Annotated in this window: 112 protein-coding genes, 1 tRNA gene, 1 pseudogene and 2 riboswitches (1 of these 116 running past the window's edge); of the genes and pseudogenes, 65 read left to right on the top strand and 49 right to left on the bottom strand. The window is 63.5% G+C overall.

The features are described from left to right. The 7 genes from tmk to mazG all read left to right on the top strand — a co-directional run. A protein-coding gene (gene tmk, locus C2R25_RS13515; protein ID WP_103729713.1) for a dTMP kinase crosses the window boundary here: on the top strand, positions 1-219 show its final stretch. 423 nt of this gene lie to the left of the window's left edge; the window shows 219 of its 642 coding nt (coding positions 424-642); the start codon falls outside the window, past its left edge; its stop codon occupies positions 217-219. Beyond that, positions 216-1,187: an AAA family ATPase gene (locus C2R25_RS13510; protein ID WP_103729712.1), complete on the top strand. Its 972-nt coding sequence runs from the start codon at positions 216-218 to the stop codon at positions 1,185-1,187. Before tmk ends, C2R25_RS13510 begins: the two co-directional genes overlap by 4 nt. Before the next feature lie 81 nt (positions 1,188-1,268). Continuing rightward, positions 1,269-2,828: a methionine--tRNA ligase gene (gene metG, locus C2R25_RS13505; RefSeq protein WP_103729711.1), complete on the top strand. Its 1,560-nt coding sequence runs from the start codon at positions 1,269-1,271 to the stop codon at positions 2,826-2,828. Further along, positions 2,828-3,619 (top strand): TatD family hydrolase, encoded by a 792-nt coding sequence (locus tag C2R25_RS13500; RefSeq protein ID WP_103729710.1) that lies wholly within the window; start codon positions 2,828-2,830, stop codon positions 3,617-3,619. The genes metG and C2R25_RS13500 overlap by 1 nt, the downstream gene beginning before the upstream one ends. Continuing rightward, positions 3,616-4,398, top strand: a complete 783-nt coding sequence (locus tag C2R25_RS13495) for an MBL fold metallo-hydrolase (RefSeq protein WP_103729709.1) — start codon at positions 3,616-3,618, stop codon at positions 4,396-4,398. The genes C2R25_RS13500 and C2R25_RS13495 overlap by 4 nt, the downstream gene beginning before the upstream one ends. Continuing rightward, the gene (locus C2R25_RS13490) at positions 4,395-4,577 is read left to right on the top strand and encodes a hypothetical protein (protein WP_103729708.1); all 183 of its coding nucleotides are present in this window, start codon (positions 4,395-4,397) and stop codon (positions 4,575-4,577) included. Before C2R25_RS13495 ends, C2R25_RS13490 begins: the two co-directional genes overlap by 4 nt. A gap of 61 nt (positions 4,578-4,638) precedes the next feature. Next, positions 4,639-5,403 carry a nucleoside triphosphate pyrophosphohydrolase gene (mazG, locus tag C2R25_RS13485; RefSeq protein WP_103729707.1) on the top strand — a complete coding sequence of 255 codons (765 nt, stop codon included), beginning with the start codon at positions 4,639-4,641 and terminating at the stop codon, positions 5,401-5,403. A 3-nt stretch (positions 5,404-5,406) separates the two neighbouring features. On the opposite strand, the gene hflX is transcribed toward mazG, so the two are convergent. The 7 genes from hflX to dusB all read right to left on the bottom strand — a co-directional run bounded on the left by hflX (position 5,407) and on the right by dusB (position 14,846). Further along, a complete protein-coding gene (gene hflX / locus C2R25_RS13480; protein ID WP_103729706.1) occupies positions 5,407-6,768 on the bottom strand; it encodes a GTPase HflX in 1,362 nt (453 codons plus the stop codon). A 16-nt stretch (positions 6,769-6,784) separates the two neighbouring features. Beyond that, positions 6,785-7,360 (bottom strand): RNA chaperone Hfq, encoded by a 576-nt coding sequence (gene hfq, locus C2R25_RS13475; RefSeq protein ID WP_103729705.1) that lies wholly within the window; start codon positions 7,358-7,360, stop codon positions 6,785-6,787. A gap of 143 nt (positions 7,361-7,503) precedes the next feature. Next, on the bottom strand, positions 7,504-8,901 hold the full coding sequence (locus tag C2R25_RS13470; RefSeq protein ID WP_103729704.1) for a sigma-54 dependent transcriptional regulator: 1,398 nt from the start codon (positions 8,899-8,901) through the stop codon (positions 7,504-7,506). 31 nt (positions 8,902-8,932) lie between these two features. Beyond that, positions 8,933-11,128 (bottom strand): ATP-binding protein, encoded by a 2,196-nt coding sequence (locus C2R25_RS13465; protein WP_103729703.1) that lies wholly within the window; start codon positions 11,126-11,128, stop codon positions 8,933-8,935. Positions 11,129-11,251: 123 nt separating this feature from the next. Beyond that, positions 11,252-12,703: a sigma-54 dependent transcriptional regulator gene (locus C2R25_RS13460; protein ID WP_103729702.1), complete on the bottom strand. Its 1,452-nt coding sequence runs from the start codon at positions 12,701-12,703 to the stop codon at positions 11,252-11,254. After that, complete coding sequence (locus tag C2R25_RS13455; RefSeq protein WP_103729701.1) at positions 12,700-13,818, bottom strand: nitrogen regulation protein NR(II); 1,119 nt, start codon at positions 13,816-13,818, stop codon at positions 12,700-12,702. The genes C2R25_RS13460 and C2R25_RS13455 overlap by 4 nt, the downstream gene beginning before the upstream one ends. Beyond that, positions 13,815-14,846 (bottom strand): tRNA dihydrouridine synthase DusB, encoded by a 1,032-nt coding sequence (dusB, locus tag C2R25_RS13450; RefSeq protein WP_103729700.1) that lies wholly within the window; start codon positions 14,844-14,846, stop codon positions 13,815-13,817. The genes C2R25_RS13455 and dusB overlap by 4 nt, the downstream gene beginning before the upstream one ends. A gap of 80 nt (positions 14,847-14,926) precedes the next feature. On the opposite strand from dusB, the gene C2R25_RS13445 reads away from it, so the two are divergent. Genes C2R25_RS13445 through C2R25_RS13435 form a run of 3 tightly spaced genes read left to right on the top strand, consistent with a single transcriptional unit; the run spans position 14,927 to position 17,179 of the window. Then, a complete protein-coding gene (locus C2R25_RS13445; RefSeq protein WP_103729699.1) occupies positions 14,927-16,105 on the top strand; it encodes a bifunctional 2-C-methyl-D-erythritol 4-phosphate cytidylyltransferase/2-C-methyl-D-erythritol 2,4-cyclodiphosphate synthase in 1,179 nt (392 codons plus the stop codon). A gap of 37 nt (positions 16,106-16,142) precedes the next feature. After that, positions 16,143-16,670, top strand: a complete 528-nt coding sequence (locus C2R25_RS13440) for a hypothetical protein (RefSeq protein ID WP_103729698.1) — start codon at positions 16,143-16,145, stop codon at positions 16,668-16,670. 5 nt (positions 16,671-16,675) lie between these two features. Then, positions 16,676-17,179: a CinA family protein gene (locus C2R25_RS13435; RefSeq protein ID WP_103729869.1), complete on the top strand. Its 504-nt coding sequence runs from the start codon at positions 16,676-16,678 to the stop codon at positions 17,177-17,179. A 34-nt stretch (positions 17,180-17,213) separates the two neighbouring features. Here the strand turns inward: C2R25_RS13435 and C2R25_RS13430 are convergent, their stop codons facing one another. Together C2R25_RS13430 and lipA are read right to left on the bottom strand one after the other, a co-directional pair. Beyond that, positions 17,214-17,660, bottom strand: a complete 447-nt coding sequence (locus tag C2R25_RS13430; RefSeq protein WP_103729697.1) for a type II toxin-antitoxin system RatA family toxin — start codon at positions 17,658-17,660, stop codon at positions 17,214-17,216. 3 nt (positions 17,661-17,663) lie between these two features. Beyond that, on the bottom strand, positions 17,664-18,623 hold the full coding sequence (gene lipA, locus C2R25_RS13425; protein ID WP_103729696.1) for a lipoyl synthase: 960 nt from the start codon (positions 18,621-18,623) through the stop codon (positions 17,664-17,666). Positions 18,624-18,716: 93 nt separating this feature from the next. Here lipA and C2R25_RS13420 point away from each other — a divergent pair, with 93 nt between their 5' ends. Further along, a complete protein-coding gene (locus C2R25_RS13420) occupies positions 18,717-19,370 on the top strand; it encodes a carbonic anhydrase (RefSeq protein ID WP_103729868.1) in 654 nt (217 codons plus the stop codon). 74 nt (positions 19,371-19,444) lie between these two features. Here C2R25_RS13420 and C2R25_RS13415 read toward each other — a convergent pair whose 3' ends face one another. Continuing rightward, entirely contained in the window at positions 19,445-20,794 is a 1,350-nt protein-coding gene (locus C2R25_RS13415) for a hypothetical protein (RefSeq protein WP_103729695.1), read from the bottom strand. 404 nt (positions 20,795-21,198) lie between these two features. Here C2R25_RS13415 and gyrA point away from each other — a divergent pair, with 404 nt between their 5' ends. Together gyrA and C2R25_RS13405 are read left to right on the top strand one after the other, a co-directional pair. Further along, positions 21,199-23,889, top strand: a complete 2,691-nt coding sequence (gyrA, locus tag C2R25_RS13410; RefSeq protein WP_233204000.1) for a DNA gyrase subunit A — start codon at positions 21,199-21,201, stop codon at positions 23,887-23,889. Beyond that, the gene (locus tag C2R25_RS13405; protein WP_103729693.1) at positions 23,886-24,239 is read left to right on the top strand and encodes a DUF952 domain-containing protein; all 354 of its coding nucleotides are present in this window, start codon (positions 23,886-23,888) and stop codon (positions 24,237-24,239) included. The genes gyrA and C2R25_RS13405 overlap by 4 nt, the downstream gene beginning before the upstream one ends. A 475-nt stretch (positions 24,240-24,714) precedes the next feature. Here the strand turns inward: C2R25_RS13405 and C2R25_RS13400 are convergent, their stop codons facing one another. Then, positions 24,715-25,368: a hypothetical protein gene (locus tag C2R25_RS13400; protein WP_103729692.1), complete on the bottom strand. Its 654-nt coding sequence runs from the start codon at positions 25,366-25,368 to the stop codon at positions 24,715-24,717. Between the two features lie 85 nt (positions 25,369-25,453). Here C2R25_RS13400 and trmFO point away from each other — a divergent pair, with 85 nt between their 5' ends. After that, positions 25,454-26,797 (top strand): methylenetetrahydrofolate--tRNA-(uracil(54)-C(5))-methyltransferase (FADH(2)-oxidizing) TrmFO, encoded by a 1,344-nt coding sequence (trmFO, locus tag C2R25_RS13395; RefSeq protein WP_103729691.1) that lies wholly within the window; start codon positions 25,454-25,456, stop codon positions 26,795-26,797. Positions 26,798-26,812: 15 nt separating this feature from the next. On the opposite strand, the gene C2R25_RS13390 is transcribed toward trmFO, so the two are convergent. The 5 genes from C2R25_RS13390 to C2R25_RS13370 all read right to left on the bottom strand — a co-directional run bounded on the left by C2R25_RS13390 (position 26,813) and on the right by C2R25_RS13370 (position 31,062). Further along, the gene (locus C2R25_RS13390) at positions 26,813-27,265 is read right to left on the bottom strand and encodes a hypothetical protein (RefSeq protein WP_103729690.1); all 453 of its coding nucleotides are present in this window, start codon (positions 27,263-27,265) and stop codon (positions 26,813-26,815) included. 70 nt (positions 27,266-27,335) lie between these two features. Further along, complete coding sequence (locus tag C2R25_RS13385; RefSeq protein WP_103729689.1) at positions 27,336-28,031, bottom strand: hypothetical protein; 696 nt, start codon at positions 28,029-28,031, stop codon at positions 27,336-27,338. Between the two features lie 89 nt (positions 28,032-28,120). Beyond that, positions 28,121-29,512: a pyruvate dehydrogenase complex E1 component subunit beta gene (locus C2R25_RS13380; RefSeq protein WP_103729688.1), complete on the bottom strand. Its 1,392-nt coding sequence runs from the start codon at positions 29,510-29,512 to the stop codon at positions 28,121-28,123. Position 29,513: 1 nt separating this feature from the next. After that, positions 29,514-30,581 carry a pyruvate dehydrogenase (acetyl-transferring) E1 component subunit alpha gene (gene pdhA / locus C2R25_RS13375; RefSeq protein WP_103729687.1) on the bottom strand — a complete coding sequence of 356 codons (1,068 nt, stop codon included), beginning with the start codon at positions 30,579-30,581 and terminating at the stop codon, positions 29,514-29,516. A gap of 169 nt (positions 30,582-30,750) precedes the next feature. Next, on the bottom strand, positions 30,751-31,062 hold the full coding sequence (locus C2R25_RS13370) for a septum formation initiator family protein (RefSeq protein ID WP_103729686.1): 312 nt from the start codon (positions 31,060-31,062) through the stop codon (positions 30,751-30,753). Between the two features lie 209 nt (positions 31,063-31,271). On the opposite strand from C2R25_RS13370, the gene C2R25_RS13365 reads away from it, so the two are divergent. After that, positions 31,272-33,167 carry an ABC-F family ATP-binding cassette domain-containing protein gene (locus tag C2R25_RS13365; protein ID WP_103729685.1) on the top strand — a complete coding sequence of 632 codons (1,896 nt, stop codon included), beginning with the start codon at positions 31,272-31,274 and terminating at the stop codon, positions 33,165-33,167. After that, positions 33,164-33,624 (top strand): annotated as a pseudogene (locus tag C2R25_RS13360) (GreA/GreB family elongation factor). The gene C2R25_RS13365 and the pseudogene C2R25_RS13360 overlap by 4 nt, the downstream one beginning before the upstream one ends. Before the next feature lie 59 nt (positions 33,625-33,683). Here the strand turns inward: C2R25_RS13360 and serB are convergent. Next, positions 33,684-34,577, bottom strand: a complete 894-nt coding sequence (gene serB / locus C2R25_RS13355) for a phosphoserine phosphatase SerB (RefSeq protein WP_103729867.1) — start codon at positions 34,575-34,577, stop codon at positions 33,684-33,686. On the opposite strand from serB, the gene miaA reads away from it, so the two are divergent. The 4 genes from miaA to ilvC all read left to right on the top strand — a co-directional run bounded on the left by miaA (position 34,570) and on the right by ilvC (position 39,108). Beyond that, entirely contained in the window at positions 34,570-35,550 is a 981-nt protein-coding gene (gene miaA / locus C2R25_RS13350) for a tRNA (adenosine(37)-N6)-dimethylallyltransferase MiaA (protein ID WP_103729684.1), read from the top strand. The genes serB and miaA overlap by 8 nt on opposite strands. Positions 35,551-35,726: 176 nt before the next feature. Further along, positions 35,727-37,469 carry a biosynthetic-type acetolactate synthase large subunit gene (ilvB, locus tag C2R25_RS13345; RefSeq protein ID WP_103729683.1) on the top strand — a complete coding sequence of 581 codons (1,743 nt, stop codon included), beginning with the start codon at positions 35,727-35,729 and terminating at the stop codon, positions 37,467-37,469. 16 nt (positions 37,470-37,485) lie between these two features. Beyond that, complete coding sequence (ilvN, locus tag C2R25_RS13340; RefSeq protein ID WP_103729682.1) at positions 37,486-38,004, top strand: acetolactate synthase small subunit; 519 nt, start codon at positions 37,486-37,488, stop codon at positions 38,002-38,004. An 84-nt stretch (positions 38,005-38,088) separates the two neighbouring features. Next, a complete protein-coding gene (ilvC, locus tag C2R25_RS13335; protein ID WP_103729681.1) occupies positions 38,089-39,108 on the top strand; it encodes a ketol-acid reductoisomerase in 1,020 nt (339 codons plus the stop codon). 60 nt (positions 39,109-39,168) lie between these two features. Here the strand turns inward: ilvC and C2R25_RS21010 are convergent, their stop codons facing one another. Beyond that, a complete protein-coding gene (locus tag C2R25_RS21010; protein ID WP_103729680.1) occupies positions 39,169-39,447 on the bottom strand; it encodes an HNH endonuclease in 279 nt (92 codons plus the stop codon). 107 nt (positions 39,448-39,554) lie between these two features. Between C2R25_RS21010 and C2R25_RS13325 the strand changes: the two genes are divergently transcribed. Further along, positions 39,555-41,048, top strand: a complete 1,494-nt coding sequence (locus C2R25_RS13325; protein ID WP_199183831.1) for a CpaF family protein — start codon at positions 39,555-39,557, stop codon at positions 41,046-41,048. Between the two features lie 40 nt (positions 41,049-41,088). Here the strand turns inward: C2R25_RS13325 and C2R25_RS13320 are convergent, their stop codons facing one another. Further along, the gene (locus C2R25_RS13320; protein ID WP_103729678.1) at positions 41,089-41,703 is read right to left on the bottom strand and encodes a YceI family protein; all 615 of its coding nucleotides are present in this window, start codon (positions 41,701-41,703) and stop codon (positions 41,089-41,091) included. Between the two features lie 112 nt (positions 41,704-41,815). After that, positions 41,816-41,989 carry a hypothetical protein gene (locus C2R25_RS13315; RefSeq protein WP_233203982.1) on the bottom strand — a complete coding sequence of 58 codons (174 nt, stop codon included), beginning with the start codon at positions 41,987-41,989 and terminating at the stop codon, positions 41,816-41,818. A gap of 137 nt (positions 41,990-42,126) precedes the next feature. On the opposite strand from C2R25_RS13315, the gene C2R25_RS13310 reads away from it, so the two are divergent. Both C2R25_RS13310 and C2R25_RS13305 read left to right on the top strand, forming a co-directional pair. Beyond that, positions 42,127-43,035 carry a DMT family transporter gene (locus C2R25_RS13310; protein ID WP_103729676.1) on the top strand — a complete coding sequence of 303 codons (909 nt, stop codon included), beginning with the start codon at positions 42,127-42,129 and terminating at the stop codon, positions 43,033-43,035. 71 nt (positions 43,036-43,106) lie between these two features. Then, the gene (locus C2R25_RS13305) at positions 43,107-43,238 is read left to right on the top strand and encodes an entericidin A/B family lipoprotein (protein ID WP_103729675.1); all 132 of its coding nucleotides are present in this window, start codon (positions 43,107-43,109) and stop codon (positions 43,236-43,238) included. A 165-nt stretch (positions 43,239-43,403) separates the two neighbouring features. Here C2R25_RS13305 and gcvPB read toward each other — a convergent pair whose 3' ends face one another. The 7 genes from gcvPB to C2R25_RS13270 form a co-directional block, all read right to left on the bottom strand. Then, positions 43,404-45,002, bottom strand: coding sequence for an aminomethyl-transferring glycine dehydrogenase subunit GcvPB (gcvPB, locus tag C2R25_RS13300; RefSeq protein WP_103729674.1), 1,599 nt, complete (start codon positions 45,000-45,002; stop codon positions 43,404-43,406). Further along, positions 44,999-46,369: an aminomethyl-transferring glycine dehydrogenase subunit GcvPA gene (gcvPA, locus tag C2R25_RS13295; protein ID WP_103729673.1), complete on the bottom strand. Its 1,371-nt coding sequence runs from the start codon at positions 46,367-46,369 to the stop codon at positions 44,999-45,001. The genes gcvPB and gcvPA overlap by 4 nt, the downstream gene beginning before the upstream one ends. A gap of 140 nt (positions 46,370-46,509) precedes the next feature. Continuing rightward, complete coding sequence (gcvH, locus tag C2R25_RS13290) at positions 46,510-46,881, bottom strand: glycine cleavage system protein GcvH (protein ID WP_103729672.1); 372 nt, start codon at positions 46,879-46,881, stop codon at positions 46,510-46,512. Positions 46,882-46,891: 10 nt separating this feature from the next. Beyond that, the gene (gene gcvT / locus C2R25_RS13285) at positions 46,892-48,046 is read right to left on the bottom strand and encodes a glycine cleavage system aminomethyltransferase GcvT (RefSeq protein WP_103729671.1); all 1,155 of its coding nucleotides are present in this window, start codon (positions 48,044-48,046) and stop codon (positions 46,892-46,894) included. 37 nt (positions 48,047-48,083) lie between these two features. After that, positions 48,084-48,205: riboswitch (glycine riboswitch) on the bottom strand. Between the two features lies 1 nt (position 48,206). Next, positions 48,207-48,302: riboswitch (glycine riboswitch) on the bottom strand. A 130-nt stretch (positions 48,303-48,432) separates the two neighbouring features. After that, positions 48,433-49,107, bottom strand: coding sequence for an NAD(P)H-binding protein (locus tag C2R25_RS13280; RefSeq protein WP_103729670.1), 675 nt, complete (start codon positions 49,105-49,107; stop codon positions 48,433-48,435). A gap of 5 nt (positions 49,108-49,112) precedes the next feature. Beyond that, positions 49,113-50,276 carry a deoxyguanosinetriphosphate triphosphohydrolase gene (locus C2R25_RS13275; RefSeq protein ID WP_199183843.1) on the bottom strand — a complete coding sequence of 388 codons (1,164 nt, stop codon included), beginning with the start codon at positions 50,274-50,276 and terminating at the stop codon, positions 49,113-49,115. 118 nt (positions 50,277-50,394) lie between these two features. Next, a complete protein-coding gene (locus C2R25_RS13270; protein WP_103729669.1) occupies positions 50,395-50,520 on the bottom strand; it encodes an aa3-type cytochrome c oxidase subunit IV in 126 nt (41 codons plus the stop codon). 211 nt (positions 50,521-50,731) lie between these two features. On the opposite strand from C2R25_RS13270, the gene C2R25_RS13265 reads away from it, so the two are divergent. Then, positions 50,732-52,150: a sigma-54 dependent transcriptional regulator gene (locus tag C2R25_RS13265; protein WP_103729668.1), complete on the top strand. Its 1,419-nt coding sequence runs from the start codon at positions 50,732-50,734 to the stop codon at positions 52,148-52,150. A gap of 78 nt (positions 52,151-52,228) precedes the next feature. Here C2R25_RS13265 and C2R25_RS13260 read toward each other — a convergent pair whose 3' ends face one another. From C2R25_RS13260 to C2R25_RS13250, 3 genes are all read right to left on the bottom strand, one after another. Beyond that, entirely contained in the window at positions 52,229-52,585 is a 357-nt protein-coding gene (locus C2R25_RS13260; RefSeq protein ID WP_103729667.1) for a hypothetical protein, read from the bottom strand. 187 nt (positions 52,586-52,772) lie between these two features. Next, positions 52,773-53,888, bottom strand: coding sequence for a dihydropteroate synthase (folP, locus tag C2R25_RS13255; protein WP_103729666.1), 1,116 nt, complete (start codon positions 53,886-53,888; stop codon positions 52,773-52,775). Between the two features lie 96 nt (positions 53,889-53,984). Continuing rightward, the gene (locus tag C2R25_RS13250) at positions 53,985-55,118 is read right to left on the bottom strand and encodes a site-specific DNA-methyltransferase (RefSeq protein ID WP_103729665.1); all 1,134 of its coding nucleotides are present in this window, start codon (positions 55,116-55,118) and stop codon (positions 53,985-53,987) included. Between the two features lie 83 nt (positions 55,119-55,201). Here C2R25_RS13250 and C2R25_RS20250 point away from each other — a divergent pair, with 83 nt between their 5' ends. Beyond that, positions 55,202-55,630 (top strand): hypothetical protein, encoded by a 429-nt coding sequence (locus C2R25_RS20250; RefSeq protein WP_146049667.1) that lies wholly within the window; start codon positions 55,202-55,204, stop codon positions 55,628-55,630. Between the two features lie 17 nt (positions 55,631-55,647). Here C2R25_RS20250 and C2R25_RS13245 read toward each other — a convergent pair whose 3' ends face one another. Then, entirely contained in the window at positions 55,648-56,271 is a 624-nt protein-coding gene (locus C2R25_RS13245) for a ribonuclease HII (RefSeq protein ID WP_103729664.1), read from the bottom strand. Between the two features lie 10 nt (positions 56,272-56,281). Here C2R25_RS13245 and C2R25_RS13240 point away from each other — a divergent pair, with 10 nt between their 5' ends. The 6 genes from C2R25_RS13240 (at position 56,282) to C2R25_RS13215 (ending at position 61,225) form a co-directional block, all read left to right on the top strand. Beyond that, positions 56,282-57,463: a PQQ-dependent sugar dehydrogenase gene (locus C2R25_RS13240; RefSeq protein WP_103729663.1), complete on the top strand. Its 1,182-nt coding sequence runs from the start codon at positions 56,282-56,284 to the stop codon at positions 57,461-57,463. Positions 57,464-57,515: 52 nt separating this feature from the next. Next, positions 57,516-58,046 carry a GNAT family N-acetyltransferase gene (locus tag C2R25_RS13235; protein WP_103729662.1) on the top strand — a complete coding sequence of 177 codons (531 nt, stop codon included), beginning with the start codon at positions 57,516-57,518 and terminating at the stop codon, positions 58,044-58,046. Between the two features lie 66 nt (positions 58,047-58,112). Continuing rightward, positions 58,113-58,658, top strand: a complete 546-nt coding sequence (locus tag C2R25_RS13230; RefSeq protein ID WP_103729865.1) for a DUF1285 domain-containing protein — start codon at positions 58,113-58,115, stop codon at positions 58,656-58,658. Next, the gene (locus C2R25_RS13225; RefSeq protein ID WP_103729661.1) at positions 58,655-59,263 is read left to right on the top strand and encodes a CoA pyrophosphatase; all 609 of its coding nucleotides are present in this window, start codon (positions 58,655-58,657) and stop codon (positions 59,261-59,263) included. Before C2R25_RS13230 ends, C2R25_RS13225 begins: the two co-directional genes overlap by 4 nt. A gap of 50 nt (positions 59,264-59,313) precedes the next feature. Continuing rightward, the gene (locus tag C2R25_RS13220) at positions 59,314-60,483 is read left to right on the top strand and encodes a CCA tRNA nucleotidyltransferase (RefSeq protein ID WP_103729660.1); all 1,170 of its coding nucleotides are present in this window, start codon (positions 59,314-59,316) and stop codon (positions 60,481-60,483) included. Between the two features lie 94 nt (positions 60,484-60,577). Further along, positions 60,578-61,225, top strand: a complete 648-nt coding sequence (locus C2R25_RS13215) for a TIGR02281 family clan AA aspartic protease (protein WP_103729659.1) — start codon at positions 60,578-60,580, stop codon at positions 61,223-61,225. A 5-nt stretch (positions 61,226-61,230) separates the two neighbouring features. On the opposite strand, the gene parC is transcribed toward C2R25_RS13215, so the two are convergent. Then, positions 61,231-63,525: a DNA topoisomerase IV subunit A gene (parC, locus tag C2R25_RS13210; protein ID WP_103729658.1), complete on the bottom strand. Its 2,295-nt coding sequence runs from the start codon at positions 63,523-63,525 to the stop codon at positions 61,231-61,233. A gap of 176 nt (positions 63,526-63,701) precedes the next feature. Here parC and C2R25_RS13205 point away from each other — a divergent pair, with 176 nt between their 5' ends. Continuing rightward, positions 63,702-64,235, top strand: a complete 534-nt coding sequence (locus C2R25_RS13205; protein WP_283405265.1) for a type 1 glutamine amidotransferase domain-containing protein — start codon at positions 63,702-63,704, stop codon at positions 64,233-64,235. Positions 64,236-64,277: 42 nt separating this feature from the next. On the opposite strand, the gene C2R25_RS13200 is transcribed toward C2R25_RS13205, so the two are convergent. The 3 genes from C2R25_RS13200 to C2R25_RS13190 are packed head-to-tail and all read right to left on the bottom strand — an operon-like array spanning position 64,278 to position 66,743. Continuing rightward, the gene (locus C2R25_RS13200) at positions 64,278-64,610 is read right to left on the bottom strand and encodes a 2Fe-2S iron-sulfur cluster-binding protein (RefSeq protein WP_103729657.1); all 333 of its coding nucleotides are present in this window, start codon (positions 64,608-64,610) and stop codon (positions 64,278-64,280) included. 1 nt (position 64,611) lies between these two features. Next, positions 64,612-65,691 (bottom strand): cysteine desulfurase family protein, encoded by a 1,080-nt coding sequence (locus C2R25_RS13195; protein ID WP_103729656.1) that lies wholly within the window; start codon positions 65,689-65,691, stop codon positions 64,612-64,614. Next, positions 65,688-66,743, bottom strand: a complete 1,056-nt coding sequence (locus tag C2R25_RS13190) for a cysteine desulfurase family protein (protein WP_103729655.1) — start codon at positions 66,741-66,743, stop codon at positions 65,688-65,690. The genes C2R25_RS13195 and C2R25_RS13190 overlap by 4 nt, the downstream gene beginning before the upstream one ends. 133 nt (positions 66,744-66,876) lie before the next feature. Between C2R25_RS13190 and C2R25_RS13185 the strand changes: the two genes are divergently transcribed. Further along, positions 66,877-67,533, top strand: a complete 657-nt coding sequence (locus C2R25_RS13185; RefSeq protein WP_103729654.1) for an alpha/beta hydrolase — start codon at positions 66,877-66,879, stop codon at positions 67,531-67,533. A gap of 39 nt (positions 67,534-67,572) precedes the next feature. Here C2R25_RS13185 and C2R25_RS13180 read toward each other — a convergent pair whose 3' ends face one another. Beyond that, positions 67,573-67,785 carry a hypothetical protein gene (locus C2R25_RS13180; RefSeq protein ID WP_103729653.1) on the bottom strand — a complete coding sequence of 71 codons (213 nt, stop codon included), beginning with the start codon at positions 67,783-67,785 and terminating at the stop codon, positions 67,573-67,575. A gap of 65 nt (positions 67,786-67,850) precedes the next feature. Here C2R25_RS13180 and C2R25_RS13175 point away from each other — a divergent pair, with 65 nt between their 5' ends. Next, positions 67,851-69,683: a DUF885 family protein gene (locus C2R25_RS13175; RefSeq protein WP_103729652.1), complete on the top strand. Its 1,833-nt coding sequence runs from the start codon at positions 67,851-67,853 to the stop codon at positions 69,681-69,683. Positions 69,684-69,723: 40 nt separating this feature from the next. On the opposite strand, the gene C2R25_RS13170 is transcribed toward C2R25_RS13175, so the two are convergent. Together C2R25_RS13170 and C2R25_RS13165 are read right to left on the bottom strand one after the other, a co-directional pair. Beyond that, entirely contained in the window at positions 69,724-70,077 is a 354-nt protein-coding gene (locus C2R25_RS13170; RefSeq protein WP_103729651.1) for a hypothetical protein, read from the bottom strand. 149 nt (positions 70,078-70,226) lie between these two features. After that, the gene (locus tag C2R25_RS13165; protein ID WP_103729650.1) at positions 70,227-71,831 is read right to left on the bottom strand and encodes a phosphoenolpyruvate carboxykinase; all 1,605 of its coding nucleotides are present in this window, start codon (positions 71,829-71,831) and stop codon (positions 70,227-70,229) included. A 232-nt stretch (positions 71,832-72,063) separates the two neighbouring features. On the opposite strand from C2R25_RS13165, the gene C2R25_RS13160 reads away from it, so the two are divergent. The 8 genes from C2R25_RS13160 to C2R25_RS13125 are packed head-to-tail and all read left to right on the top strand — an operon-like array spanning position 72,064 to position 77,835. Beyond that, positions 72,064-72,813, top strand: coding sequence for a response regulator transcription factor (locus C2R25_RS13160; RefSeq protein ID WP_199183841.1), 750 nt, complete (start codon positions 72,064-72,066; stop codon positions 72,811-72,813). Continuing rightward, positions 72,806-74,392 (top strand): stimulus-sensing domain-containing protein, encoded by a 1,587-nt coding sequence (locus C2R25_RS13155; RefSeq protein ID WP_103729648.1) that lies wholly within the window; start codon positions 72,806-72,808, stop codon positions 74,390-74,392. Before C2R25_RS13160 ends, C2R25_RS13155 begins: the two co-directional genes overlap by 8 nt. Further along, entirely contained in the window at positions 74,389-74,832 is a 444-nt protein-coding gene (locus C2R25_RS13150) for an HPr kinase/phosphorylase (RefSeq protein ID WP_103729647.1), read from the top strand. The genes C2R25_RS13155 and C2R25_RS13150 overlap by 4 nt, the downstream gene beginning before the upstream one ends. Positions 74,833-74,880: 48 nt before the next feature. After that, positions 74,881-75,807 (top strand): RNase adapter RapZ, encoded by a 927-nt coding sequence (rapZ, locus tag C2R25_RS13145; RefSeq protein ID WP_103729646.1) that lies wholly within the window; start codon positions 74,881-74,883, stop codon positions 75,805-75,807. Between the two features lie 48 nt (positions 75,808-75,855). Then, on the top strand, positions 75,856-76,260 hold the full coding sequence (locus tag C2R25_RS13140; protein WP_103729645.1) for a PTS sugar transporter subunit IIA: 405 nt from the start codon (positions 75,856-75,858) through the stop codon (positions 76,258-76,260). Next, entirely contained in the window at positions 76,257-76,535 is a 279-nt protein-coding gene (locus C2R25_RS13135) for an HPr family phosphocarrier protein (protein WP_103729644.1), read from the top strand. Before C2R25_RS13140 ends, C2R25_RS13135 begins: the two co-directional genes overlap by 4 nt. Next, the gene (locus tag C2R25_RS13130) at positions 76,532-77,365 is read left to right on the top strand and encodes an RNA methyltransferase (protein WP_103729643.1); all 834 of its coding nucleotides are present in this window, start codon (positions 76,532-76,534) and stop codon (positions 77,363-77,365) included. Before C2R25_RS13135 ends, C2R25_RS13130 begins: the two co-directional genes overlap by 4 nt. A gap of 47 nt (positions 77,366-77,412) precedes the next feature. After that, positions 77,413-77,835 carry an META domain-containing protein gene (locus tag C2R25_RS13125; protein WP_103729642.1) on the top strand — a complete coding sequence of 141 codons (423 nt, stop codon included), beginning with the start codon at positions 77,413-77,415 and terminating at the stop codon, positions 77,833-77,835. Between the two features lie 8 nt (positions 77,836-77,843). On the opposite strand, the gene rmuC is transcribed toward C2R25_RS13125, so the two are convergent. From rmuC to recR, 3 genes are all read right to left on the bottom strand, one after another. Then, positions 77,844-79,385: a DNA recombination protein RmuC gene (rmuC, locus tag C2R25_RS13120; protein ID WP_103729641.1), complete on the bottom strand. Its 1,542-nt coding sequence runs from the start codon at positions 79,383-79,385 to the stop codon at positions 77,844-77,846. A 72-nt stretch (positions 79,386-79,457) separates the two neighbouring features. Further along, positions 79,458-80,027 (bottom strand): peptide deformylase, encoded by a 570-nt coding sequence (def, locus tag C2R25_RS13115; protein WP_103729640.1) that lies wholly within the window; start codon positions 80,025-80,027, stop codon positions 79,458-79,460. Positions 80,028-80,087: 60 nt separating this feature from the next. After that, positions 80,088-80,684 carry a recombination mediator RecR gene (gene recR, locus C2R25_RS13110; protein ID WP_103729639.1) on the bottom strand — a complete coding sequence of 199 codons (597 nt, stop codon included), beginning with the start codon at positions 80,682-80,684 and terminating at the stop codon, positions 80,088-80,090. On the opposite strand from recR, the gene fmt reads away from it, so the two are divergent. Continuing rightward, the gene (gene fmt, locus C2R25_RS13105) at positions 80,683-81,666 is read left to right on the top strand and encodes a methionyl-tRNA formyltransferase (RefSeq protein WP_369825710.1); all 984 of its coding nucleotides are present in this window, start codon (positions 80,683-80,685) and stop codon (positions 81,664-81,666) included. The genes recR and fmt overlap by 2 nt on opposite strands. 2 nt (positions 81,667-81,668) lie before the next feature. On the opposite strand, the gene C2R25_RS13100 is transcribed toward fmt, so the two are convergent. Continuing rightward, a complete protein-coding gene (locus C2R25_RS13100) occupies positions 81,669-82,193 on the bottom strand; it encodes a cupin domain-containing protein (protein WP_103729637.1) in 525 nt (174 codons plus the stop codon). Between the two features lie 104 nt (positions 82,194-82,297). Here C2R25_RS13100 and truA point away from each other — a divergent pair, with 104 nt between their 5' ends. Beyond that, positions 82,298-83,050: a tRNA pseudouridine(38-40) synthase TruA gene (gene truA, locus C2R25_RS13095; RefSeq protein ID WP_103729636.1), complete on the top strand. Its 753-nt coding sequence runs from the start codon at positions 82,298-82,300 to the stop codon at positions 83,048-83,050. A gap of 60 nt (positions 83,051-83,110) precedes the next feature. Here the strand turns inward: truA and cobS are convergent, their stop codons facing one another. Continuing rightward, positions 83,111-84,100 carry a cobaltochelatase subunit CobS gene (cobS, locus tag C2R25_RS13090; RefSeq protein ID WP_103729635.1) on the bottom strand — a complete coding sequence of 330 codons (990 nt, stop codon included), beginning with the start codon at positions 84,098-84,100 and terminating at the stop codon, positions 83,111-83,113. 61 nt (positions 84,101-84,161) lie between these two features. Then, positions 84,162-84,908, bottom strand: a complete 747-nt coding sequence (locus C2R25_RS13085; RefSeq protein WP_103729634.1) for a helix-turn-helix domain-containing protein — start codon at positions 84,906-84,908, stop codon at positions 84,162-84,164. 73 nt (positions 84,909-84,981) lie between these two features. Between C2R25_RS13085 and C2R25_RS13080 the strand changes: the two genes are divergently transcribed. The 4 genes from C2R25_RS13080 to C2R25_RS13065 are packed head-to-tail and all read left to right on the top strand — an operon-like array spanning position 84,982 to position 87,167. Beyond that, entirely contained in the window at positions 84,982-85,410 is a 429-nt protein-coding gene (locus C2R25_RS13080) for a VOC family protein (RefSeq protein WP_103729633.1), read from the top strand. A gap of 21 nt (positions 85,411-85,431) precedes the next feature. Next, positions 85,432-86,124, top strand: coding sequence for a glutathione S-transferase family protein (locus C2R25_RS13075; RefSeq protein ID WP_103729632.1), 693 nt, complete (start codon positions 85,432-85,434; stop codon positions 86,122-86,124). Between the two features lie 26 nt (positions 86,125-86,150). Beyond that, positions 86,151-86,522 (top strand): DUF1428 domain-containing protein, encoded by a 372-nt coding sequence (locus tag C2R25_RS13070; RefSeq protein WP_103729631.1) that lies wholly within the window; start codon positions 86,151-86,153, stop codon positions 86,520-86,522. Between the two features lie 18 nt (positions 86,523-86,540). Next, the gene (locus C2R25_RS13065; protein ID WP_103729630.1) at positions 86,541-87,167 is read left to right on the top strand and encodes a glutathione S-transferase family protein; all 627 of its coding nucleotides are present in this window, start codon (positions 86,541-86,543) and stop codon (positions 87,165-87,167) included. Positions 87,168-87,195: 28 nt separating this feature from the next. Here the strand turns inward: C2R25_RS13065 and C2R25_RS13060 are convergent, their stop codons facing one another. Continuing rightward, positions 87,196-88,341: a GGDEF domain-containing protein gene (locus C2R25_RS13060; RefSeq protein ID WP_103729629.1), complete on the bottom strand. Its 1,146-nt coding sequence runs from the start codon at positions 88,339-88,341 to the stop codon at positions 87,196-87,198. A 131-nt stretch (positions 88,342-88,472) separates the two neighbouring features. Further along, positions 88,473-88,910, bottom strand: coding sequence for a DnaJ domain-containing protein (locus tag C2R25_RS13055; RefSeq protein WP_369825709.1), 438 nt, complete (start codon positions 88,908-88,910; stop codon positions 88,473-88,475). Between the two features lie 193 nt (positions 88,911-89,103). Here C2R25_RS13055 and C2R25_RS13050 point away from each other — a divergent pair, with 193 nt between their 5' ends. The 9 genes from C2R25_RS13050 (at position 89,104) to C2R25_RS13010 (ending at position 97,541) form a co-directional block, all read left to right on the top strand. Next, positions 89,104-89,376, top strand: a complete 273-nt coding sequence (locus C2R25_RS13050; protein WP_103729627.1) for a BolA family transcriptional regulator — start codon at positions 89,104-89,106, stop codon at positions 89,374-89,376. A gap of 121 nt (positions 89,377-89,497) precedes the next feature. Then, complete coding sequence (hisG, locus tag C2R25_RS13045) at positions 89,498-90,163, top strand: ATP phosphoribosyltransferase (protein ID WP_103729626.1); 666 nt, start codon at positions 89,498-89,500, stop codon at positions 90,161-90,163. After that, positions 90,163-91,452: a histidinol dehydrogenase gene (gene hisD, locus C2R25_RS13040; RefSeq protein ID WP_103729625.1), complete on the top strand. Its 1,290-nt coding sequence runs from the start codon at positions 90,163-90,165 to the stop codon at positions 91,450-91,452. The genes hisG and hisD overlap by 1 nt, the downstream gene beginning before the upstream one ends. Continuing rightward, positions 91,449-91,898, top strand: a complete 450-nt coding sequence (gene nusB, locus C2R25_RS13035; protein ID WP_103729624.1) for a transcription antitermination factor NusB — start codon at positions 91,449-91,451, stop codon at positions 91,896-91,898. The genes hisD and nusB overlap by 4 nt, the downstream gene beginning before the upstream one ends. 15 nt (positions 91,899-91,913) lie before the next feature. Beyond that, a complete protein-coding gene (thiL, locus tag C2R25_RS13030) occupies positions 91,914-92,873 on the top strand; it encodes a thiamine-phosphate kinase (protein WP_103729623.1) in 960 nt (319 codons plus the stop codon). Positions 92,874-93,023: 150 nt separating this feature from the next. Beyond that, positions 93,024-95,117 (top strand): sodium-translocating pyrophosphatase, encoded by a 2,094-nt coding sequence (locus C2R25_RS13025; RefSeq protein WP_103729622.1) that lies wholly within the window; start codon positions 93,024-93,026, stop codon positions 95,115-95,117. A gap of 117 nt (positions 95,118-95,234) precedes the next feature. Further along, a complete protein-coding gene (locus tag C2R25_RS13020) occupies positions 95,235-96,377 on the top strand; it encodes a GNAT family N-acetyltransferase (RefSeq protein ID WP_233203977.1) in 1,143 nt (380 codons plus the stop codon). Positions 96,378-96,453: 76 nt separating this feature from the next. Then, the gene (locus tag C2R25_RS13015; protein WP_103729620.1) at positions 96,454-97,251 is read left to right on the top strand and encodes a cupin-like domain-containing protein; all 798 of its coding nucleotides are present in this window, start codon (positions 96,454-96,456) and stop codon (positions 97,249-97,251) included. A gap of 68 nt (positions 97,252-97,319) precedes the next feature. Next, complete coding sequence (locus C2R25_RS13010; RefSeq protein ID WP_103729619.1) at positions 97,320-97,541, top strand: DUF2061 domain-containing protein; 222 nt, start codon at positions 97,320-97,322, stop codon at positions 97,539-97,541. Positions 97,542-97,557: 16 nt separating this feature from the next. Here the strand turns inward: C2R25_RS13010 and C2R25_RS13005 are convergent, their stop codons facing one another. The 3 genes from C2R25_RS13005 to C2R25_RS12995 all read right to left on the bottom strand — a co-directional run bounded on the left by C2R25_RS13005 (position 97,558) and on the right by C2R25_RS12995 (position 103,338). Beyond that, complete coding sequence (locus tag C2R25_RS13005; RefSeq protein ID WP_146049666.1) at positions 97,558-98,160, bottom strand: hypothetical protein; 603 nt, start codon at positions 98,158-98,160, stop codon at positions 97,558-97,560. Positions 98,161-98,247: 87 nt separating this feature from the next. Further along, the gene (uvrC, locus tag C2R25_RS13000) at positions 98,248-100,191 is read right to left on the bottom strand and encodes an excinuclease ABC subunit UvrC (protein ID WP_103729617.1); all 1,944 of its coding nucleotides are present in this window, start codon (positions 100,189-100,191) and stop codon (positions 98,248-98,250) included. Between the two features lie 57 nt (positions 100,192-100,248). After that, positions 100,249-103,338: a TonB-dependent siderophore receptor gene (locus C2R25_RS12995; RefSeq protein ID WP_103729616.1), complete on the bottom strand. Its 3,090-nt coding sequence runs from the start codon at positions 103,336-103,338 to the stop codon at positions 100,249-100,251. A 343-nt stretch (positions 103,339-103,681) separates the two neighbouring features. Between C2R25_RS12995 and infA the strand changes: the two genes are divergently transcribed. The 8 genes from infA to C2R25_RS12955 all read left to right on the top strand — a co-directional run bounded on the left by infA (position 103,682) and on the right by C2R25_RS12955 (position 111,909). Beyond that, positions 103,682-103,933, top strand: a complete 252-nt coding sequence (infA, locus tag C2R25_RS12990; RefSeq protein ID WP_103729615.1) for a translation initiation factor IF-1 — start codon at positions 103,682-103,684, stop codon at positions 103,931-103,933. A gap of 22 nt (positions 103,934-103,955) precedes the next feature. Continuing rightward, a complete protein-coding gene (locus C2R25_RS12985) occupies positions 103,956-104,552 on the top strand; it encodes a nucleoside triphosphate pyrophosphatase (RefSeq protein ID WP_103729614.1) in 597 nt (198 codons plus the stop codon). Then, a complete protein-coding gene (locus C2R25_RS12980; RefSeq protein ID WP_103729613.1) occupies positions 104,545-105,519 on the top strand; it encodes a ribonuclease E/G in 975 nt (324 codons plus the stop codon). The genes C2R25_RS12985 and C2R25_RS12980 overlap by 8 nt, the downstream gene beginning before the upstream one ends. Next, positions 105,516-105,707, top strand: a complete 192-nt coding sequence (locus C2R25_RS12975) for a DNA gyrase inhibitor YacG (RefSeq protein ID WP_103729612.1) — start codon at positions 105,516-105,518, stop codon at positions 105,705-105,707. Before C2R25_RS12980 ends, C2R25_RS12975 begins: the two co-directional genes overlap by 4 nt. Before the next feature lie 99 nt (positions 105,708-105,806). Then, positions 105,807-105,882: transfer RNA gene (locus tag C2R25_RS12970), tRNA-Phe, on the top strand. A gap of 248 nt (positions 105,883-106,130) precedes the next feature. After that, positions 106,131-107,276, top strand: coding sequence for an efflux RND transporter periplasmic adaptor subunit (locus C2R25_RS12965; RefSeq protein ID WP_158250670.1), 1,146 nt, complete (start codon positions 106,131-106,133; stop codon positions 107,274-107,276). Between the two features lie 5 nt (positions 107,277-107,281). Beyond that, on the top strand, positions 107,282-110,482 hold the full coding sequence (locus C2R25_RS12960) for a multidrug efflux RND transporter permease subunit (RefSeq protein WP_103729610.1): 3,201 nt from the start codon (positions 107,282-107,284) through the stop codon (positions 110,480-110,482). Beyond that, positions 110,479-111,909: an efflux transporter outer membrane subunit gene (locus C2R25_RS12955; RefSeq protein ID WP_103729609.1), complete on the top strand. Its 1,431-nt coding sequence runs from the start codon at positions 110,479-110,481 to the stop codon at positions 111,907-111,909. Before C2R25_RS12960 ends, C2R25_RS12955 begins: the two co-directional genes overlap by 4 nt. Positions 111,910-112,091 lie beyond the last annotated feature (182 nt).

Raw genomic sequence — 112,091 nt, 5'->3', positions numbered from 1 at the left:
GTGTCGCCCAATGTCGCCATGCGCCGGCTCGCGGCGCGGGACGAGGGCAGGACCGATCGCATCGGCGGGAGGGACGCGGCCTATCACGCGCGGGTTGCGGGCGCGTTTCGGACGATCTCGCAATCCGAGCCGGAGCGGTTCGCCCGCATCGAGGGGGATGGCGATCCGCAGACGACGCATGCCCTCATACTCGCGGCGCTCACTCCGATATTGCCGTGAACGAAGGGACATCCTTCATAGGTCAGAAGGCCGCGTGGCAAGAGTGGCTGTCCGCCATCAGGTCTGAGCGGATGCACCATGCCTGGCTGCTTGCCGGAGCCAAGGGCCTAGGCAAGCGCGCCTTCGCACGTGCAGCGGCGGCCGAACTGGTCCGCAACGATGAGAAGCCCGTCGACCCTGAGCTCCATCCCGACATACACATCCTCCAGCATCTTCCTGCCAACGATGACGAAGCGAAGAAGAAGGCGGAAGGCAAGGCGTACCAGACGAAGCGGAACATCACCGTCGATCAGGTTCGCGAGATGATCCGCCGCCTCGCGACCAAACCCACGATGGGGGCCCGGCGCGCTATCGTCATCGACCCTGCCGATGACATGGAAAAAGGCGCCGTGAACGCGTTGCTGAAAGCGCTGGAGGAACCTCCGGCGGGCACGTACTTCCTCCTCGTCACGCACCAGCCCGGACGCTTGCTGCCCACGATCCGCTCGCGGTGCCGTGTTCTTCGGTTCTCCGCCCTCGCGCCGGACGAGATCGAAGCGATGATCCAGCGCGAAGCGCCCGAAGCGGACGCGGCGTCCCGTGCGGCGGCCATCGCCGCTGCACAGGGAGCACCCGGCGTGGCGCTCGACATCGTCGAGCACGACCTCGGGGCCATGCACAGCCTCATGATGCGCATCCTGCGCGACGGCGATGCGGACTTCGTCCTGCGTGGAGGGCTTGCCGACGAGATGGGTGCACGTCCAGCGCGGGACCGGCAGCTTGCCGCGCTGGAGCTGGCACGGGCTGTTCTGATACAGGAACTGCGCGAAGCCCCCCGGGCCCGGCAACTCCGCATCATCGAGGCGCATGGCGTGCTGACCAAGCTTGGGACGCAGGCGCCCACCTACAATTTCGATGCCGGCTTGCTTATAATGGAAATTGGCGGGTTGCTGGCATCGGTGGCAATGCCTAGAGAAGCCGCACGTTAGCGTGTTTTTTCGTGGTATCACCAGGTGAATGACGCGCCTGAAAACCGATCTGCAACACCAGTCAGGAAAGCGCGACGCCGCATGGGCGAGCCCTACTACATCACCACCGCCATCAGCTATCCCAACGGCCGGCCGCACATCGGCCACGCTTACGAAGCGATCGCCGCCGATGTGATCGCCCGTTTCAAGAAGGCGGAAGGGTTCGACGTCCGGTTTCAGACCGGGACGGACGAACATGGCCTGAAGATGGCGCAGAAGGCCCGTGATCTGGACGTGACTCCGGCCGCCCTGGCTGACGAGATGTCGTCCTATTTCAAAAGCATGTGCGATGCTCTGAACATCAGCTATGACGTCTTCATCCGGACGACCGAGCCGCGCCATCACGCCGCGACGCAGGAACTCTGGCGGCGCATGGAGGCGAACGGGGACCTGTACCTCGACCGGTACGAAGGATGGTACTCCGTCCGTGACGAGGCCTACTACGACGAAAGCGAACTTCAGGTCGGCGAAGACGGCGCGAAGCTATCGCCCCAAGGCACTCCGGTTGAATGGACGGTCGAGGAATCGTGGTTCTTCCGCCTTTCCCGTTACCAGGACAGGCTGCTCGATCTCTATGCCTCGGGTGAGTTCATCCGGCCCGAGAGCCGCCGCAACGAGATCCAGCGCTTCGTGGAAGGCGGACTGCGCGACTTGTCCGTTTCGCGCACAAGCTTCGACTGGGGCATCAAGGTTCCCGGCAGTGACAACCACGTGATGTATGTCTGGGTGGATGCGCTTACGAACTACATCACCGGTCTTGGTTTTCCCGATGAGGGCGGCGACTTTGCGCGGTACTGGCCAGCCAGCCTGCACCTGATCGGCAAGGACATCGTCCGGTTTCACACGGTCTACTGGCCAGCCTTCCTGATGAGCGCCGATCTTCCCGTGCCAAAGCAGGTGTTTGGTCACGGCTTTCTGCTGAACCGAGGCCAGAAGGAGTCAAAATCGCTCGGCAATGTCACCGATCCCATCGCGCTGGCGGAAACCTTCGGCGTGGACACGCTTCGCTACTTCTTCCTTCGCGAAGTGGCTTTCGGCCAGGACGGCTCCTGGTCGACGGAAGCGATCGTGACACGCGCGAATGCGGAACTGGCGAACAGCTTTGGCAACCTCGCCCAGCGCAGCCTTTCCATGATCTTCAAGAACATGGATGGCGAACTCAAGGTACCCTCGGAAGTGTCCGAGGCTGACCGCACACTGCGTGCAGCCGTTGCGGAAGCCATTGCCGGTCTTCGCAGGGCGTTTGATGCCCTTGATTTCAGCGCCGGCCTGGAGGCCTGGATGCGGGGTGTATTCGCCTGCAACCAGTACGTTGACGATCAGGCACCCTGGGCGCTGCGCAAGAGCGACCCGGCCCGGATGGAAGCCGTGCTCATGACACTCTTCCAGGTCGTCCGCGATCTTGCCATCGCCGTTCGTCCCGTCGTTCCTTCCGCGATCGATGCGCTGCTCGACCAGATGGGTCAGGATGCAGAGAACCGCAACTATGCGGCGCTCGTTGATGAGGAATGGTTCAGCGCTCTCGTTGAGGCCGGCTTCCGCGTCGATAAGCCCCAGGGTGTCTTCCCGCGCCTTGAGCTTCCCGTCGAGGCCGCAGCCTGATGTTCATCGATTCCCACTGCCACCTCGAATACGAAGGCCTTGTCGAGGATCAGCCGGCTGTTCTGGCGCGTGCGCGCGAGGCCGGTATCAAGGGCTTCCTCAATATCTCGACGCGGCAGGCGGAGTGGGATCGCGTGGTCGCCACCGCCAGCAGAGAGCCTGACGTCTGGGCATCGGTAGGCATTCATCCCCATGAAGCCGATCATCATGCCGACTTGGGCGAGGGGGCTCTCCTCGAAGCCGCTGCGCATCCGCGCGTCATCGGGATCGGCGAAACCGGCCTCGACTACTACTACGACAAATCGGATCGCGATGTGCAACAGGCCCTGTTCCGCACGCACATCGCCGTGGCCCGCAGGACCGGGCTGCCGATCATTATTCATACACGGGATGCGGAAGAAGACACTGCCCGCATTCTCAAGGAGGAACTGGGGAAGGGGGCTTTCCCGGCCCTCATTCACTGCTTCACCGCGAGCGCCGAGTTCGGCCGAAAAGTGCTGGAACTTGGGCTTACCATCAGCATATCGGGCATCGTGACTTTCAAGAATGCCAAGGACTTGCAAGAGGTTGTGAAGACCATCCCCGAAGATCGGCTGCTGGTCGAAACGGATTCGCCCTTCCTTGCCCCCGTCCCGCATCGGGGAAGGAAATGCGAGCCTGCGTTCACCGCCGACACGGCGCGTTTCGTTGCCGATCTGCGGCAGGTGAGCCTCGAAAGCCTGGGCGAGACCACCACGCGCAACTTCTTCAGTCTGTTCACCAAGGCGAAGTACCAGGCGGCGCTTGCATGAAGGTCACCATCCTGGGCAGTGGCACATCGACCGGAGTACCGCGGCTTGGGGGCGAGGGCGGTTGCGCGGACTGGGGACTGTGCGACCCCGCCGAGCCGCGCAACCGGCGGACGCGAGTGGCCATCGTGCTGGAGAGCGATGCAGGTGCGCGCATCCTGGTCGACACCCCTACCGATCTGCGTTCGCAGCTTCTTGCCAACGACATACACCGCCTCGACGCTGTCTTCTGGACGCATGATCATGCGGACCACTGCCACGGCATCGACGACCTGCGCCCGTTACGGTATGGCCGTGCAGGCCCGATACCCGGCTATGCCCACGCAGAAACCGTGCGGCGCCTGAGGCAGCGTTTCGGCTACGTCTTTGCCGGACAATACGGCTACCCCACGCTTGTCTCGCTCGAGAACCTCGACACTCTGCGTCTGTGCGAAGGGTTCCGCGTCGGGCACGTGCAGATGCCTCACGGCGGCATGGATTCCACCGGCTTCATCTTCGACGCCGACGGGAAATCAGTGGCTTATGCGACGGATTTCAATGAGATCACCAAAGGCATGGTGGACCTGTTCTACGGTTGCGACGTGTTGGTCGTGGACTGCTTGCGCCGCGAACCGCATCCCACGCACGCGCACCTTGCCATGTCACTCGAGCTGGCGGACGTCTGCCGTGCCGGTACAACCGTGCTGACGCATCTGGACAAGAGCATGGACTACGCGACGCTGTCCGCAGCCGTGCCGGACAACGTCATCGTCGGGTATGACGGACTGGTGGTTACGCCATGACACAGGCCGCCATGATCGTCTCGATCATCACGCTTCTGGGATGGCTGTTTCTGGTGCTGCGCAATTCCGAGATTCGCAGCCTTGATCGTAGCCGCGTACTGAAGCTGGCGGCGGTTTGGGCTGCGATCATCGTCACAATGGTTGTGGTTGTGCAGATGCTGGGCCTTAGCCGGCCGTAAGCCTCGTCGCCCCATCCTTGATTTTACATAATCATCATTATCGTTCTTCGACGGGTTCGCAATGAAGCATCAGGAAATCGACCGTCTTCTTTCCATCATGGCCCGGCTGCGCGATCCGCAGACCGGATGCGACTGGGACACGAAGCAGACCTTCGCTTCGATCGTTCCATACACGATCGAGGAAGCCTACGAGGTGGCGGAGGCTGTTGCCGTCAATGACATGTCGTCTCTGCGCGAGGAACTGGGAGATCTTCTTCTTCAGGTCGTGTTTCATTCGCGCATGGCCGAAGAACTCGGTCACTTTTCGTTTGCCGATGTCGCGGCGGCAATCGCAGCGAAACTCGAAGCTCGCCACCCCCACATCTTCGGCGATGATACCTCCAGTTCGACTCAGACCGAGCGCTGGGAAAACCTCAAGGCAAAGGAACGCGAGGCCAAGGGTGAGACCAGCGCGATGGACGGCGTGGCGCTGGCGCTGCCGGCGCTTCTGCGGGCTGAAAAGCTGCAAAAGCGCGCCGCGCGGGTCGGCTTCGACTGGCCCGATGCCCAAGGTGCAGCGGCCAAGGTTCACGAGGAAATGGCCGAACTGGCGGACGCTCCTGACGCCGAACGGCTGGAGGAAGCCGGTGACCTCCTGTTTGCAGCGGTCAACCTTGTCCGTCTGAACGGGCTTGCCCCCGAAGACGCCCTTCGCGCGGCAAACGCCAAGTTCGAACGGCGTTTCCGCGCGATGGAAGAACTCGCCAGGTCGTCAGACGAGGACTTCGCAACTCTCCCGCTCGACAAGCAGGAGAGCTATTGGCAGGCTGTCAAGCGCGACGAGTGATCTTCACAGGGCTTTGAAGCGCCCGAACTCCCGTTCGGACATCCGGACCTGGAGCCGGATCTGCGGCCCGCCGTCACCTTCTCCGGCCTCCTCCTCCGACACGACTTCGCCACGCGCGTGAAGGAAGGCGATGCGCTGTCCATCGGAAGCGGGAAGGACAAAGCTGTAGACGCGGGCGTCCTGCGTCAGCTTGCGCCCTGCGGTCTCGAGCAGGACATCGCACCCTTCCCCGGTCAGCGCGGAAAGCGGCACGATCGTCTCGCCTTCACGATGCTCCCGCGCCTCGCGAAGAGCTTCGGCCTGTGCCGGGCCGAGAAGGTCCCACTTGTTCCAGACTTCAATGATAGGGATCGACGGCTCCGTGGCCGCCTCTCCGGCATCCCCCTTCTCTCCAGCTGCATCCTTGTCCGAGAGACCGAGAACGCCAAGGTCCGACAGCACCTCCAGCACCTGCCGCTTCTGCGCCTCGGTGTCGGGGTTCGCTATGTCACGCACGTGGACGATCACGTCCGCCGCCGTAACCTCTTCAAGGGTAGCGCGAAAGGCCGCCACCAACTGTGTCGGAAGATCGGAGATGAAGCCCACCGTGTCCGACAAAATGGCCTTTTCCAAGCCCGGCAGCCGAATGGCGCGCATGGTCGGGTCGAGCGTTGCGAAAAGCAGGTTCTCGGCCATGACGCCGGCACCGGTGAGGCGGTTGAACAGCGTCGACTTGCCAGCATTGGTGTAGCCCACGAGCGCGATCACGGGCCAAGGCGCCTTTTCCCTGCGATCGCGGTGGAGCCCCCGGGTGCGGCGAACCTGCTCAAGCTCCCGACGGATTTTCGCCATACGATCGCGGATCATGCGTCGATCCGCCTCGATCTGTGTTTCACCCGGGCCACCGAGGAAGCCGAAGCCGCCGCGTTGGCGTTCCAGGTGAGTCCAGCTGCGGACCAGCCGTCCGGCCTGATAATCGAGGTGCGCCAGTTCCACCTGGAGGCGGCCTTCGGCGGTCGCTGCCCGCTCGCCGAAGATTTCGAGGATAAGACCGGTGCGGTCGATGACCTTGCGCTTCAGCTTTTCTTCGAGATTGCGCTGCTGGATGGCGCTGAGCGAACCGTCGACGATGACCAGTTCCGCCTCGTTGAGTTCGCAGGCGGCGGCGATGTTCTGGATCTGGCCTTCGCCGAAAAGCGTGCCCGCGCGGGGTTCACGTATGACGATCGCCATCGCCTCGGCCACGACCAGACCGATCGCAAGCGCGAGGCCTCTTGCCTCCTCCAGCCGGGCCTCGGGATCAAGATCGCCGCGGCCCCGCATCTGAGGATATACAACGAGGGCACGCGCGCCGCGCGTGACCTCACCTTTGAGTTCATCGTTCAAATCGGTTCAGCTTCTCTCAGTCTTCAGCCTCTTCATGCGCCTGGAGATCCACCGGGGTTACCGGCTGGATGGTCGAGACGGCATGCTTGTAGGCCAGTTGTACGTACCCCTCACGCTCCAGCAGCATGCAGAAGAGGTCGTAGGCGGCGACGCGGCCCTGCAGCATCACGCCGTTGATGAGGAACATCGTCACCTGCACGCCGGCATTGCGAATGCTGGAGAGGAAGACATCCTGCAGAACGCGCTGTTTCTTCGCGTTCTCCGGACCGCTGCCGAACTGGCCGGCATCGACCGGAGTGGAGGGCATGATGGTGGAGATTGCGTGCTTGTAGACGAGCTGCGACTGACCATCCCGGCGCAAAAGGATCGAAAAGTTGTCGAACCAGGTGACGATGCCCTGCAGCTTGACGCCCTTGACCAGAAACATCGTGACAGGCGTCTTGTTCTTGCGCAGCAAGTTCAGGAACTGGTCCTGCAGGTTCTGGCCACCCTTCCCAGCGGGAGCGGTGATTACCGGCGGTGCCGCTTCCTCGACTTCGGGAGCCGGCGGCGGGGTGGGTTTGGGGCGCGCCGAAAGCGTACGTCCAGCCATGTCTCATTCTCCGTCTTTTTGGCGGCCGCCCATGCGGTCCGCAATCTGGCCCCGTTCGTGACGGCAACCGTTCTCGAATCGGAAGGTACTCACTTGCTGCAGTGCAGTAAACCGCGTTTTTGTAGCATAAATGTTACACAGGTTCAGGCCTGCTCATCGAGGTCCGGTTCGTCCTCCCGCCTTTCGGACATGCCCAGGAGCTTCAGCTTGCGATGAAGCGCCGATCGCTCCATCCCGATGAACGCGGCAGTCTTGGAGATGTTGCCGGAGAAGCGCCGTATCTGCACGCGCAGATACTCACGTTCGAAGCTTTCGCGCGCCTCGCGTAACGGCGCGCTCATCATGACCGAGGCGCCGGCATCGCTGCCGCCGCGGCTGTTGAAGATCTCCGGCGGTAGCATGTCCGCCTCGATCGTCGCGAGCTTTTCCCGCGGGGCCATGATCACTGTGCGTTCGACGACATTGCGCAACTGGCGCACGTTGCCGGGCCATTCGTAAGCCTGCAATGCGGTCATCGCCTCCCCGCTGACCTGGGGCGGCGGCACGCCCTGCTCGTTGGCATACCGGGCGAAAAAATGGTCGACCAGTGCGGGTATGTCATCGCGCCGTTCGCGCAGGGCGGGGATCGAGATCGGCACGACGTTAAGGCGATAGAACAGGTCTTCGCGGAAGCGGCGCTCGGCGATCTCCTTCTCGAGGTCTCGCGACGTGGAGGAGACGACGCGGACATCCACCCGGATCTGCCGGGTACCGCCGACACGGACGAACGCCTGATCGGTGAGCACACGCAGGATACGCGCCTGTGTCGACAGCGGCATGTCCGCCACCTCGTCGAAGTAAAGTGTTCCGCCATCCGCACTTTCGAGAAGCCCGGACCGAACGAGTGTCCCATCCACTTCCTCACCGAACAGTTCCTGCTCGAACCGCTCGGGGGTGATGCGTGCCGAGTTCACGCTGACGAAGGCGCTGCCGGCTCTGGGGCTCCAGGCGTGAAGCAGCCGCGCGGCCACCTCCTTGCCCGAGCCGGCGGGCCCGGTGATCAAAAGACGGCTTCCGGTGTTGGCCACGCGCTTCAACGTGGCGCGCACCTGGTTGATGGCGCCGCTGGAGCCGTTGAACTCCTCGCCCGTGGAAACGCCCTGCCGAAGCTGGGCGTTCTCTCGGCGCAGCCGCTCGGTCTCGGTCGCTCGGGCGACCAGATGCAGCAACTTCTCGGCTTCGAAAGGCTTCTCGATGAAGTCCATGGCCCCGCGCGAGATGGCCGCGACGGCAGTGTCTATGTTCCCGTGGCCGGAGAAGATGATCACCGGCAGTTCCGGTTCACGCGCCTTGATGGCGTCCAGCACTTCCAGCCCATCCATGGGGCTGCCGTGAAGCCAGACATCCAGCAGGACCAGCGAAGGACGGCGCGCGTCAACAGCCGCCAAAGCGGATTCGCTGTCACCGGCCGTGCGGCATTCGTAGCCTTCGTCGCTCAGCACGCCGGCGACCAGTTCGCGGATGTCGCGCTCGTCGTCGACGATCAGGATATCTAGTGCCATGAGCCAATCTTCTTCGTCTGGATGAAACGGGTCACTGCGCTGCCTCCGGCTTGCGGAACGGCAACGAACCGGAAGTCTCGTGCGAGAGCGGGTTGTGGGCAAAGCGCATCGCCACGGTGGTTCCGCCACCGGCCGCCGCTGCGAAGGTCATTTCGCCGCCATGTTCCTCGATGATCTTGTTGACGATCGCCAGCCCGAGGCCCGTGCCCTTCTCACGCGTGGTAACATAGGGTTCGATCAGGCGCTCCTTGTCCTGCGACAGCCCGATGCCGTTGTCCGTGATCCGCACGAGGATGGATGTATCCTCCTCGAGCACCTCCACCGTGATTGTGCCGCGGTAGTCTTGTGGCGCCTCGTTCGCTTTGGCTTCCGTGGCTTCGACGGCGTTCTTGAGCACGTTTGTCATCGCCTGCCCATATTGATGGCGATCACACTCAATGAGGCCGATGTCACGCTCCGCGACGAAGCGGAAATCGATGTCGGGCCGTGCCACTTCCTGGAGGAAAAGCGCCTGCCGCGCGAGGGCTACCGGATCCTCCGGACGGAACACGGGCTTGGGAAGGCGGGCGAAGGAGGAGAATTCGTCCACCATCTTGCGCAGATCGCCCACCTGGCGAATGATGGTTCGGGTCAGATCCTCGAACAGTTCGGGATTGTCGGTAATCTGCTTGCGATAGCGGCGGCTGAGCCGTTCCGTCGCCAGCTGTATCGGGGTGAGCGGGTTCTTGATCTCGTGGGCGATGCGCCGCGCCACATCGGACCAGGCGGCCGTCCGCTGGTCGATCAGTTGGCGGGTGATATCCTCGAACGTGATGACGTGGCCGGTGGCATCGCGACTGGTCTTGACGGCCAGCGTCAGGAGGTCACCTCCGCGGTTGTACTGGACCAGGCCGCTGGGAGCGCCCTGCTCCACCAGTGCAGCCAGTGAGGGCGCGACTTCGGCGATCAGCATCCCCTCCGGTGCGGTGCCTGTGCCATCGGTCAGAAGTTTCTGCGCCGTCGAGTTCATCAGAAGGATACGGCCCTGCTCGTTCAGCGAGATGATGCCCGAGGTCACTGATTCCAGCACGGCTTCGATGAAGACGCTGCGCTCGTGAAGCTGGCGGTTTGCGCCAAGCAAAGCCTGCGTCTGCTTGTCGATCTGCGCCGTCATGCGGTTGAAGGCGCGGTTCAGCAGCCCAATCTCGTCCGCGCCGGTTCGCCTCTCGATGCGTAATGTGTAGTTGCCCGCGCCAACACCGCGGGCCGCGTCCACCAGTTCATAGAGCGGCTCCACCTGCCGGTCGGCGAACCGCAGCGCGAACCAGACGGACAGGCCCACCAGCGCCAGCGACGCCACGAAGAGCGCCACGTTGAACCGCAACTGGAGCACGCGGGCGCGGCTTGTAAGCACCTCGTAGGCCTGAACGATGTTCTCCGCCCGCTCCCCCTGGCTGAGCGAGAGCAGGTCGGAACTGCGCACGACAAGCAGATAGACCCCCGAAGACCGCTCGATGGGCGCAGCGGCGACGATGCGGTTGTCGCGGGCATTGACGACATAGGGCTCGCCCTTGTCCAGCCGGTCCAGCCCGTCCTTGCTGATGCGATTGTTCTCGGCAACGCCGACCGGATCGACGATGATCGGGGTCCGCTGGTCCCCGCCCCGGTCGATCTGGATGATGGCCGCGCCGCTCAGGTTACGGCGGACGACCTGATAGGAAAGGAAGGTCTGGAACTCGCGGCTCGCGACCGGTACCTGGCTGAGTTCGTCCCGTGCGTCTGTGGCCATGGCGACGGATTCGTAGCCAACGTCCCGCAGTGTCTGGTCATAATAGCCCCTGGCCAGCTTGTTGGCGTTTTCCAGCAGCCCGCGCGAACTGTCGGAGAACCAGAACTCGACGCCCGACTGGAACAGCCAAGAAGCGAAGATGACCACCAGCAGCGTGGGAATGGCCGAGATCAGCGAGAAAATGAAAACGAGCCGGACGTGCATCTGGCCGGTGCCGCCGCTGATGTTTTCAGCCGCGCGGCGCAGTGCCATTCGCCGCCCCAGCAGAACCAGGATCGCCATCGCCGGCACGAGCGTTCCGACGAGCAGGCTTGCCGTCAGGTTGGACGGCAGCAGCTCACGCCGGTCTCCACCGCCGTTGAGCGCGTACCAGGTCGTTGCGGTCATAACCAGGAAGGCAAGGACCGAAAGCACCTCCATGACGGCGAAGAAGTTGGCCCGGCGAGCAGCCAACTGCATGCGCCGCCACCAGCGTGGCCACGCCCGCTTACGCGCCTGTCTAGGAACCGGACCCTCGTTCATCGTTGCCCTGTTACAACAGGACTGTGGCCTGCCTGCAAGTGCAAATCCACAAGGGCCGCTTTAAGGACGACGAGCGAATTCCTCGGGGTCGAGCGCCAGTTCGCCCAGGCGTTTGCGCAAAGTGTTGCGGTTAATCCCCAGCGCCTGCGCGGCTCGCAGCTGATTGCCGGCGGTCTCGCGCAGAACCTGCGCGAAGAGCGGCCGCTCGAAGGCGGCCATGGCGCTGCCGTAGATCGTTCCGCTCGCCGGGCGGGTGGCCTGTAGCCATGCCTCGACAGCAGCGTCAATGCTGGCCGAGGCGCCATGCGCCCTGCCCTCACCGTACTGAGCGCTTCCTCCGGTGCTGTCGCCGTTCGCACCGGATTGCTCCTGCGCCAATAGCGGGACGATGCTTTCAACGTCGATCACATCCTCGCGCGCAAGCAAGGCGAGACGGTAGACGAAGTTCTTCAGTTCGCGGACATTGCCGCGCCATGGTTGACGGCTGAGCAGTTCGCCTGCCTGCGGCGTCAGCTGGTGGCGGGGCAGCCCCTCGTTCGCCGCATGAAGCAGGAAGTGACGGGCAAGAGCGTCGATGTCATCCGGGCGATCACGCAGTGGCGGCATGTTGATCGGCACTACGTTGAGCCGGTAATACAGGTCCTCACGAAAGCGGCCTGCGGCGATTTCGGGCTCAAGATCCTTGTTCGTGGCAGCGACGATCCGTGTGTCGAGGCGGATCTCCTCGCGCCCGCCCACGCGGCGCACGGTGCCGGACTGAAGAGCACGCAGGAGGCGGGTCTGCGCCTGCATCGGCATGTCACCGATTTCGTCAAGGAAGAGCGTACCGCCCGCAGCCTGCTCGAACTTGCCGACGTGACGGGCCACGGCCCCCGTGAAGGCGCCTTTTTCATGGCCGAACAACTCGCTTTCGATGAGTTCGGCCGGTATCGCGGCAGTGTTGACCGCGATGAAGGGTCCCGACCGGCGATGCCCTAGCTGGTGTATCGCCTCGGCAACGAGCTCCTTGCCGGTGCCCGACTCTCCGAGAATCAGCACCGTCAGGTCATTGCGCAGCACGCGCGTGATCATGCGGAAAACCGACTGCATGGCCGCACTGCGGCCGACCAGCGGTAGGCCTTCGATAACCGGCTCCTCTCCGATCGTCTGACCCTGCGCGGCGCCGGCGGCCTGCCGCACGGTGCGCGCGAGTTCATCGATATCGAAGGGTTTGGGAAAGTATTCGAAGGCGCCGGTGTCCGTGGCTCGGACAGCGGTATCGAGCGTATTCTGTGCCGACAGAATGACGATCGGCATCTGCGGATGATGCTCCCGGACCCGATCGATGGTCTCAATCCCGTCGCCGTCGGGAAGCATCACATCGGTCACCAGCGCGGCGAACCGTCCTTCACTCAGCATGCTGTCCCGTTCCGCCAACGTCTGGCAGTGCGAGACGGAAAAGCCCTCCGCCTCCAGCGCCGCGGTAATGACGATGGCGATGGAGGTATCATCCTCGACCAGCAGGACATTCACGGCCGGCTCTCCAGGGTTCGTGCGCGCGCCTGAGGAGCCAGCGGCAGGTGGATGCGGAAGTGAGTCAGGCCGTTTTCCTCGTCGCGGTCATGCGTGACGCGACCGTTCATGTCGCGCACCAGCTTTCGAACCAGCGGAAGCCCGAGCCCCTGCCCGGAGTTCTTGCTCGTCACGAAAGGCTCGAAGATGTGGTCCCGCATCGCAGGGTCAATGCCGGGACCGTTATCGCTGATGCGGACCTCGATTGGCAGCCGCAGCGGCGCTCCGTCCTCCGCGATCTGAAGCTGAAGACCGCTCGCAAAGCGGGTTCGGATGGTCACGCGCGGCTCTTCGGCGTTCTTGCATGCGTCCACCGCATTCGTCAGCAGGTTTATCAGGACCTGTACAAGCCCGTCCGGGCTGCCGAGAACCGGCGGCAGGGACGGGTCGAACTCCTCGACAAGGCGAAACGTCGGCCGCACACCCTCCGCAGCGTTCATGACGTCGATCGCCCGGCGCGCCGCTTCGTGCAAGTTGCAGGCCTCGACGGGAGGTGCAGTTCGGCCGCTAAGCTTCTGCATACGTTCGATAAGATTGGCAATACGATCCACTTCGCCCGTGATGAGGTCGGTAAGTGCCCGATCCCGCTCGCCGATCTTGCGCGCAAGAAGCTGCGCCGCTCCGCGAATGCCGGCCAGAGGGTTCTTGATCTCGTGCGCCATGATCTCCGGACCGCGCAGGACCGCATCATCCGGCGCGCCCGGATCATCGCCCAAGGCATCCGCGGCGGTGTTGTCATGCAAGGTCACGACCTGCCAGCCCGGACTGTCCGCCACCGGCGCCACGTTGATATCGATGCGCCGGGCGCCGCGCCCCTTGAGTTGCACGACCACTTCGCGGGCCGACACGGGCGCTTCGGAGTCGGAAAGGCGATCCAGCAAGCGCCGATCGGATATGGTCATGATGTCGCGCAGCCGTGTGCCGATGAGGCGCCGGGCGGACTGGCCGAAGAACTGCTCGGCCGCAGGATTAAGGGCGGCGATGGTCAGGCCATCCTCCAGCAGCACCATGGCGTGCGGCAGACTTGCAAGCAGCCGCTGGGCTTCCGGTATTGCCGAGTTGCCCTCCAGCCTCATGCCGCCTGCAACTGCCCGCCGCCACTGTCACGGTAGGGGGCGTAGAACTCCGCCAGCTCGCGGAGCACCTCATCGGGATCCGCAATGAAGTTCACCTTGTTTCTGAACTCTGCAGATCCGCGGACGCCCTTGATATACCAGCCAAGATGCTTGCGCGCCATTTTGACGCCGGTCTCACCGCCGTGATGGTCCAGCATGTCTTCGTAGTGGCGGCGTATGATCTCGTACTGCTCGGCAACGGTGGGATCGGCCGACACCGACTGCCCGCGCCACCACTGCATGACCTGCGCGAGGAACCATGGGCGCCCATACGAACCGCGGCCGATCATCAGGCCGTCCGCGCCGGACTGCTCCAGAGCCTTCGCCGCGTCCTCGATGGTGCAGATGTCGCCATTGACGATCACCGGGATCGATACGGCGTCCTTTACCTTGCGGACGAAGGCCCAGTCGGCTTCGCCCTTGTACATCTGGTTGCGGGTGCGGCCATGGACGGTGATCATCCGCGCGCCGAGATCCTCGGCGATGCGGGCCAGCTCGGGCGCGTTGAGGCTGTCATGGCACCAGCCCATCCGCATCTTCACGGTGACCGGCACCTTCACCGCCTTCACCGTCGCCTCGATCAGACGGGTGGCAAGCGGCACGTCGCGCATGAGCGCGGAGCCCGCATCCCCATTCACGACCTTTCGCACGGGGCATCCCATGTTGATGTCGATGATGGCGGCGCCACGATCCTCGACCAGCCGGGCCGCTTCTCCCATCTGCTCAGGGTCGCATCCCACGAGCTGCATGGAGACCGGGTCCTCGACCTTGTCCCACATGGCTTTCTGGATCGAGACGCGCGTCTCGCGGATCGCCGCAGGACTGGCTATCATTTCGGTCACGTTGAGGCCTGAGCCGAAGGCGCGGACCATTCGGCGGAACGGCAGGTCGGAAACACCCGTCATCGGCGCGAGCACGACCGGGCAATCGATCGTCACAGGACCGACGTTGATCGGCTTGAGCGCCGGGGAAGCGGGCATCTGAGTCATGGTCTGCGCAACACTGCCTAAAAAACAGGCAGCGCATAGTGGATTGCCCTCGGCTCGGCAAGGGATTACCCGCCTCGACGATGTCGCAGATTGTCTCCGCAGGTCGCAAACACAGCCCGAATCGGCCGGGCGTTCGCACCGCCGCCCTGGTGGTCGCCGCGGGCCAGGGGCTTCGCGCCGGGCAGCCCATGCCCAAGCAGTTCGTCAATTGGCGCGGGAAGCCGGTGGTACGCCACTCGGTAGAGGCACTGCTGGCTGCCGGATGCGCGCCGGTGCTGGTCATGATCCCGCAGAATGCCGAGGCGGTGGTTCGCGCGGCTCTGTCCGGTCTGACGGACGTGGATTTCGCCATCGGCGGGGCAACCCGCCAGGAGTCGGTGCGGCTCGGCCTGGAAGCGATTGCGCGGGAAAAGCCCGACCGCGTGCTGATCCACGATGCCGCCCGGCCCCTTCTTCCGGCAGAGGTCGTCGAAAGGCTCCAGACGGCTCTGGACACTCACACGGGCGCAATTCCCGTCCTGCCCGTGAGCGACAGCCTCACCCATGCGGCCGGGGACATGATGGGCGCACCGGCGCGGCGGGAGGAGCTGCGACGGGTGCAGACACCCCAGGCCTTTCATTTTTCCGACATTCTCGCCGCCCATCGCGCCTGGGACGATGCGCCCACGGCTGGGGACGACGCTCAGGTGGCACAGGCATGGGGCATGAAAGTGGCGCTGGTCGAAGGAGACGAGATCTTGCACAAGCTTACCTACGCCTCCGATTTTGCCCCGGCCCGCGCGGCGGTACGGGTGGGTAACGGCTATGACGTCCACCGGCTCGAGGAAGGCGAGGAGCTGTGGCTCTGCGGCGTTCGCGTAGAGCATACGCACGGTCTTGCGGGACACAGCGACGCCGACGTCGCCATCCATGCGCTTGTCGACGCCTTGCTGGGCGCGATCGGCGCGGGCGACATCGGCCAGCATTTCCCCCCCAGTGACGAACAGTGGAAAGGCGCCGCCTCAGACCGCTTCCTTGCGCACGCCGCCGGACTTGTGGCGGAGGCGGGGTACGCCCTCGGCAATGCGGACGTGACGATCATCTGCGAGGCTCCAAAGATCGGTCCTCACCGGGAGGCCATGCGCGCACGGCTCGCGCAAATTCTCGGCGTCGATGCGAGCGCGATCAGCGTGAAGGCGACCACGACGGAGAAGCTCGGCTTTACAGGGCGCCGCGAAGGAATTGCCGCTCAGGCCGTGGTCAGCCTCGCGCTGTTGTAGGTTGCCTCCGGCTTCAAAGTTTACGAGGATAGTTTCAATGCGCTTCATTCCGCGAACCCTGGCCCTGCTTGCCGCGATTGCGCCCTGCACCGCCCTGGCCGCGCAGTCCGTCTGCATCACCAAGGCGGAGGCGACCTCACTGATCACCTACGCCCTGCCTCAGGCGATCAGCGCAACGGCCAAGCGTTGCGCGCCGTCCCTGCCCGCGAACGCGTTCCTGCGCACACGCAGCGCAGAGCTGGTAAGCCGTTACGCCGGGCAGAAGGACCGCCACTGGCTCAAGGCCAAGCCCGCCTTCATGAAGGCCGTTAACGCGCAAGACGCCGGTTCGGCGAAAATGTTCGCAAGCCTGCCTGACGAGAGCCTGCGTCAGATGGCGGATGTGTTCGTCGAAGGCTTCGTGTCGCAGCGCATCGCCACGCGGTCCTGCAAGCAGCTGGATCTCGCCATTGATCTGCTTTCACCGCTTCCTCCGGAAAACACGGCCGGCCTGATCGCCCTAACGCTGGATATGGCGCGCGACGCCAATGCCCGGGCCGGCAGCGTTTCGCTTTGCAAGGATTGACGATCATGAGCGAGCCCAGCCCCGTTTTCCCGGCAGACCTCCTCGAACTCGCTCGCCGCGTGGTGGAAAAGAACGCTGCAATCGGCCGAATGGTCGCCATTGCCGAAAGTTGCACCGGAGGACTGGTCTGCGCCGCCCTGACGGAGATCCCCGGCTCCTCGGCCGTCCTCGATCGCGGGTTCGTGACCTATTCCAACGAGGCCAAACAGGAGATGCTTGGCGTTCATCCCGACATCATCGATTCCTTCGGCGCGGTCTCTCCGGCTACGGCGTGGGCCATGGCGCAGGGGGCGATCTCACGCAGCCGCGCGGACGTGGCCGTGGCCATCAGCGGGATAGCCGGGCCGGGTGGTGGAAGCGAGATGAAGCCGGTGGGGACGGTTGTGTTCGCCTGCGCACAGCGCGGAGTCGAAGAGGTGAACGCGGAACAGAAGCAGCTGGATGGCCGCAGCCGCGGTGAAATCCGCCACCAGGCGACGATCGTCGCGCTGGAGCTGCTGCTTCCCTGACATGCGTGCCCGGCCAAAGCCGGGACGCGCAGCATCACCCCGCCTGGGCGACGCCGTAAAGCTCGGCCGCGCGGGTCTCGAACGCAGCCACCATCTTGCGGAAAGCCTTGTCGAAGTACTGACCAGCCAGCTTCTCGAAAAGCGGGTTACGAAACGTGAACTTCACGTCGAACTCGATCTCGCAGGCCGTGTCACTGACAGGGTGGAACGTCCAGACATTGTCCAGATCACGCATGGGTCCATCTACGTAATGCACCCGTATCTGGCGGGGACGTTCCTTCTCCACGCGAGAGGTGAACTTCTCCCGCAGTGCCTTGAAGCCGACGAGCATGTCCGCGATCATCTCGTGCTCGCTATCAGACTTCACCCGCGTGGCGACGACCCAGGGCAGGAATTCCTGATAGCGGCCCACGTCAGCGACGAGGTCGTACATCTGTTCGGCGCTGTAGGGCAGGCGACGCGTTTCGTGGATTCCCGGCATGCGTCAGGCCCCTACGACCGCAACGCTTGCCTGCGTGCGGGCAAGCTGGGCTTCACGCGCCGCCTTCATTTCCGCGAAGTCCGAACCGGCGTGGTAGCTGGACCGGGTCAGCGGCGAGGACGCGACCTGCAGGAAACCTTTGGCCCGGGCGATGGCACCGTAAGCCTTGAACGCCTGCGGCGTCACGAATTCCTTGACCTCGGCGTGCTTGGGCGTGGGCCGAAGGTACTGCCCCATCGTCAGGAAGTCGATATCAGCGCAGCGCATGTCGTCCATCACCTGATGGACCTCCAGTCGTTCCTCGCCCAGCCCGAGCATGATGCCGGACTTGGTAAAGATCGAGGGATCGTGCCGCTTCACTTCCTCCAGCAGCCGCAGCGACGCGTAATAGCGCGCGCCGGGGCGGATGGTCGGGTAAAGCCGAGGGACCGTTTCAAGGTTGTGGTTGTAAACGTCGGGCCGCGCTTCGACGATGGCTTCGACCGCTCGCTGCATCTTGTTGCGGAAGTCCGGCGTAAGGATTTCGATCGTGGTCGCGGGGGTCGCATCGCGCAGGGCGCGGATGACCTTCACGAACTGGCTGGCGCCACCGTCGGGCAGGTCATCCCGATCGACCGAAGTGATGACGATATGCTCGAGCCCGGTCTTGAGAGCCAGTTCCGCGACGTTGGCAGGTTCCATCGGATCGACTCGACCCGGCATTCCCGTCTTGACGTTGCAGAAGGCGCAGGCCCGGGTGCAGGTGTCGCCCAGGATCATCACCGTCGCGTGTTTCTTCGTCCAGCATTCCCCGATGTTGGGGCAGGCCGCTTCCTCGCACACCGTATTCAGCTTGAGATCGCGCATGAGCTGGCGCGTCTCGCCATAGCCCTTGCTGGTCGGCGCCTTGACGCGGATCCAGTCAGGCTTGCGCTGCCGCTGCGGCGCGCTTTCAGGGGCGGGTGCGGTGGACAGATCGTTCATGCGCCCCAGATAGTCACATGCGCGCCGGCTTGCCAGCACGAATATCCGGCTTAAGGCAATAGCAACGTTTACAAAGCAGCAATGGAACTCACCATGACCGACACCGAAGATCGCGTTCTGAACCACCTGCTTCAAGGGTATCGCCGCTTCCGCGACAGTGGCTGGACCCCGCACCGTGAACGCTGGGCACAGCTCGGCCAAGGACAGGAGCCGGAGGTGATGGTGATCGCCTGCTCGGACAGCCGCGTTGATCCGGCCCAGATTTTCGACGTCGATCCGGGCACTATCTTCGTGGTGCGCAACGTGGCGGCGCTTGTTCCGCCATTCGAGACTTCACCGGGGCACCACGGCGTCTCCGCCGCCCTCGAGTTCGCGGTGCAGGTGCTCAAGGTCAAGGAAATCGTCGTCATGGGCCATGGCTTGTGCGGCGGCTGCAAGGCGGCCCTCACGCAGGACCTGAAGGGCACAGAGCCGGGCCAAGGCGGCTTCATCGCGGACTGGATCGCGATGCTTGACGAGGCGCGGGAGCCTGTAGCCCACGCGCACGGCACGACCGGGCGTGAAGCGGAGCGAGCGATGGAGCAGGCGGCAGTCAAGGTCAGCCTCGACAACCTGATGACCTTCCCTTGCGTCCGCTCGAAGGTTGGCAAGGGCGAACTGACGCTGCGCGGCGCCTTCTTCGCGATCTCGGACGGCGTGCTGCATCTGCTTGATCAACGCACGGGTGAGTTCGCACCCGCCGTCTGAGCAACTGGACGGGCTTGAACGAAAAAGGGCGCCGGTTTTGCCGGCGCCCTTTTTCGTTTAGAGATCTCGGAAGATCAGTTGGCGGCAGCCGGGGCCGTCGGCGCGGCGGCGGCCGGGGAAGCCTTGCCCTTGGCGTAGGCATCCCAAAGCTTGGCCACCGGCTGGCGAGTGCCGCTCACCTTGGCGAGGCTCGTCTGTGCTGCGGCGTACTTGCCCTGCAGCGCCTGCGACATGCCCAGACGAAGAGCGACCTTGTTCGCATCCACGCCGGCCATCGAGCTCGCCTTGCTGTAGAACGTCTCAGCCTTGGCGGGCTGGTCGTAACTCAGGAAGACGTCGCCTGCGGCCACCACGGTGGCACCCGTCGCGCCGGCCTTGTTGGCATCGCGCTCGGTGGCAGCGAGCGAAGCCTTGTCCGCAGCCACGCGGCTTTCGGTGTTTGCCTTGTCCGGCACGTCCGCCGCGGTCAGCTTGCCCTTCGCAAGACCGTCGTTCATGATCTTCGACGCTTCTCCGGGGAAAGCGCGCGGATCGACGTTCTCGAGGTACTCCAGATAATCGCGACGGTCGTTCATCGAACCGGTGACGTACATCAGGCGCATGAGATCGACGTTCTGGTCACGCGGCAGCGAGGCGAGCTGGCGCACGACCGAAATGGAAGTGTTCCAGGCGCCGGGATAGTACTGCGCCAGCATGGCCGCATATTCGGTCGACGGCCCGAGCTGCTTTGCGGTGTAGGTCTGCTGCAGGACGTTGCGCAGCGCGGATTCGGACGGGGCGGCGCCCTTCGCCTGTGCGGCGGCGATGTCGTCCTTGGCCATCTGCAGCGCGGCCTGGGGATTGTTCGACCGCTTGTATGCGTCGGCGAGGACCAGATCGAGCTGGCCCGAGCTGTCGACGTAGCCTGCGTCCTTCGCCGCCTTCAGGTACTTCGCCGAGTTCGGGTAGTCCTTCATCTGGTACGCGGTGACGCCCGCATCGTAGTTCGTGGAACCCACCGCTGCCGCATCCAGCTTGCCGCTTTCCAGAAGCAGCATGTTACCCTGCTGCTTGAGCGCCAGATCCTGCGAAATGATGCCGTAGTTGCGCATCATCGAGCCGAGCGCGCTCTTGTCGTCCGGCGTGGTGGCGGTGCCGACGGCGTTCTGGAAGACGGCCTTGCCATCTCCGCCGACACCGGCGTCAAAGGCCTGCTTTGCAGCAGCAAGGTTCTCCGGGGTAGCCTGGCCGCCTGCAATCTTCGCGGTGGCGTCGGCCATCGCCTTCTGGATCGGAGCGGCAACCTTCACGAACTCGGGCGAGAAATTGGTAGCGCCGGCCTTCTCCTTCTTCGCGGCGACCGCGGGAGTGGCAGCCACGACCGCCAGGCCGCTCGACAGGGCGACGGCAAGAGCGACACGGGAAACAAGGAACTTGCGAGCCATCAAGGCTACTCCTCTCAACGACAGAACCAAAATCCTGCGGGCATGGGACATCCTGCCTCCCAGGATCGAAAAACGGGGCGCTCGGGTTTGGCTGGGAAATAGACCCTTTGCAACCTCCCGCCGCGATTACGGCGACGCGGCTTAACGCGCATTGAATTCAGTTCGTCGCAGTCGTTCAGGTTCCACACGGGTTTCCCGCGCGCGCGAACAGCTTATGTGTGGAAAACGATGCCTGGCATTCCTGCGTGGGACAGCTTCCGGTGGCTTTCCCTGTACGCTTGGCCTAGTGCGGTTCATCCACCCCTTCCCGCAACAACGGCGAAACAATCTTCGTGAGCGACGAGACCCAGAACCTGCCGATCGGCCCCGATGGCGAATTCACCCGCGTCGACATCGTCGACGAGATGAAGACGAGCTACCTCGACTACGCGATGAGCGTGATCGTGAGCCGCGCGCTGCCCGACGTGCGCGACGGCCTGAAGCCGGTTCACCGCCGCATCCTCTACGCCAGCCAGGAAGGCGGCTTCGTCGCCGGGCGCCCGTACCGCAAGTCCGCGAAGATCGTCGGCGACGTCATGGGCAACTACCACCCGCACGGTGACAGCGCGATCTATGATGCGCTGGCCCGCATGACGCAGGACTGGTCGATGCGCGTCCCGCTCATCGATGGTCAGGGCAACTTCGGCTCGATGGACCCCGATCCCCCGGCGTCGATGCGTTACACCGAGGCGCGCCTTGCCCGTGTCGCCAACTCCCTTCTTGATGACCTCGACAAGGATACCGTCGATTTCGTCGACAACTACGACGGTTCGCGTCAGGAGCCTTCGGTCCTGCCGGCGCGCTTCCCGAACCTGCTGGTCAACGGCGCGGGTGGTATCGCGGTCGGCATGGCGACGAACATCCCGCCCCACAACCTGGGCGAGGTGATCGACGGCTGTTTCGCCATGATGGACAACCCCGGGATTACCTCGGAAGAGTTGTTCCAGATTATTCCCGGCCCCGACTTTCCCACCGCACCGCTGATCCTCGGTCAGTCCGGCGCGCGCAATGCGGCGCTGACCGGCCGTGGCTCCATCATCCAGCGCTGCCGCAGCCACGTCGAGGAAGGGCGCGGATCGCGCCGGGACGCGCGCTCGATCGTCCTCACCTCAATCCCCTTCCAGGTCGGCAAGTCGGCCTTGGTCGAGAAGATCGCAGAGGCCGCCAAGGACAAGCGGATAGAGGGCGTCTCGGACATCCGCGATGAATCCAACCGCGAAGGCGTGCGCGTTGTCATCGACCTGAAGCGCGACGCTTCGCCCGAGGTCGTGCTGAACCAGCTGTGGCGCAGCACCCCCGCCCAGTCCAACTTCGCCGCCAACATGCTGGCGATCCGGGGCGGCCGTCCCGAGATCATGTCGCTGCGCGACATCCTCCAGAACTTCATCCAGTTCCGCGAGCAGGTCATCACCCGCCGCACCAAGTTCGAGCTGAACAAGGCGCGTGACCGGGCTCACATCCTGCTCGGCCTCGTCGTGGCGGTATCGAACCTCGACGAGGTGGTGAAGATTATCCGTTCGTCGCCCAATCCGGCCGAAGCGCGTGCCAAGCTGCTCGCGAAGGAATGGCCGATCGGCGACATCGCGCAGTACATCCGCCTCGTCGAGGCGATCGAGCCCGAAGCGGAGGCCGAAGGCGGCATCTACCGCCTGTCCGAAGTGCAGGTGAAGGCGATCCTCGATCTGCGCCTGCACCGCCTGACCGCGCTCGGGCGCGACGAGATCGGCGACGAGCTGAAGCAGCTTGCCATCGCAATCGAGGAATACCTCGCAATCCTGGCCGACCGCGTGAAGCTCTACGGCGTCATGCGCGAGGAACTTCAGGCGGTACGTGACGCTTACGCCACCCCGCGCGTCTCCGAGATCACCGCCGCCTTCGACGGGATCGACGACGAGGACCTGATCGAGCGCGAGGACATGGTCGTCACCGTGACCATGGACGGCTACATCAAGCGCACCGCGCTCTCCACCTTCCGCGCCCAGAACCGCGGCGGCAAGGGCCGCGCCGGCATGGCGACGAAGGACGAGGACGCCGTGACGACGATGTTCGTCACGTCCACGCATAACCCGGTTCTGTTCTTCTCGACCGCAGGCAAGGTCTATCGCCTCAAGGTCTACAAGCTCCCGGAAGGCGGCCCCACCACGCGCGGCCGTCCGATCGTCAACCTCCTGCCCGCACTGGACAAGGACGAGACGATCCAGACCGTCCTGGCCCTCCCCGAGGACGAGGCCGAATGGGGCAAGCTTTCCGTCGTCTTCGCCACGGCCAAGGGCAACGTGCGCCGCAACGCGATGGACAGCTTCGCCAACATTCCGAGCAACGGCAAGTTCGCCATGCGCTTCGACGAGGGCAGCGAGGACCGTCTCATCGGCGTCGCCCTTCTCGAGCCGAGCGACGACGTGCTGCTGGCCACCCGCCAGGGCAAGGCCATCCGCTTCCCCGGTGACGACGTGCGTGAATTCACGAGCCGCACATCGACGGGCGTTCGCGGCATGACGCTCAAGGGTGACGACGAGGTCATCTCGCTCTCGATCCTGCACCGCGTCGGCACCGACGCCGAGGAGCGCGAGCAGTATCTGCGCTTCGCACCCTGGAAGGGCGAAAAGGAAGGCGAGCCCATTCTGTCCGCAGAGCGCATGGCCGAGTTGCAGGAACGCGAGCAGTTCATTCTCACCGTCTGCGCCAACGGCTACGGCAAGCTATCCTCCGCCTACGAGTATCGCCGCACCGGACGCGGAGGCCAGGGCATTACCAACATCGACAACATCGGCCGCAACGGCCCTGTCGTCGCCAGCTTCCCGGCGACGCGCGCCCAGCAGCTGATGCTGGTTACGGACCAGGCCAAGCTGATCCGCCTGCCGCTGGACTCACTGCGTGTCATCGGCCGCGGCTCCGCAGGCGTGCGCCTCTTCACCGTATCGGCCGACGAACATGTCGTCAGCGCTGTGCGCCTCGACGAGGAGCCCGAGAACGACGCTCCGGACATCGCCGTCGCGGCGGAAATCGAGATCCCGGCAGCGGACCTCGCGAAGGATGAAGGCGACAGCGAAGCGTGAGCACGGGCGCACATCCCGCGGTCGCGTACAAGATCCTGACCGGCGAGCAGTTCGAGCGACTGCTCGCCGACGGAGCCTTCAAGGGCGCGCCGGTCGATCTCGCGGATGGCTACATCCACATGTCGGCCGCCGATCAGGTGCAGGCGACTCTGGACAAGCACTTCGCCGGGCAGGAAAACCTGCGCATCGCTGCCGTCGATCTGACGGTCTTTGGTGATGGCGTTAAGTGGGAGGTTTCGCGCGGTGGCGCGCTCTTCCCGCATCTCTACGGCGACCTTCCTCTTTCCGCCGTGCTTTCACATGCTCTCGTGGAGCGGGACCGTAGCGGGAACGTGCAGCTTCCCGGCTGAAGGCGGCAGCCATCCTGCTGTCGGTGTGAAATCTTGACTTCTATAACCCATTAGGTTACAAACCTCGCCATCTGCGGCGGACGGGGCCTCGTCCGCCAAGGTGTCTCGGGTCGGCGTCGTGGGCGGTGCGCGGGTGTAAAGCCGTGGACCACGCCACGAGCGTCCTCCCGGAGCGGTTCACTGGACGGGCGGCACAGCGGCCCCTCCACCCCAACTTTCGTGCAATCGGTAGCCTTCTGCGTGAAGGCAGCTTCCCACGAAAGCGGACACAGCCCTGTCTTGCGAACCCGCACGGCCTGTCCGAACCGTCTCCGTTACAGGGTCGCGCCGGGCTGTCCTGACTGCTACCCGGCCGTTCGCACGACAGTCTCCCTCCCCGCGTTCCAGCAGGGACGCCCCGACGCCGGCCCGGTTTTGCCTCGCGTTTCCCCCCAAGGCGTAAAGCCCGCATTCGCCAGCGGGCGTTTTGCCGTGCCTATCGCTTGCCGCCGCGCAACTGCAGTTCACCGGTTACGCCCGTGGCCAGGACAAGGTTGCCAAGGTAAAACAGCGGCCAGGCCGCGAGCCTCAGTACTGACGCCGCAGAACCTCCCCCGGCGATTTCCAGGATGACGCCGGCGACGATCAGTGCCGCGCCGAAACCGACGCGCTGGCGCGGGAACGTGCTGATCCATGCAGACGCCGCCATGCCTCCAAGGCCCAAGCCGAGGAAGAGCGGAAAAGGGACGCCCGCCCGATCCGCCGCGACGTAGCACAGCAGCGGCGTCCCCAGCGTCAGCACCAGCGCTGAAACACGCCCGCCCGCGTCAACAACGGGTTGACGGTGAACCAGGAACAGCGTCAGACCAAGCAGGTAAGCCACCAGCAGCGCGTTGAGCCCGATCACCGGCGCATAGTACCACAGCGCCGAGCCGATCCCCTGCAGCGCGAGCATTCCCGCCAGCGATCGTGTGTCATTGCCCCGGTGGCGCAAGACAGCATAGACGGCGAGGAGGAGCAGCGGCGCCGCATTGAGCACCAGCAGGTAAAGTCCCGGCAAGGCGCTGTCCTGCAGCCAGGCCCATGCGGCGGCCAGAAGAATGCTTGCCAGCAACCAGGGTCGGCGTTCGATCAGCGCGCGCTTGGGCATCGGTCCTCCTGAAAGTGTATCCGAGCGCTATGACAGGTGCGCCGCCCCTTTTCCATCGTGGCGAGAAGGTCTAGGCGCCTGATCCATGACCCATCAGATCCACATCATCGGCGGCGGCCTGGCCGGAAGCGAAGCCGCGTGGCAGCTCGCCCGCCGCGGCTTCCGCGTCCGCCTTTCGGAAATGCGCGGCACCGGTGAACGCAGCCCCGCACACCAGGGCGACGGGCTGGCCGAACTGGTCTGCTCCAACTCCTTCCGCTCCGACGACAGCGAGAAGAACGCCGTTGGCCTGCTGCACCATGAAATGCGCCTCTGCGATTCGCTGATCATGGGCGCTGCGGCAAAGGCACAGGTGCCAGCGGGTTCCGCACTGGCCGTGGACCGCGACGTCTTCTCCGCCGAAGTCGAAGCGCGCCTCACCGGCCTTCCCAACCTGGAGATCGTGCGCGAACGCATCGACGCGATTCCGGAGGGCGGGCCCGTCATCGTCGCCACCGGCCCGCTGACCGCCGAGGCGCTCGCCGGATCGATCGGCCGCGCGACGGGCGCAGACAGCCTCGCCTTCTTCGATGCCATCGCACCTATCGTTTACCGCGACACGATCGATATGGACGTGTGCTGGATGGCTTCGCGCTGGGACAAGGGTGAGACGAGGGACTACATCAACTGCCCGATGACCAAGGAGCAGTACCTCGCGTTCCACGCCGGGCTGATCGCGGGCGAAAAGACGGCTTTCAAAGAGTGGGAAGCCGATACGCCTTACTTCGACGGCTGCATGCCCATCGAAGTCATGGCAGAGCGCGGCGTAGAGACGCTGCGCTTCGGGCCGATGAAGCCGGTGGGCCTGGACAACCCGCACTGGGCGACGCCGGAGCATCCGAACGGCCGCTGGCCCTACGCCGTCGTTCAGCTTCGGCAGGACAACAAGCTCGGCACGATCTGGAACATGGTCGGCTTCCAGACCAAGCTGAAGCACGCCGAACAGGTCCGCCTCTTCCGCACGATCCCGGGGCTCGAGAACGCGGAGTTCGCGCGGCTCGGCGGCCTTCACCGCAACACCTTCATCAACTCGCCCGTCCTGCTCGACCGCACGCTCCGCCTGAAGAGCGCGCCACATGTGCGCTTCGCCGGGCAGATCACGGGCTGCGAAGGCTATGTCGAAAGCGCGGCGGTGGGCCTCCTTTCCGGGTTGATGGCCGCTTCCGAACTGGCGGGTCACGACTGGCAGGCCCCGCCCCGCACCACCGCGCTGGGCGCCCTGCTCTCCCACATCACCGGCGATGCGGATGCGGAAACCTACCAGCCCATGAACGTCAACTTCGGCCTCTTTCCCCCGTTGCACGACGTGAAGAAGAAGCAGCGCAAGGAAGCCTACACGGCGCGCGCCAAGGAAGACATCGCACCCTGGCTGGGCGGCATCGCAGTCTGACGGCAGGCCGTCCCCTCAGCAGGAGCATTTCGGCTTGGGCTTGGGCGACGGCGCTGTCTTCCGGAACTCGGCGGGCGTGAGATAGCTGTCGCGATCCGCGTCCGCACTTTCGAACTTGTCGACGGTGGCGACCGCCCATTCCTCGAACGTCAGCAGGTTGTTGCCGTCCTTGTCGAGCTTGCGGAAGGCTTCCGAACGGGTCGAAAGCATTTCGTTGCGGGATACACGCCTGTCCCGGTCCCGGTCGTAGCGGCCAAACCTTCGCTGTTCCCGGCTGAGTTCGGTCGCCTCAGGCAGTTCGGGACCGACCGCCTCGCCCGCATCGGCGCTGGGCAGCGGGGCCGGGGCCGGAGGCACCGGCTGCGCCTTGGGAGCCGCTGATTCGACCTGGGCATGACCTTGCCACCAGAACAGGCCGATGCCGAGCAGCACGAAAACGGCGATGCCGCCAAGCAGAAAGCGGTTCATTACGGGACCCCTCAATGATCCCGCCGCTCTAACCCCGCCCCGCCCCCAGAAGGAAATTACATCCCTGCAATCAGAAGCCCAGCAGGCCGAGCCGCATCGCCTTCAGCAGGGCGGCCGGAGACGTCGCTCCCGTTTCATCGCCTTTGGCAAGCCTGCGGGCGGCAAGGCCCTGCAGCACCATCAGCGGGCGCAGGGCGCGCGAGACGCGCACGCCGGACGCGGGGTATGCTCTCACCAGTTCAAGCACCGTTTCCCGCTCGGCGCCGTGACCAAGGCGCATGGCCAGATCGTTCAGCGCCCAGGCGCGGCCCAGTACCAGCGCCGCATCCCGTTCACTGCTCCGCCCAAGCGCATCCGCGAGGGCGGCGAAGGCTTCGCCCCGGCCTTGCGCCATGGCCTCGAGCGCAGTGCGCGGCAGGGGCGCCGGCCCGGTCATATTCTCCCAGCCGTCCACCAGTGCCGAAAGCCCGCCGTGATGACCGTTCCAACTCTTGAGTAGCGCGAGAAGAGGCTCGCCCTGCGGCCACTGCTCGGCAGGTTGACCAAGAGATTCACGCCACCATGCGAGGCGCAACTGCGCCATCATAGGCTCACGCGAACGGCGTAGCAGGTGCGCCAGGCGCGCATCAAGGGCGAGGAGCGCCAGCGTCTGCTCGCGCGCGTTGTGAGGGGCGTAGACCAGCGCGAGGCGCGAAACCGTCGGCAGCGACTGGACGAGGATGTCGTGATTGGACGCGAGGATTTCAGGAGATGGGGAGTCAGTCACGCCGCCTCCCTAAAGCAGCATCGCCGTCATGCAAACGGCGAAGATCGAAAGCGAAGGGGCGGCGGCTTGCACCACCGCCCCCAAGGCTCTTATCGGTAAGTGACCTTCTTCACCGCCGCAACGATGCGGTCGGCGTCGATGATCGCCATCTTTTCGAGGTTTGCAGCATAGGGCAGCGGCACGTCTTCGTTGCAAACGCGCACGACCGGCGCATCGAGGCTGTCGAAGCCTTCTTCCATGCAAATCGCGGAGATCTCCGATGCGATTGAGCAGACCGGGAAGCCTTCTTCAGCCACGACGAGACGGTTCGTCTTGGCGAGGCTCGCCAGAACCGTCTCCTTGTCCAGCGGGCGCAGGGTACGAAGGTCGATGACTTCCGCCTCGATGCCTTCGGCAGCCAGGGCCTCGGCGGCTTCCAGGGCAAGGCCGACGCCGATCGAGTAGGACACGATGGTCACGTCCTTGCCTTCGCGCATGATGCGGGCCTTGCCGATCGGCAGGACATGATCGTCAAGCTCGGGCAGCTCGAACGAGCGGCCGTAGACCAGCTCATTCTCGAGGAAGACGACCGGGTCTTCCGAACGGATGGCCGCCTTCAGCAGGCCCTTCGCATCCGACGCGTCATAGGGAGCGATGACGACCAGGCCGGGGACGTTCGCGTACCACGGACCATAGTTCTGCGAGTGCTGCGCGCCGACGCGCGATGCCGCACCGTTCGGTCCGCGGAACACGACCGGACAACGCATCTGGCCGCCGGACATGTAGTTCGTCTTCGCCGCCGAGTTGATGATGTGGTCGATCGCCTGCATGGCGAAGTTGAATGTCATGAACTCGACGATAGGGCGTAGGCCCCCCATCGCCGCGCCCGTGCCGATGCCGGCGAAGCCGTACTCGGTGATCGGGGTGTCGATGACACGGGTCGGACCGAACTCCTCCAGCAGGCCCTGGGTCACCTTGTAGGCGCCCTGGTATTCGGCCACTTCCTCGCCCATCACGAAGACGCGGCTATCACGGCGCATCTCCTCGGCCATGGCGTCGCGCAGCGCTTCGCGGACAGTCGAGGTCTTCATGTTGGTGCCGTGCGGCAGTTCAGGATCCCGCGCGGTCTTGATGTCGGAGTGCAGGTTAGCGGTGCCGCTCTCGGCAGGCTTTTTGTCCTCGGCGGGCTTTTCGCCCGAAGCCGGCTGTTCGTCGAGCTTCGCTTCGGCCTTGGGTGCTTCGATGGCAGAGGCGTCTTCGCCCTCGCCCGCCAGCACCGCGATCACGGTCCCGACCTTCACGCCCTCGGTGCCTTCGGCAACAAGGAGCTTGCCAATCGTGCCTTCATCGACGGCCTCGAATTCCATCGTCGCCTTGTCGGTCTCGATCTCGGCCAGGATATCACCGGAGGTGACCTCGTCCCCCTCCTTAACCAGCCACTTGGCCAGCTTGCCCTCTTCCATGGTCGGGGAGAGAGCGGGCATCTTCAGTTCGATCGCCATCTCAGTAGCTCTCCACCAGGACGTCGGTATACAGTTCGGAAGGCGTGGGCTCAGGCGAGTTTTCAGCGAAGTCCGCAGATTCGGCTACTTGGGCGCGCACGCGCTTGTCGAGTTCCTTAAGGCTTTCTTCGGTCACGCCCATTGCGATCAGTTCGTTTTTGGCATGGTCGATCGGATCACGCTTTTCCCGTACGCCCTGCACTTCCTCGCGGCTGCGGTACTTGGCGGGATCCGACATCGAGTGCCCGCGATAGCGGTACGTGTTGAGCTCCATCAGGACCGGACCATTGCCTGCGCGCACGTATTCCAACGCGATCTCGGCCGACTTGCGCACTTCGAGCACGTCCATGCCATCCACCGACATGCCGGGGATGCGGAAGGCGGTGCCGCGCCGATGAAAGTGCGTCTCGGCCGAGCCGCGCTTTACGGCGGTGCCCATGGCGTAGCCATTGTTTTCGATCACAAAGATGATCGGCAGCTTCCAGAGAGCCGCCATGTTGAAGCTCTCGTAGACCTGGCCCTGGTTGGCCGCGCCGTCACCGAAGTAGGCCATCGCGACGCCGCCGTCCTCACGGTACTTGTGAGCAAATGCCAGACCCGCGCCGAGCGAAACCTGCGCGCCAACGATGCCGTGGCCGCCGTAGAAGCGGTGCTCCACGGAGAACATATGCATCGAGCCGCCCTTGCCCTTCGAGATACCGGCTTCACGACCGGTAAGCTCGGCCATGATGACCTTGGGATCGATGCCGTAGGCGAGCATGTGGCCATGATCGCGGTAGCCGGTGATGACCGAATCCTTGCTCCCGTCGAGAGCGGACTGCAGCCCCACGGCCACGGCTTCCTGGCCGATGTAGAGGTGGCAGAAGCCGCCGATCAAACCCAGACCATACAATTGGCCGGCCTTTTCCTCGAAGCGGCGAATGAGCAGCATCTGCTCATAGAAGCGAAGCAGCTCTTCCTTGGAAGGCTTGTAGCGCTTGTCCGCGTCCAAGGCTTCCTGAAGGCTGTGGAGCGCGAAATCCTCTTTTTCGGTAGCCGTTTCGGCCGCCGTGTTCTTTGCTTTCGGCAACGGGTGCTCCCCATCGTTGGTGCGATTGTTGAACGGCGGTATAGGAAGGACGCCCGAAAAGCGAAAGCGCAGAGGCTTGAAATTAGCCCGCGAACGTGGCCTTTTTTGCAACCTGACTTGCAGATTTCAGCATCACGCGCCTCTCCATCTGAAGAGAACGCAGAACCGCTCAGGGAAGTTGCATCACCATCTCGTCAGGATGCACGACATTGAGCTGGCTGCGGACCAGTTCGCCCGCCAGGTCCGGATCCATCCGTTCCGGGTTCAGGAGCGCAACTCTGTTTTTGAGATGGTCCCTCGACAGCTTGAGATCGACAAGCTGCTTCTCACGCTGCTCGAGCAGCCGCTGGTTTTCACCCCAGGCGAGGAGCCCACTGGGACCGGCCACGCACCACAAGACCATGAGCAGAAGCAGCGCGAGGGCAAGGCCCTGCACCAGTCGCTCCTTGGCAATGTTGGTGTCCTGTCGCACGTGCCGCATCAGCCTCTTGAATCACATGTGATTCGGGGTTGCAAGCCCGTTCAATAAAGGATTCGTCCGTTTTGCGACAGGCGAACTCCGATGGCCAGAGGCGTCGTCTCAAAGTTTTAATGTTGATAAGAATGACGGCTCATTCGGTTCATCGCTGCCGTCACCGGGAGATGCGCATCCCGGTTCCGCTTTTGCGCCGACCCTGCTAGGCGCGCGGCATGTTGACCATCCGCGATATCACTGTGCGCCTCGGCGGCCGCACGATCCTTGACGGCGCCTCCGCCACGCTGCCGCAGAACGGCAAGATTGGCCTGATCGGCCGGAACGGCGCCGGCAAGTCGACGCTGGTGAAGACGATTATCGGCGAGCTTGAACCGGATGGCGGATCGGTGGATATGCCTCGCCGCGCTCGCCTCGGCTACATCGCCCAGGAAGCGCCCAGCGGTACGCGGACCCCGTTCCAGGCGGTGCTGGAAGCAGACACCGAACGCACGGCGCTCCTGGCCGAGGCAGAGACCTGCACGGACCCGAACCGCCTGGGCGACGTTCACGACCGCCTCATCGCCATCGATGCCTATACCGCACCGGCCCGGGCCGCGCGCATCCTCGTAGGGCTCGGATTCGACGAGGAGATGCAAGGCCGCGCGCTGGACAGCTTCTCCGGAGGCTGGAAGATGCGCGTCGCTCTCGCGGCGCTGCTGTTCTCCGAGCCCGACGTCATGCTGTTGGACGAGCCTTCGAACCACCTGGACCTCGAAGCGACGCTCTGGCTGGAAAATTTCCTCAAAGGCTACCCCAAGACGCTCCTGGTCATCAGCCACGAGCGCGATCTGCTGAATACCGTCGTGGATCATATCCTTCACCTTCAGGTTGGGCGGCTTACACTGTACCCCGGCAACTACGACAGCTTCGAGCGGATCCGCGCGGAACGGGCGGCACAGGCTGCGGCAGCTCGCGCAAACCAGGAAGCGCAGAAGAAGAAGCTGGCCGAGTACGTTGCCCGCAACTCCGCGCGCGCATCCACGGCCAAACAGGCCCAGTCACGCGCGAAGATGTTGGCCAAGATGCAGCCCATCGCGGCCATGGCCGAAGACAGCTCGCTCAGCTTCAACTTCCCGAGCCCGGACGAACTGCGCCCGCCGCTCATCACCCTCGACCTCGCTGCGGTAGGATACGAAGCGGAAAAACCGATCCTGCGGCGCCTGAACCTGCGGATAGATCCGGAGGATCGGATCGCGCTGCTTGGACGCAACGGCAATGGCAAAACCACCCTTGCCCGCCTGCTCGCCCGTCAGTTGGAACCGATGGAAGGCGCGATCAACTTCTCCCCCAAGACCCGCATCGGGTACTTCACGCAATATCAGGTCGAGGAACTGCCTTCCAACTCCACGCCGCTGGAGCTGATGACCCGCGCCATGGAGGGCAAAACCCCGCTGGCGGTGCGCGGTCAGCTCGGCCGCTTCGGCTTTTCCGGAGACAGGGCGACGGCGGAGACCCGCACGCTGTCCGGCGGCGAACGCGCGAGGCTGGCCCTTGCGCTGGTGACACGTGATGCCCCGCACATGCTCATCCTGGACGAGCCGACCAATCACCTCGACGTGGATGCCCGCGAGGCGCTGGTCCAGGCGCTCAACGATTTCGAGGGCGCTGTCATTCTCGTGAGCCATGACCGCCACATGGTCGAACTGGTCGCCGACCGCCTGGTGCTGGTCGATAGCGGCACGGCGACAAACTACGACGGCTCAATGGAAGATTACATCGACTTCGTGCTCGGCCGCAACCAGCCGAAGCCCGACGCATCCGCCCGCTCGGGAAGCGCCCCGGCGAAAAAGTCCGGCGCCATCGCACGCGAGGAGCTCAAGGCGCTGCGCAAGCGGGTGACCGAAGCGGAGACGCGCATGAAGCGCCTGCAGATGCAGGTGGACGCTCTAGTCGAGGCCCTGTCCGATCCGGCTGCGGCGAAGGGTGAGTTCAAGGGACTGAACCTCGGCGAGCTTGGCAGGCGGCATGACACGGCGTCCACAGCGCTTGAGCAGGCCGAAACGGATTGGCTGGAGGTCCACGAAGAACTCGAGGCTCTCATGGGGCGCGGACAGAGCGTTTCCGCGAAATGAGCGTCGCCTTCCGCAGGGACGGGGATGAGGAGCATCTCGAGCCCAAGTTCGAGGTGCCGAGCCCACCCGGGCCAAACCTCGTCACGGCAGCCGGGATGACCCTCATAGAGGAGAGGATCGAAGCGTTGGACGCCCGGATTGCAACCATCTCGGATGAAACAACACTGGCTGCGGCACGGCGAGACCTTCGCTACTGGCGCAACCGCCTTGCCACGGCGGAGCTGCAATCGACGCCACCGGCAGCACCGTCCAGTTCGGCAGTCGCGTCCGCTTCACCTTGAACGGCAAGCCGCGAGAGATTGTGATTGTCGGCCATGACGAAGCCGATCCGGCCAGGAACCGACTTGCCTTCACCGCTCCGCTTGCCCGGGCCCTGCTCGGGGGCGAAGCTGGTGACATCACGGATTTCGGCGGGTGCGAGGACGCGATCGAAATAGTGGACGTGACGCCGGCCTGACGCCGCCCCGGGGACAGTGGGCGGGGCGGCACACCCTGAACCGCCCCGCCATCAGACGATCAGCGGACCCAGTCCTTTTCGTTGACGCCCAGCAGGCGCAACACATCCGTCAGGTCACCGCGATCGATCCACCCGTTCGCGGCATTGCGCGCTTTCGGCTTGGCGCGGTAGGCGATGCCATAGGTAGCCGCCTCCAGCATCGGGATGTCGTTTGCGCCATCGCCGGTTGCCAGGCTGGTGATGCCTTCTCCCCAGCGCTCCTCTGCGGCTGTTATCTCAGCAAGAAGCGTCGCCTTCTTCACTGCGGAATCGACGATGTCGCCGGCCAGTCCCCCCGTGAGCTTGCCCCCCGCGACCTCGAGGCGATTGCCGACCACATGATCGAAGCCCAGCATTTCCCCAACGGGATCGGCGAAATGGTGGAAGCCGCCCGTGACCAGGATGGTACGGCAGCCCAACTGCTTGAGCGTTTCCACAAGGACCTTCGCGCCCGGCATGGGCTTGATGCGACTGGTGAGACACTCGTCGATAGCGCCCGTGGACAGGCCATCAAGAAGACCGACGCGTTCCCGCAAGGCCTCCGCAAAATCGAGTTCGCCCTGCATCGCGCGCTCGGTGATGGCGGCTATGCGGTCCTTCAGGCCCGCGAAATCCCCGAGTTCATCGATGCATTCCTGACCGATCATGGTGGAATCCATGTCGGAGATGAACACGCGAGGCACCACCGGTTCGTCTATGGTGATAAGGCCGTCACTGGGACTGAAGTGCGCGTCGATCGCAGCACGCATGGCCGCAGCGTCATCGTCGGGCGAGTCGATCTGCATCGTCCTGCCACAGAAATCGAGCATGGCGGCGTCCGCGATACGGACGCCTGCCCGCGCCATCTGCGCCTTTGCGGCTTCGAGTTTTGTCGAAAGATGGTCCGGTTCTGCTATCAGCCGCGCTATGAGCACTGCGAATTCCCTTGATGCGCCCTACGATATCGCCGCCGGAGACCGACCGCCTCTGGCGCTCATCGCAGGGCCGACCGCCAGCGGCAAGAGCGATTGTGCAGTGGCGCTGGCGCAGGAGCTGGAGCGACGGGGGCGGCGTGCCGTCGTCATCAATGCCGACAGTTCCCAGGTCTACTCCGACCTGACCATCCTCAGCGCAAGACCGAGCGAGGCGGACATGGGCGGCATCGAACACCGCCTTTTCGGCGCCTGGGACGGTGCGCAAAGTTGTTCCGCAGCGGACTGGGCACGCGAGGCCAGCAAGACGATCGCGGAGATCCACCGCGAAGACGCCGTCCCGATCCTCGCGGGCGGAACGGGTCTCTACATCCGCACGTTGCTGGACGGCATAGCACCGGTTCCGGAGATCGCCCCGGATGTCCGCGAGGAGGTACGCGCGCTGCCGGTCCACGTTGCCTTTGCTGCCCTGCAAAAGGAAGATCCGGACCGTGCCGCCCGCCTCGCGCCCGCTGATACCGCGAGGATAAGCCGTGCGCTCGAGGTCGTGCGATCGACGGGCAAGCCCCTGAGCCACTGGCAAGGTCGGATGACCGGCGGCATCGCAGGCGCAGTGGCGCTTCACCCCGTGATCCTGCTTCCTGAACGACAGACCCTCTATGCCCGCTGCAACCTTCGGTTCGAGCGCATGGTGGAACGCGGCGCGCTCGACGAAGTAGCCGCGCTTCTTGCCCGTAACCTGGATCCGGGTCTCCCCGTCATGCGCGCCATCGGCGTGCCCGAACTCGCCGGTGTGCTGCGTAACGAATGGTCGCTGGAGAGTGCAATTCAGCGCGGCAGTCAAGCCACCCGGAATTATGCCAAACGGCAGTTCACGTGGCTTCGTCATCAGCCGCCGGAAAGCTGGCCTCGGCAGGAAATTAAAAATTACAAGGAGAACGGCCTGAGTGCAATTATATTGCGTTTTCTGTGTTGACCTGCAACTTGCGGATGCGTAGAGGCCCTTCACCTGCTGATTGGAAGTGATGCGGGAGGAGAGGAAGACCCGGTGCGGCCCAGCCGTTGTGCCGGGTCGGTTTCATTACGGCATCGAGCAAAGCCTGAAACTCGAGCCTGCGCCTTTTGCCGAGGCGGATTGAGAAGGAACGTGTTGTGAGTGAAGAGCGCAGCGGCGCCAGCATCCTGGTCGAAAGCCTGGTCAAGCAGGGGGTGGAATTCGTATTCGGCTACCCGGGCGGTGCCGTGCTTCCGATCTACGATGCCCTTTTCGGCGACGAGCGACTTCGGCACATCCTTGTACGCCATGAGGCGGGAGCGGCGCACGCTGCGGAAGGCTACGCGCGATCCACGGGCAAGCCGGGCATCGTTCTGGTCACTTCTGGCCCAGGCGCTACAAACGCGATCACCGGCATCGCGGATGCCTACATGGATTCCATCCCGATGGTGGTCATCACGGGCCAGGTGCCCACGGCCCTGATCGGTTCCGACGCCTTCCAGGAGGCGGATACGGTCGGCATCTCGCGTCACTGCACGAAGCACAACTATCTCGTCAAAGATCCCTCGGAGCTGGCGGCAGTCATCGACGAGGCGTTCCAGATCGCCACGACCGGCCGCCCCGGCCCCGTGCTCATCGACATTCCCAAGGACGTCCAGATCGCAACCGCGGTTTGGAGCGACGGGCCTGTCCAGCGCCACCAGCGCTATAGCCCCCGCACGGAAGGCACCTCGGAGGAAATCCGCCGTGCCGTGGAGATGATCGCAGCCGCAAAGGCGCCGATCTTCTACACCGGCGGCGGCATCATCAACGCGGGGCCCCGCGCCACCGCCCTGTTGCGTGAATTTCAGGCGAAGACCGGCGCGCCCGTCACGTCTACCTTGATGGGGCTGGGCGCCTTCCCTGCCGATCATCCGGACTGGTTAGGCATGCTGGGCATGCACGGCACCTACGAAGCCAACATGGCGATGAATCAGGCGGATCTCATCATCTGCCTTGGCGCTCGTTTTGATGACCGCGTCACCGGTCGTCTCGACGCCTTTTCGCCCAACTCCGAGAAGATCCACGTCGATATCGACCGCGCCTCCGTCAACAAGACGGTTCAGGTGGACCTGCCCATCATCGGCGACTGCGCAATCGTGCTCGAGCAGATGCTGGTCGAATGGAGCAGCCGCAAGCCTCAGGATCTCACCGCGTGGAAGTCCAGCGTCGAGGAGTGGCGTGGCCGCAAGAGCCTGGCTTATCCGGCGAACCCGCAGGCGATCATGCCCCAGCTGGCGATCGAGCGCCTCTATGAACTGACGAAGCACAAGGATCCGGTGATCTCCACCGAGGTCGGTCAGCACCAGATGTGGGCGGCGCAGTACTTCCCCTTCTTCTCGCCGAACAAGTGGCTCACGTCCGGTGGCCTTGGCACCATGGGCTATGGCTTGCCCGCCGCCATCGGCGCGCAGTGCGGCAATCCTGATGGCCTGGTGATTGACATCGCTGGCGACGCCTCGATCCAGATGAACATTCAGGAATTGGGAACCGCCACGCAGTACCGCCTACCGGTCAAGGTGTTCATCCTTAATAACGAGTGGATGGGCATGGTCCGCCAGTGGCAGGAACTGACCTACGAAAGCCGCTACTCCAACTCCTATTCGGACAGTCTGCCCGACTTCGTGAAGCTGGCGGAGGCCTACGGCTGGAAGGGCATCCGCATCGAGAACGAAGCTGAACTTGACGCAGGGATCCAGGCCATGATCGATCATCCCGGTCCGGTGATCGTCGACTGCCTGGTTCACAAGGAAACGAACTGTTTTCCGATGATCCCCTCGGGCGCGGCGCATACCGACATGATCCTCTACGGTGACAGCGTTGCCGGCACGATGGATGACGAAGCCAAGGCGCTGGTCTGAGGACGCGAGACGAACAATGATGCACATTCAGCATGAAGCCGAGGAGCGGCACGTCCTCACCGTGACCGTCGATAACGAGGCGGGCATTCTCGCCAAGATCGCCGGTCTGTTCACGGCGCGGGGCTACAACATCGACAGTCTCACCGTGGCTGACATCACCGATAACCATGCGGTGAGCCGCATCACGATCGTGACACACGGGCCGCGCAGCCAGATCGACCAGATCCACGCCCAGCTTGAGCGTCTGGTCCCCGTCCACAAGGTGGTCGACCTGACCGAAGTCGGGCCGCACGTCGCGCGCGAACTGGCGCTGGTGAAAGTGGCCGGTGTCGGTGACAAGCGCGTCGAGGCGTTGCGCATCGCCGAAGTCTTTCGGGCCCGGCCGGTCGATACCACCACCGAAAGCTTCATCTTCGAGATGACCGGCGCACCGGACAAGATCGACAGCTTCGTAGCGCTGATGCGCGATCTCGGCCTTGTCGAAGTGGGTCGGACCGGCATCGTCGCGATGGCTCGGGGCCCGCAAGAGGCCTGATATTCAAAGCTTGCGCCCGCCTCGATCGAGGCGCCGCCAAACATGACCGCGGTCCCGCCCTGCGGGATTACAGAAGGAAGAACGATGAAGGTCTACTACGACGCCGATTGCGACATCAACCTGATCACCGACAAGAAGGTCGCGATCCTGGGTTATGGCAGCCAGGGTCATGCCCATGCCCAGAACCTGCGCGATTCCGGCGTCAAGGAAGTCGCCATCGCACTTCGCGAAGGTTCGGCCACGGCAAAGAAGGCGGAAGCGGCCGGCTTCAAGGTCCTGTCGAACAAGGAAGCGGCCGCATGGGCCGACGTGCTCATGATCCTCGCACCTGACGAGCACCAGGCTGCGATCTACGCCGCCGACATCCATGACAACCTGAAGCCGGGCGCGGCGCTTGCCTTCGCCCATGGCCTCAACGTCCACTTCGGCCTGATCGAACCGCGCCCCGACATCGACGTGTTTCTGATCGCGCCGAAGGGCCCGGGCCACACCGTCCGCTCGGAATATCAGCGTGGCGGCGGCGTGCCCTGCCTCATCGCCATCCATCAGGACGTGACCGGCAACGCTCAGGACGTCGCCCTTGCCTACGCATCGGGCGTTGGTGGCGGCCGCTCAGGCATCATCGAGACCAACTTCCGCGAGGAGTGCGAGACGGACCTGTTCGGCGAACAGGCCGTACTCTGCGGCGGCGCCACCGCGCTGGTTCAGGCCGGCTTTGAGACGCTGGTGGAAGCCGGCTACGCACCGGAAATGGCTTACTTCGAGTGTCTCCACGAGCTCAAGCTGATCGTCGACCTGATGTATGAAGGCGGCATCGCCAACATGCGCTACTCGATCTCGAACACGGCCGAATACGGCGACATCAAGACCGGTCCGCGCATCATCACCGAAGAGACCAAGAAGGAAATGAAGCGCGTTCTGGAAGATATCCAGTCGGGTCGCTTCGTGAAGGACTTCGTGCTCGATAACCGGGCGGGCCAGCCCGAGCTGAAGGCGTCGCGCCTTGCTGCCAAACGTCACCCGATCGAGGAAACCGGTGCCAAGCTGCGTGCCATGATGCCGTGGATCGGTGCCAACGCTCTCGTCGACAAGAGCAAGAACTGAGCCGAAGCGGCAGGCGGCCTTGGTCGCCTGCCGCCTCCTCCCACCACGCCTACCGGTGGTTCACTTCCGCCTGCGGGTCGGCGCATGGAAGTCCGGTGGTTTGTCCCTGACCCACCGCACGAAGCGGTCTATCTCAGGCACCTGCCGAAGGGCGGAGGGCTCCGGCCGCATGCGCGCGAGCTGCCCATTGTCTAACACCGCGTGAATGCTTCTATGGCATATGGGATGCAGCGGTACCGTCAGACGTCCGCCCCTGCTTTTGGGGATGGGATGATGCCATTCCACCCGCCGCCCCAGAGGGCGCCCGCACAACCAGCATTCACCGTGATCCGTAGTCACGTCATTTCCTTTTTCCGGATCATTAGGAAGTTATCAAAGTTTCAACCTTAACAGGGTGGCATCCGGTTGGTCATGTCCCTTCGGGCACCTGCGAGGTTGACGGTTAAATGACGGCATTCGGTCGGCGAAATGGTTTAAGCGGTATGGGCCAGGGAGCCCGCCCGGCTTTTGGTGTAGCGAAGCCGCTGAAGAGCGGCGGCGACAGCGCCAGCATACCCGCCAGCGCGCCCCCAGTACCCGACCCTTTCGGCAGCGACGCCGCTCCCTTGCGGGAGGATGCGATGTCGCGCCTTGCCGATCGTGCCAACGCTGTTCATGAGCAATCGGAACAGAGCGGCTTCGAAGCCTCCATCCACAAGATCAAGGAGCAGGTCCTTCCCCGCCTGCTTGAGCGAGTCGATCCGGAAGCGGCGGCGACGCTCACCAAGGACGAGCTTTCTGAAGAATTCCGCCCCATCATCATGGAGGTGCTGGCTGAGCTCAAGATCACCTTCAACCGGCGCGAACAATTTGCGCTCGAGAAGGTGCTCATCGACGAGCTGCTCGGCTTCGGTCCGCTGGAGGAGTTGCTCAATGATCCCGATATCTCCGATATTATGGTCAATGGCCCGAACCAGACGTATGTCGAACGAAAAGGCAAACTGCAGCTCGCATCCACCAAGTTTCGGGATGAGCAGCATCTGTTCCAGATTGCCCAGCGCATCGTAAACCAGGTCGGGCGCCGCGTGGACCAGACCACGCCGCTGGCCGACGCTCGCCTGAAGGACGGCAGCCGCGTCAACGTCATCGTGCCGCCGCTTTCACTGCGCGGCACTGCGATCTCGATCCGCAAGTTTTCCGAAAAGCCCATCACCATCGACATGCTCAAGGATTTCGGCTCCATGAGCGAGCAGATGGCGACTGCGTTGAAAATCGCGGGTGCCTCGCGCATGAACATCGTCATCTCTGGCGGCACCGGCTCAGGCAAGACGACGATGCTCAACGCATTGTCGAAGATGATCGATCCGGGCGAACGCGTTCTGACGATCGAGGACGCAGCCGAACTGCGGCTCCAGCAGCCCCACTGGCTTCCGCTTGAAACCCGCCCGCCGAACCTTGAGGGTCAGGGCGCGATCAGCATCGGCGATCTTGTGAAGAACGCCCTGCGCATGCGGCCCGATCGCATCATCCTGGGCGAAATCCGTGGCGCGGAGTGCTTCGACCTTCTCGCCGCGATGAACACCGGCCACGACGGATCCATGTGTACGCTACACGCGAACAGCCCGCGCGAATGTCTCGGTCGTATGGAAAACATGATCATGATGGGCGACATCCGGATCCCCAAGGAAGCCATCAGCCGCCAGATCGCTGAGTCTGTCGATCTCATCGTGCAGGTCAAGCGCCTTCGTGACGGGTCGCGTCGCACGACGAACATCACTGAGGTGATCGGCATGGAAGGCGACGTGATCGTCACTCAGGAGCTCTTCAAGTTCGAGTATCTCGACGAGACCGAGGACGGAAAGATTCTCGGCGAATTCCGTGCCTCGGGGCTTCGCCCCTACACTTTGGAAAAGGCGCGGCAGTTTGGGTTTGACCAGGCTTATCTCGAAGCCTGTCTGTGACGAAGTCGTCCTCCCTCGTCTGAGGGAGGACGAACCGGGCTTACTTGCCCTGCTTTTCGAAAGCTGCGGTGATATCGATGCGGGTCCGGTCGCTGACTGCGGGGACATACTTGCTCACACCGAAATCGCTGCGGTTGATCACGCCCGAGGCATCGAACCCCACCGTATAGGCCTTGTTCATCGGGTTCACCCCTGCGGCCTTGAACGTCGCCTTCAGGGTGACCGGCCGCGTGACGCCATGGAACGTGAGGTTGCCCGTGATATCCGCCGTGCGATCGCCGGTACGCACCACTCTGGTGGAAACGAATCGCAGGGTGGGATACTTCGCGGCGTCGAACCAGTCAGCGCTGACCAGTTCCTGATCGAGCTTCGCGTTGGTGGTCGAGACGGTAGCCACCGGAACCGTCACGTCGAGCTTGGCTGTAGCAAGGTTCGCAGGATCGAGCGTGAGCGATCCCTTGGCACCGGGCAGCGTGCCGAAGAAGTCGTTGATACCAAAGTGCTCAACCGTGAACCGTACAAGCGAGTGCGCGCTGTCCAGCGTGTACTGCCCAGCCTGCACGGCCGCTGCGTTAGTGTTGGCCTGCTGCGCGACGATCGGCGCCGCTACGACGAGCGACAGAGCTCCGAGAGTGGATGCGAGGATGCGTTTCATTCGAAGTTCTCCTACGAGAAACATGCGTTAGACGGGCCATCCTGTTCCCAGAACGTGTTCAAACAAGACAGTCCGACAAAGCTGTTTCACATGTTCGGATTACTAGAACAAGCTAAGGTGCATATGCCCCGCCGAGCCACTGCCTGACGGTGAACGCCAGCAGGAGCACAGCGACCATGAAGGCCAAGAAGAAGATCGCGATCCAGGGCATGAAACCAACCCGCTCGATGTCGGCGCGGCGCTGCCTGCGATAGTCCCCGATCCAGGCCACTGTCGCCAGGATCATCGCGCAACTGCAAAGCCAAGGGGCAAGAAAAGAAATATCCATACCTCGCCTTGCCCTTCTGCCGAGCAGAGTTAAAGCGGCCTTCCGTGACCGCTTGCTCTACCCCCAACAAATCCGACCGGCCCTCTGACCGCCCAATGCGCGCAATCGGACTGCGGTTAGCGGCAATGGTTGCTCTTGCGACCATGTTCATGCTGGCAAAACTTGCAGGCGAAGCGGGAGTATCCGTTGCCGAGATCGTCTTCTGGCGGCAGGGAATGGCTGTGCCCATCATCCTCGGCTGGCTTGCGGCGACCGGGCAACTCACCGCAATACGCACTCGCCGGCTTAGAAATCATGCCCTGCGCGCCACGACGGGTACCCTCGGTCTTTGCTGCAATATTGGCGCTGCGACGCTGTTACCGTTGTCCCTTGGAACAACCCTCGGGTTCACCGCCCCCCTGTTCGCCGTCCTCGTGACGGCATTCGTACTGCGCGAGCGGGTGGGCCCGTGGCGCTGGACGGCCGTCCTCCTTGGCTTTTTGGGGGTAATTGCGATCGCGCAGCCATCGGGCCAAGCCATGCCTGCGATCGGCGTGGCCGCTGGCCTCGGTGCAGGTTTGGTGGTTGCTATCGTCAGCTTTCAGATCCGCGATCTGTCACGGACAGAAACGCCGATCGCCTGCGTGTTCTGGTTCTCCTTCTTCGGCGCTCTCATGGCAGCCTTCCTTCTCCCGATATACGGGAGCGCGCATGGCACGCGAGAATGGCTGCTCCTGTTCTCGATCGGGCTCGCCGGCACCATAGCGCAGTTCCTCATCACCTCTGCCCTGCGGTTCGGTCAAGTGGCAACGGTTGTGGTGATGGACTACACGACGCTCATCTGGGCGACGCTGTACGGCTGGGCGATCTGGGGGCACCTCCCTTCGGCGTCGATGTGGCTCGGCGCACCGATGATCATCGCTGCGGGCTTGATCATAACCTCGCGCGAGCACTTCCTGTCGCGCCGGGTGTCGCCGGCCTCGGCACTGGACGAGAGTGCGACCCGAGATATTCAGGGAACCTGATCTTTTACCATGTGTTCTGGACCCTGCGCGGCGTGGCTGCACCCGCGCGTCCCTGGAAAAGGAATTCGGACATGGTCAAGAAGCTGGTTCTAGCTCTCGTAGCTGGTGGGATCGTGATGTCGGCCTCGGCCTGCAACACCGTGAAGGGCGCTGGTCGCGACGTAGAGTCGGTCGGCCAGGCGGGACAAGACGCCATCAACTGACGCACTGCAGGCGGTCACGACAAGGGAGCCGCGGTTCCGAGCCGCCTGCAATTCGCCTGTTTCGGGGCAGGCGTTCACCTCCACCGAGGCGGTTGAATGCCGGAGTGGACTGCTGCCGCAGTTAGTGGGCGGGAAGGTATCCCTACCTTCCCGCCGTTTACGCGCTTATCTTCCGCCGACTTCGCTACGCGATGGCGTTCCGGCTGCTGCAGCATCGCCTCGCCACACCAGAACCGGCTTACGTGCTGCCAGCGTCTCGTCAAGACGGCGGCGCGGCGCAAAGTGGGGCGCGGAGTGCAGGCTTTCGTCGCCCGCCTTGGCACGTTCGGCCAGGCTGCGGAGCGAGGTGATGAAGCGGTCCAGCCCCGCCTTGCTTTCCGTTTCGGTCGGCTCCACCAACATGGCACCCTTCACGACCAGGGGGAAATAGACCGTCATGGGGTGGAACCCTTCGTCGATGAGCCCCTTGGCGATGTCGAGCGTGGTGAAGCCTTCGGCAAGACCGGCATCGCTGAACAGCGCCTCATGCATGCACGGGCCACTTGCGGCGAAGGGTGCCGGAAGCAGGTCGTCGCAAGCCCGCAGGACATAGTTGGCGTTGAGAACCGCGTCCTCGGCAACCTGACGAAGGCCGTCCGCGCCATGGCTCAGGATATACGTCAGAGCACGTGTGAACATGCCCATCTGGCCGTGGAACGCCACCATGCGTCCAAACGCCTGTGCATGGCCTTCACCCGCATTCTCCTCCTCGACCAGACGCAGCGATCCGTCCGCCCCACGCGTCACGAAGGGGAGCGGCGCAAAGGGAGCCAGTGCCTCCGAGAGGACTACTGGGCCCGCGCCCGGTCCACCGCCGCCGTGCGGCGTAGAAAAGGTCTTGTGAAGGTTGATGTGCATGGCATCAACGCCAAGGTCGCCCGGACGAACCTTGCCAACGATCGCATTGAAGTTTGCCCCGTCGCAGTAGACGTAGCCACCCGCCGCGTGAACCGCATCCGCAATCTCGCGCATGTCCGGTTCGAAAAGGCCGCAGGTGTTAGGGTTCGTGATCATCACCCCTGCCACGTTCGGTGCCAGTTTCGCCTTGAGAGCTTCAACATCCACTCTTCCGGCCGGAGTGGCGGGAATGGTCTCTACCTTGAAGCCTGCGAAGGCGGCCGTGGCCGGGTTCGTGCCATGCGCGCTCTCCGGCACCAGCACCACGTCGCGCGTTTCACCACGTGCGTCCAGGGCAGCGCGGATGCACAAAAGACCGCAGAGTTCACCATGTGCACCCGCCTTCGGGCTCATGGCCACCGATGCCATTCCCGTCAGCTTCATGAGCCAGTCAGCCAGCTGTTCGATGACTTCGAGCGCTCCCTGCACCGTCGTCTGAGGCTGCATCGGGTGTACGTCGGCGAATCCCGGCAGCCGGGCCATCTTCTCGTTAAGGCGCGGGTTATGCTTCATCGTGCAGGACCCGAGCGGAAACGGCCCCAAATCAATCGCGTAGTTCTGTCGCGATAGGCGGGTGTAGTGACGGACCACCTCGGGCTCCGTCAGGCCCGGCAAGGCAGGCGCCTCGCTTCGAAGGAACCGGGCAAGCCCTTCTATGGGGGAACGGTCCGCATAGTCGATGTCGACACCGCACTTGTCGGCTGCGCCGAGCTCGAAGCTGAGGCCCTCTTCAAGTATCAGGCCGTAATCGCCTGAGGACGTTGTATTTTCCGCTCTTTCCGCCTGACCCAGCGAGGGGCGCCAACCGGCAGCGTTGGGGGCGCTCATGCATTGCCTCCTGCAAGAACGGCTTCCAGCGCTGTGGCGAAAGCCTCTATATCTTCATCTGTCGTGGTTTCGGTCGCAGCGACCAGGAGACCTTTGTGCAGACCGTCCGCAACCGGGAACAGCCGACCCAGCGAAACGCCGCCGAGAACCTGCCTGTCTGCCAGCGCGCGAACGACTTCGCGCGCGTCGCGCGGAAGAACCACTGTGGCCTCGTTGAAGTACGCTGTGTTGAGCACCCGCACGCCCGGAATCCTCGCCAGGCGCTCGAACGTGGCTTGAGCCTTGGCATGATTCACGACGGCGAGTTGAGCCAGCCCCTCACCGCCAAGCAGCGTCAGATGGACACTGAAAGCCAGCGCGCAAAGACCCGAGTTGGTGCAGATATTACTTGTCGCCTTTTCGCGACGAATATGCTGCTCCCGCGTGGAAAGGGTCAGGACGAAGCCGCGCTTGCCTTCCGCGTCGACGGTCTGGCCGCATAAGCGGCCGGGCATCTGCCGAACGAACTTCTCGCGACACCCGAAGAGCCCGAGGTAAGGTCCGCCGAACTGAAGTCCCACGCCCAGCGACTGTCCTTCGCCGACGACGATGTCAGCGCCGAGCGCGCCCGGCGCCTCGATGAGCCCAAGCGCGACCGGTTCGGTGACGACCGCTATGAGCAAGGCACCCTTCGCGTGTGCCGCCTCCGCGATGGCGGCAAGATCGGGGATACGACCCAGAACGTCGGGGTATTGCACTACGACACAGGAGGTTTGGTCATCGATGCTGGCGATGACCTCATTGTCGTCCGGCTCGGCGACCAATTCGGGGGAGAGACTGACGATGTCATCCCTGGTGAACTTCGCCATCGTGCGAACCACTTCGGCGTAATGAGGATGCAAGCCCCCGGACAGAATCGCACGGCCCTTGCGGGTCACACGAGCTGCCATCAGAATGGCTTCCCAGCATGCCGTCGAACCATCGTACATGGATGCGTTAGCGATATCGGTCCCGAACAGGCGCGCAACTTGAGTCTGGAATTCAAAGAGAACCTGCAAGGTCCCTTGCGCAATCTCAGGCTGATACGGCGTGTATGCGGTCAGGAACTCGCCGCGCTGGATCAAGTGGTCAACCGACGCCGGGACGTGATGGCGGTAAGCGCCAGCGCCAAGGAAGAACGGAACGGAGCCAGCGCTGATGTTCTTGGCAGCCAGAGCAGTCATGTGGCGTTCGACGGCCATTTCGCTGGCATGCGCTGGCAGACCGTCGATCGGCGCGGTCAGACGTGCGGCGGCGGGAACGTCGACGAACAGATCGTCCACGGATCGTGCGCCGATGGTTTCAAGCATGGCTGCCCGATCGGCCGGGGTTAGCGGGAGATATCGCATAAGGCGTTTTCCTGAATGAACTTCAGTTCGTAGCTGCCCTTGACGAGGGCGGGCACTTTTATAGACGAGGCGCGGAAAGAGCCACGGTCGTCAGCCCACGACGTCCTCCCGATCGGCGCGCAATCGGGAGGACGAACCCGTCAGAGACTTTCGAGGTAGGCCTGGTACGCTGCCTCATCCATGAGGGCGCCAAGCTCCGATGCATCGCCCAGGGTCACGCGGAACAGCCAACCTCCGGTCTCCGCCTCGGTGTTCACCAACTCGGGCTGGTCTTCCAAGGCCGCATTCACCTCGGCGATGGTTCCGGAGACCGGGGTGTAGACGTCCGATGCAGCCTTGACGGAGTCCACGACGGACACGGAATCGCCTTTGGCGACGGTCGCACCCTCTGCGGGGAGATCGACAAAGGTGATGTCGCCAAGCTGGCCCTGCGCGTAATCGGTAATGCCGACTGTGCCGAGGTCACCTTCGACTTCGATCCACTCGTGGTCTTCGGAAAAATAGCGGGTCATGGAAAGCTCCTCAGCGATGATAACGGTGGGGGACGAACGGCATCGACACGACCTTGGCGGTCAGCGTCTTGCCGCGCACCTCCACGATCAGTTCGGCACCCTCCGCCGCATGTGCGGTGTCGACGTAAGCCATGGCAATCGGCTGTTGCAGGGTGGGAGAGAAACCCCCGGAAGTGACAACGCCACTTTCCTGATCTGCAACAAAAATTTTTGCTCCTTCGCGAGCAGCCATACGCCCTTCGAGCATGAGGCCGACGCGGCGACGAGATGTGCCATTCGCGAAGTCCGCGAGCACCCGCTCCGCCCCGGGGAAGCCGCCTTCAATCCGACGCCGCTTGTTGACGGCGAACTTGAGCTCTGCGTCCACGACGCTCGTTTCAGGTTTAAGATCATGGCCGTAAAGCGGCAGGCCCGCTTCAAGCCGGAGACTGTCACGAGCACCCAGCCCAATCGGCTTCACCTCCGGCTCGCTGCAGAGAAGATCGGCAACCTGGGTCGCAGCCGCCGCGGGTATGGAGATTTCAAAACCGTCCTCGCCCGTATAGCCCGAGCGACTGATCCAAGCGTCAACACCGGCGAGCTGGAACGCTGCGCCCTTCATAAAGGTCAGCGATGACAGCGGGATGTCGCCCGAAGCGTGTCGCTCCAGCGCGGCGAAGGCCTGCGGCCCCTGCAGCGCCAACAAGGCGCTTTCATCAAGGTGATTGAGGTTTACCTCATCCGGCAGAAGCTCGCGCAACGTGCCAATATCGTCCCACTTGGTGGCGCCGTTCACCACTAGGTAGAACCCGGTTTCCCAGCGGGTGACCATAAGGTCATCGAGGATGCCGCCGTTCTCGTCCAGCAGTAGCGAGTACCGCACCGCTCCACTCTTCAGCGTAGACAGATCGATTGGCAGCGCCGCTTCGATTGCCGCTTCAAGGGCTTGCGTGTCGCCCTCCTCGCTCGAGATGTAGAGCTGGCCCATGTGGCTCACGTCGAACAGACCAGCGTTCTCTCGAACCCAGAGGTGCTCGGCCATGATGCCTTCGTACTGGACGGGCATATGGTAGCCGGCGAATTCGACCATGCGACCGCCTTTATCGCGATGCCAAGCATCAAGCGGCAAGTTGAGCGGGGCGAGTTCCTCCACGCCATCTTCATCGGTAACAGGGTATTCGCTCAAGACACGACTCCGCGCGCAGACATGGTACACCAGATACGGTGCCCCCTCTGTCACGGAAACCTGAGAGCTTCCCCAACATACCCCGGATGAGATGAGTTGGGTTACACCGTCGGCGGCCACGCATCGGATGGAAGCGGGGCACTTTCCAGAGGCTCGCTTTCGACGCTGCGCGGTCCTTTTGCCTGAGAGATTCCGGGGCGGTTGCTCCTTCGGCGCCTTCCCGACGAATCGGTCTGGTCTCTCCCGCGCGTGTCAGCGAGTGCCGACAGCCTTGGGTGAGCGCCTCGCGCAAGTCAACGTTGCGATGGCGCAACCGTCGGCGATAAAGATTGAAACGAGGTTTAGGATGTTGATCCGGCGGCCTGGGTCGGCGGCGGTGCCGGATTTCATTTGCGGCTGGCCGCCTGCACGATCGCGTCAAACTCGTGAACAAACCTGCCTTCCACGGGTTGCTCGGCCAGACTTACAATCGCTTTCGCCACATCGGATGCGCGGATGGAACGATAGCGGCGCAGAGGCCCATGAAACAGGAGCGCTCCGACAGCAGGAGCCGTCAATTGCCCCAGCCGCTCCAACGGACGTGACTGGCCTCTTCGACCGCGAAGCAGGCTTGGTCGCAGCACGTCGAGGCGTTTCAACGGCAAGCGTGCAAGTGCATCCTCCGTCTCGCCCTTTACCTGCAGGTAAAAGCTGCGGCTTTGTCGGTCAGCGCCCACCGATGAAACGACGATCATGTGCGTGATACCGGCTGCCACGGCACCTTCAGCCACGTACCGGACGAGATCATGATCAATGGCTCGGAACTGCGGTCTGCTGCCCGCAGCCTTCATCGTCGTTCCCAAGGCGCAGACAAGAACGTCGGCCCGGGACTCGCGGATGAGGCTGGGCCAGTCGATTGGCTCCCCTGCCAGGAACTCGGCACCAGGAGGAACTGTTTCGCTGCGCCTGCGCCCGACCCCCACCACGTGAACGTCATCGCGCCCTGTGCAATGCTGCATGATGGCTGAACCAACCAGTCCGGTCGCGCCGACCAGGCAGATGCGACGTAGCTTCGAATTCATCACTATCAGACGTTGCTCAGGCCTTCGGTCGTGCGCCCGTAGATCTCGGCATGGCGCGCGATGGCGAAACGATCGGTCATGCCGGCGATGTAATCCGCTATGTGGCGACTGCGGGCCGGTTCGAAGCGCGGCATGGTATCGATCCAGCTGTCTTCCATCAGAACCGTCTCCTGAGAATAGGCAGAATAGAGTTCCGCCAGCAGCGCCCGTGCGCGGCGCGCCGTCTCCAGTTGCTCCGGGTGATGGTACAGACGATCATACATGAACCGCTTGAAGGTTCGTTCGGCCTCGGCCATTTCCGGCGAAAAAGCCACGAGCGCCCTCCCCGCCGCACGTACATCATCGACGCTTTTGATCCCGACGAGGTTGTCGCGCGTCTGCGCCACAAGATCGTTCACCATGACACCGATCTGCGTGCGGATCAGTTCGGCAAGCTGGCGGTCCAGCGGAGCGTTGGGATAACGCCGCTCCACCTCTTTCCAGTGATCCCGAACGAAAGGTTGAGCGAGAACCTCTTCCAGTTCGAGGAATCCAGCTCGCAGCCCGTCATCGATATCGTGATTGTCGTAAGCGATATCATCCGAGAGAGCGGCAACCTGAGCCTCAAGCGACGCGTGCGTTCCCAAGTCCAAGTTGTAGGCAGCGTCCAGTTCGGCCAGCGCCCAAGTCGGCTGAAGGACCGGCCCATTGTGTTTGGCAAGCCCTTCCAATGTCTCCCAGGTCAGGTTCAGGCCATCGTGCTCGCAATACGGACTGTCGAGGCGCATCAACGTGCGCAGTGTGTGAGCGTTATGGTCGAAACCGCCCGCCTTGTGCAGCGCCGCGTTCAGCGCGTCCTCTCCGGCATGCCCGAAGGGCGGGTGCCCGATGTCGTGGGCCAGAGCCAAAGCTTCTGTAAGATCTTCATCGAGGTGGAGGATGCGTGCGATCACGCGCGCGATCTGTGCCACCTCAAGGCTGTGCGTCAGCCGGACCCTGTAGTGATCCCCGTCCGGCGCCACAAAGACCTGGGTCTTGTAACGCAAGCGGCGGAAGGCGATCGAATGGATGATCCGGTCCCGATCCCGCTGGTACGGGCTTCTTTCGCCACGAGGCAGGCCGTTCTCGATGGAGAACTCCCGCCCACGAGTGCGGGCGGGGTTGGAGGCGTAAGGGGCCAAGGCATGTATGAAGGTCAAGCGCGCGGGCTCCGCGAAGGCGAATGGTAACTGCTTGCCTCGCCCTAGCGGGTTGAACTGTCACCGCACAAGAGCACCGCCACAGGGCCGGGGCCGAAACGGATGAGCCTCAGGAGGCGATGATGCCCACGACCATGGCGACGATGACGACAGTGATCGCAGCACCCCAGGTCGAAGCTTTCACGAAGCCATTATAGGTCTGCGTTGCAGACTTGATGTCGTGTCCGGACGCCATTGTCTCTTCACCCCAAAACTGTTTACCTGTTCCGCAGCCTTAGCGTTACGATTACATGCGCTCAAGCACCAAGAGAGAACATCGCGGAAACGCAGCATCCACACCGCCGGGTCCAGCACACCAACCGACAGGCCGGCACTTAACAGCGTCTTTACCCATTTCCCTTAAGTGGTCTCATTCGTAACCAGAGGCGGTAGAAACGGCGACACCCATGGCGGATCTTGATCAGCGCCTCCTCATGCTCATCGACGATGAACCCGCGCAAAGCCGCCTTATCTCCGCGCTGGCATCTCGCGAAGGATGGCGGACGCTCATCGTGCGCGATGCCGAAACCGCGATCGCCACTCTCGGTACGCGGCAGGGCATGCAGCTCTCGGCCATCATCCTTGACCAGGGGGTGCCGGGTGACGAGGCCTGCGCGCTGATCTCGGAGCTCAAGTCCCGCCGGCCGGCCCTGCCGATCCTGATGCTGACGACGAGCACCTCCCCCGTGCTTGCCGTCGAGGCCATGCGTGCGGGCGCGACCGACTATCTCGTAAAGCCGGTCGCTCCTGATCGCCTGATGCACGCCCTGCGTTCGGCCACGACGCAGGAAGCACCTCGTGACGAGCTGGCGCCGTTAACCGAGAAGATGCCGTCGAACCCCGATTTCGAATCGATGATCGGCGCCGCGCCCAACTTCCGCAAGGCTCTGGCGGTGGCGGCGAAAGCCGCCCGGGGGCACGCGCCTGTTCTCATCGAAGGGGAAAGCGGATCAGGCAAGGAGATGCTGATCCGGGCCATGCATGCGGCATCCCCGCGTGCCCGCATGCCGCTTCGGATCATCAACATTGAAGGGGTTCCTGCGAACTCGATAGAATCGGTTCTTTTCGGCCATGAGAAAGGCGCATTCCCCGGCGCGTTCGATCGCCAGGTCGGCGCACTCCAACACTGCGACGGCGCTACCCTGGCGCTGGATGAGATCGACCGCCTTCCTCCCGCCGTGCAGGAGCGCTTGCTTGAAGCGGTGAAGAAAGGGGACTGCCGCCCGATCGGTGCGCGCCACTCCTTCCGCGTTGACGTGCGCCTTATCACCGCCAGCAACCTGCCGCTGGCGGACCTGGCGGACCAGGGCCACTTCGATCCGGAACTGCTCGCCGCTCTCTCACCGACGAAAGTGACGCTGCCGCCTTTGCGGGAACGAACCGGAGACATCCCTGCCCTTGCCCGTTTCTTCCTGGCGCGGATCGGTGAACAGCCGGGTCTGCGCGAGCTTGGCATCACTGACGGCGCCCTCTCTCTGCTGGCCGCTTACGACTGGCCCGGCAATGTACGCCAGTTACAGACCGTTCTGTTCCGCGCAGCTGTGTTCTGCGAGGGGGACGCCCTGACGTCCGAAGATTTCCCCCAGCTTGTGAACATCTTGGGCACAACCTTATCCACAGCCCCTGCGATGCCCGAAAGTGCCGGCGTGATGCTCTACACGCCGGATGGTCATCTGCGGCCGCTGGAGGAAATCGAAGCGGATGTAATCCGGCTGGCCATTGGCCTTTACCGCGGCAGAATGACGGAGGTGGCCCGGCGCCTGGGCATTGGTCGATCCACGCTTTATCGCAAGCTCTCTGAACTGGGGATCGACAACGCTGCCTGAAGCTGCTGCTTGGGTAGAGTCGAAAGGCAATTGCCGGACCGCGTGAGCAGCCCGGCAACGCAGTTGCGGGTTGTTGGTTTAGAGATTTTCGATGTAAACAGTTGGCACGCGATAACCACGCTTCGCCATCGCCTTTACGTACGTTCCGCGTTCGTGGCGCAGTTCGGTGCCGTATTCCTCCCAGGCGTCCCGCTGATCCTCGATGTCGCTGGCGTGGCGAAGGTCGGACGAGAGTTCCTTCTGAGTCTCGTTCACATTGGCCCGATAGTTGAACCAGTGCTTGCCCTCGATCCCGCCGATGGGCGATCGAATGATACGATCCTCCTCAGCCCGGGCCGCCGTCTCCTCATACATGGTCGGGACAACGGCGATGGCGGTTACAGGTGCAACGGCAAGGGCCAGCGCGGCGGCGCGAAGAATGGTGGTCTGCTTCATGGGTTAACCCCTTTTCTGCTTTCCATGCGAAGCGGAATTGCCTCGCTCAGAAGTGAAACGGGGATAAGGGCGTTTTGCGTCAACTGACGTGACGAAAGGAGCCCCGAATGCGGCAATTTGACACGGGCGCGCTTTCATGAGCCGCTCGTTCATCCCGCAGAAACCCTGGGTTCATCGAGGCGCAAGCTTACGCATCGGGTGTGCAGGAGAAATCCGTCAGAGCCGCATCCCGCAGACCGCGCCAAACCTGGACAGCCTGTATTGTCTCCCGGACATCATGCACTCTGAGGACATGCGCCCCTGCATCCATGGCCTTGACGGCAAGAGCCAAGGATCCACCAAGCCGCTCATGCGCGGGGGCCTCATTCGACAGAGCACCGATCATTCGCTTGCGGCTGACGCCGACGAGAAGCGGATGACCGAGCGCGTGGAAGAGAGGGAGGGCATTGAACAGCGCCAGATTCTGCGCCAGCGTCAGGCCAAAGCCGAACCCGGGGTCAAGGAGGATGCGATCACCCGGTACGCCGGCGGCGAGGCACGCATCGCGCCGGGCGGCAAGCCAGTCGAACACATCAAGCGCAACATCGTCGAAGTCGCCGCCGGTGTGAAGATCGTCTCCCGGACCGGGAGCGTGCATCAGCACCACAGGTGCAGCAGCCGCCGCGGCCAGTTCCAAACTTCTTGGATCGTATCGCAAGGCCGACACATCGTTGAGAATGTGCGCTCCCGCAGCGAGCGATGCCTGCATCACGGCGGGGCGGCGGGTGTCCACGCTTATCGCCGCACCCATGGCGGCAAGACGTTCCACCATGGGGATCACCCGCTTGAACTCATCCCCTTCCCAGACCGCGGCAGCCCCCGGCCGAGTGGACTCGCCGCCAACATCGATGATCGCCGCGCCGCTTTCGAGCATGGCTGAGGCGTGAGCCGAGGCATTTGCCGCGTCGTCGAGGAACTTGCCTCCGTCGGAGAAGCTGTCCGGTGTCATGTTCAGGATGCCCATGACCTGCGGCTGCTCGAAGCGAATGACGCGTGTGCCACATTGGAGAGGACCGTGAACCCTGCGCAGGTTAGCCCATTGCCTCTCCGCCGATGCTCCAAGATCATCCGGCAGCGCCACCAGCGCCTGGGGCATTTCGGCGGACGATACGCGGGACCGGGAGATCGTGCGCCGTCCATCCCGCACGATGATGGCGAAGCGATTGGCCCAGACCATCGTACCGGCTAAACGGATTGCCTCCCCGTCCTCGCTCTGAGGGCTCTCGGCCATGCCGATCGGGCGGATGTAGATCTTGCGTGTCATCTCAGGCGCCTGCCGGGAGCGGAACAATATCGAACAGCATCGACGTCATGATTGACCCGATTGACCCGGGCACGGAGTTCCCAGCGCGATGGCTCATCACGGCTCCGTGGCGAGGAGATACAACTGGCGGATCGCGTCGACAGGCTTGACCTCGCCCTCATGCTCCAGATGCCAGAAGGTCCAGCCGTTGCATGACGGCGCCCCCTGCAGATCCTTGCCGACACCATGGATCGAGCCGCTGACATCTCCCGCCAGAAGCGACCCATCGGCTCGCACCGTTGCGACGTGACGCCGCTTTTTGTCGAACAGCCGCGTTCCCGGTTCGATCCATCCCGTTTCAACGAGCGTGCCGAACGCCACCTTGGGCGCTGAACGCTTCGACTGCATCGTCTTGAGCGCACTCTCGTCCAAAGGCAGCGCCATCTCGATACGTTCGAGCGCTGCTTCACGGTAGTCGCTCTCCCGCTCGCAGCCAATCCATTCGCGGCCCAGACGCTTGGCTACGGCACCGGTGGTGCCTGTCCCGAAGAAAGGATCGAGAACCACGTCGCCCTTGTTGGTCGTGGCCAGCATCACGCGGTACAGCAGCGCTTCCGGCTTCTGCGTCGGGTGAACCTTACGTCCTCCCTTCTTGAGACGCTCGGCACCGTTGCAGATCGGCAGGACCCAGTCGGAACGCATCTGCAGTTCGTCGTTGAGCGTCTTCATGGCGCGGTAGTTGAAAGTGTACTTCGACTTCTCACCCATGCTCGCCCAGATCAGCGTCTCGTGCGCGTTGGTGAAGCGGGTGCCTTTGAAGTTCGGCATCGGGTTGGCTTTGCGCCACACGATGTCGTTCAGGATCCAGAACCCCATGTCCTGCATGATCGCGCCGAGGCGGAAGATGTTGTGGTACGAGCCGATCACCCAGAGCGAACCTTCCGGCTTCAGCACGCGGCGCGCTTCGGTCAGCCAGTCACGCGTGAACTGGTCGTAGGCGGCGAAGCTGGAGAACTTGTCCCAGTCGTTCGTCACGGCATCGACGTGGCTGCCGTCCGGCCGCGCGAGATCGCCACCAAGCTGCAGGTTATACGGAGGATCGGCGAACACCATGTCGACGCTGGCGTCGGGAATGGTGCGCATCGCTTCAATACAGTCACCCGGGATGATGTGGCCGAGCGGAAGCAGCTCCTTCGGGGTCGGCGCAGGCGCCTTTGCCCGAATGCGTTCCTTGACCAAAATCTGCCCCATGACTGCTCCGATAAACTGTGGATATGCCTTTAGGGTGATTCATCCGGGACTCTGCGTCAAGCCGCGACTCGCGGAAAAACCTCGTGATTCACCTGTTCAGCAACGGGGGAACAAAAGGAATCCGACACAAGATATCAGCGCGTCCGAATCACGATGACTCAAGATGTGGTGCATGCTGCCGCCGGCTTGAGGTGGATAACTTTTTTGATGAGCCCCGCCAGTCGTCTCAAACCATTGCACCTTTGGCAACTGCACTGCGGAACCATGCATTTGCCGCAACAACTCTGCACCGCCAAATGGGGCTGCATGCTGCAATGCAGCAACAACCCCTTACGTGTGAGTTTGCCATGTTTTCGCTGATTTCACTTTATTTCGCCTACCGCCGCGACGTCGTGCTCGCTGAACGCTACATCGCAGGGTCCGACATCCACGCCCTGTCGACGAACACGGGACCGGCCGCTTCTCCGACTCCAGTAGAAGTCGAAGCCAAGCGGCTTCCACTCGCAGCCTGAGCTGCGCGTCCCGGCGCCTAGATAAGTAGCTGCAGCTGCGCCACGGGCGCAAAGCTGCGGCGATGGTGCAAGGTTGGACCATGTTGCCGCAGCGCAGCGAGGTGCTCGGGCGTGCCATACCCGGCATTTCGCTCCCACCCGTAATGCGGGTGTTGCGCGGCCAGATCGCGCATCATACGGTCGCGATGCTCCTTGGCTATGATCGATGCCGCTGAGATACACGGCTCGATCGCGTCGCCGCCTACGATTGCACGTGCGTTCCACCGCCACTCATCCCGCCGACCTGCGGGAGTCATGTTCCCGTCGACGAGGACTTCTCCGGGCTCCTCGCCCATTGTTTCACATAAAGCCTGGACCGCCCGCGTCATCGCGAGCATCGTGGCGCCAAAGATGTTGAGGCGGTCGATCTCGTCCACCTCGACGACGCCAACTGCCCAATGGCACCGTCGCTTGATCCGCTCCTCCAGTTCGGAGCGACGGTTTGCCGACAGCTTCTTGGAATCATCAAGCCCTGCGGGGCGGGGCTTGCACAGGACAACGGCGCCTGCCACCACCGGTCCGGCGAGCGGACCACGCCCGGCTTCGTCAACGCCGATCGTGTACCGTTTCGTGTCACCGGAACTTGTGAAACAGGAAAGCATTGGCCCCGACATGATCGCAAGACGACTCCTCATTGCCCTATCGCCTTTCGCCGTGGCGCTCGCAAGCTGCGGTAATGCCGCCACAGGGGAAAAGGGGGCCGGCACAACCCCGGCCGCTGCCGGCGACCAGGCGCCCTTCAAGATCGATGCCGTCGCCTCCTTCGAAGAGCCCTGGGCCATGGCCGTGGACGCGGGTACAGGAACCATCTTCGTCACCGAACGAAAGGGCGCGATCCGCTTTCGCACCCCTGATGGCCGTTTGGGCGAGGTTACCGGTATTCCCACAGTCGATTACGGCGGCCAAGGAGGTCTGGGAGACTTCGTCTTCGCTCCCGGGCAGACGGGCACCACGCTTGATCGCCGAACGGTCTACCTGAGCTGGGCAGAAGCGGGATCCGGTGATACACGTGGCGCGGCAGTCGGTCGGGCAGACCTCGTTTGCGAGGCACCGACGCAGTGTTCCCTCAATAACCTGAAGGTCATCTGGCGCCAGACACCGAAGGTCACGGGGCGTGGCCATTACTCGCATCGCCTCGCCTTCTCTCCCGACGGGCGGTATCTGTTCGTGGCATCGGGCGATCGCCAGAAGATGACCCCGGCACAGGATCTCGGCACCACGCTGGGCAAGATCGTGCGGCTGTTGCCGGACGGCACGCCGGCTCCCGGCAACCCCTTCGCCGACAAGCCTGCGCCCACAAACGAGATCTGGTCGTATGGCCACCGCAACATTCTTGGCCTTGCCTTCGATCCTGAAGGACGTCTTTGGGATCTTGAGCACGGACCTGCGGGGGGTGACGAACTGAACCTGGTCAAGCCGGCCGCCAACTACGGCTGGCCCCTCGTATCCGACGGCGATCATTACGACGGGCGGGCAATCCCGCGCAACTCGACGCGACCGGATCTTGCCCGACCGGCGATCACCTGGAACCCCGTCATCGCTCCCGGCGACTTCATCTTCTACACCGGCAACATGTTCCCGGCATGGAAGGGGCAGGCGCTGATCACCGGTCTGGTTGCGACCGGACTGGTGCGTGTCTCGATCCGCGGAGACAAGGCACAGGAGGAAGCGCGCTATCCGCTCTCGAACCGTATCCGCGAGATCCGCCAGGGCGAAGATGGCGCGATCTGGCTCCTTGAGGATGGAGAGAGTCCTGAAAGCGGCCGGCTCCTCCGGCTTACGGCGGCGCGCTGATTATCCGATTTGAATCGACAAACGGGCGCGCCGCTCCTATCGCGCGCCCGCAATGTCCCAGACCGACTTCGAAGCCGCCACCATCATTCCTCTCGATAATGTCGACCCGGCGCTTGTTGAAGCGCTGCTGGACTCGGCGTTCGAACCGGAAAGACGTACGCGCACCGCCTACAAGGTGCGTGAAGGCGTGGAATGCCTTGGAGGCCTCAGCTTCGCTGCGCTCGACGCCCAGGACATGCTGGTGGGAACCATCCAGTGCTGGCCGGTCGCGCTGACGACCCCTGAAGGCCGGGCTCATCCGATGATCATGGTAGGACCCGTCGCCGTTCTTCCGGGGCATCAGGGGATGGGCTACGGCAAGGCGCTCATGTCCGCCAGCATGGCCGGGATCGACGATCGCGCGCCCCTGCCCCAGGTCATGATCGGTGATCCCGCGTACTACGGGCGCTTTTGGGGTTTCTCCAACGCAGGCACCGCCGGGTGGGATCTGCCGGGGCCGTTCGAACGTCACCGTCTGCTTGTCCGCTGCCCTAATGCCGCCGTGCTGCCGGAGCATGGCATGCTCGGTCCCTGGGTGCGATAATCGCTCCACATTTGGCCTTGGTTCTTGGACCTTGGCGCAGAAGCACCTATCTGGCATCGCGAAACGATGCCCTACGATCCACCTCCCGACCTTGCCCCGCTGAGCCTTGCTGACATTGCCGACCTTGTCGCGGCCCGCAGGCTGCCGCCCGTGGCAGAGTGGTCTCCCGAGGCAGAGGGTGACAGCGAGATGCGCATTGCGGCGGACGGCCGCTGGTATCATCAGGGCGGAGAAATCCGACGGCCTGCCATGGTCCGGGCGTTCGCCTCTCTGCTAACCTGTGATGCGGAGGGGCAGCACTGGCTGGTCACTCCGACGCAACGGCTCACCATCGAGGTGGAAGATGCGGCTTTCATGGCGATCGACATGAAGCAGGAGAAGGACGCCCTCGCGTTTCGACTGAACACCGATGAGCTTGTGATTGCCGGGCCGGACCACCCCATCGTCGCCGAGGGGGACCCTGACACTCCCGCGCTGTACATAGGCGTGCGGAACGGCACGCGTGCTCGACTCGATCGCAGCACCTATGCCCAACTCGCTGAAATCGCCATTGATAATGTCGACCTTACTGTTCAGAGCATGGGCCTGCGTTTCGCGTTGGTTCCTGCATGAGCGCTTTGCTAGGAGGGATAAGGCGGCGCTTCGAGATCGGCCATGCCGCAGCGCCACAACGCCTCTGGAGCGATCCACGCATCCACGACATCACCAGCTTCACGCCTGCGGCAGTGCTGATAGCGATTACGGACAGCGACCGCCCGGGTATCCTGCTGCTGCACAGGCCATCCACGATGCGCGCACATCCCGGCCAGATCGCCTTCCCAGGTGGTCGCATCGATCCGGGGGAAAACGCCGTCGAGGCCGCTCTTCGAGAAGCCAACGAGGAGCTTGGCATCCGCGCGCAGGATGTCCGGGTGATCGGCACCAGCGACCTCTATCGTACCGGCAGCGGCTATGAGATCACTCCCGTTCTGGCGGTGGTGCCGGCCGACCTCGCGATCTATCCCAACCCGTCAGAAGTGGCCCAATGGTTCGAAGCGCCAGCCGACTTCGTTCTCGACCCCGTGAATCAGGCCACGCGCACCATCGAGTATGAAGGGCGCCAGCACAGCTTCATTGAGATCATCTGGAACGATGGCCGGCAGGATCACGTGATCTGGGGCGTCACCGGAGCTATTCTCCATAACCTTGCGTACAGGCTTAAGTGGCACGAGCGCTGATCGCGCGCTCCTTGCCCTGCCGGACGCGATCCATTCCAAGGCACCGACCAATGACACGCCTAGAAGCTCCCTGGATGCACCGCGAGGACCTCGCCGCCCTAATGCAAGCGCTGGGGCACGACGCCGCTCGCTATGTCGGTGGGGCGGTGCGCGACACCCTGCTGGGTCTTCCCGTCAAGGACATTGACGTTGCCACCACCCTTGTGCCCGCAGAAGTCATCAATCGCCTTGGTGCTGCCGGAATCCGACATGTTCCCACCGGGATCGATCATGGCACCGTGACTGCCGTCTTGCCGGAAGGGCCGGTGGAGATCACGACCTTGCGGCAGGATGTCTCGACCGACGGACGCAGGGCGACGGTGGCCTTCACGGACGAATGGCGCGACGATGCCGCCCGCCGGGACTTCACGATCAACGCCCTTTTCGCCGACCCGGGGACTGGCGAAATCTTCGACTGGTTCAACGGCCTTGGCGACCTCAACATGCGTCTTGTCCGTTTCATAGGGGACGCCCGGCAGCGCATCCGGGAGGATCATCTGCGCATCCTGCGGTACTTCCGGTTCCAGGCCCGGTTCGGCTCCGTACCTGCGGATGCCGAGGCGGAAAGCGCCTGCGCTGAACTGGCTGCCACGCTCAAGGGCTTGTCGCGCGAACGCGTGGGAATGGAGATGATGAACATCCTCGGCCTCGCCGATCCGGCGCCTACCTTGCGCCGCATGGCGGAGTTGGGTGTTCTCGCTGTTATCCTTCCCGAAGCGGACACGGCTGCGTTGAGCGCGCTGATTGCCGAAGAGGAGAAACAAGGAATCGCGCCCGACGCCATCCGGCACCTCGCCGCACTGCTGCCCTCGCAGGTCTCGCTCGCCGAGAACGTAGCGGCGCGCTTCCGCCTGTCCACGTCACAGAAAAAGCGGCTTTCCCTTGCCGCTGCGCGAAGCGCCTCTCCGGGTGATGCCCGGGCACTCGCGTATCGCCTGGGGCGAGAGCCGGCGATTGACCGCCTCCTGATCGCCGGTGCCGACGTTTCGCCGGTCACCGGATGGGACATTCCTCAGATGCCGCTGAAAGGCGGACAGATCGTTGCGCGCGGGGTCAGTGCCGGCCCGGCCGTCGCTCGTATCCTGCGCGAGGTGGAAGACAGATGGATCCTAGAAGGCTTCCCTGAAAGTTCTCGGGTGGAGGCGCTGCTGGACACGATCCTGTCGGAGCACGCCGAATGACCCGATCGCCCCCCGGGGGGCCATGCTCGATCGTGGTCGTCGACCTTAATTTAAAGCCGCGCTGGAGCACCTGCTCCGCGCTGGAAGGGCCTGTATGGACATCGCCCAGATCCTGAACTTCCTGGCAGGTCAGCCGCTTCTTGCCCTCGGCTTGGCAAGCATCTTCGTCAGCATCCTTGGCGGGTGGCTCCGCCGGCCCCTTCCGCTGCTGGGGGGATTTCTACGCGCGGTCGGCAACCTGGGGCTCTTCGGTGCGATGCTGCTGACGATCGCCCAGGTGACGCGGCTGACGACCGGCATGGATTTTTCGCTGCCGCAACTCGGCATCGAGCGGCAAACCGTCGAGGGCGGGGAGACGCGGGTACCCATGCAGCCCGACGGCCACTTCTGGATCAAGGCCACCGTGAACGGTGTGCAGCGCAACTTTCTGGTCGATACCGGTGCGACGCTCACCGCGATATCACCGGGAACAGCTCAGGAGGCTGGCCTTGAAGAGAACAATCTCAACCGTTCGGTTCTCATGCGCACAGCCAACGGCACCGTCGAAGCAAAACTTGCCGTGATTGACGAACTGCGCATGGGCAATGTCGTCGCCCGGAAGGTGGACGCCGTCGTCGCGCCGGGCCTGGGCGACGCAAACGTGATCGGCATGAACCTGCTCTCACGCCTCGCGAGCTGGCGGGTCGAGGGCAGGACCCTGATCCTCGTCCCTCATCACCCGCAAGCTGTCGACGAAGGCTGAACGGGTCAGCTCTGGAACTTGTTGTCGCGAGGGAAGCCAACCGGCGGAAGTCGGCCCGCCGCGCCGCGAGCCACCTTCCAGAGCTGCATGTCCTTTTCCGTCCGGGTACGGCCGCTTTCACCGCCCATGGTCCAGGACAATCCCTCCTCCAGCTTGAGCGTAATCGCATCCGCCATGCCGCCGTCCCGGTAGCGCTGCAACGTGACGCCCTGCCCTTTGCTCATGACAGGAAGCTCCTCGAGGCTGAAGATCACCAGCTTCCGGTTCTCACCCATAACCGCCACATGATCGTGTTCAGCGGGAATCTCGCGAACCACGGCAAGGCTGACGCCCGGCTTCGTGGACATGACGCTACGCCCCTTGCGCGTTTCCGCCAGCAGTTCGTCCGCTTCCGCCGCAAACCCGCGACCAATGCTCGAGACAAGCAGGAGCTGGGCTTTAGGCCGATACGGGAACGCTGCCACGACGTGCGCCTCGGCGTCGATGTCCACCATCGTGCGGATCGGCTCTCCGAACCCGCGGGCGCCAGGCAGCTTGTCCGCTCCGATCGTGTAGAAGCGCCCGTTGTCGAGCGCGATCAAGATCTTGTCGGTCGTCTGCGCGTGGAAGGCAAAAGCCGGGCCGTCGCCCTCCTTGAACTTGAAATCGCCATCGAGAGGCACATGCCCGCGCGCAGCCCTGATCCAGCCACGTTGCGAGAGGATCACCGTGACGGGCTCCTTCTCGATCATGGCGTCGAGGCTGAACTCGACCGTCCTCGCCGCCTGTGCAATGGTCGTGCGGCGGCGTCCCAGCTCCGTATCCTCCGCGTAGTCCTTGCGCAGAGCGCCAAGATCGCGCTTGATACGAGTGCGCTGGCGAGCCGGGCTTTCCAACAGCTTTGTCAGGTCGTCCTGCTCCTTCAGCAGGGCTTCGTGCTCACGGCGAAGTTCCATCTCCTCAAGGCGGCGCAAGCTGCGCAGGCGCATGTTGAGGATCGCTTCAGCCTGCCGGTCAGTCAGTTCGAATTCCGCGATCATCACGGGCTTAGGCTCATCCTCGGTACGGATGATCTCGATGATGCGGTCCAGATTGAGGTACGCGATGATGTACCCGGCGACCAGCTCAAGCCTTGCGGCGATCTTGTCGAGCCGGTGACGGGTCCGTCGCAGCAGGATGTCGATCTGGCTGTACACCCACTCCGACAGCAACAGCTTGAGGCCGAGAACGCCCGGAGTTCGATGTGAATCCAGTACGTTCAGGTTCAGACTGAAGCGGGTTTCGAGCTCGGTCAGCTTATAAAGGCTTTGCTTCAGCAGTTCCGGATCGACGTTACGGCTCTTGGGCACGAGGACAATGCGGATCTCCTCGTCACTTTCGTCCCGAACGTCTTCAAGGATGGGGAGCTTGCGATCGCCGATCAGCGCGGCGATCTGCTCGATCAGCTTGCCCTTGGGCAGCATGTAGGGAATTTCGCTGATAATCAGCTGCCATTGCCCTCCGCCGAGCTTCTCGACCCCGGTTTCCTCCCAGCTGCCATCGGGATTGCGGCCTGTGGAGAACCGGCCGCGAACACGGAATGCGCCCTTGCCCGTCTCGTAGGCGTGACTGATCGCTTCGGGGCTGTCCACGACCAGACCGCCCGTTGCGAAGTCCGGCCCCCTGAACACCTCCATGAGCTGGCTGTGCTCGGCCTGCGGATTGTCAATCAGCAACAAGGTGGCGTCGACTATCTCGGCAACATTGTGGCTGGGGATGGATGTCGCCATACCAACAGCGATACCCGTCGCACCATTGGCGAGCAGGTTGGGGAAGAGGCCCGGAAAAATTTCCGGCTCGGCCTCCTCGCCGTTGTAGGTCGGGATGAAGTCGACCGTGCCTTCATCCAGCCCGGCCATCAGCTGGATCGCGGTCTTGGTCAGGCGCGCTTCGGTGTAGCGGTAGGCCGCAGCGTTGTCGCCGTCGATGTTACCGAAGTTGCCCTGGCCCTCGACCAGCGGGTACCGCAGCGAGAAGTCCTGCGCGAGACGCACCATCGCGTCATAGACCGACGCATCGCCATGCGGGTGATACTTACCGATGACGTCGCCCACCACGCGAGCGGACTTCTTGTAGGCGCTGGCAGGGTCAAGCTTGAGCTGGCGCATCGCCCAGAGAAGGCGCCGATGAACCGGCTTCAGGCCATCGCGAAGGTCGGGCAGAGAGCGTGCCGTGATCGTGGACAGCGCATAAACCAGATAGCGCTCCGACAACGCGGCATCGAACGGCGCGTCGATAATGGCGTCAAACGGATCGGCTTCTTCGTTGGTCGTGGTCACCATGGTCCGGAGACCCTAGCAGCGCCCTGTCCCCCGCCAAAGCACAATCCAGCCGTTTTCCATAGGTTGCCTTGCGCGCTGCGCCGGTCCCGCCGTGCGACAACGAGGCGGGAAGCGAGGAACTGCGCGGAGCCTCGCGGTCTTTCATGAACAGTATCACAGCGAACAGGAGGTCTGCATTGGCCCGCGTACTCATCATGGCCACGGACGGCTTCGAACAATCCGAACTCACCGGCCCCCGCGACGCGCTGAACGGAGCCGGCGTCGAAACAATCATCGCGAGCCCGGAAGGCGGCTCGATCAAGGGCTGGAAGGATGGAGACTGGGGCGAAAGCGTGTCGGTCGACCGCAGACTTGACGAGGTCGGCCCAGACGAGTTCGACGCGCTGGTCCTGCCGGGAGGCCAAATCAACCCGGACAAGCTGCGCATGAATGAAAGGGCTGTCGAAATCGTGCGCGCCTTCGCGGGAGCGAAAAAGCCCGTTGCGGCGATCTGCCACGGACCCTGGCTGCTTGCCGAGGCCGGTCTTGTCGAAGGTAAGACGGTGACCAGTTGGCCGTCCATCCGCACTGACCTGCGGAATGCAGGTGCTCAGGTCGTGGACAAGGAAGTCGTGGTGGACGGCAATCTCATCACCAGCCGCAACCCGGACGACATTCCGGCCTTTTCGAACGCCGTCATCGAGGCGGTCACCGGTCGAAAAGCGGCCTGAACCGGCGCGCCGGCGCGATCCTCGTCCCGCAGACCAGTAATATCACCCGATCTGCATATCGCGCGAGACACCCGGTATCCGGATAGCGATTCCGCTCAACGCGTCAGTGAGTTCGATCTGGCAGGAGAGCCGGCTGGTACGCGTCACTCCAGCGGCGAGGTCAAGCATGTCTTCCTCGTCGTCGGAGGCCGGCTCGAGCCTATCGAACCAGTCAGGCGAGACGATCACATGGCATGTGGAGCAGGCCATCTGGCCTTCGCATGTTCCTTCAAGAGGCATGCCTGCATCCTGCGCCACTTCCAGAAGGCGCGAGCCGGGTTCAGCTTGAGCCGTCACCCGGGAACCATCGGTATTCACAAACAGGACGTCAACCAAGTCACACTCCCTGCGCCGCAGCAGCGGCTTCTATTCTGGCGCAGGCATCCTCTATTTCCCGAATGTCACTATATCGTCCAAATCCGAGACGGATAGAGCTTTTGGCTTCGGCGTCCGTGAGGCCGATGGCGCGCAGCACGTGACTGGGCCGGCCGGATCCGCTGGCACAGGCCGATCCCGCAGAGAAGGCTACGTCCCGCAGATCCGACATCAGCCGCGCCACGTCGAGGCCGTCCAGTCGCAGATTGAGGTTGCCACGCCAGCGCTCCGTGGCCGACCCGTTGAGCGTCCAGCGGGCAAGGATTGCCCTGGCGCGCTGCCAGAGGCAATCCACATGCGCGGCGTCCTCGGCCATCCGCCTCTTCGCTAAGGCCGCTGCGGCGCCGAAACCTGCGCAGAGCATCGGGCTGAGGGTGCCCGAACGCAGCCCCCCCTCCTGCCCGCCGCCGCGGATCAGCGGGGCAAGATGAAGGCCCTGTCTGATCCACAAGGCTCCGATGCCCTTCGGTCCGTAGAGCTTGTGCGCACTGATGGCGATCAAGTCGGCATCGCGCGGCGCCGCCATCTTCCCCGCGCCTTGCACGGCATCGCACAGAAACAGGGCGCCGCCTGCTCGACACCGGGCCGCAACCTGCTCCACCGGCTGAATGGTGCCGATCTCGTTGTTGACCTGCATCACCGCAACAAGACCCGCTTCGGTTACGGCTAGCTGGTCTGGCGATATAACCCCATCGCGACCGACCGGTATAAAGGTACAGGGCGCTTCCAGCGATCGCGCGGTGTCCAGAATCGCCGCGTGCTCGACAGCGGAGGCGATCACGTGCCGGGCTCCGCTGCCCCGTATGGCGAGGTTGATTGCCTCCGTCGCGCCGGATGTGAAGATCACCGTGCCCCCGGGCGGCAACAGGGAAGCCACTTGCGCCCGGGCGACCTCCACGGCTGCGGCGGCCGCGCGGCCCGGGCGGTGGGAACTATGAGGATTGGCAAAGCCGGGAGCTTCGGGACCGCTCAGCCACGGCAGCATCGCATCCCGGGCTTCGGGAGCGAGCGGCGTAGTGGCCTGATAGTCGAGATAGATCATGCGTTCACGTCGGCCCAGGCTGCCGCGAACGCGTCCAGATCAGCGGGTGACGTGTTCCACCCGATCGACACGCGCACCGCTCGGCGGGAGATGTCCGGATCCACGCCGAAGCCTTGCAGCACCCGGCTCTGCTTGAGCGTTCCGGATGAGCAGGCGCTTCCCGCGGAGATCGCAAAACCTCGCGCGTCCATCCGGATCAGCATCGCCGTGGCGGAAAGGCGTGGGGAAACCAGCGCGATGATGTGCGAGCAGGGCTTTCCCGGCTGAAGCACTTCCCCCCTCGCCTGAAGCTTGTGCCTGAACGCCTCTCTCTCGTCAGCGCTCGTACTCCAACTGGAAGGGCCTCCCTTTTCCAGAGCAGCCACGAAGGCGAGCGCGCCGGGCAGGTTCTCGGTCCCGGCGCGATAGCCTCGCTCCTGCCCGCCTGTGGGCTCCAGCATACCGAAATCCCGCACCAGCAGCGCACCAATGCCGACCGGTCCGCCGAGCTTGTGAGCGGAGAGAACAATCATGTCTGCCTCTGGCAACGCATGTTTTCCCGCCGACTGGGAGCAATCCGCAAGGAACATCCCTCCGGCTTCACGCACCCGCTGCGCAAGGGAAGCGTCTTGGGGCGAATGGAGGATCGTTCCCGTTTCCGAGTTGATCGACTGCACCGCCACCACTGCGCGCCCTTGTCGACCCAAGGCTTGCGCCAGCGCAGCCTCGTCGATGGCACCGTCGCTGACCAGAAGCCGCTCGGCATCCGGCGCGGCGCGGAAGACCGCGTCATGCTCCACGGACGAAACCACCCGTCGATCCACTCTTGCGTGACCGAGACCGATCGCCAGCGCCTCGGAGGCCCCTGACGTGAAAATGACCTCTCCTTCCCAGGACAGGGCTGCCTTGAAACGAGCCCGGGCGTCCTCAAGCGCGGCACGGGCCGCGCGTCCCGCCGCGTGAGGGCTGGAGGGGTTTGCCCAGATCGCGGCCCCTTCAAGCCAGGCGTCGCGTGCGGCGGGAAGCATCGGCGTCGTCGCCGCATGGTCAAGATAGATGTTAGGAACGGCCATTACCTGCGAAGTTGTCTTTGAGACTAAGATTTCTATATAGCGAACCGTCTCTTTTTCCACTCCCGCGACGGATGGCGGCCTTTGCGCCGCTTCCGGACGGCGGGAGTTTCAACAGGTCAGGCCGCAAACAGACATGCCCGCAGTCATTTTTCCCGGTCCCGAAGGTCGTCTCGAAGGTCGTTTTCAGCCTGCAACGCGCCCGCGCGCACCGGTGGCAATGATCCTTCACCCGCACCCGCAAGCGGGCGGCACCATGAACGACCGCATCACGCAGCATCTGTACAAGACCTTCGTGAACCGCGGCTTCGCCACGCTGCGCTTCAACTTCCGCGGCGTGGGGCGTAGCCAGGGCAGCTTCGACAACGGCATCGGTGAACTCTCGGACGCTGCAGCCGCACTTGACTGGGTGCAGTCCATCCACCCCGAAGCGTCGACGACCTGGATCGCCGGCTATTCATTCGGCGCGCTGATTGGCATGCAGTTGCTCATGCGCCGCCCCGAAATTCGCGGCTTCATTTCCGTGGCACCGCCGGCCAACATGTACGACTTCAGCTTCCTCGCCCCCTGCCCGGCATCCGGCATCATCATCCAGGGCACCGGTGATACCGTCGTAACGCCGAACGCCGTGCAGAAGCTGGTGGACAAGCTGCGGACGCAGAAGCACATCACCATCCATCACGACGAGATCCCCCGCGCCAATCACTTCTTCGAGCATGAAACGGATGACCTGATGCGCTCGGTCGACAATTACCTCGATATGCGGCTCGCGCCGGACTGCCCGATCAAGTAATCCGGGCTGCACCTGTGAAATGCAGACAGGCGTCGGAGCTCACTCCGGCGCCTGTTCCTTTTTGACCTCGCCGGACAGAGTGGTGCCCTGCGGCGTCGGCAAGGTCCAGATGACCACGTTGGCAACCATGATTGCCGCCAGGATGAGCATCAGCACCGCCTGCCGCGTATACCCGCCACGCCGAAACAGCGCTATCGCTCCGAGCAGGAGGGCGACGACGGTGAGAACAAGAAGGGAGAGCGCGATGTCCATGCGCCATTCATTAGCGCAGCGTGCGATGGTTTGACAGGTGCGGACGCCAAGGCCATCGTCCGGCCATGATCGATACACCCTTCACCCTTTCGCGCCGTTCGGCTCTCAGCCTCCTTCTGGCTGGCACCGCCACCCTAGCCGCCCCTGTTCGCGCTCTTGCAGCCTCGCAGGAAGGCGGCGCTGCAGCCTTGCTGGACAAGATCGCCTGGGACATGCTCCAACATGTGCCGGAGAGCGCCACGGGCCTTGGCGTCGACGTCGGAGAACACGCCGCTCTTCGCGCACGGCTTGAGGATCGCTCCAGGTCCGGCCGCGAGGCTTATGCCGCAACCCTGCGGCAGGCGCTGGCCAGCGTCGATGCTGTGGACGCCACGGGCCTGGATCACTCAACCCGAACAAGCCTGGCGGTGGTGAAGAGCGCGTTTGGTACAGCGCTGGAAGGGTTTGCCCTGCCGTACGGCGATGTCGCGGTGGGAGGTTGGCGCAACACGCCTTATGTCGTCATACAGAACGTGGGCGCCTACATCGACACGCCCCGCCTGCTCGATGCCGAGCACCCGGTCCGCAATCCCGGCGATGCCGATGCCTGGATCTCTCGGCTCAGCCAGTTTGCGCCACAACTGGAAGGCGAGCGCACCCGTGTGGAGGAAGCAGCCGCGAAGGGCCTTGTGCCACCGGACTTCCTTCTTGATCGCGCCATCGCCCAGATGACGAGCACGATCGCCGACGCCCGCAACGAAGGGGGCAGCCTCGTCATCTCCATCACGGGCAAGACGAAGGAAATGGGAAGCCGGTGGGGGGCGGACGCCAAGCGGATCGTGGCAGGCGACGTCGTCCCGGCGCTGGAGCGTCAACTCGCGGAATTGCAGCGGGAGAGATCGATGGCCCGCAGCGATCCCGGAATGCGTGAGAGGCCGCATGGCAGCGAGTTCTACGCCTGGGCATTGCGCGCCAGCACCACCACGACGCTGTCGGCAGACGAGGTCCACCAGCGCGGACTTCAGGAACTCGCCGATCTTCATGCCCGTATGGAACCGATCCTCAGGTCACTGGGCTACACACAGGGTTCCGTTGGGGAGCGAATGGCCGCCCTCGGCGATGACAAGCGGTTCATGTTCGCGGAAGGGGATCCGGGGCGCGCTGAAATCTTCGCATTCATCCAGAAGCGCGTGGACTGGATCCGCCAGCAGATGCCGCGTGCTTTTCGCCAGGTCGTCCCCGGGAATCTGGAGGTCCGCCGCCTGCCGCTGTCGGAGGAACCCGGCGCGCCGACCGCCTATGGCGGCGCCGGATCCAAGGACGGTTCGATCCCCGGTAAGATGTGGATCAATCTTCGCTCCACCAGCCTTCACCGCACGTATGACCTGCCGACACTGGTTCACCACGAAGCTATTCCGGGTCACGTCTGGCAGGGCGAATACGCCAATCGCCTGCCGCTCATCCGCTCATTGCTCGCTTTCAACGCCTATTCCGAAGGCTGGGCGCTCTATGGGGAGCAGCTTGCCGACGAACTCGGTGCGTATGACGATGATCCCGTCGGCCGGCTCGGCTATCTCCAATCGCTCGCCTTCCGGGCCTGCCGCATGGTCGTTGACACCGGCCTTCACGCGAAAGGCTGGACGCGAGAGCAAGCCGTCCGCTTCTTCATGGAGAAGAACGGCAACAAGCAGGAGGAAGTCGTCAACGAGGTGGACCGCTACTGTTCCTGGCCGGGCCAGGCCTGCGGCTACAAAATGGGCCATTCCCAGATCGTGGCGCAAAGAACGCGCGCGATGCAGGCGCTGGGCAAATCCTACGACCTGCGCGACTACAATCAGGCTGTCGTCGATGGAGGCAACGTGCCGCTTGACGTGCTTGCCCGGAACGTGAGCGAATACATCGCCGCTCGGAAGGTATGAGCGTAACGGGCGCCCCGGACGGAGCCGGGGCGCCCGGGGCTCAGCTCTTTCCGGATAGCCCTCTGGCCATACCCGCAAGATCATCGATCACGCTGCCATCGCCGTCCTTATCGAAGAGGCGCGCCACCCGTGCAGGATCGGCGGCGACGGCAGCAGCGAACTGACCGAGCGATCCTTCGCCGCCGATCTGTGCAATGATCTCCTTCACGGTGTCGAGATCGAGACCACTGCGCTCCGCAGCCAGTTCAGCCGTATCTCCGTCCTGCTGATGCGCGATGCTCAAGGCAGCGATGGCCTTTTCCGCGACAAGGGGATCAAGCCCCATCTTGTTCGCCAAGTTGCCCACGTCTGAGTGATTGCTGACTTTTTCAAGAATACCGTCGAACAGTCCCATTCGCTTCACTCCGTTTGCAAGGCCATTATGCTCCCCCAAGCCCCTATTTGGGAAGGCGTGGCAGAGACGCCACGCGCCAGCATGAGGTCTTTATGAAAAAGGCCCCGGAACCGAGGTTCCGGGGCCTTTCGCATGATGCGATTGATCGCTTACGCAGCGACCGGAGCGGCCTTGCGAACGCCCTCGTCGACGTGCTCTTCGAACTGAGCGAAGTTGTCGATGAACTGCTTGACCAGGGTCTGTGCCGTCTTGTCGTACTCGGCTCCGTCGGCCCATGCGCCGCGCGGGTCCAGCAGCTTGCTGTCAACGCCCGGCACCGCGACGGGCACTTCGAAGCCAAAGTTCGGATCTTCCTTGAACTCGGCCGCATTCAGGCTGCCGTCAAGGGCGGCATTGAGCAGAGCGCGCGTCGCCTTGATCGGCATGCGCTTGATGCCTTCCATGGTGGCCATGCCGCCGGACCAGCCGGTGTTCACGAGCCAGCACTTCACGCCGCCCTTCGCGATCCGCTCCTTCAGGAGGTTGCCGTAGACCGAAGGGTGACGCGGCATGAAAGGTGCGCCGAAGCAAGTGGAGAAGGTCGCTTCCGGTTCGGTCACGCCAATTTCCGTACCTGCCACGCGAGCCGTGTAGCCCGAGAGGAAGTGGTACATCGCCTGATCGGGCGTAAGGCGGGCGATCGGAGGCAGCACGCCGTAGGCGTCGGCAGTGAGGAAGATGATGTTCTGCGGCACCGGCCCGAGGTTCTTCTCCGAGCAGTTCGGGATGAAGTCGATGGGATAGGAGCCGCGGCTGTTTTCAGCCAGCGAGTTGTCATCGAGGTCGATCTTGCGGGTCACCGGATCGATGACCACGTTCTCCAGCACCGTGCCGAAACGCTTGGTGGTGGCGTAGATCTCCGGCTCGGCCTCTTCCGAGAGGCGGATCATCTTCGCGTAGCAACCGCCTTCGAAGTTGAAGACTGCCGTGTCCGACCATCCATGCTCGTCGTCGCCGATCAGGGTTCGCGACGCATCGGCGGACAAAGTGGTCTTGCCGGTGCCGGACAGGCCGAAGAACACGGCGGTGTCACCGTCCGGTCCGATATTGGCCGAACAGTGCATCGGCATCACGCCCTTGGCGGGAAGCAGATAGTTGAGGATGCCGAAGACTGACTTCTTCATCTCCCCGGCGTAGGCAGTACCGCCAATCAGGATCAGCTTCTCCGTGAAGTTGACCGCGATCACCGTTTCGCTGCGCGAACCGTGACGCGCCGGATCGGCACGGAAGCTCGGCAGGTCGATGATGGTGTATTCCGGTTCGAACCCGTCCAGCTCGTCGGCGGTCGGGCGGACCAGCAGCGTGCGGATGAACAGGTTGTGCCAGGCGAACTCGTTGATGACGCGAACGTTTACGCGGTGCTCAGGCTGTGAACCACCGAAGAGGTCCGCCACGTAGAGCTTGTCCTTGGTGCCAAGCGCCGCGAGGAAATCCTCCTTGAGGGCAGCGAAATGCTCCGGAGTCATCGGAACATTGGTCTTGCCCCACCACACGGTGTTCTCCGTTTCGGCATCCTTGACAATGAACTTGTCTTTTGCCGAACGTCCCGTGTGTTTGCCGGTGGCGACCACGAAGGGGCCGTCTGCCGAAAGCATGCCCTCCCCATTCTTCACGGCCTGCTCGACCAGGGGACCGGTGCCGAGGTTCGCGAAGATCTGCGCCTTCGTCTCTATGCCCTGTTTATCGAGCGGATAGCCAAGGGTGGTCAATGTCATCTCCTCCAAAAGATGGCGTTTCTGCGGATGTTCCGCGAACGCAAAGCCGATTCCTGCGCAAGAATCGTTCCGCCGATAGGCCGGGCTTTCTTTTCCGTCAAATCGACGACAAATGGAACATACAAGGGTTATACCTCTCCATAATTAATCCTCGCGGGGCTGAATTGCCATGGCCGTGCAATACGGCTAGTCAAAAGCGCTCATGCAGGAAGAGAGCCTCGCCTCAGCAGCCATGGCCGACGCCGCCACTCAGAAGTACACGGCTGATGCCCGCCCGCAGACGATCGCCCTCGTCGATGACGATCGCAACATACTCGCAACCCTGTCGATCGGCCTCCACGCAGAAGGTTTCGCCACGCGTGTCTATGCCGATGGGGAGACGGCGCTGAAGGCATTGCTCGAAAATCCGCCCGATCTTGCCATCTTCGACATCAAGATGCCTCGCATGGATGGCCTCGAATTGTTGAAGGCTCTACGGGCGCAATCGAGGCTGCCGGTCATCTTCCTGACGTCCAAGGACGAAGAGCCGGATGAAGCGCTCGGCCTGGCGATGGGAGCAGACGATTACATTGCTAAGCCCTTCAGCCAACGCCTTCTGATTGCACGAATCCGGGCCATTCTGCGGCGCAGCGAGCTTGCCAGGGCTCCCCTGGAAGACGCTGCCGCCTCCGACGTGCCGGATCCCATCGCACGTGGCCGGCTGACCCTGGATCCGGCCCGGCACCAGGTGTCCTGGGACGGCAAGGCCGTTTCCCTGACGGTGACCGAGTTCCTGATACTCGAAGCCCTCGCCGTCAGGCCGGGCGTGGTGAAAAGCCGCAACCAACTGATGGACGCGGCCTACAGTGAAGACGTCTATGTTGATGACCGCACCATCGACAGCCACATAAAGCGGCTGCGCCGGAAGTTCCGCGCCGTGGACGCCGAATTTTCCGCCATCGATACGCTGTACGGCGCGGGCTACTCATTTGCCGATGGATGAGCGGCCTTTCTCCGCTGGAAGGCTTCCCGTGCGACTGGCCATGCCCTGGCGGGTATCGCTCACCGTCCGAATCCTCGCGGTAAACATCATCGCCCTGGCTCTCTTGGCGGGCAGCCTCTTCTACATCGACAGCTATCGGAACGAACTGCTGGCGGAGCGCTATCGCCTGGCCGAATCCGAAGTTGAGATAACGGCTATCGCCCTCGCCCATGAACCTTTGGCCGACCGCCTCGCCATGCTCGTTCGCATCGGCGCAGATCAGCGACTGCGACTGCGCCTGTTCGATCGCGACGGCAAACTGGTAGGCGACAGCTTCGCGCTGGCGGCCCCGTCCTATCGTCTTATCGACCCAGCCTCCGAGCCATGGCTGCAGGATGCGGCGAGGCTACTTGATAGCGGCATGGACTTCCTGCTGGGTACCCCGCCCATTCCGGCCTATCGCGATCCCACAGACACGCGATCGAGAGCCTGGCCGGAAATCGCCGCCGCTCTTGAGCACCAACGAACCTGGATCAGCCACAAGGCCGCGCCCGACCGCACGCCAGTCATCATCGCCGCCACCCCTGTCGGAATGGAAGGCGAGGCACTGCTTGCCACCCGAAATGCCCGCGACATCACCGAGAATGTACGCATGGCCCGCCAGACCCTCGCCATCATCGTTGGCGGTGCCTTGGCGGTATCGATCCTGCTTTCGCTTTTCCTGGCCCGTACGATCGTCGAGCCCCTGCGCAAACTCGTGCGGGCTGCCGTGCGCGTGCGGCTCGGCCGTGATCGCAGCGTGATCGTGCCGCGCCTTCCCGCCAGACGGGACGAAATCGGTCTGCTCGCCCGTGCAATCTCGGACATGAGTGGTGCCCTGCGACAGAGAATCGACGCGGTGGAGAGCTTCGCCGCCGACGTCGCTCACGAACTGAAAAACCCGCTCACCAGCCTGCGCAGCGCTCTGGAGACACTCGAGCGGGTGGAGGATCCGAACTTGCAGCAGCAACTCGTCGGCATCGCGAAAGACGACGTACGGCGTATCGACTTCCTTGTCACCGAGATCGCGGACGCCAGCCGGATTGACGCCCAGCTCAGTCGCACCACCTTCGAGCCCGTCGACATGGGGCGCCTCGTTCGCGCGCTCGTCGCGGAGCGGGAACAGCGGGGCGTCAACGGCACTTGCCCGATCACCATCGTGCAGGAGAACACGCGAACTCAAGGCGGCGCTTTGACCGTGCCCGGTGATGCGGCACGGTTGGAGCGGGTGCTTCAGAACCTGCTCGACAACGCGGTCTCCTTCTCACCGCCGAAGGGGCCGATCGAGATCACCCTTTCGCAAACCGACAAGCGCGTGAACATCGCCGTGGTCGATCATGGTCCCGGCATTCCCAGCGCCGCGAGGGAGCGCGTATTCGAGCGCTTTCACTCGCTTCGCCCCTCCCGCGAGGAGTTCGGGACTCACAGCGGTCTCGGCCTCGCGATTGCACGCACGATAGTGGAGGCCCATTTCGGCCGACTGCAGGCCACCGACAGGCTTGATGGTGCCCCGGGCGCCCGCTTGCTCATCTCCCTTCCCCTGTGGGAGACGGCACCATGACGCCTTTTCCGAGGCAATCGACCTGCGTTGCGATAGCGGGGCGAGCGATCCTGATCGAAGGCCCGCCGGGCGTCGGCAAGTCGAGCCTGGCCCTTGCGCTGATGGACCGTGGTGCGCGCTTGATCGGCGACGACTCCATACTGCTGGCCTGCAGTGAGGGAACGCTGGTGGCCAGTCCCCATCCTTCGACGAAGGGGCTGCTGGAGGTGCGCAACCTGGGCATCCTTCCCTTCCCTTGCCTGGACCAAGCTCCTGTCGCAATCGTCCTTGAGCTACAGCCATCCGCTCCTCGCTATGTCGAAGGACCGGGACGATCGGCCATTGCCGGTGTTTACCTGCCATTCCTCAGCCTGCACCCTGAGAGTCTCATCCTGCCGCTGAAGGCCGAACTGGCCCTGGCCCATTATGGCCTGCCGTTTCCGGAGAGAATGGCGGGCTAAGCCGTTGCCCCCCTTTCCTTTCCGCACGGCAAGGCGCAGATAAGAGTGATGGGGAACGAAGCAGACGATCGGCGGGAAAGGCAGCGGGTGCTGCTGGTCACCGGTATGTTGGGCGCCGGCAAGACGACTGCCTTGCGCGTGCTCGAGGATCTCGGCTGGGAGATCGTCGACAACTTCCCTATCCGCATGCTCGATGCCCTTGTCGAAGGCACCCCGGCCGGAGACAAGACTCCGCTCGCGATCGGGTTTGACTCGCGCACGCGCGGCTTCGATCCCGAGCGGATCATCGCTCAGGTAAAGGCTCTGGGCGACAGAAGCGGCATCGAACTGACGACGCTCTTCCTCGATTGCTCCAGCAAGGAACTGGAACGGCGCTACAATGAAACGCGCCGACGCCACGCCCTCGCCGCCGGAAGCCCGGTCGGCAGCGGCATTCGCGCCGAGCGCGAATTGCTGGCCCCATTGCGGCGCTGGGCGGACCTTTTGCTGGACACGACCGACTTCACGACGAACGATCTGCAGCGTGCCATGCGCGAACGCTTCGCGGACGGGACTTCGGATGCCCTCACGCTCACGGTATCCAGTTTCGGATTCTCCCGCGGGATGCCGCCGATCGCCGATCTCGTGTTTGACATGCGTTTCCTCGACAATCCGCACTGGGATCCGGTGTTGCGTCCGCAAACAGGTCAGGACCCGGCCGTCGGCGCGTACATCCAGAAGGATCCCGCCTGGGACGAGGCCTACACGCGCATTCGCGATCTCCTCCTGATGCTGCTTCCTCGGTATCAGACGCAGGGCAAGGCCTATGTGCACGTCGCGTTTGGCTGTACCGGAGGGAGACACCGCTCCGTATTCACCGCTGAGCGGATTGCAGCGGCCTTGCGTCACGCAGGATTTTCGCCCACATTGCTGCATCGCAACCTGGGCTCGCGGGCGGCCGATCTTCTCGAAGGAGGTCTCCGGCGTGAGAAATAGAGAGACGATCCGGGGGCGATCGCAGGATTTTCGGAGCGCATTCCCGGCATGATCGGTATGATTCTGGTTACTCACGGCAATCTCGCCGAGGAGTTTGTACACGCGATGGAACACGTCGTCGGTGACCAAGCCGACGTGGAAACTGTATGCATTGGCCCGAACGACGATATGGAGCGCCGCCGCTCGGAAATTGCCGATGCCATCCTCAAGGTCGATAGCGGCGAAGGCGTCATCATCCTCACCGACCTGTTCGGCGGGACCCCGTCCAATCTTGCCATTTCGCTCATGCAGGCCGGCAAGGTCGAAGTGATTGCGGGCATCAATCTACCCATGTTGATTCGTCTGGCAAAAGCACGGGGCTGCATGCCGGTTCGCGAAGCGATCTCGGCCGCCCGCGATGCGGGCCGCAACTATATCACCGTGGCCAGTGAGTACCTGGGGCAGGATGCATGATTGACTGCCGGGAAGCGGTTCGTATCGTCAACAAGCGCGGCCTTCATGCCCGGGCGAGCGCGAAATTCGTGAGTCATGTCTCGGATCTGCCGGGGACCGTTTCCGTAACCGTCAGCAAGGATGGCATGTCCGCCGCCGGGGGGTCCATCCTTGGCTTGATGATGCTCGGTGCGGCCAAAGGCGATACTATCGAGATCGCCTGCTCTGGCGATGGAGCCAATGACGCTCTTTCGACGTTGACCACCCTCGTGCGTGACGGCTTCGGCGAAGAGTGAACGGTTTTCCTTCACCGGACGGCTCGACGCGCCGCACGATCACCGGCTTCTCCAATCCCTTGGTCAAGTTTCTCCGTTCGCTGAGGGACAAGAAGCACCGTAAGCGGGAACGGCGCTTTCTGGCTGAAGGCCTGCGTCTGCTGACGGACGCGCGAGAGTGTGGTGTCGTTCCCGAAATGCTGGTCATGGCGATCGGCCGCGATCCTCATCCCCTGCTTGATGCTCTTGAGCAGGCCGTCGCAGCTGCCGGCGGCGAGATCGTGGAGATGGACGTGGATATCCTTGCCAAAGTGACGGGCAAGGACAATCCGCAGGCCGTCGCCGGCGTCTTCGCTGAGTTCGACACCCGACTGTCCAACCTGGACCGGACCGCCTCGCCGATCTGGCTTGTTGCACAAGCCCTGCGCGATCCGGGCAACCTCGGCACGATGTTGCGGACGGGGGATGCAGTCGGCGCCGGAGGTCTGATCCTCCTCGATGACTGCGCCGATCCCTTTTCGGTCGAGGCGGTACGCGCCAGCATGGGCGCGATCTTCACGCAGCGCCTGGCCGTGGCGCGATGGGACGAGTTCCAGGCCTGGCTACGTGAAGGCACAGGCCAGCTTGTTGCGGCGTCGCTGCGTGATCCTACGGATTACCGGCGGGCCCACTACACCGCGCCCTGCTTCCTCATGGTCGGGAACGAGTCACAGGGCTTGCCGAGCGCCTACGAAGAAGCCTGCGACCTTCGCGTCACGATACCGATGCTTGGTCGTGCCGACAGCCTCAATGCCGCCGTCGCAGGCGCAGTCCTTGCCTACGAGGCTCTGGCGCACTTGCGCCCAGCTTAGTCCCGTTCATCCACCCCTCAGCCGGCAGCGTCTATGGGCGGGAAGTCATGCAACGACTCGCCCCTCTCCTCCTTTGGGCCCTGCTCGCAACTGGGTGCTCGGACACTGGCGAGCATTCCATCAGCAGCCATCGCGGCCCCGCGTCCGAATCCCTGGCGAGCGGAACCTGGCATTTTGTACGCATAGATGGGGAGCGTCCCGCCTCGAAGGCGGCGCGGCTTTCCTTCGAAGGCCCGGACATCGTGGTCCATGCGGGCTGCAATCGGTTCGAAGGGCCTTGGCGCCTGGAGCAGAATCGCCTGCTGGCCGGCCCGTTTGCACAAAGCGACGCGCCCTGTTCAAAGACTTCCTGGGAGCAGGGCAATGCGTTGGGCGCCCTGCTGGTCGCGGCACCCACAGTCACCGCAGAAGGTAGCCGGATCGTCCTCCGCTCCAGCGGACATACAGCTGAACTGGTGCGTGTCGACTGACCACACGATCAGCCGACATCTTCCGCCGTAACGCCTTCGATCTGCCGTGGTGCGTCCGCGAAACGCGGTGACACTTCGATCGAAGCGACATCATCCGAAATTGTACGCTTGCCGATCTTGATGTGCTTTTCACCGAGGCGTCGGCCGCGGCTCATCACGTTGGTTTCGTAGGTGCGCGCGAAGTCGTTGAAGCTGTTGACCGCGCGACCAAGATGCACGCCCACCTTACCGAGATCCTCCTGCGTCTTGGCAAGGCTGTCGTAGAGGTCCGAACCGAGCTTTCCGATCTCTCGTGCTTCCCGTGCCAACCCCTCCTGCTGCCAGACCTGCGCGATGGTTCGGGCGATCGCGACCAAGTTGGTTGGGCTGGCAAGAAGCACCTTGCGGTCGAATGCGAAGTCCCAGAGCCCTGAATCGTGATCAAGGGCGGCGGCGATGAAATGTTCGCCGGGCACGAACATGATCACGTAATCCGGAGCATTCTCAAACTGACTCTGATAGCTCTTTGCGCCCAGAGCTTGAATGTGATTGCGCATTGATGTCGCGTGCTGGGTCAGGAAAGCCGTGCGCGCAGCCTCGTCCTCGGCCTCGAACGCATCCTGGTAGGCGTTGAGCGACACCTTCGCGTCGATCACCAGTTGCTTGTTGCCCGGCACCCTGACGATGGCGTCCGGACGAAGGCGCCCCTCTTCGGTGTTGATCGATTGCTCGGTCTCGAAATCCGTGTGCTCGGTAAGTCCGCACTGTTCGAGCACGTTCTTCAGTTGCTGCTCACCCCACCGGCCGCGAGCCTTGGGAGCATTGCGCAAGGAATTGCCCAACCGCACCGCCTCGGCGCGCACCATCTCCTGGCCGACACGTAAAGCTTCGATCTGGCCGGTGAGTTGCCCGAAAGCGTCCACACGCTTCGCCTCAAGCGCCGAAACCTGTTCCTCATAGCTTTTCAGACGCTGCCCGACCGGTGCCAGAATAGCGCTAATGCGCTCCGCACTTGTTTTCTCGCTTTGCGCGAACCGTTCGCTGGCGCTCCGCAGGAAAGCCTCTTGCGCGCCTGCAAGCACCTTCGCGCCTGCATTTTCGAACTCCTTGCGCAGCCCTTCCTGTGCTTCCACCAAAAGACGCTTCTGCTCGTCGAAGTTTGCCGACTTTTCCCGAAGCGTGGCGAGTTCGTCCGACAGGGCCCGCTGTTCGCGCAGCAGGCCGTCAATGCGCCCCGCGTGCTCGACACGGGCCCTGTTCAGCAGGTCCGTAAGGTCGGTGCGAGTGCGCTCCACGGCGCAGGCGCCTTCGTGCCGCAGCCGTTCGGCCGCGGCTTCATGCTCGCGGCGAACGCGCTCCAGCGTCTGCTCCAAGGCGTCGACCCTGGCCGCACGCTCCCTCAGCGCCTCGACTTCGGCGAAGGCACGAAGATACTTCGCGTCACTTTCCCGTGCCTCGCGCTCTCGCGAAGCCGCCTGCGCTCGCCATTGTGCAGCGGGCCGGGCGCCGGCGAACCAGCCGCAGACAAGGCCAATGACGAGCGCGAAAATCGAGATCAGAAGAGCGTCCATGATTCCAGCCTAACCGGAACATTTCAAGAACGCCAGAGCGCCTTCGCGATCAGTCGCGAATTATTCGCGGGCTCAGGCCACCTTGCGCAGCTTTTCCAGCTTCTTCAGCGCCATCTGCCGCTTCAAACGCGAGAGATGATCGATGAACAGGATGCCTTCGAGATGATCCATCTCGTGCTGCAGACAGATCGCCAGCAGGCCCTCCATCTCTTCCTCGTGCGTCTTGCCATCAAGATCCTGCCAGCGTGCGCGGATCCGCGTCGGGCGCTCCACATCGGCGTAGATCTCGGGGACGGACAGACAGCCCTCCTGGTAGACCGTATGGTCTTCCGAAGGATCGAGGATTTCCGGATTGATGAAGATCCGGGGCTCCTTCCGAGTCGGCCGATGGGTGTGGTGATGCCCACCATGCGCGGTGCAAACCTCCGGCTCGGCATCCTCATCCTCCGGCTGGAGGTCGATCACCAGCACGCGCAAAGGCACGCCGACCTGAATGGCAGCCAGGCCAATACCGGGAGCGTCGTACATCGTCTCGAACATGTCTCCGACGAGCGTCTTGAGCTCGTCGTCGAACTTTTCGACGGGAACGGACACCTGCTTGAGGCGCGGGTCGGGAACTTCGAGGATTTCGCGAATAGCCATGGGCGCCAGATAATCCCGACCGCCCCTTTTCGCAAGGATGCGCCGGAAGGACTTATCGGATCATGCTACCGGCCGCCGCGCCCGGATGGCCTGGGCAAGGGTGCCTTCGTCAAGGTAATCCAGTTCACCTCCGACTGGCAGGCCGTGCGCGAGTTGAGTAACCCTGACCGGGAACCCTTCCAGGCGCTCGGCCAGGTAGTGGGCGGTCGTCTGGCCTTCCAGCGTGGCGTTCATGGCCAACAGCACTTCGTCGACTTTCCCCTGGCTCACTCGCGCGAGCAGTGTGTCGATCGCGAGATCCTCAGGGCGGATGCCATCCAGCGCCGAAAGCCGCCCACCAAGGACGTGGTACTTGCCCGTAAAAAGACGCGCCCTATCGAGCGCCCAAAGATCCGCCACCTCTTCGACCACGCAGATCGAGCGGGCGTCGCGGCGAACGTCCGCACAGATGCCGCAGGGATCCGTGGTATCCACATTGCCGCAGGTGCGGCATTCCACAAGCGCTTCGCGCACGGCGCCGAGCGCGTCCAGCAGTTGGACAAGGGCAGTTTCCCGCCGCTTGATAAGCCAAAGGACGGCGCGCCTCGCCGAGCGCGGGCCAAGGCCGGGCAGGCGTGACAGTGCGGCGGTCAGCGTCTCGATCTCTTGCGATGCCATGGTTCCGCAGATAGGGCCTGCGCCAGCCGTTAGAAACCCCGCTCACCTACACTTGCCTGGAGTTCCCCACATCATGCGCGTCATCTTCATGGGGACACCCGATTTCGCCGTGCCGGCACTCGTCGCACTGATCGAGGCAGGGCACCAAGTGGTGGCGGTCTACACCCAGCCACCCCGGCCGGGCGGCCGCCGCGGAAAGGAGCTGACACCCTCGGCCGTGCAGAGGGAGGCGGAAGCCCGTGGTATAGCCGTACGCCACCCCGTCTCGCTCAAACCGGCGGAGGAGCAGGCGGCCTTCAGCGCTCTTGAAGCGGATATCGCCGTCGTCGCCGCTTATGGCCTCATCCTGCCACAATCCGTCCTGAACGCGCCGCGCCTGGGCTGTCTGAACATTCACGCCTCGATCCTGCCCCGCTGGCGGGGCGCGGCGCCGATTCAGCGGGCGATCCTTGCCGGAGATCCTACGACGGGAATCACCATCATGCAGATGGAAGCGGGCCTGGACACCGGTCCGATGCTGGCTACCCTGCGGACCACGGTCGAGCGAAAGACGGCAGGCGAACTGACCGCTGAACTGGCGGAGAAAGGGGCCCAGCTGCTGATCGGCACCCTGCGCGACCTTGCCGTCCATCGACCGGTGGCGCAACCCGAAGACGGTGTCACCTACGCACGAAAGATCGACAAGGCCGAGGCGCGCCTGGACTTCGCGCAGCCTGCCGTCGCGGTGGAGCGTCAAGTCCGGGCCTTTGCTCCCGCCCCCGGGGCCTTCTTCGAACTGGACGGTGAACGTTACAAAGTGTTGGCGGCCGACGTGACCGATCTCGAAGGTGCGCCTGGAAGCACGCTCGACGATCGGCTGACGGTCGGATGCGGCACGGGCGCCATACAGATCAGGCGCATCCAGCGCGCCGGCAAGCCTGCCATGGACGCGGCCGACCTTCTTCGTGGCAAGCCGATCCCCGCCGGCACGAAACTTGGTTGAACTCAGCGCTTCTGCGGCATTCTGCGCACCGGAGGCTGTTCCTCGCGCCAGCGGGAATGGCTTTCGCGCAGTACCGCAGCTGTCTTCTCCCACGCCGAAACCGGCTTGTCCCTGACCCGGATGTTGAAACGGTCAGTCCCACGAAACTCCAGCACCTCCGCGCCCTCAGGCCCGGCCGTATAGGAATAGGGCACCTCCGCAGCCACGAAGAAGCCATCGCCGGCACTCAGCGTTTCGGTGCCCATCCGGATTGAGCCTGCGACGATGTAGTAGAGACAGTCGCAATCGTGCGAATGCAGAGGCAGCGGAAAGCCGCTTTTCACCCAGAGCCGCGCAAGGCTCATGCCTTCGCGGCGATACGGCACGTCCGCGTACTCCCCCCGGACCTGCATGGCTTCGGCCAATTTCGGCTGTATCTGCACGAGGTTGGGAGTCTCTCCCTCATACGTCATGCAGCCGCATTCTTCGAGCGTCGGCGCGTCCGCTCCGCGGTAAATTGCGAATGGTGGGTCCTGGCTGTCGGTCATGTCAGATCCTTTCCCGTTCGCGCGATGGTGCCAGTGCGCCTTGCGCTCGCCAACCCTTCGAAGGCCTTTGCGTCCGGGCAAGCGTCCTGTATCGGCGTGGCGAAATGACCCGCTATGCGCTTACCATCGAATTTGACGGCGGCCCCTTCATGGGGCTGCAGCGTCAGGCTCACGGCCCCTCCATTCAGCAGGCCATCGAGGATGCGGCTTTCACCGTCACGGGGGAGCGTACCGTGATGCATGCCGCAGGCCGGACCGATGCAGGCGTTCACGGCCTGGGAATGCGAGCGCACCTCGACGTCGCGAAGCCATTCGACGCGTTTCGACTGATGGAGGCGCTAAACGCACGGCTGCGTCCGGCACCGGTGGCGGTGCTGGCCTGCGAGGTCGTGCCGGACGATTGGCACGCCCGCTTTTCCTGCACGGGTCGAGCTTATATCTATCGCATCGCCAATCGGCGTGCTCCGCTTACGCTGGAGCGGGGCAAAGCATGGCAAGTGGCCAAGCCGCTGGACGCGCGGGCCATGCACCGGTCCGCGCAGGCGCTCGTCGGCCGCCACGACTTTACGACTTTCCGGTCCGTTCATTGCCAGTCAGCCTCGCCTCTGAAGACGCTGGATCGGCTCGCCGTCAGACGGGAGGGTGACATGGTGCTGATCGAAGCCGAAGCCCGCAGCTTCCTGCACCATCAGGTGCGTTCGATGGTCGGGTGCCTTGCGCTTGTCGGGATGGGACGCTGGCGGGAGGAGCAGGTTGCCGAGGCACTTGCGGCAAGGGACCGGCAGACGCTCGGCTTGAACGCTCCACCTGACGGGCTGTACTTCGTCCGCGCGACCTATCCGGAAGACCGGCCCTGAAAAGGCGAAGCGCGCCCGTTCGGAAGACGGGCGCGCCTGCACGTTCCCGGAAGGTTGCCGTCAGGCCTTAGCGACGACGCTTTCCGGCAGGTCCTGGCCGAACACGCGCTGGTAATATTCGGCGACCAGCATGCGCTCCGTCTCATCGCACTTGTTGAGGAACGAAAGCCGGAACGCGAAACCGACGTCGTTGAAGATCGCCGCGTTCTGCGCCCAGGTGATGACGGTGCGGGGGCTCATGACCGTGGAGATGTCGCCCGTCATGAAACCCTGGCGGGAGAAATCCGCCACCTTCACCATGTTGCTGATGACGTCGCGGCTGATCTGCGGCACCTTGGCCGCGACGATCCCGGTCTCGGTGTCAGCCGGCAGGTAGTTCAAGGCAACCACGAGATTCCAGCGATCCATCTGGCCCTGGTTGATCTGCTGCGTGCCGTGGTAGAGCCCGGACGTATCGCCCAGGCCGACCGTGTTGGCCGTGGCGAACAGGCGGAAGTGCCTGTCCGGCCGGATAACGCGGTTCTGGTCCAGAAGCGTCAGCTTGCCTTCGGTTTCCAGGATTCGCTGGATCACGAACATGACGTCGGGACGGCCCGCGTCGTATTCGTCGAAGACGAGAGCGACCGGATGCTGAAGTGCCCAGGGAAGCAGGCCTTCCCGGAATTCCGTGACCTGCATTCCATTGCGCAGGACGATCGCATCGCGCCCGATCAGGTCGATGCGGCTGATGTGCGCATCGAGGTTGATGCGAATGCACGGCCATTTCAGGCGCGCGGCAACCTGTTCGATGTGCGTCGACTTACCCGTGCCGTGATAGCCCTGCACCATCACACGACGATTGTAAGCGAAACCCGCCAGGATCGCCAGAGTGGTGTCCGGATCGAAGACGTAGGTTTCATCAAGATCCGGCACGCGCTCGTCGGCGACGGAGAAGGCGGGCACCTTCATGTCGATGTCGATCCCGAACGTTTCTCGAACGTCGAGTTCAATGTCGGGAGCAGCCAGCACGGTGGCGTCGCGGTTCTCGGTCTTGTTCGTGGAGTCTGTCATCTCAAGGCAATCGCCTAAAGGACGTGACGCTGCATCGCAATAAGCTTTACGTCATCTCGGTTCATCCTGCCGGGCATCTGGCCGGAAGATCGAAAAGATCAACAAACCTTTTTGCCAGCGCCGGATCGCCTTCGATCTTAAGGGATTGTACGTCGGCCGGAGCACGCTTGCCGTAGAACAGCATCAGGAACGGCAAGCTCAAGGGCGCGGCGAAGCGCAGGTCAGCCGCCGGGTCACCATCGCCCGCGGGATCAATGCAGAGACCGGCTTCGTCCAGCCGGGCGACGAAGGATCTTTCACTCACCCGAAAAGCAACGGTCAGCCGCAGGTCACCGATCCGCTCCGGGTGAAGCAGCGCACGCAGAGAGAGCATGAGAGACACAGGGGTGAGCGGCAGGGTCGGGTTGTGCAAAGGCGATTGCACGGACCACCGCAGCAGGGCCTGCATGGCGGGTTCCAGCGCTCGCCCCCACTCCGTCAGGCCATACACCTTTACTGAGGCCGGCGGCGCCAGGGTTTCGCGCCGGACAACACCATTGCGTTCCAGCGTCTGCAGACGTTCGGCAAGTGTCTTCGCGCTCAGGCCCGGCAGCTGCGTGCGGATCTCGGAAAACCGCTGCGGACCCAGCAGCAATTCGCGAGCGATGAGGAACGACCACCGTTCGCCCACCAGTTCCATCGCAAAGGCGGCGCCGCAAGCGTCGCTGTACCAGCGCCCGTGAACCGGTTGCTCGTCTTGAGCCAGGGCACTGCCGCAGGCGGGAGAGGAAACAGACTCACCCGAAATAGTTTCGTTTCGCAACTTCATGGTTGCTTTCAGTTACCGCACAGGTCCAGCATGACGCAAGCCACGAATCACATCATTCGAGGGAGACTGGACAATGACCCGCATGATCTTCGTGAATTTGCCTGTCGCAGACCTTGCAAAAGCCAGATCCTTCTACGCGGCACTTGGCTTCGTGAACGAACCGCGATTCACGGATGAAACCGCCGCGTGCATGGTGTGGTCCGACACCATCTTCGTGATGATCCTCACTCATGAGAAATGGAAGACATTCACCGACCGGCCTATCGCGGCGCCAGACACCAGCGAAGTGATGCTCTGCCTCTCCTGCGACAGTCGGGAGGACGTCGACCGCCTCAGCAGCAAGGCGGGGCAAGCGGGTGGTGTCTCGGACATCAACCCCTCCCAGGATCACGGCTTCATGGCCAGCCGGGCCTTCGCCGATCCGGACGGGCATGTCTGGGAAGTGATGTGGATGGACCCAGCCGCAGTGTCCGGAGATGTGGAAGCGCCCGCTTCAGCCTGAACCTTCAAGCAAGGAAAACCGATGCCCGAAAATCCCGCACCCTCGATCGAAATCACCGCGTTCGAATGGGTCCCCTCCTTCGCGCAGGGCCAGGTAAGGGATCTGCGCGCCCGCTGGGCATGCGAGGAGTTCGGCTTTCCCTACAAGGTTCGCCTCATCAGCGCGCTCGAACGGCCCGAATGGTACTACGACGATCAGCCGTGGGGGCAGGTTCCGTTCCTCCGTGACGGGGACGTCGACATCTTCGAAAGCGGCGCCATACTGCTTCACCTGGCAGAGAAGGCGCATGCCCTGCCCGCGCCCGGCACTCAGGAGCGCGGACGTATCCTGAGCTGGCTGTTTGCCGCCTTCAACTCCATCGAGCCCTTTCTCTTCGAGCTTGCCGCCGTCTCGATCTTTTCGCGCAACGAAGAGTGGGCGCCCTTGCGACGCCCTTCGCTGCTTGAGGCATGTCGCCTGCGACTGCAGCGGCTGGAGACCGCGCTTCGGGACAAGGAGTGGCTGGCTGGTGAGTTCTCCGTGGCTGACATCGCTATGGCGACGATCCTGCGATCGCTCGTGAAGGCCGGCGGCGATGACGATCTCCTGATGAGTCACCCCACACTCTCATCCTATCTGGACCGTGCCACCAGCCGACCGGCCTTCGCCCGCGCGCTGGAAGCACAGCTTGCCCCTTTCGCGCAGCATGATCCGCGACAGAAGGATCCGGTATAGAGAACGACTGCAACAGGAGCCTGAAAATGAACTACGTGGAAGGTTTCGTCCTCGCCGTTCCGAAGGCGAACAAGGACAAGTTCATCGCGCATGCACAGCAGGGCGATGCCGTCTTCATGGAGCACGGCGCGTTGCGCATCGTGGAATGCTGGCAGGACGATGTTCCGGAAGGCAAGCAGACCGATTTCTTCCGGTCCGTCGGTTGCAAGGGCGACGAGGCCGTGGTCTTCTCGTGGATTGAATGGCCCGACAAGGCCACGCGCGACAAGGGAATGGCCAGCGTGATGGATGCGGCAAAGATGGACCCGCGCCTTGATCCGAATACGAATCCGATGCCCTTCGACGGCGGACGGATGATCTTCGGTGGCTTCACTCCTGTCGTGGAACTCGGAAGCTGACGAAGGGGAAGCATCGGAATGGCTGACTACACGTTCTTCACCAACCCGATGTCGCGTGGACAGATCGCACGCTGGGCCCTCCATGAAGCCGGCGCCGATTACGATCAGGTCCTGGTTGACTGGAAGAACAAGCCGGCCGCCCTGCTGAGCGCAAATGCCATGGCCAAGGTCCCGACGCTCGTCCACCACGCCGAGGATCGGGACAGGACCATCAGCGAAGGGGCCGCGATCTGCCTCTATCTTGCCGAAATGCACCCCGAGGCCAGGCTCCTGCCTAACGACGGGGAAATGGCCGACTACTACCGTTGGGTATTCTTCGCGGCGGGCCCCATCGAGCAGGCCATCACGTCCCGTGCCTTGAAATTTGAACCCGGTCCGGAACAGGAGATGATGGCCGGCTGGGGCAACTTCGACCGTGCAATAGGCGCCATCGAGGAGAAATTGGCTGAGGACGACTGGATTTGCGGCACCCGTTTCACCATGGGCGACGTTTACGTAGGCAGCCAGATCGACTGGGGAATGACCTTTGGCCTGATACCCCCTCTTCCCTCGCTCGTCGCCTATGCGGAGCGGTGCCAGCAGAGGCCAGCCTATCAGGCAGCCAAGGGGATCGACGCGCGCCTGATCGACGAGATGAAGAAGTAACGCACGCCCGGTTGCGCCGGGCGCGGGCTCAGGCGGCGTTCACCACGTTGGGGACGGCGCGCGGGCGGGTCTTGTCCCGGTACAACGCTGCGTCTGCAGAGCGGACGATATCGGCCAGCTCTGCGTCTTCCGTCACTTCGGCAACGCCGAGGCTGATGGATACGGGGGAGCCTGCTCCCGCCCGTTGAATACGGGAGGACGTTTCCACCGTCTTGCGCAAACCATCTCGCATCACTTGCGCACGCTCTCGATCGTAGCCGCGCAGCAGCAGCGCGAACTCGTCACCTCCAAGGCGCCAGAACAGGTTCGGTTCGGGGAGCTGCTCTGCGATCACGTTCGCGATGGTCCTGAGCAGCTGATCGCCCGCATCGTGTCCCAGGCGGTCATTGACCTCCTTGAAATGGTCGAGGTCAAGAAGAACAAGGCTGGCGGGATCATGGCCTTTCGTATTGGAAAGGAATGCCGCCATCGCGGCTTCGAAGGCGCGGCGGCTTCCGATGCCTGTCAGGAAATCGGTGTAGGCGGCCTGCCTGTCCTCCAGACCACGACGCTCAAGCGTCGCCCCGAACACCAGGACGGCGAGCGCTGCAGCGAAGAGCACGATTTCCAATGCAACAGCCGCTGCCCAATGACCGATCGTCGCTTCCGTGCGCAAGAGGCCCAACCCCAGAGCAGGGCCCAAGACGCTGCGCACGAGGTAGAACAGCGCATGCGCGCCACACAGCCCGGCAGCGATGATGCGGCTGCGCTCTTCTCTTCGTGCGCCGCGCGCGAACTCGTAGGCGGTCGCGGCCGAATAGGCGCTGACGAGAAGCGAGCAGATCGAAACCCGGTCGTCAAAGCCCGGATCGAAGGTGAGGATCAGGAGCGGCCACACCATCAACCCACCCGCCACGGACCGTCGCACCGGTCGCCGCCCCCCCAATGCGCGCGCACCGGCATGGCAGCAGGCGTAAGCGGTAAGAAACAGTGTGTTGGCCAGTATCCTGATGCCGCTGTCGCTTCCCGCCGGAACGACCATGAGGAAGAAACCGGAAGCACCGAGGAAGAAGGTCGTGACCCACCATCGCGCGCCGCTGCGCACCGAAAACCGCGCCAGCGTGATGAAGACAAGGCCGAACAACAGCAACGTGAGGAAGGCAGTTGTCAGGAGAGTGGCGGAGTCGAATTTCATGCGGGCACCGAGCGGCTGTAGGCGCCCCACGTATAAGGACGGAGTTAACGCGGCGCTAAAGCCCTAATCTGCCGGGCCCATGTCGCATGGCTGGCACCGCTCCCTCAATTTATGAGCTGCTAAAAGGTCATTCAGGCAAAGGCCGTTGACTTGATCAACAGTTGATAAGCCTCGACGACACTCTGGAGCCGCGACGCGTAACTGTGATCGCCGCCGTTATGGTCGGGATGGAACTGGCGCAGCAATCGGGTGTAGCGCAGACGCAGCGTCTTGCGATCCACGTCCGCAGCAAGGCCCAGCGCGTCCAGTGCTCGCCGCTCGTTCGGCGTGAAGCGCGCATTCTCAGGCCGCAGGTCAGCCTGACGGCGTTTCACATGCGCCCTGGCGCGGGCCTGTATCGCCTCGAGGGGATCGGCAAAGTCCGACCAGCGCGGGGAGCCGTCCACACCGGCATCGGGCCGGAACGCCCGCGTCTGCGTCTCCCAGCCGTGCAGGGGTGACTGCGCCCGAAGGATCTCTTCAGCGTCCATTCCGTCGAAGTAGTCGTAGCCGGAGTTGAATTCACGCACATGCTCAAGGCAGAACCAGCGGAAGTCCCCCGGCCCATCGAAACCTGAAGGCCGTCCACCGGGGGCCCGGAACTCCCCCGCCTCCCCGCATCCCGGCCAGGTGCATTCACGCCCTGTGGATTCGTACCGTCCATGAAATCTATGCTGTCTCACCATCTTTCAGATGGGGGATTGATCGCGTAAATGAAACCCCATGTCAGGACCTCTCGAACAGGAAATGCGGCAGTTGCTGACCGCCGCATTCGCTCCGACCGCGCTGGACGTGGTCAATGATTCCGCCTCCCACCGCGGCCATGCCGGTGACGATGGGAGCGGCGAATCGCACTTCACCATCATCATAGAAAGCGCGCAGTTCGCCGGAACGTCGCGACTTCAGCGCCAGCGCCTCGTCAATGCGGCACTCGGCGACATTCCCGGCAACCGCGTCCATGCCGTGGCGATCCGAGCCAGCGCGCCGGGCGAGTAGCGTTTCCACCGCCAAGCCCCTACGCCTGTCCGCACTGCCGTGCGAGGCGAAGGGTCCTGGGTGAACTGATCGCATCATCACCGGTTGCTCTCAGGCAAATGCGCGCCTAAATGCGCGCACCATGCCGACACCCCTGACCTTCGCCGTGCCCAAAGGCCGAATCCTCGATGAGGCGCTGCCCCTCATGGCGCGCGCCGATGTCATTCCCGAGGCGGAGTTTCACGACAAGAAGTCACGCGCTCTTTCGTTCGCGTGTGAAGGCAGCGACATGCGCCTCATCCGGGTCCGTGCCTTCGACGTGGCCACCTTCGTGGCTCACGGAGCGGCGCAGGTCGGCATTGTGGGATCGGACGTGGTGGAGGAATTCGCTTATCCGGATCTCTATGCGCCGGTGGATCTCGACATCGGTCACTGCCGCCTGTCCGTGGCCGAGCGCGAGGGCGAAACCGGCGGCGCCCTGCCGTCTCACTTGCGCATCGCCAGCAAGTACCCGAACCTGACCCGTCGCCATTTCGAGAAGCTCGGCGTGCAGGCGGAAGTCGTCAAGCTGAACGGCGCGATGGAACTGGCCCCGTCACTCGGCCTGTCGAGCCGGATCGTCGACCTTGTCTCCACCGGGCGCACGCTCAAGGAAAACGGCCTTGTGGAAACGAGCCGCATCCTCGACATTTCCGCGCGGCTGATCGTCAACCGCGCCGCCCTCAAGACGGATGAGCGCGTTGGCGCTCTGGTGGAAGCCTTCCGCGCATTGGTTGCCCAGAAGGTCCCGGCAGAGGCAAGCACCTGATGCTGCGTCTTTCCAGCAGGCAGCCCGGCTTTGCCGAGGCATTCGATCGTGTGGTCAGCGATCGTCGCGAAAGCGCCGTCGATGTAGCCGCAGACGTCGCGGCCATTCTCAAGGACGTCCGCCAGCGCGGCGACGCGGCTCTGGCGGATTATACACGTCGCTTCGATGGCCATGACCTTGACAGGACCGGATGGCAGGTCAGCGCGGCAGACTGCAAGGCGGCCTTTGATACCCTGGAGCCCTCGTTGCGATCGGCGCTGGAGCTGGCTGCGGAGCGGATCCGCGCCTACCACGCTGCCCAGCTGCCCGAGAACCGGGACTATACCGACGCCCAGGGCGTCCGCCTTGGAGCGATCTGGAACGCGGTGGATGCGGCGGGCCTCTATGTGCCTGGCGGGCGTGCGGCCTATCCGTCTTCGCTGCTTATGAACGCTATCCCGGCAAAGGTGGCAGGCGTCCCGCGGCTCGTGGTCGTCACGCCTACGCCCGGTGGCGAGGTCAACCCGCTTGTCCTTGCCGCGGCTCACCTCGCGGGCGTTGATGAGGTCTGGCGTGTCGGCGGTGCCCACGCGGTCGGCGCCCTTGCCTACGGCACGGACCGCATCGCACGCGTTGATGTCGTCACTGGTCCCGGGAACGCCTGGGTCGCCGAAGCGAAGCGCCAACTCTACGGCGTCGTCGGCATCGACATGGTGGCAGGGCCGAGCGAGATCCTCGTCATAGCCGACGCCGCGAACGATCCCGTTCGGATCGCAGCCGATCTTCTCAGCCAGGCGGAACATGATCCGACCTCGCAGTCCATCCTCATCACGGACGATGCGGCCTTTGCAGACGACGTCGCTCGCGCGGTGGAAACGGAACTTTCGACGCTCGCCACGCAGCGGACGGCGCGCGACAGCTGGTCGGTGAACGGCGTCATCATTGACGTGGACACGCTGGACGAGGCGCCCTCGCTTGCGAACGCCCTGGCGGCGGAACACGTAGAGATCGCTACCGATGATCCGGAAAGCCTGATGCGCCGCATCCGACACGCCGGTTCCATCTTCCTCGGCCGGATGACGCCCGAAGCCGTCGGTGACTATGTCGCTGGACCGAACCACGTACTCCCCACGGGACGCAGGGCGCGGTTCTCGTCGGGCCTGTCCGTTCTTGATTTCATGAAGCGCACCAGCTTCATCCAACTCGACCAGGCTGCGCTGGAAGCCATCGGCCCCGCTGCCGTCGCCCTCGCCAATGCGGAAGGGCTTCCCGCGCACGCACGCTCAATTTCCGTAAGGCTTTCCAGATGACCAATCCAAGCTCCAAGCAGAAGCGCGCCGCAGCGCGCCTTGCCGCCGTGCAGGCGCTCTACCAGTTCGACATGGAAGCGACACCGCTTCCTTCTCTTCTGGACGAATTTCACCGGCACCGGCTCGGGATGGAGATCGACGACGCTCAGTTCGCTCAGGCGGAGGTTGCCTTCTTCGACGACGTCGTGAAGGGCGTCATCGCGCGCCGCGACGAAATCGACGAACTGCTCGCCTCCAAGCTTACCGAAGGCTGGTCGCTCGCCCGCCTGGACAAGACGATGCTGCAGATCCTGCGCGCCGGAACCTACGAGCTCATGGCGCGCGCGGATGTGCCGACAGGCGCGGCGATCAGCGAATACCTCGACGTGGCGCACGCCTTCTTCGATGCCCGTGAAGCGAAATTTGCCAATGGCGTGCTCGATTCCGTCGCGAAGGTCGTCCGTTAAGGGCATGATCCCGGGATGACCGGCGAATCCGCCTTCATCCAGGCCCTGCGCGCCATCGCGACCGATCCGGCTGCTCGTCGCCTTGCCGACGATGCAGCCGTGCTGGCCATTGGCGATGCGTGCCTTGTGCTGACACTTGATACGGTGGTCGAGGGCGTCCACTATCTGGCTGACGATCCGCCGGCGGATGTCGCATGGAAGCTGGTGGCGGTCAACGTATCCGATCTTTCGGCCAAAGGAGCCACACCTGTAGGGTGCCTCTACTCCCATGCGCTCGGAAAGGACGACTGGGACCGACGTTTTCTCGCAGGCCTTGATGAGGCTTGCCGCGCCTTCGCGATACCGCTGCTGGGAGGCGATACCGTCCGGATGCCCAATGGCTCCGCCCGAAGCTTCTCACTGACTGCGCTGGGCGCCGTGCCGAACGGCGTCACGGTGCCATCCCGCACGGCTGCGCGCCCGCGCGACGAGGTGTGGGTGAGCGGGCCCATCGGAGACGCGGGTCTGGGCCTGCAGGCTGCAATGGGCGCCCTGCAGGGGCCGCCGGACGCTCTGCTCGTGCTGGCGGAAAGCTACCGACGCCCTCGTCCCGACGCGTGGCTCGGGGCCGCGCTGGCGCCGCAGGTGAACGCCATGATGGACATCTCCGACGGTCTTCTTGTCGATGCACGGCGGATGGCGGAAGCAAGCGGGCTGGCGATCTCCGTCCGGATGGAGGCGGTTCCCCTGTCTCCTTCATACCTCACCGTCGCGCAGGACACGGCGGAAACCCGCCTGACGGCGATGACCGCCGGCGACGACTACCAGCTGCTCTTCACGGCGCCTGCCGAACATGCGCGGCAGATCCAGGCAACTGGCGAGAGGCTCGGCCATCGTCTGACGAGGATTGGCACTGTAGAAATGGGCAGCGGGCTGGCGCTGTCCTACCAAGGGAACGACGTACCGCTCCCGGAAAGACTCGGCTACGAGCACTGACACGCGGATGTCAGTGCAATCGTCACGACTCCTTCTCCCTCGTTGTGCTCTACGCAACACTCTTGCTACTTCCGGGGCTTCACTATAGCCCTAGTTCCCGCGGACGGGAAAACCCGCCGATATCCTGAAAAATGGGAAGGGGACAGCTTCGTGAACTTGATCACGATTTCAATTGCCCTGGGGTTAGTGGCCATCATCTATGGCTTCGTGACCAGTCGTCAGGTGCTGAGTGCTCCCGCAGGCTCCGAAAAGATGCAGGAGATAGCCGCCGCGATACAGGAAGGCGCGCAAGCCTACCTCAAGCGGCAATATTCCACCATCGCCGTCGTCGGCGTGATCGTAGCGGCCATCATCGCGTTCGCTCTTGGCGCCGTGTCGGCCACGGGCTTCGCTATCGGTGCGGTCCTGTCAGGCGTCGCCGGGTTCATCGGGATGAACATATCGGTTCGATCGAACGTGCGCACGGCGGCGGCGGCGCAGACGGGGCTGCAGGCGGGCCTGACGCTCGCCTTTCGAGCGGGAGCCATCACCGGGATGCTGGTGGCGGGTCTCGCCCTTCTGGCGATTGCGGTCTTCTACTGGTACCTGACAGGACCGGCCGGTCACTCTGTCGGCGGGGAAGACCGTACCGTGGTCGAAGCGCTGACGGCGCTGGCCTTCGGGGCCTCCCTCATTTCCATTTTCGCGCGGCTCGGCGGCGGCATCTTCACCAAGGCGGCGGACGTGGGGGCCGACCTGGTCGGGAAAGTCGAAGCCGGCATTCCCGAGGATGACCCCCGCAACCCTGCCGTCATCGCCGACAACGTGGGAGACAATGTGGGCGATTGTGCCGGCATGGCCGCAGACCTTTTCGAAACCTACGTGGTTACTGTTGGCGCCACGATGGTGCTGACGGCGCTGCTCCTCAGCGGCGCGGAAAACCTCGGCGCCATGATGGCCCTCCCCCTGCTGATCGGCGGCGTCTGCATCGTGACCTCCATCATCGGCACCTACTTCGTCCGCCTGGGCAGCTCGAAGAACATCATGGGCGCCATGTACAAGGGCTTCCTTGTGACGGCCCTGCTCTCGGTCCCGGCGATCTGGTGGGCCGTGAGCTATGCGCTTGGCGACATGAGCGCACCGATCGGGGCTGGCGATTTCAGCGGCACCACGCTGTTCTACTGCGCGCTGCTGGGCCTGGTCATCACCGGCCTCATCATATGGATTACCGAGTACTATACCGGCACCAGTTACCGCCCGGTCCGATCGATAGCGAAGGCTTCGGTCACGGGGCACGGCACCAACGTGATTCAGGGGCTGGCGATCAGCCTGGAAGCGACCGCCTTGCCGACGCTCGTCATCGTGGCCGGTATCGTCATCGCCTATCAGCTGGCCGGTCTTCTCGGCATCGCCTATGCCGCCACGGCAATGCTCGCCCTTGCCGGGATGGTGGTGGCGCTCGATGCCTACGGCCCCGTCACGGACAATGCCGGCGGCATCGCCGAGATGGCGGGTCTGGACGACGCCGTTCGCGAGAAGACCGACGCTCTCGATGCGGTTGGCAATACGACCAAGGCGGTCACCAAGGGGTATGCCATCGGCTCGGCGGGCCTTGCAGCGCTGGTGCTGTTCGCGGCCTACACCACCGACCTTCGGGAGTTCTTCCCCGGCCTCACCGTGAACTTCAGTCTCGAAAACCCCTACGTCATCGTCGGCCTGCTGCTCGGCGCCCTGCTGCCGTATCTTTTTGGCGCAATGGGCATGACCGCCGTCGGTCGCGCCGCCGGAGACGTGGTGGTCGACGTTCGCGAGCAGTTTCGGGAGAAACCCGGCATCATGACCTACGTCGAAAAGCCGGACTACGCACGCACGGTCGATCTTGTCACCAAGGCGGCAATCAAGGAGATGATCCTCCCCTCGCTTCTCCCGGTGCTGGCGCCGATCGCGGTCTACTTCGTCGTCGGCTGGGTGGCCGGCGCGGAGAACGGCTTCGCCGCGCTGGGCGCCTTGCTCCTTGGCGTCATCGTCGGGGGACTCTTCGTCGCGCTTTCGATGACCTCGGGCGGCGGTGCGTGGGACAACGCCAAGAAGTACATCGAGGACGGGAATCACGGCGGCAAAGGGTCCGAGGCCCACAAGGCTGCAGTGACCGGAGACACCGTGGGCGACCCTTACAAAGACACTGCAGGTCCGGCGGTGAACCCGATGATCAAGATCACCAACATCGTGGCCCTGCTGCTTCTGGCTGCCCTCGCCGGAGGATGAGATGCCCGCATCTCCGGGGGGTGACCTCGGAGATGCCTCACCCCGTTATCCTTTTCTTGACCGGTCGGATCTAAGCCTCCGCCGGTGCACCGCACGCAGAGCAGGACGACGAGGGAAGTGGGCAGTAAGGTCAAAGCCGAGCACGACTGCGCGTCCAACGGCACAGGCCGAATGCACTGCGTCGAGTGGCGGGACATGGAAAAGCGCGCGGCCGAGTGGGACAGCCTTGCCGCCAGAGCGGCCGAGGCCAATCCCTTCTTCGAGAGCTGGTATCTTCTTGCCTCGCTGCGCCATTTGCCGCGCACGCGGATGGTGAAAATCCTCTGTTTCGAGCGTGACGGCGAACTGGCGGGATTGCTGCCGGTCGTCCGGTCGGGCCGCTACTATCGCTGGCCTCTGCCTCATATCTCCAGCTGGCTCCATGAGAACTGCTTCTGCGGCGTACCTCTCGTGGCGACGGGAGCCGAGCAGGCTTTCTGGCAGGCTCTGTTGCGCTGGGCCGACCGAAATCCGGGCGGAGCGCTTTTCCTCCACATGCGTGGCATGGTTCTGGGCGGGCCTTTGCATGAGGCCCTTGACGCCGTCGCAACCGAGACGCCCCGGCAGGTGGAGGTGGTCCACGCAGAGACGCGTGCGATGCTGGCGTCCACCCTATCGCCAGAAGCCTATCTGGAAACCTCCCTTTCCGGCAAGAAGCGGAAGGAACTGCGCAGGCAGACCTCAAGGCTCGCAGAGCAAGGCACGCTTCGGGTGGAGCGGCGCACGGATGCGGCGGACGTTGGGGAGTGGTGCACTCATTTCCTTCGGCTCGAGCGGTCGGGCTGGAAGGGGCGATCGGGCTCGGCACTCGCCTCCGCGGAATGCACCTCCGCGCTCTTTCGCGACAGCCTTGGCGCGGCCGCCGCGCGCGGGCGTTTGGAAAGGCTGTCCCTCACACTCGACGGCCGGCCGATCGCAATGCTAGCAACGTTTCTCACTCCGCCAGGCGCTTTCTCGTTCAAGACGGCGTTCGATGAAGACTTCTCCCGCATCTCCCCCGGAGTGCTGCTGCAGCGAGAGAACCTGCAGATTCTCGCACGCCGAGACATAGAATGGAGCGACAGCTGTGCTGCGGCAAATCATCCCATGATCGATCGTCTCTGGCGGGAGCGGCGAAGGATCGGTTACGTGTCCATCGCGATCGGCAGTGCCCTGCGCCGCGCCGCCTTCCGGCGGTTGGTGCGCGCGGAAACGGGACGCAGCCCGGTGAAGGTCGTCTGATGCCACCACTCAGCGCTGAAAACGCCGCCGTCTTTCGGTAGAAGAGCGGAAAACGTTCGCCGCCGGCTACCCGGAAATGCCTCACAAGCTCCGCCACTGGCTTGGTTCGCATCCCCTTCTGGAACTTGAAGCCCTTGCACGGCTTGCGGAAGCCTTGCCCGCAGGTTCGGTCGAGTGCAACGCGAGCGATCAGCCGATCGGGGTTGACGGCAAGCCCGATCCCACGGGTATTCCGATCGGTGCGACGATCCGTCAAATTGACAGCGCAAGATCGTGGGCAGTCCTAAAGAACATCGAACAGGACTCCGCCTATGCCGAGCTTCTCGGGTCGCTTCTGGAGGAGCTTCGTCCCGTCATCGAGGCCCGGACGGGTCGGATGCTAAAGACGCAAGGGTTCGTATTCGTCACCAGTGCCGGCGGCGTCACCCCTTACCACTTCGATCCCGAGCACAATATCCTCATGCAGGTCCGGGGCGCAAAGACAATGACGCAGTTTCCGGCAGGAGCCAGCGTATTCGCCCCTGATGAAGTGCATGAGGCATATCATACCGGTGGGCGGCGGGAGCTCCGGTGGCAGGGTACCTTCCTCAGCAAGGGTCAGGAGTTCGAACTGACGGCTGGTGAAGCTGTCTACGTTCCGGTCATGGCGCCTCACTTCGTGCGGAACGGGCCGGAGCCTTCCATATCCCTCTCCATCACGTGGCGTTCGGAATGGAGTTTCGCAGAGGCGGATGCACGCGCCTTCAACAGAGTGCTTCGCCGGTTCGGAGCCGAACCCCGGCCGCCCGGGCGCTGGCCGGCCACCAATACGAGCAAGGCGTTTGCCTGGCGCGTGCTCCGCAAGCTGAACCTTGCTGATCGTTTGATCCGATAACTCTCAGCGGAACCACCGCGTTCCTTTTGCGATTAAGTCGCATTAGCTATGGCGTGAAAGGACCACCGATGACTCGCGATCTGACAAAGACCCTTAGCTTCCTGGCGCTACACCTCATCGTGGGCTTCACCGTAGCTTACCTCATCACGGGCTCCGTCACCATGGCAGGAGGCATCGCTCTGATTGAACCGATGGTCAATGCCGTCGTGTTCTTCTTCCACGAACGCGCGTGGCGGCAAGACATGCCGCTGATCGACCTTCTCCTTCACCGGCACACGGCGACCACCTGACGATCACCACTGGGGGTCAAGGCCTGCGGGTTCCCTCGTTCCACAATGCGGGGCCACCTTCGCCGCGATATTCCAGCACGGGACAGAAATCCTCCGGCTCGTTGACGAGATCGTCGAACAAGGCTCCGAAGTGAACCATCGCCCGCAGCAGTTCTCCTTCTGTCTCCCCATGCCGAACAGCCTTCTGCGCGATGCGGTGCCCTGTCGCGTAAAGGGTGCGCATCTCACCGCAAGGCGCCGACAGGTCCGGCCCGCGATCGGCTTCGACGACGGAATGGCCTCGCGCGGTGATTATTTCCGCCAGCAGCATATCGGCGCACTTCACGGCCCCCGCAGGATCCCTGTCATAGCGAGCACGGACGTCCCGCCACGCCTGAACGAAGCGATCCCGGCGAAACGCCGTCAGCGGGCGGATATCCTGGTCGGCCGATGGCTTGCGACCACGAACAGGAGTACGCTCCTCCCCGGACGCACCCAAAGCGGCAGCCATCCACCTGTTATCCGGCCCGGCCTGCCGCCTCACAGAATAGCGCGTCCGGAATGCGGCCACGGCGAGCCCCGCAAAAAGAGCAACAATCGCCACTCCAAGCACGATCTCGGTCGAACTAAGTGTTTGCACGGCGAGTCTCCCGGTGTGGCGCTTGCTTCCGAAAGATGAACCCGCGCGGTCCTGTATAGTTTCCCGCCTGCGTGGCCGATCAGCCGATCAGCCGCCGGGATGATAGAAGTCGTAGATCGCTTGCGCCACGGCGGCACTGACGCCGGGGGCACGCTGCAGGTCTTCGAGACTGGCTGCCCGCACCTTTCCGGCCGTGCCGAAATGCAGGAGCAAGGCGCGCTTCCGGGCCGGTCCGACGCCGGGGATCTCATCCAGCGGGCTCGCGGTGATGGCCCGGCTGCGCTTGGCCCGATGTGCGCCGATGGCGAACCGGTGAACTTCGTCCCGCAAGCGCTGGAGGTGAAACAGCACGGGTGAGTTCACCGGCAGCATCTTTTCGCGGCCGTCAGGGAAGTGGAACACCTCTCGTCCTTCACGTCCGTGATGCGGCCCCTTGGCGATGGCAATCAGGTTGAGGTCTTCAATGCCGAGTTCCTCCAGCGCTTCCCTGACGGAGCTCATCTGGCCCTTCCCGCCATCGATCAGCACCAGATCCGGCCATGTGCCGCTCTGCCGCTCCGGATCTTCCTCCTGAGCCCTTCCGAAGCGTCGCGTCATGACCTCGCGCATCATTGCATAGTCGTCGTCGGTCTGGGCGTTCTTGATGTTGAACTTCCGGTACTGGCTGGTGATGAACCCTTCGGGTCCCGCCACCACCATCGCGCCCAGGGCCTTCGTTCCAGAGATATGGCTGTTGTCGTAGATCTCGACCCGCTGCGGCAGTTCCGGGAGTTCGAGGAACTCGGCCATCTCCCGCCACACCTTTGCCTGTGTGCCCCGCTCCGCCAGGCGGCGGTCCAGCGCTTCCGAAGCGTTGCGAGCTGCCTGCGCGATCAGACGCTTGCGGCTTCCGCGCTGCGGGACGGATATGTCCACTTTGCCGCCGGCACCTTCGCGAAGCGCCTCCGAGATCAGTTCGGCCTCCGGCAATTCCCGATCGACCAGAATACAGCGAGCCGGCGGCACTTCCTCGTAGAACTGCGCGAGGAAGCTTTGCATGACTTCCTCTTCGCTCAAGCCTTCCGTATGCGTCGGGAAGAAGGCCCGATGGCCCCAGTTCTGTCCTCCACGGATGAAGAACGCCTGGACGCCGATCTGCCCGCCCTTGCTGGCCATCGCAAAGATGTCGGCGTTGTCCAGACCCTCCGCGTTGATGGCCTGGCTTCCTTGAATGAAGGTCGCCGCGCGAAGGCGGTCGCGCAGCATGGCGGCCCTCTCGAAATCGAGGTTTGCCGCAGCCTCTGCCATCTGCCCTTCCATCTTACGCTGGACTGCGCTGGACTTGCCGCCAAGGAAATCCTTCGCCTCCTGCACGAGTTCCGCATAACCCGCCTCGTCGATACGTCCGACGCACGGGGCGGAGCAGCGCTTGATCTGATAGAGCAGACAGGGCCTGTCCCGCCGCGCGAAGAAGCTGTCGGTGCAGCTTCGGAGCAGAAACAGCTTCTGCAGCGCGTTGATCGTCGTGTTGACGGATCCGGCGCTGGCGAAGGGACCGTAGTAGTGGCCCTTCATCCGTCGGGCTCCGCGATGCTTCATGATGCGCGGAAACGAATGATCGGTGCGCAGGAGAATGAACGGAAACGATTTGTCGTCGCGAAGCAGCACGTTGTAGGCCGGGCGAAAGCGCTTGATCAGCTGCGCTTCGAGCAGCAAGGCCTCCGCTTCGGAATTGGTGGTGACGATGGTCATCGACCGCGTCTGGCTGACCATACGCTGCAGTCGGCTGGGCAAGCGTTCCCACTGCGTGTAATTGGCGACGCGGTTCTTGAGTGCGCGCGCTTTTCCAACGTACAGCACGTCGCCGCGCGCATCCTGCATGCGGTAGACGCCGGGCTTGGGGGGCAGTGTCCGAACGGTGTCGCGGATCACTTCAACGCCGGCCTGAAGGTCAGGCTGGTCTGATCCACGCACGATGGATGTCGCCCGCTCCTCGTTGAAGCGTTCGAGGCGGTTTGGTTGGTCGGGAGTGCCGGCAGGTGTTCGCGCCATGTTCGTGCAGATAGGGCATGGCGCGCCGGATCGGTAGACCCGATCCGGCGCTTTTCCTTAGAACATCTTGCGAAAATCGATGCCCACCACACGGCCCTGTGGTTCGCGGTAAGCCGGCTGGTAGGCGATCGGCACAAGGCCGTTCTGGTCCGTTACCCTCTGGCGCGAATCCAGCAGATTGTCGGCCGTCAGCGAAAGACGCGATCCTTTCAGGAAAGGAACCCGCTCGACGAGATCCTCATTGCGACCGAGGTCGGCGAAGATGCGCAGCGAGACATCGAACGTACTGCCGAACCGGAGGTCCTGACTGCCGGGGGCGCCGGAGCCCAGCACGCTGGCAGGCGCTTCCCACTCCGCCTTGAGGCGCAGGCCGTAGCCGTTCTTGAACAGGCCGCCCTCGGCTTCGATGGCGTGGCGAGGCACGCCGCCCGCCGTTATGGAATCGCCGTCGAGCTGGTCGAGCACGGGTATTCCCGGAGCGATCCGAACCGTGTCGCTGAAGCGCCATGTTTGATAGATGGAGAGGTTCCAGCGACTGCCGCGCCCGCCGGGAGGGCCCATTCCCGGACCACCCGCGCTGCGTCCACCCGGTTCGTCCGAACGTCCGCCTTCAGGCCTGCCGCCCGGTTCCGCACCGGCCGGAGGTGGCGGTCCGCCGAACGCCTCCCGAGGAGCGCCGCTGCCGCTGCTGGAAGCATTACCACCGCCCGGCGCCGCACCGCTGCTGCAGAACCGCTGCCGCAACTCCGAGAGCTTGGCAGGGTCCACCTTCCCGTCTTCGCCAAGCAGACGCTGACGCATCCGCTCCGGCAAGCTGGCGATGTCCGGCGGCCCACTGCCGCCGGAACACAGAGCGGTCCGCAAGCGCTCGAAGCGCTCCGTGTTCATCCGGCCTTCGCCAAGTGCGCCCGCTTCTCCGCCTGCTGCGCGTCCATCGGCCGAGCAGGCGCGCTGCTTGAACTGATCCAGCTTGGCCGGATCGATCCGGCCGTCGTCCCCCGACAACCGTGTACGAAGGCCCTCCGGCAGCGTGGCCGGATCGGGCGCGGCCGCCCCGGGCGCGCAGAGCTGTGCGCGGATTGCAGCAAAACGCGCAGGGTCGAAGCGCGACCGATCCGGCACCGCTCCACCCGGCGTTTGACCATCGGGCGCCCGAGCTCCGGGCATCGGCCCAGCCGGACCCGTGACCGTCTGCGGCGGCGCATCCGCCATCCGTGCCCCCGAGCCACTGCTTCCGGCACGCGAACCCTGAGCTTCACCGGTCGAAGAGCCGCCGAGGCTGCCGGAGATGTTGAACCCCCAGCGCAGGGAGGACGTCTTGACCTCGTCGAAGGTCACGGCTCGCCGGTCAATGGCGATCAGGTTTCCTGCGGCGTCGCGTGTTACACGATCCGGGAAAGCTGCCTCGATAGCCGGGGTGAGCAGGGGAAACGCCTGGGTCACATCGCTCGACCGGTTGCGGAAGTATTCCACGATGAGGTTCGACCGCTCAAGGAACGGAAGCTTCCATTGTGCCGAGATCTTCCAGTCGCGTTGCGTTTCCTTGCGCAGATTTGGATTCCCGCCGGTGATGGTCGTGACCAGCGCGGTGCGCGAATTGGTGAAGTCGTAGACGGGCACATTGTAGGTTTCGATCAGCGGTGCGGCGAGTTGGTTCAACTGGGGCGCCGCCTCATCGACGATGTAGCTGGCCTGGAGCATCAGGGTGTCCGTCGGGGACCAGGTAAGACCCGCACTCCAGTCCTTCAGCGTGCCGAAGTCGGAGAGATGATCAACCCCGCCGCTGAGGTTCAGCGTGATGTCCCCGACCGCTCCGAGGAAGTCTTCACCCTTGCTGGTAAGCGGGAGGGCCAGGTTGACGCCGCCCAGCAGGTCTCCCCGCTTCAGAGTCACTTCGTCCGCCGAGTTGCGGGTGTCGTCGCTCATCGACCGGTCGTAGTCGTACCCGGCCTTGACCGTCAGGTTCGCTTCACCGGCCGGAAGGCGGAACGGCATGCCCGAAAGCGTCACAAGGTTGCTCAAGGTAAGCTGGCGTGAGCGCGCGATGTCGACGTTGCTTCCGGTCACCGGCGGCAACGCTCCGGCTATATCGAGTTCCCCCGCTTCGGCAGCCGCCACCAGGCCGGACGTGTCGCGGCGCCGATCGACGCGGGTGTTGCTGTCGGTGTACGTGGCGTTGGACGTCGCGCTCATCTGCCAGTTGCCGATGAGCGTGCTGTAACCAAGGCCGCCCTCGAACGTGTCCGTCACGGAGCGGTTCGTCAGCGGATCGGGCAACGTGCGCCGCAGGCTCTCGCCGTCATACTCCAGCGTGACAGTATCGAGGCCGGACAGGGAGGTCGTTTCCGAGCGGGTATAGCCACCGGTTACGGTGATCGCACCAGCCAGCCCCTTTTCGCCCAGGCCCTGCGTCATGCTGCCTTCGAGGGTAAACTCGTGATCGCGCGCCGCAAGACTGCGGAAATCGGCCGGATCAGGATCACCCGCCACCTGGGACGTGCGGGATTCATCCTGAATGACGTCCCGCTCCGCTTCGGTGAGCATGCTGGTGTTGTCGATCTTGCCGTTGAAGTTGTAACGGCGCGGACCGGCAACCCGGAACAGCCCGCCCTCCAGCTCGTAGTTGTCGTAGCCGCCACGCGTCGGGAGGTTGTACTCGCCCGAAGTGGTGACAGCCGCGAACTGGTCCTTGAGGATGATGTTGACGACGCGCTGGTTCGCCGAATAGCCGAAACGCAGTGCCACTTCTTCGGGAAGCACTTCCACGCGGCGTATCGCCTCGGGCGGAATGCCGCGCATTTCGCGGAAGCTGGAGATGCGCTGCCCGTTGAGAAGCATCAGCGGCCGTCCGCTACCCCGCCCACGACCGCTGCCGGTCTGCGGCGAAATCGCCTCCAGCAGTTCCTCAATCGAGGCAACGCCATAGGAGGCGATGTCGTCCTCGTCCAACACCTCGATCGGTTGCTGCGGCACGTCAATCTGCCCCGTGATCCGGGGAGAGGTAACGATAATCTCGTTCTCGTAGACCTCCAGGGGTTCATCGGCATCGGTGCTGCCCGTTATGGTAGGCGCACTGGCCGTTTGAGCCGAAGCGATCGTCGGCCAGGCAAGGCACGCGACCAGACTTAAAAGAGGTAGGGAACGCAAGTGCAATCTCCGCCAGGGTGCATCATGTAAGTACGTCAAATCTTCCCCGCGGCCGCGCTTTTGCATTTCGCACCGGGAGATCACAAGTCGCTGACGGGTATCATTTTGTCGCAAGCGCCTTGCGCCATCATGAACCCGCCGGCCATATGTCGGTGGTCGCTTCGATGCCGAAGAACCGTCCTGCGCGGCTCCCGTTCCGCCCTTACTTTGGTGCTGCCGCGCACCGACGGGCGAAAATCGGCTTTCCGGCTGGGGCAAATACGCTGCCAAGGCTTCCATTTTCGCGGAGTCGTGGCTATGTCGCGCCGCGATGACACACCAGAACAACGGATATTGATCGCCAATGGCGAAAGAAGAACTCCTGGAGATGCGCGGCCGTGTGGTCGAACTCCTCCCCAACGCCATGTTCCGCGTAGAGCTTGAGAACGGGCACGAAATCCTCGGCCATACGGCTGGCAAGATGCGCAAGAACCGCATCCGCGTGCTGGTTGGCGACGAGGTGCTGGTCGAACTGACCCCCTACGACCTTACCAAGGGGCGCATCACGTACCGCTTCATGCCCGGACGCGGCGGCCCCGGCCAGTTCGGATCCTGATCTGACCGCCGGAGATACGTCGGTGGATCCCTCTGGTCCCCGGCCCGTACCGCCCCGATTGATCCTTGCTTCGGCAAGTCCGCGCCGTCGGGAACTGCTCGCTCGCCTGGGGTTGAGCGGCTTCACGATAGACGCTGCCGACATTGACGAGACGCCGCATACCCGCGAAATCCCGCGCGAATACGCGCGACGGATGGCGCGGGAAAAGGCCCTTGCCCTTTCGCAGACCGATGCCTTCGTGCTGGCGGGCGACACCGTCGTCGCATGCGGCCGCCGCATTTTGCCCAAGGCGGAGGACGAGCAGACCGCACGCGCCTGCCTCGAACTGTTGTCCGGGCGGCGGCATCGGGTTCTTTCGGCAGTAGCCCTTCGCGCTCCGGACGGCACCCTGCGCGAACGGCTCAGCGAAACGATCGTGCGCTTCAAACCGCTCTCCCATGAAGAGATCGAGGCTTACGTGGCAGGCGGCGAATGGGAAGGAAAGGCTGGCGGCTACGCCATACAAGGCAGCGCGGAGGGACTGATTGCGTCCATATCCGGCAGCCACTCCGGTGTCGTGGGGCTGCCGCTGTTCGAAACCCGCGCACTTCTGCGCGCTGCAGGTTTCGACATTGGCTGAATGGCTGGTGGAAGAAGGGATCGGCGAGGACCGCGCGATCCTGGTAGAAAACGGCCGCGTAATCGCTGCACGGCTAGTCTGGCCTGGACGCCTTCAGGCCGGTGAAGTGGCCGACGCGGTCCTTCTTTCGCGTCGCGCCGGCTTTTCCCGAGGAACCGTCAGGTTCGATAGCGGTGAAGAGGCGCTGGTCGACGGCCTGCCGCCAGCTGCAAGCGAAGGCGCCCGGCAGCGCGTGGTCGTGACCCGTGCCGCCATGGCGGAAACGGGCCGCCTCAAGCTGGCGCAGGCGCGGATCAGCGATGATGCCCCGCGCGCAGCTCCGGCTCTTGCGGCAGCCCTACGCTTCGAGGGCTACCCCGTACGGACAGTCCGTCGTTTCCCGAACGATCCGTGGCCCGACATCCTTGCCGATGCTTTCGACGGTGTCGTTCACTTCGAAGGGGGATCGCTGGTCGTCACGCCCACCCCGGCGATGACCCTCATCGACATAGACGGCGCGCTTTCGCCTCGCGCCCTCGCGCTCGCTGCGGTGCCTGCAATTGCCGAGGCCGTGGGCATATTCGACCTCGCAGGATCCATAGGCATCGATTTTCCGTCGCTGGAACGCAAGGGCGACCGGCGCACCGTCGACGAGGCCCTTGCGACCGCGCTCGACCACTGGCCGCACCAGCGTACGGCGATGAACGGGTTCGGCTTCGTTCAGCTCGTGGCCCGGCTTGAACGCCCTTCCATACCGCACCGGGTCCGTGCGGCGCCTGCGGCCGCCGCCGCCCGCCTGCTCCTCCGACAGGCAGAAGCGGTCACTGAACCGGGAGCTCTTCTCCTGACCACCCACCCCGCCGTACGCACCGCCATGCAGGACGGGTGGCTCGTTGAACTCGGGCGACGTTCGGGCAGGCAAATCCGGTGGCACGAAAACCGCGACCTTGCGCTTCTGTCGGGATTCGCGCAGGCGGTGCCGCTATGACCCGCCCTGAACGCAAATGCCCGATCTGCGGCAATCCCCGCGACGCCGAATACACACCCTTCTGCTCGAAACGTTGCCGCGATCGCGATCTCCTGAACTGGCTGGACAACGGTTATGCCTTGCCCGGTCAGCCCTGCGATCCGGAGGATTTTCCAGAACCGCCGACAAACAATCCACAGGATGATTGAAGTTTATTGATCTTTTAGGGCTTGCCAAGAATCGCGGGGTTCGCCATAGGCCCGCCCACACCGCTCGCCGGTCTCTTCGAAGACCGCCGCCGATCGGATGCCCGAGTAGCTCAGTTGGTAGAGCATGCGACTGAAAATCGCAGTGTCGGTGGTTCGAATCCGCCCTCGGGCACCATTTTCCCTTTGGTGTCAGACCTGACAAGAATTGCCCGCTCGGCGGCGCGAAGCGTCTTTGCACGGTGCGAACCGCGATCTGGTCGCAAATTGTCTCAGGAGCGAAATGGCGCTTGCGGGCGACCTGCTTTGCTGAATAGGACAAGGGCAAATTCCATTAAGGCATGCCACTTGATCAGCTTTTCTTCCCGAGCCCTCCACCGGTCCTCCGGTTGGCGCTGGGCGATCCTGCTCGGCGCAGCGACTTCCTTGACCGCATGTTCAAGCGAATCGTCCGACGATCCGCGTCAGCGCACGGCTGAAGTCGGCTACATCGTTGCGGGCACTTCCAATGTCCCGCTCCCGGTGACGCTCACCGGTCGCACCGTGGCATTCGAGACATCGGAAGTGCGGCCTCAGGTGACAGGTATCATCCGCAGGCGGCTCTTCACCGAAGGCAGCACGGTCAAGGCAGGCCAACCGCTGTTTGAGATCGACCCCAGCCTTTACCGGGCAGCAGTTAATCAGGCGCAGGCGAACCTCGCCAGTGCGCAAGCTTTGGCAGAAGCTGCAACCGTCAAGGCGGAGCGTTACCGTCCGCTGGTCGAAATGGAAGCGATCGCCAAGCAGGACTACACAAACGCTCTCGCCGAAGCCCGAACGGCCAAGGCCGCAATCGCACAGAATGCCGCCACGCTGGAAACGGCACGCATCAACCTGCGCTTTACGACGGTTCCGGCTCCCATCAGCGGCCGCATAGGGCGTTCCCTGGTGACGGTGGGCGCGCTGGCAAGTGCCAGCCAGACGGATCCTCTTGCAGTCATTCAGCGCATGGACCCGATCTTCGTCGACATGCAGCAATCTGCCGCTGACCTGACCAGCTTGCGCCGCCGCCTTGCTGAGGGGGGCGTCACGCCGGGCAGCACTCAGGTCCATCTGCAACTCGAAGGCGGGCATCGCTATCCTCTGCCCGGCACCGTTCAGTTTTCGGAAGTCAATGTCGATCCGGCCACCGGCACGGTCACCCTGCGCGCGCGCTTTCCTAATCCGGACGGCGTTCTGCTCCCGGGCATGTTCGTCACCGCCATGTTCCAGCAGGCATCTGATCCCAACGCCATCCTGGTGCCCCAGACCGCAGTGCAACGCGACTTCGACGGCTCCGCCTTTGTCATGCTCGTGGGGGCCGACAACAAGGCCGTCCGTCGCAAGGTCGTGGCGGAGCGGACCTACAACGAATTCTCCGTCGTCACGTCCGGCCTGAAGAACGGCGACAAGGTCATTGTCCAGGGGTTGAACGGGCTGCGTCAGGGCGCAGCGATCAAGCCGGTTCCCGGGTCGACGCCGCAGAGAGTTGCTCCGCCCCGGAAGGACGGGCGCGATGAAAAAGCCGCAGGCACTTCCGGCAAGGACGCCTGACCGGCATGTCACGCATCTTCATCGACCGGCCGATCTTCGCCTGGGTTCTTGCGATCATCGTCATGCTCGCTGGCCTGGGCGCCCTGAATTTTCTTCCCAACGAACAGTACCCCGACATCGCGCCGACGCAGGTGAACATCCGCGCCACCTATCAAGGCGCGTCGGCCCAGACGATCGAGAACTCGGTGACGCAGATCATCGAGCAGCAACTTACCGGTATCGACGGGCTGCTCTACTTCAGCTCGTCCTCTAGCAACCGCGGATCGGCAACGATCAACGCGGTCTTCGCCAAAGGCACCGATCCGGACATCGCGCAGGTTCAGGTCCAGAACAAGGTGCAGTCCGCCCTGCCGCGCCTGCCTCAGACGGTGCAGGCGCGGGGTGTGACCGTCACCAAGTCCAATCCGGACCAGCTTCTGCTCGTCGCCGTGTACGACGAGACGGACAGCCGTTCCAACCAGGACGTGTCGGACTACCTCGCCTCGAACATCCAGGATCCGCTCTCCCGCGTCGAGGGCGTGGGCGACGTCGATGTCTTCGGCGCGCCGCATGCCATGCGCATCTGGCTGGACCCGGCGAAGCTGGCAGCCGTGGCGCTCATGCCAAGCGACGTCACCGCAGCCATCCAGGCTCAGAACACCGAAATCGCAGCGGGCGAAATCGGCGGTGTGCCGGCGCTTGAGGGCCAGGCCATCAACGCGGTTGTCACCGCCGGCTCGCGGCTGCAGACCGAGGACCAGTTCCGCCAGATCGTCGTCAAGACGAACGCCGACGGCTCTGTCGTGACGGTGGGCGACGTCGGACGCGTCGAGATCGGCGCTGACGATTACTCGACCGTCAGCCGCGTGAACGGCCATCCCGGCGCCGGTATCTCCATCTCCCTCGCGCCCGGAGCGGACGCCTTGCGCACCGCCGAAGCGGTCAAGGCGAAAGTGGAAGCCCTTGCCGGCGGGATGCCCGACGGTCTGGCTTACATCTACAGCAGCGACTCCACCCGGTTCATCAAGATCTCCGTGGACGAGGTGGAGAAGGCTCTGTTCGAAGCCATCATCCTCGTCGTCATCGTCATGTTCGTCTTCCTGCAGAGCTGGCGCGCCACGTTGATTCCGGCCATTGCGGTCCCTGTCGTCCTTCTGGGTACCTTCGCGGTGTTCTATGTGGTCGGCTTCTCGATGAACACGCTGACACTCTTCGGGCTGGTGCTGGCGATCGGGCTTCTGGTGGACGATGCGATCGTCGTGGTCGAGAACGTGGAACGCCTGCTGGAGGAAAACCCCGGCATGACCCCGCGCGAGGCGACGATCCAGTCCATGGAGGAAATTCAGGTCGCGCTGGTCGCCATTGCCCTTGTGCTCTCAGCCGTATTCCTCCCCATGGCGTTCTTCGGCGGCTCCACGGGCGTCATCTACCGCCAGTTCTCGCTGACCATCGTGACGGCCATGGTGCTCTCCGTATTCGTGGCGCTCATTCTGAGCCCCGCGCTTACCGCCACGCTGCTCAAGCCCAAGTCGCACGACGGGCAGCATGAGCCCACGTGGGTGGACAAGCGCCTACCCTGGCTCAGCAGGGGATGGGAGCGGTTCCACGTGTGGTTCAATGGAACCTTCGAGCGAGGCACCAACGCCTATGTGCGCCAGGTCAGCACCGTCGTTGCGCACAAATGGCGCTGGCTTGCCCTCTTCGCGGTGGCCTGCGTGGGCACTTTCCTCCTGTTCCAGCGCCTGCCCACCGGATTTCTTCCGAACGAGGATCAGGGGACGGTGATGGTGCAGTGGCGTCTGCCGGCCGGCACCCCGCGCTCACGTACCGAAGAAGTGCAACGCCAGGTGGAGACTTACTTCCGGACGCATGAAGCCAGGAACGTCTCCGGCATGTTCTCGGTCGCGGGCGGCGGCCGGGGTGCAGCAGGTCAGAACAGCGGCCAGGCCTTCATCAACCTGACAGACTGGGAGGGGCGCACCGACGCCAGGGACAGCGCACAGGCCATCGTGCAACGCGCGAGCGCAGCTTTCCGGGGACTGCGCGATGCTCAGGTCTTCGTACTGGTGCCTGGCTCCGTCAGAGGGCTCGGCAGTTCATCCGGATTCACCCTGGAGCTTCAGAACGCCAGCGGACTCTCGTCCGAGAAGTTCGCGGCGGCACGCGACCAGCTTCTCGCCCTTGCGGAAAACAACGAGCAGCTGGAAGGCGTTCGCCTGAGCAATCTTCCGGACGTCTCTACCCTGAAGATCGACACCGACATCCGTGCGCTGACGGCCTTCGGACTCACCCCGGGTAACGTGAACTCGACGCTGTCGACCGCATGGGGCGGCACCTACGTCAATGACTTCATCGACAAAGGCCGCGTCAAGCGCGTCTATGTTCAGGGCGATGCCCAGTTCCGCTCCCGGCCGGAAGACCTGGCGCAGTGGTTCGTACGGGGGGCCGATGGCCAGATGGCCCCTTTCTCCGCCTTCTCGACGATCAGTTGGTCCACGGCACCAAGCTCGACATCGCGCTTCAACGGCCTTCCCGCCTACGAGTTCTCAGGCGAGGCCGCGCCGGGCGTCAGTTCAGGCACGGCGATGAACGTGATGGAGCAGCTCATCGCCGACATCCCGGGGGTCAGTGTCGCCTGGGCCGGTGCCTCCTACCAGGAACGGCTGTCCTCCGGTCAAGGCCCTGTTCTCTACGCCTTGTCGCTGCTCGTGGTGTTTCTCTGTCTGGCGGCACTCTATGAAAGCTGGTCCATCCCGGTTGCCGTCATCCTTGTCATTCCGCTCGGACTGCTTGGTGCAATCGCCTTCGTGACTCTTCGCGGGCTTGAAAACAACGTGTACCTCCAGATCGGCCTTCTCACGACGATGGGGCTCGCGGCCAAGAACGCGATCCTGATGATCGAGTTTGCCGAGCAGGCGGAGCGCAAAGGCAAGCGGGTTATCGATGCGGCTTTGGAGGCCGCGAAGATCAGGCTCCGCCCGATCCTCATGACAAGCTTCGCCTTCATCTTCGGCGTGCTTCCGCTCGCGCTCGCCAGCGGCGCGGGCGCCAATAGCCGTATCGCCATCGGCACCGCCGTTGTCGGCGGCATGCTCACGGCAACGATCCTGGCGATCTTCTACATCCCGCTGTTCTTCGTGCTCGTGCGCCGCGGCGTCCGTGACGGGGTGGCGGCTTTGCGTGAAAAGCTTAGGGAACGCAGCCAGGATTCCGGAGAACCAGCATGAAGCTTAACCTTCGGCTGACGGCGGCCGTCCTGCCTGCACTGGCGCTGGGTGCCTGTTCGCTAGCCCCGCGGTACGTTCAGCCCGTAGCTCCCGTGGCGCCTTCCTGGCCGGCAGGCAACGCCTATCTAGCGCAAAGCGAAGCTACGCTGCCAGTCGTGTCCTACAGGGACGTCTTTCGCGATCCCAGGCTTCAGGCACTGATCGAACAGGCGCTTGCGAACAATCGAGACCTGCGGGTCGCCGCCGCGAATGTGGCGGCCGCCCGCGCACAGGTCCGGGTGACGCGCGCGAACCAGTTTCCCGCCGTGGGGCTTTCCGCTGCGGCCAGCGAAAGCCAGACAGGAGGCGGGTTCGGTCGAAACGGCACGAACCTTTCGTTGCAGGGCGGCATCTCGTCCTTCGAAGTGGATCTGTTCGGCAAGCTTGCGAATGCCACGGAAGCCGACCGGAACATAGCGCTTGCCACCGAAGCCGCCGCGCGGACCGTCCGCCTCGCGCTTGTCGCCGATCTTGCACAAGCCTGGGCCAACTACGGCGCGGACCAGGACCTGCTGAAGATTGCAGAGGACACGGCCCAAAACGCCTCCGATAGTGTCAGGCTATCCTTTGCCCGATTGAGGGGCGGCGTTGCTGCCCGGACCGAATTGCGGCAGGCGGAGCAGGTGCTCGAGACCGCCAGGGGTGATGTTGCAGCGCAGCGCGCGCTTATTGCACAGGACGTCAACGCCATCCGGCTCCTCACCGGCGCCGAAGTCGACGAAGGCCTGCTTCCGACTGGTGTTGAGGAGGTGAACGCCAGCTTCGCCGAAGTACCTGCGGGAACAAGCACGCAGATCCTGCTGCGGCGCCCCGATGTAGTGCAGGCGGAATATCAGCTTCGCGCCGCCAATGCCGACATCGGCGTTGCCCGCGCACAGCTGTTCCCTTCAATTTCCCTGAGTGCGCTGATCGGCTTTGCAGGTCAGTCGCTCTCCTCCTTGTTTGAAGGCAGTTCGCGAACGACCTCCTTCGGTGGGGACGCGGCCTGGTCGATCTTCAATGCCGGCGAGCGAGTAGCCAATGTCGAGGTTACCCGGGCGCAGCGCGATGCCGCGCTTGCGAGCTACGAAGGAGCAATTCAGACTGCCTTCCAGGAGGTCGCTGACGCGCTCGCCGACCAGGGCACTCTCGCTGAGCGGCTCCGCGCGGCAAGTGCCTTCACGGAAGCCGCGCGGGACAATGCGGCGTTGGCGGAGGCCACCTACCAGCGCGGTATCGTCGGCTCGCTCGAAAACCTCGACGCGCAGCGCAGTCTCTACTTCGCGCGCCGATCCGACATCGCGGTGAGACTGCAACAGGCCCGAAACCGCGTCATCCTTTACCGGGTGCTCGGCGGCGACCAGGCGACGGCCGCCGTGGACGCGCGGCAGTCAACCCAGATGCCCTGATCCCATGATCAGCTGAAAAGCGGAACGATCTGCGGCAGATCCACCGTGGTGCGGATGTCAACGCCGGGATAAAATTGGGCCAGGCACCGGTTTAAAAAGGGGCCAGTTGGTTTGAATAAAAAGCCTCATGGTTGAGGCTGGACGCTCTCGGCAGCGGGGAAGCGGCTGTAGCGGAGCGGAAG

Source organism: Novosphingobium sp. HII-3, assembly GCF_002916655.1.
Lineage (GTDB): Bacteria > Pseudomonadota > Alphaproteobacteria > Sphingomonadales > Sphingomonadaceae > Novosphingobium > Novosphingobium panipatense.
Note: the sequence above shows the minus strand (reverse complement) of the source record. Positions and strands in the feature narration are given on the sequence as shown.

Coding starts and splice junctions, on each gene's coding strand:
- metG (WP_103729711.1), top strand. CDS start 1,269: ATGGGCGAGCCCTACTACATCACCACCGCCATCAGCTATCCCAACGGC.
- C2R25_RS13500 (WP_103729710.1), top strand. CDS start 2,828: ATGTTCATCGATTCCCACTGCCACCTCGAATACGAAGGCCTTGTCGAG.
- C2R25_RS13495 (WP_103729709.1), top strand. CDS start 3,616: ATGAAGGTCACCATCCTGGGCAGTGGCACATCGACCGGAGTACCGCGG.
- C2R25_RS13490 (WP_103729708.1), top strand. CDS start 4,395: ATGACACAGGCCGCCATGATCGTCTCGATCATCACGCTTCTGGGATGG.
- mazG (WP_103729707.1), top strand. CDS start 4,639: ATGAAGCATCAGGAAATCGACCGTCTTCTTTCCATCATGGCCCGGCTG.
- hfq (WP_103729705.1), bottom strand. CDS start 7,360: ATGGCTGGACGTACGCTTTCGGCGCGCCCCAAACCCACCCCGCCGCCG.
- C2R25_RS13470 (WP_103729704.1), bottom strand. CDS start 8,901: ATGGCACTAGATATCCTGATCGTCGACGACGAGCGCGACATCCGCGAA.
- C2R25_RS13465 (WP_103729703.1), bottom strand. CDS start 11,128: ATGCAGTTGGCTGCTCGCCGGGCCAACTTCTTCGCCGTCATGGAGGTG.
- C2R25_RS13455 (WP_103729701.1), bottom strand. CDS start 13,818: ATGAGGCTGGAGGGCAACTCGGCAATACCGGAAGCCCAGCGGCTGCTT.
- dusB (WP_103729700.1), bottom strand. CDS start 14,846: ATGACTCAGATGCCCGCTTCCCCGGCGCTCAAGCCGATCAACGTCGGT.
- C2R25_RS13445 (WP_103729699.1), top strand. CDS start 14,927: ATGTCGCAGATTGTCTCCGCAGGTCGCAAACACAGCCCGAATCGGCCG.
- C2R25_RS13440 (WP_103729698.1), top strand. CDS start 16,143: ATGCGCTTCATTCCGCGAACCCTGGCCCTGCTTGCCGCGATTGCGCCC.
- C2R25_RS13435 (WP_103729869.1), top strand. CDS start 16,676: ATGAGCGAGCCCAGCCCCGTTTTCCCGGCAGACCTCCTCGAACTCGCT.
- C2R25_RS13430 (WP_103729697.1), bottom strand. CDS start 17,660: ATGCCGGGAATCCACGAAACGCGTCGCCTGCCCTACAGCGCCGAACAG.
- lipA (WP_103729696.1), bottom strand. CDS start 18,623: ATGAACGATCTGTCCACCGCACCCGCCCCTGAAAGCGCGCCGCAGCGG.
- C2R25_RS13420 (WP_103729868.1), top strand. CDS start 18,717: ATGACCGACACCGAAGATCGCGTTCTGAACCACCTGCTTCAAGGGTAT.
- C2R25_RS13415 (WP_103729695.1), bottom strand. CDS start 20,794: ATGGCTCGCAAGTTCCTTGTTTCCCGTGTCGCTCTTGCCGTCGCCCTG.
- gyrA (WP_233204000.1), top strand. CDS start 21,199: ATGAAGACGAGCTACCTCGACTACGCGATGAGCGTGATCGTGAGCCGC.
- C2R25_RS13400 (WP_103729692.1), bottom strand. CDS start 25,368: ATGCCCAAGCGCGCGCTGATCGAACGCCGACCCTGGTTGCTGGCAAGC.
- trmFO (WP_103729691.1), top strand. CDS start 25,454: ATGACCCATCAGATCCACATCATCGGCGGCGGCCTGGCCGGAAGCGAA.
- C2R25_RS13390 (WP_103729690.1), bottom strand. CDS start 27,265: ATGAACCGCTTTCTGCTTGGCGGCATCGCCGTTTTCGTGCTGCTCGGC.
- C2R25_RS13380 (WP_103729688.1), bottom strand. CDS start 29,512: ATGGCGATCGAACTGAAGATGCCCGCTCTCTCCCCGACCATGGAAGAG.
- C2R25_RS13370 (WP_103729686.1), bottom strand. CDS start 31,062: ATGCGGCACGTGCGACAGGACACCAACATTGCCAAGGAGCGACTGGTG.
- C2R25_RS13365 (WP_103729685.1), top strand. CDS start 31,272: ATGTTGACCATCCGCGATATCACTGTGCGCCTCGGCGGCCGCACGATC.
- miaA (WP_103729684.1), top strand. CDS start 34,570: ATGAGCACTGCGAATTCCCTTGATGCGCCCTACGATATCGCCGCCGGA.
- ilvN (WP_103729682.1), top strand. CDS start 37,486: ATGATGCACATTCAGCATGAAGCCGAGGAGCGGCACGTCCTCACCGTG.
- ilvC (WP_103729681.1), top strand. CDS start 38,089: ATGAAGGTCTACTACGACGCCGATTGCGACATCAACCTGATCACCGAC.
- C2R25_RS13325 (WP_199183831.1), top strand. CDS start 39,555: ATGACGGCATTCGGTCGGCGAAATGGTTTAAGCGGTATGGGCCAGGGA.
- C2R25_RS13320 (WP_103729678.1), bottom strand. CDS start 41,703: ATGAAACGCATCCTCGCATCCACTCTCGGAGCTCTGTCGCTCGTCGTA.
- C2R25_RS13315 (WP_233203982.1), bottom strand. CDS start 41,989: ATGATCCTGGCGACAGTGGCCTGGATCGGGGACTATCGCAGGCAGCGC.
- C2R25_RS13310 (WP_103729676.1), top strand. CDS start 42,127: ATGCGCGCAATCGGACTGCGGTTAGCGGCAATGGTTGCTCTTGCGACC.
- C2R25_RS13305 (WP_103729675.1), top strand. CDS start 43,107: ATGGTCAAGAAGCTGGTTCTAGCTCTCGTAGCTGGTGGGATCGTGATG.
- gcvPB (WP_103729674.1), bottom strand. CDS start 45,002: ATGAGCGCCCCCAACGCTGCCGGTTGGCGCCCCTCGCTGGGTCAGGCG.
- gcvPA (WP_103729673.1), bottom strand. CDS start 46,369: ATGCGATATCTCCCGCTAACCCCGGCCGATCGGGCAGCCATGCTTGAA.
- gcvH (WP_103729672.1), bottom strand. CDS start 46,881: ATGACCCGCTATTTTTCCGAAGACCACGAGTGGATCGAAGTCGAAGGT.
- C2R25_RS13280 (WP_103729670.1), bottom strand. CDS start 49,107: ATGAATTCGAAGCTACGTCGCATCTGCCTGGTCGGCGCGACCGGACTG.
- C2R25_RS13270 (WP_103729669.1), bottom strand. CDS start 50,520: ATGGCGTCCGGACACGACATCAAGTCTGCAACGCAGACCTATAATGGC.
- C2R25_RS13265 (WP_103729668.1), top strand. CDS start 50,732: ATGGCGGATCTTGATCAGCGCCTCCTCATGCTCATCGACGATGAACCC.
- C2R25_RS13260 (WP_103729667.1), bottom strand. CDS start 52,585: ATGAAGCAGACCACCATTCTTCGCGCCGCCGCGCTGGCCCTTGCCGTT.
- folP (WP_103729666.1), bottom strand. CDS start 53,888: ATGACACGCAAGATCTACATCCGCCCGATCGGCATGGCCGAGAGCCCT.
- C2R25_RS13250 (WP_103729665.1), bottom strand. CDS start 55,118: ATGGGGCAGATTTTGGTCAAGGAACGCATTCGGGCAAAGGCGCCTGCG.
- C2R25_RS13245 (WP_103729664.1), bottom strand. CDS start 56,271: ATGCTTTCCTGTTTCACAAGTTCCGGTGACACGAAACGGTACACGATC.
- C2R25_RS13240 (WP_103729663.1), top strand. CDS start 56,282: ATGATCGCAAGACGACTCCTCATTGCCCTATCGCCTTTCGCCGTGGCG.
- C2R25_RS13235 (WP_103729662.1), top strand. CDS start 57,516: ATGTCCCAGACCGACTTCGAAGCCGCCACCATCATTCCTCTCGATAAT.
- C2R25_RS13230 (WP_103729865.1), top strand. CDS start 58,113: ATGCCCTACGATCCACCTCCCGACCTTGCCCCGCTGAGCCTTGCTGAC.
- C2R25_RS13225 (WP_103729661.1), top strand. CDS start 58,655: ATGAGCGCTTTGCTAGGAGGGATAAGGCGGCGCTTCGAGATCGGCCAT.
- C2R25_RS13220 (WP_103729660.1), top strand. CDS start 59,314: ATGACACGCCTAGAAGCTCCCTGGATGCACCGCGAGGACCTCGCCGCC.
- C2R25_RS13215 (WP_103729659.1), top strand. CDS start 60,578: ATGGACATCGCCCAGATCCTGAACTTCCTGGCAGGTCAGCCGCTTCTT.
- parC (WP_103729658.1), bottom strand. CDS start 63,525: ATGGTGACCACGACCAACGAAGAAGCCGATCCGTTTGACGCCATTATC.
- C2R25_RS13195 (WP_103729656.1), bottom strand. CDS start 65,691: ATGATCTATCTCGACTATCAGGCCACTACGCCGCTCGCTCCCGAAGCC.
- C2R25_RS13190 (WP_103729655.1), bottom strand. CDS start 66,743: ATGGCCGTTCCTAACATCTATCTTGACCATGCGGCGACGACGCCGATG.
- C2R25_RS13185 (WP_103729654.1), top strand. CDS start 66,877: ATGCCCGCAGTCATTTTTCCCGGTCCCGAAGGTCGTCTCGAAGGTCGT.
- C2R25_RS13180 (WP_103729653.1), bottom strand. CDS start 67,785: ATGGACATCGCGCTCTCCCTTCTTGTTCTCACCGTCGTCGCCCTCCTG.
- C2R25_RS13175 (WP_103729652.1), top strand. CDS start 67,851: ATGATCGATACACCCTTCACCCTTTCGCGCCGTTCGGCTCTCAGCCTC.
- C2R25_RS13170 (WP_103729651.1), bottom strand. CDS start 70,077: ATGGGACTGTTCGACGGTATTCTTGAAAAAGTCAGCAATCACTCAGAC.
- C2R25_RS13165 (WP_103729650.1), bottom strand. CDS start 71,831: ATGACATTGACCACCCTTGGCTATCCGCTCGATAAACAGGGCATAGAG.
- C2R25_RS13160 (WP_199183841.1), top strand. CDS start 72,064: ATGGCCGACGCCGCCACTCAGAAGTACACGGCTGATGCCCGCCCGCAG.
- C2R25_RS13155 (WP_103729648.1), top strand. CDS start 72,806: ATGGATGAGCGGCCTTTCTCCGCTGGAAGGCTTCCCGTGCGACTGGCC.
- C2R25_RS13150 (WP_103729647.1), top strand. CDS start 74,389: ATGACGCCTTTTCCGAGGCAATCGACCTGCGTTGCGATAGCGGGGCGA.
- rapZ (WP_103729646.1), top strand. CDS start 74,881: ATGGGGAACGAAGCAGACGATCGGCGGGAAAGGCAGCGGGTGCTGCTG.
- C2R25_RS13140 (WP_103729645.1), top strand. CDS start 75,856: ATGATCGGTATGATTCTGGTTACTCACGGCAATCTCGCCGAGGAGTTT.
- C2R25_RS13135 (WP_103729644.1), top strand. CDS start 76,257: ATGATTGACTGCCGGGAAGCGGTTCGTATCGTCAACAAGCGCGGCCTT.
- C2R25_RS13125 (WP_103729642.1), top strand. CDS start 77,413: ATGCAACGACTCGCCCCTCTCCTCCTTTGGGCCCTGCTCGCAACTGGG.
- rmuC (WP_103729641.1), bottom strand. CDS start 79,385: ATGGACGCTCTTCTGATCTCGATTTTCGCGCTCGTCATTGGCCTTGTC.
- def (WP_103729640.1), bottom strand. CDS start 80,027: ATGGCTATTCGCGAAATCCTCGAAGTTCCCGACCCGCGCCTCAAGCAG.
- fmt (WP_369825710.1), top strand. CDS start 80,683: ATGGTTCCGCAGATAGGGCCTGCGCCAGCCGTTAGAAACCCCGCTCAC.
- recR (WP_103729639.1), bottom strand. CDS start 80,684: ATGGCATCGCAAGAGATCGAGACGCTGACCGCCGCACTGTCACGCCTG.
- C2R25_RS13100 (WP_103729637.1), bottom strand. CDS start 82,193: ATGACCGACAGCCAGGACCCACCATTCGCAATTTACCGCGGAGCGGAC.
- truA (WP_103729636.1), top strand. CDS start 82,298: ATGACCCGCTATGCGCTTACCATCGAATTTGACGGCGGCCCCTTCATG.
- cobS (WP_103729635.1), bottom strand. CDS start 84,100: ATGACAGACTCCACGAACAAGACCGAGAACCGCGACGCCACCGTGCTG.
- C2R25_RS13085 (WP_103729634.1), bottom strand. CDS start 84,908: ATGAAGTTGCGAAACGAAACTATTTCGGGTGAGTCTGTTTCCTCTCCC.
- C2R25_RS13080 (WP_103729633.1), top strand. CDS start 84,982: ATGACCCGCATGATCTTCGTGAATTTGCCTGTCGCAGACCTTGCAAAA.
- C2R25_RS13075 (WP_103729632.1), top strand. CDS start 85,432: ATGCCCGAAAATCCCGCACCCTCGATCGAAATCACCGCGTTCGAATGG.
- C2R25_RS13070 (WP_103729631.1), top strand. CDS start 86,151: ATGAACTACGTGGAAGGTTTCGTCCTCGCCGTTCCGAAGGCGAACAAG.
- C2R25_RS13065 (WP_103729630.1), top strand. CDS start 86,541: ATGGCTGACTACACGTTCTTCACCAACCCGATGTCGCGTGGACAGATC.
- C2R25_RS13060 (WP_103729629.1), bottom strand. CDS start 88,341: ATGAAATTCGACTCCGCCACTCTCCTGACAACTGCCTTCCTCACGTTG.
- C2R25_RS13050 (WP_103729627.1), top strand. CDS start 89,104: ATGTCAGGACCTCTCGAACAGGAAATGCGGCAGTTGCTGACCGCCGCA.
- hisG (WP_103729626.1), top strand. CDS start 89,498: ATGCCGACACCCCTGACCTTCGCCGTGCCCAAAGGCCGAATCCTCGAT.
- hisD (WP_103729625.1), top strand. CDS start 90,163: ATGCTGCGTCTTTCCAGCAGGCAGCCCGGCTTTGCCGAGGCATTCGAT.
- nusB (WP_103729624.1), top strand. CDS start 91,449: ATGACCAATCCAAGCTCCAAGCAGAAGCGCGCCGCAGCGCGCCTTGCC.
- thiL (WP_103729623.1), top strand. CDS start 91,914: ATGACCGGCGAATCCGCCTTCATCCAGGCCCTGCGCGCCATCGCGACC.
- C2R25_RS13015 (WP_103729620.1), top strand. CDS start 96,454: ATGCCTCACAAGCTCCGCCACTGGCTTGGTTCGCATCCCCTTCTGGAA.
- C2R25_RS13010 (WP_103729619.1), top strand. CDS start 97,320: ATGACTCGCGATCTGACAAAGACCCTTAGCTTCCTGGCGCTACACCTC.
- uvrC (WP_103729617.1), bottom strand. CDS start 100,191: ATGGCGCGAACACCTGCCGGCACTCCCGACCAACCAAACCGCCTCGAA.
- infA (WP_103729615.1), top strand. CDS start 103,682: ATGGCGAAAGAAGAACTCCTGGAGATGCGCGGCCGTGTGGTCGAACTC.
- C2R25_RS12975 (WP_103729612.1), top strand. CDS start 105,516: ATGACCCGCCCTGAACGCAAATGCCCGATCTGCGGCAATCCCCGCGAC.
- C2R25_RS12960 (WP_103729610.1), top strand. CDS start 107,282: ATGTCACGCATCTTCATCGACCGGCCGATCTTCGCCTGGGTTCTTGCG.
- C2R25_RS12955 (WP_103729609.1), top strand. CDS start 110,479: ATGAAGCTTAACCTTCGGCTGACGGCGGCCGTCCTGCCTGCACTGGCG.